The organism is Streptomyces sp. NPDC052682, assembly GCF_040678435.1.
GTDB lineage: Bacteria > Actinomycetota > Actinomycetes > Streptomycetales > Streptomycetaceae > Streptomyces.
Genome location: NZ_JBFATS010000001.1, coordinates 57672 through 171884, shown reverse-complemented (window position 1 = coordinate 171884; position 114213 = coordinate 57672). Strand labels below are relative to the sequence as shown.

101 protein-coding genes, 1 tRNA gene, 1 other RNA gene, 3 pseudogenes and 3 CRISPR repeat arrays (2 of these 109 running past the window's edge) are annotated in these 114213 nt (G+C 70.9%); of the genes and pseudogenes, 64 read left to right on the top strand and 42 right to left on the bottom strand.

Going from position 1 to position 114213, the window contains the following annotated elements; all coding sequences use genetic code 11:
• Together AB0K80_RS00710 and AB0K80_RS00705 are read left to right on the top strand one after the other, a co-directional pair.
• A protein-coding gene (locus AB0K80_RS00710) for a DUF475 domain-containing protein (RefSeq protein WP_365664398.1) crosses the window boundary here: on the top strand, positions 1-591 show its 3' portion. The gene continues 552 nt to the left of window position 1, outside the view; the window shows 591 of its 1143 coding nt (coding positions 553-1143); the start codon falls outside the window, past its left edge; it ends in the stop codon at positions 589-591.
• Between the two features lie 100 nt (positions 592-691).
• The gene (locus AB0K80_RS00705; RefSeq protein ID WP_365664396.1) at positions 692-1429 is read left to right on the top strand and encodes a Tellurium resistance; all 738 of its coding nucleotides are present in this window, start codon (positions 692-694) and stop codon (positions 1427-1429) included.
• Positions 1430-1461: 32 nt separating this feature from the next.
• Here the strand turns inward: AB0K80_RS00705 and AB0K80_RS00700 are convergent, their stop codons facing one another.
• Positions 1462-2400: a TerD family protein gene (locus AB0K80_RS00700; RefSeq protein ID WP_365664394.1), complete on the bottom strand. Its 939-nt coding sequence runs from the start codon at positions 2398-2400 to the stop codon at positions 1462-1464.
• A 173-nt stretch (positions 2401-2573) separates the two neighbouring features.
• Here AB0K80_RS00700 and AB0K80_RS00695 point away from each other — a divergent pair, with 173 nt between their 5' ends.
• The 3 genes from AB0K80_RS00695 to AB0K80_RS00685 are packed head-to-tail and all read left to right on the top strand — an operon-like array spanning position 2574 to position 7117.
• Positions 2574-3740: an HpcH/HpaI aldolase/citrate lyase family protein gene (locus AB0K80_RS00695; RefSeq protein WP_365664392.1), complete on the top strand. Its 1167-nt coding sequence runs from the start codon at positions 2574-2576 to the stop codon at positions 3738-3740.
• Positions 3741-3749: 9 nt separating this feature from the next.
• A complete protein-coding gene (locus tag AB0K80_RS00690; protein WP_365664390.1) occupies positions 3750-6305 on the top strand; it encodes a phosphoribosyltransferase in 2556 nt (851 codons plus the stop codon).
• On the top strand, positions 6305-7117 hold the full coding sequence (locus tag AB0K80_RS00685; protein ID WP_365664388.1) for an HAD family hydrolase: 813 nt from the start codon (positions 6305-6307) through the stop codon (positions 7115-7117). The genes AB0K80_RS00690 and AB0K80_RS00685 overlap by 1 nt, the downstream gene beginning before the upstream one ends.
• Here AB0K80_RS00685 and AB0K80_RS00680 read toward each other — a convergent pair.
• From AB0K80_RS00680 to AB0K80_RS00670, 3 genes are all read right to left on the bottom strand, one after another.
• Complete coding sequence (locus tag AB0K80_RS00680; RefSeq protein ID WP_365664386.1) at positions 7035-7877, bottom strand: DedA family protein; 843 nt, start codon at positions 7875-7877, stop codon at positions 7035-7037. The two genes, AB0K80_RS00685 and AB0K80_RS00680, sit on opposite strands and share 83 nt — an antisense overlap.
• 174 nt (positions 7878-8051) lie before the next feature.
• The gene (locus AB0K80_RS00675) at positions 8052-8267 is read right to left on the bottom strand and encodes a zinc ribbon domain-containing protein (RefSeq protein WP_365664384.1); all 216 of its coding nucleotides are present in this window, start codon (positions 8265-8267) and stop codon (positions 8052-8054) included.
• 71 nt (positions 8268-8338) lie between these two features.
• On the bottom strand, positions 8339-9766 hold the full coding sequence (locus AB0K80_RS00670) for a hypothetical protein (RefSeq protein ID WP_365664930.1): 1428 nt from the start codon (positions 9764-9766) through the stop codon (positions 8339-8341).
• Positions 9767-9980: 214 nt separating this feature from the next.
• On the opposite strand from AB0K80_RS00670, the gene AB0K80_RS00665 reads away from it, so the two are divergent.
• The 4 genes from AB0K80_RS00665 to AB0K80_RS00650 all read left to right on the top strand — a co-directional run bounded on the left by AB0K80_RS00665 (position 9981) and on the right by AB0K80_RS00650 (position 11857).
• A tRNA-Val gene (locus AB0K80_RS00665) sits at positions 9981-10052 on the top strand.
• 109 nt (positions 10053-10161) lie between these two features.
• Positions 10162-10596 (top strand): VOC family protein, encoded by a 435-nt coding sequence (locus AB0K80_RS00660; RefSeq protein ID WP_365664382.1) that lies wholly within the window; start codon positions 10162-10164, stop codon positions 10594-10596.
• A gap of 54 nt (positions 10597-10650) precedes the next feature.
• Entirely contained in the window at positions 10651-11091 is a 441-nt protein-coding gene (locus AB0K80_RS00655; protein WP_365664380.1) for a DUF6153 family protein, read from the top strand.
• 91 nt (positions 11092-11182) lie between these two features.
• Positions 11183-11857 carry a DUF305 domain-containing protein gene (locus AB0K80_RS00650; RefSeq protein WP_365664928.1) on the top strand — a complete coding sequence of 225 codons (675 nt, stop codon included), beginning with the start codon at positions 11183-11185 and terminating at the stop codon, positions 11855-11857.
• Positions 11858-11899: 42 nt separating this feature from the next.
• On the opposite strand, the gene AB0K80_RS00645 is transcribed toward AB0K80_RS00650, so the two are convergent.
• A complete protein-coding gene (locus AB0K80_RS00645; protein WP_365664379.1) occupies positions 11900-12250 on the bottom strand; it encodes a hypothetical protein in 351 nt (116 codons plus the stop codon).
• Positions 12251-12344: 94 nt separating this feature from the next.
• Between AB0K80_RS00645 and AB0K80_RS00640 the strand changes: the two genes are divergently transcribed.
• Positions 12345-12575, top strand: coding sequence for a DUF2277 domain-containing protein (locus AB0K80_RS00640; protein ID WP_365664377.1), 231 nt, complete (start codon positions 12345-12347; stop codon positions 12573-12575).
• 65 nt (positions 12576-12640) lie between these two features.
• On the opposite strand, the gene AB0K80_RS00635 is transcribed toward AB0K80_RS00640, so the two are convergent.
• The 4 genes from AB0K80_RS00635 to AB0K80_RS00620 form a co-directional block, all read right to left on the bottom strand.
• Positions 12641-13246, bottom strand: coding sequence for a VTT domain-containing protein (locus AB0K80_RS00635; RefSeq protein WP_365664375.1), 606 nt, complete (start codon positions 13244-13246; stop codon positions 12641-12643).
• A 206-nt stretch (positions 13247-13452) separates the two neighbouring features.
• Positions 13453-13902, bottom strand: coding sequence for a DoxX family protein (locus AB0K80_RS00630; RefSeq protein WP_365664373.1), 450 nt, complete (start codon positions 13900-13902; stop codon positions 13453-13455).
• A 320-nt stretch (positions 13903-14222) separates the two neighbouring features.
• A complete protein-coding gene (locus tag AB0K80_RS00625) occupies positions 14223-15860 on the bottom strand; it encodes an alkaline phosphatase D family protein (protein ID WP_365664371.1) in 1638 nt (545 codons plus the stop codon).
• Positions 15861-15941: 81 nt separating this feature from the next.
• Positions 15942-16586 (bottom strand): HNH endonuclease family protein, encoded by a 645-nt coding sequence (locus tag AB0K80_RS00620; protein WP_365664369.1) that lies wholly within the window; start codon positions 16584-16586, stop codon positions 15942-15944.
• 470 nt (positions 16587-17056) lie between these two features.
• Between AB0K80_RS00620 and AB0K80_RS00615 the strand changes: the two genes are divergently transcribed.
• Both AB0K80_RS00615 and AB0K80_RS00610 read left to right on the top strand, forming a co-directional pair.
• Positions 17057-17638, top strand: coding sequence for a TMEM165/GDT1 family protein (locus tag AB0K80_RS00615; protein ID WP_365664367.1), 582 nt, complete (start codon positions 17057-17059; stop codon positions 17636-17638).
• Positions 17639-17814: 176 nt separating this feature from the next.
• Positions 17815-18486, top strand: coding sequence for an HAD family hydrolase (locus AB0K80_RS00610; RefSeq protein ID WP_365664926.1), 672 nt, complete (start codon positions 17815-17817; stop codon positions 18484-18486).
• Positions 18487-18611: 125 nt separating this feature from the next.
• Here the strand turns inward: AB0K80_RS00610 and AB0K80_RS00605 are convergent, their stop codons facing one another.
• Positions 18612-19748 (bottom strand): peptidoglycan-binding domain-containing protein, encoded by a 1137-nt coding sequence (locus AB0K80_RS00605; RefSeq protein WP_365664365.1) that lies wholly within the window; start codon positions 19746-19748, stop codon positions 18612-18614.
• 174 nt (positions 19749-19922) lie between these two features.
• Between AB0K80_RS00605 and AB0K80_RS00600 the strand changes: the two genes are divergently transcribed.
• The 3 genes from AB0K80_RS00600 to AB0K80_RS00590 all read left to right on the top strand — a co-directional run bounded on the left by AB0K80_RS00600 (position 19923) and on the right by AB0K80_RS00590 (position 23408).
• Positions 19923-22010 carry an MFS transporter gene (locus tag AB0K80_RS00600; protein WP_365664363.1) on the top strand — a complete coding sequence of 696 codons (2088 nt, stop codon included), beginning with the start codon at positions 19923-19925 and terminating at the stop codon, positions 22008-22010.
• A 196-nt stretch (positions 22011-22206) separates the two neighbouring features.
• Positions 22207-22875 (top strand): hypothetical protein, encoded by a 669-nt coding sequence (locus AB0K80_RS00595; protein WP_365664361.1) that lies wholly within the window; start codon positions 22207-22209, stop codon positions 22873-22875.
• A 5-nt stretch (positions 22876-22880) separates the two neighbouring features.
• A complete protein-coding gene (locus AB0K80_RS00590) occupies positions 22881-23408 on the top strand; it encodes a hypothetical protein (protein WP_365664359.1) in 528 nt (175 codons plus the stop codon).
• A 12-nt stretch (positions 23409-23420) separates the two neighbouring features.
• Here the strand turns inward: AB0K80_RS00590 and AB0K80_RS00585 are convergent, their stop codons facing one another.
• The gene (locus tag AB0K80_RS00585; protein WP_365664357.1) at positions 23421-23828 is read right to left on the bottom strand and encodes a DUF1992 domain-containing protein; all 408 of its coding nucleotides are present in this window, start codon (positions 23826-23828) and stop codon (positions 23421-23423) included.
• Between the two features lie 114 nt (positions 23829-23942).
• Here AB0K80_RS00585 and AB0K80_RS00580 point away from each other — a divergent pair, with 114 nt between their 5' ends.
• Complete coding sequence (locus AB0K80_RS00580) at positions 23943-24335, top strand: hypothetical protein (protein ID WP_365664355.1); 393 nt, start codon at positions 23943-23945, stop codon at positions 24333-24335.
• A gap of 274 nt (positions 24336-24609) precedes the next feature.
• Here the strand turns inward: AB0K80_RS00580 and AB0K80_RS00575 are convergent, their stop codons facing one another.
• A complete protein-coding gene (locus AB0K80_RS00575) occupies positions 24610-25281 on the bottom strand; it encodes an O-methyltransferase (protein ID WP_365664353.1) in 672 nt (223 codons plus the stop codon).
• Between the two features lie 130 nt (positions 25282-25411).
• A complete protein-coding gene (locus AB0K80_RS00570) occupies positions 25412-26134 on the bottom strand; it encodes a TetR/AcrR family transcriptional regulator C-terminal domain-containing protein (RefSeq protein WP_365664351.1) in 723 nt (240 codons plus the stop codon).
• 182 nt (positions 26135-26316) lie between these two features.
• Here AB0K80_RS00570 and AB0K80_RS00565 point away from each other — a divergent pair, with 182 nt between their 5' ends.
• Positions 26317-27912 carry a CocE/NonD family hydrolase gene (locus AB0K80_RS00565; RefSeq protein WP_365664925.1) on the top strand — a complete coding sequence of 532 codons (1596 nt, stop codon included), beginning with the start codon at positions 26317-26319 and terminating at the stop codon, positions 27910-27912.
• Between the two features lie 83 nt (positions 27913-27995).
• Here the strand turns inward: AB0K80_RS00565 and proP are convergent, their stop codons facing one another.
• Positions 27996-29339, bottom strand: a complete 1344-nt coding sequence (gene proP / locus AB0K80_RS00560; protein WP_365664923.1) for a glycine betaine/L-proline transporter ProP — start codon at positions 29337-29339, stop codon at positions 27996-27998.
• A 385-nt stretch (positions 29340-29724) separates the two neighbouring features.
• Here proP and AB0K80_RS00555 point away from each other — a divergent pair, with 385 nt between their 5' ends.
• The 5 genes from AB0K80_RS00555 to AB0K80_RS00535 all read left to right on the top strand — a co-directional run bounded on the left by AB0K80_RS00555 (position 29725) and on the right by AB0K80_RS00535 (position 35128).
• Positions 29725-31773: a bifunctional glycosyltransferase 87/phosphatase PAP2 family protein gene (locus AB0K80_RS00555; protein WP_365664349.1), complete on the top strand. Its 2049-nt coding sequence runs from the start codon at positions 29725-29727 to the stop codon at positions 31771-31773.
• Positions 31774-32006: 233 nt separating this feature from the next.
• On the top strand, positions 32007-32414 hold the full coding sequence (locus AB0K80_RS00550) for a hypothetical protein (protein ID WP_365664347.1): 408 nt from the start codon (positions 32007-32009) through the stop codon (positions 32412-32414).
• Positions 32415-32644: 230 nt separating this feature from the next.
• Positions 32645-33316: a phosphotransferase gene (locus AB0K80_RS00545; RefSeq protein WP_365664345.1), complete on the top strand. Its 672-nt coding sequence runs from the start codon at positions 32645-32647 to the stop codon at positions 33314-33316.
• A 181-nt stretch (positions 33317-33497) separates the two neighbouring features.
• Positions 33498-34361: a tetratricopeptide repeat protein gene (locus AB0K80_RS00540; protein ID WP_365664343.1), complete on the top strand. Its 864-nt coding sequence runs from the start codon at positions 33498-33500 to the stop codon at positions 34359-34361.
• 218 nt (positions 34362-34579) lie between these two features.
• On the top strand, positions 34580-35128 hold the full coding sequence (locus tag AB0K80_RS00535; RefSeq protein WP_365664341.1) for a DUF1062 domain-containing protein: 549 nt from the start codon (positions 34580-34582) through the stop codon (positions 35126-35128).
• Positions 35129-35188: 60 nt separating this feature from the next.
• Here AB0K80_RS00535 and AB0K80_RS00530 read toward each other — a convergent pair whose 3' ends face one another.
• The gene (locus AB0K80_RS00530; RefSeq protein WP_365664339.1) at positions 35189-35812 is read right to left on the bottom strand and encodes a TetR family transcriptional regulator; all 624 of its coding nucleotides are present in this window, start codon (positions 35810-35812) and stop codon (positions 35189-35191) included.
• Between the two features lie 210 nt (positions 35813-36022).
• On the opposite strand from AB0K80_RS00530, the gene AB0K80_RS00525 reads away from it, so the two are divergent.
• Genes AB0K80_RS00525 through AB0K80_RS00515 form a run of 3 tightly spaced genes read left to right on the top strand, consistent with a single transcriptional unit; the run spans position 36023 to position 39251 of the window.
• Complete coding sequence (locus AB0K80_RS00525) at positions 36023-37444, top strand: glycosyltransferase family 4 protein (RefSeq protein WP_365664337.1); 1422 nt, start codon at positions 36023-36025, stop codon at positions 37442-37444.
• The gene (locus AB0K80_RS00520) at positions 37438-38187 is read left to right on the top strand and encodes a class I SAM-dependent methyltransferase (protein WP_365664335.1); all 750 of its coding nucleotides are present in this window, start codon (positions 37438-37440) and stop codon (positions 38185-38187) included. Before AB0K80_RS00525 ends, AB0K80_RS00520 begins: the two co-directional genes overlap by 7 nt.
• Positions 38184-39251, top strand: a complete 1068-nt coding sequence (locus AB0K80_RS00515; protein WP_365664333.1) for a prenyltransferase — start codon at positions 38184-38186, stop codon at positions 39249-39251. The genes AB0K80_RS00520 and AB0K80_RS00515 overlap by 4 nt, the downstream gene beginning before the upstream one ends.
• Before the next feature lie 12 nt (positions 39252-39263).
• Here AB0K80_RS00515 and AB0K80_RS00510 read toward each other — a convergent pair whose 3' ends face one another.
• From AB0K80_RS00510 to AB0K80_RS00500, 3 genes are all read right to left on the bottom strand, one after another.
• Positions 39264-39557 (bottom strand): hypothetical protein, encoded by a 294-nt coding sequence (locus AB0K80_RS00510; RefSeq protein ID WP_365664331.1) that lies wholly within the window; start codon positions 39555-39557, stop codon positions 39264-39266.
• Positions 39558-39707: 150 nt separating this feature from the next.
• Positions 39708-40520: a hypothetical protein gene (locus tag AB0K80_RS00505; protein ID WP_365664329.1), complete on the bottom strand. Its 813-nt coding sequence runs from the start codon at positions 40518-40520 to the stop codon at positions 39708-39710.
• A 158-nt stretch (positions 40521-40678) separates the two neighbouring features.
• On the bottom strand, positions 40679-41656 hold the full coding sequence (locus AB0K80_RS00500) for an N-acetylmuramoyl-L-alanine amidase (RefSeq protein WP_365664328.1): 978 nt from the start codon (positions 41654-41656) through the stop codon (positions 40679-40681).
• A 115-nt stretch (positions 41657-41771) separates the two neighbouring features.
• Between AB0K80_RS00500 and AB0K80_RS00495 the strand changes: the two genes are divergently transcribed.
• Positions 41772-42188, top strand: coding sequence for a hypothetical protein (locus AB0K80_RS00495; RefSeq protein ID WP_365664326.1), 417 nt, complete (start codon positions 41772-41774; stop codon positions 42186-42188).
• Between the two features lie 49 nt (positions 42189-42237).
• Here the strand turns inward: AB0K80_RS00495 and AB0K80_RS00490 are convergent, their stop codons facing one another.
• Together AB0K80_RS00490 and AB0K80_RS00485 are read right to left on the bottom strand one after the other, a co-directional pair.
• A complete protein-coding gene (locus AB0K80_RS00490; protein ID WP_365664324.1) occupies positions 42238-42888 on the bottom strand; it encodes a class I SAM-dependent methyltransferase in 651 nt (216 codons plus the stop codon).
• Between the two features lie 89 nt (positions 42889-42977).
• Positions 42978-44718: pseudogene (locus tag AB0K80_RS00485) on the bottom strand (MFS transporter).
• A gap of 174 nt (positions 44719-44892) precedes the next feature.
• Here AB0K80_RS00485 and AB0K80_RS00480 point away from each other — a divergent pair.
• From AB0K80_RS00480 to AB0K80_RS00470, 3 genes are all read left to right on the top strand, one after another.
• Positions 44893-46311 carry an MFS transporter gene (locus AB0K80_RS00480; RefSeq protein ID WP_365664322.1) on the top strand — a complete coding sequence of 473 codons (1419 nt, stop codon included), beginning with the start codon at positions 44893-44895 and terminating at the stop codon, positions 46309-46311.
• Positions 46312-46595: 284 nt separating this feature from the next.
• Positions 46596-47348 carry a class I SAM-dependent methyltransferase gene (locus tag AB0K80_RS00475; protein WP_365664320.1) on the top strand — a complete coding sequence of 251 codons (753 nt, stop codon included), beginning with the start codon at positions 46596-46598 and terminating at the stop codon, positions 47346-47348.
• Between the two features lie 9 nt (positions 47349-47357).
• Positions 47358-48224, top strand: a complete 867-nt coding sequence (locus AB0K80_RS00470; RefSeq protein WP_365664318.1) for a MaoC/PaaZ C-terminal domain-containing protein — start codon at positions 47358-47360, stop codon at positions 48222-48224.
• Between the two features lie 85 nt (positions 48225-48309).
• On the opposite strand, the gene AB0K80_RS00465 is transcribed toward AB0K80_RS00470, so the two are convergent.
• Complete coding sequence (locus AB0K80_RS00465) at positions 48310-48474, bottom strand: hypothetical protein (RefSeq protein ID WP_365664316.1); 165 nt, start codon at positions 48472-48474, stop codon at positions 48310-48312.
• Positions 48475-48579: 105 nt separating this feature from the next.
• Positions 48580-49827, bottom strand: a complete 1248-nt coding sequence (locus tag AB0K80_RS00460; protein WP_365664314.1) for a hypothetical protein — start codon at positions 49825-49827, stop codon at positions 48580-48582.
• Between the two features lie 198 nt (positions 49828-50025).
• On the opposite strand from AB0K80_RS00460, the gene AB0K80_RS00455 reads away from it, so the two are divergent.
• Genes AB0K80_RS00455 through AB0K80_RS00445 form a run of 3 tightly spaced genes read left to right on the top strand, consistent with a single transcriptional unit; the run spans position 50026 to position 53201 of the window.
• On the top strand, positions 50026-50886 hold the full coding sequence (locus AB0K80_RS00455; RefSeq protein WP_365664312.1) for a Nif3-like dinuclear metal center hexameric protein: 861 nt from the start codon (positions 50026-50028) through the stop codon (positions 50884-50886).
• Positions 50883-51626: a C4-type zinc ribbon domain-containing protein gene (locus AB0K80_RS00450; RefSeq protein ID WP_365664921.1), complete on the top strand. Its 744-nt coding sequence runs from the start codon at positions 50883-50885 to the stop codon at positions 51624-51626. Before AB0K80_RS00455 ends, AB0K80_RS00450 begins: the two co-directional genes overlap by 4 nt.
• 12 nt (positions 51627-51638) lie before the next feature.
• Positions 51639-53201, top strand: a complete 1563-nt coding sequence (locus tag AB0K80_RS00445) for a bifunctional RNase H/acid phosphatase (protein WP_365664310.1) — start codon at positions 51639-51641, stop codon at positions 53199-53201.
• Between the two features lie 49 nt (positions 53202-53250).
• Here AB0K80_RS00445 and yaaA read toward each other — a convergent pair whose 3' ends face one another.
• The 3 genes from yaaA to AB0K80_RS00430 are packed head-to-tail and all read right to left on the bottom strand — an operon-like array spanning position 53251 to position 55400.
• The gene (yaaA, locus tag AB0K80_RS00440; protein ID WP_365664308.1) at positions 53251-54033 is read right to left on the bottom strand and encodes a peroxide stress protein YaaA; all 783 of its coding nucleotides are present in this window, start codon (positions 54031-54033) and stop codon (positions 53251-53253) included.
• A gap of 42 nt (positions 54034-54075) precedes the next feature.
• Positions 54076-54648 (bottom strand): hypothetical protein, encoded by a 573-nt coding sequence (locus AB0K80_RS00435; RefSeq protein WP_365664306.1) that lies wholly within the window; start codon positions 54646-54648, stop codon positions 54076-54078.
• On the bottom strand, positions 54645-55400 hold the full coding sequence (locus AB0K80_RS00430; RefSeq protein ID WP_365664304.1) for a MerR family transcriptional regulator: 756 nt from the start codon (positions 55398-55400) through the stop codon (positions 54645-54647). Before AB0K80_RS00430 ends, AB0K80_RS00435 begins: the two co-directional genes overlap by 4 nt.
• A 160-nt stretch (positions 55401-55560) precedes the next feature.
• Between AB0K80_RS00430 and AB0K80_RS00425 the strand changes: the two genes are divergently transcribed.
• The 4 genes and pseudogenes from AB0K80_RS00425 (at position 55561) to rnpB (ending at position 58338) form a co-directional block, all read left to right on the top strand.
• On the top strand, positions 55561-56139 hold the full coding sequence (locus tag AB0K80_RS00425; protein ID WP_365664302.1) for a Uma2 family endonuclease: 579 nt from the start codon (positions 55561-55563) through the stop codon (positions 56137-56139).
• Between the two features lie 36 nt (positions 56140-56175).
• On the top strand, positions 56176-57018 hold the full coding sequence (locus AB0K80_RS00420; protein ID WP_365664300.1) for an AraC family transcriptional regulator: 843 nt from the start codon (positions 56176-56178) through the stop codon (positions 57016-57018).
• Between the two features lie 19 nt (positions 57019-57037).
• Positions 57038-57817: pseudogene (locus AB0K80_RS00415) on the top strand (DMT family transporter); the annotation flags it as partial.
• Positions 57818-57932: 115 nt separating this feature from the next.
• Positions 57933-58338: RNase P RNA component class A (gene rnpB, locus AB0K80_RS00410), an RNA gene on the top strand.
• Between the two features lie 190 nt (positions 58339-58528).
• On the opposite strand, the gene AB0K80_RS00405 is transcribed toward rnpB, so the two are convergent.
• Positions 58529-59842, bottom strand: a complete 1314-nt coding sequence (locus AB0K80_RS00405) for a site-specific integrase (RefSeq protein ID WP_365664298.1) — start codon at positions 59840-59842, stop codon at positions 58529-58531.
• 1590 nt (positions 59843-61432) lie between these two features.
• Here AB0K80_RS00405 and AB0K80_RS00400 point away from each other — a divergent pair.
• Genes AB0K80_RS00400 through AB0K80_RS00390 form a run of 3 tightly spaced genes read left to right on the top strand, consistent with a single transcriptional unit; the run spans position 61433 to position 64193 of the window.
• On the top strand, positions 61433-62683 hold the full coding sequence (locus tag AB0K80_RS00400) for a nucleotide sugar dehydrogenase (RefSeq protein WP_365664297.1): 1251 nt from the start codon (positions 61433-61435) through the stop codon (positions 62681-62683).
• Between the two features lie 24 nt (positions 62684-62707).
• Complete coding sequence (locus AB0K80_RS00395) at positions 62708-62866, top strand: hypothetical protein (protein WP_365664295.1); 159 nt, start codon at positions 62708-62710, stop codon at positions 62864-62866.
• The gene (locus AB0K80_RS00390; RefSeq protein ID WP_365664293.1) at positions 62856-64193 is read left to right on the top strand and encodes a glycosyltransferase; all 1338 of its coding nucleotides are present in this window, start codon (positions 62856-62858) and stop codon (positions 64191-64193) included. The genes AB0K80_RS00395 and AB0K80_RS00390 overlap by 11 nt, the downstream gene beginning before the upstream one ends.
• Before the next feature lie 297 nt (positions 64194-64490).
• Here AB0K80_RS00390 and AB0K80_RS00385 read toward each other — a convergent pair whose 3' ends face one another.
• Positions 64491-65063 (bottom strand): GNAT family N-acetyltransferase, encoded by a 573-nt coding sequence (locus tag AB0K80_RS00385; protein WP_365664291.1) that lies wholly within the window; start codon positions 65061-65063, stop codon positions 64491-64493.
• A 434-nt stretch (positions 65064-65497) separates the two neighbouring features.
• Here AB0K80_RS00385 and AB0K80_RS00380 point away from each other — a divergent pair, with 434 nt between their 5' ends.
• Positions 65498-66145, top strand: a complete 648-nt coding sequence (locus AB0K80_RS00380; RefSeq protein ID WP_365664289.1) for a superoxide dismutase — start codon at positions 65498-65500, stop codon at positions 66143-66145.
• 148 nt (positions 66146-66293) lie between these two features.
• Here the strand turns inward: AB0K80_RS00380 and AB0K80_RS00375 are convergent, their stop codons facing one another.
• From AB0K80_RS00375 to AB0K80_RS00350, 6 genes and pseudogenes are all read right to left on the bottom strand, one after another.
• On the bottom strand, positions 66294-66743 hold the full coding sequence (locus AB0K80_RS00375) for a GNAT family N-acetyltransferase (RefSeq protein WP_365664287.1): 450 nt from the start codon (positions 66741-66743) through the stop codon (positions 66294-66296).
• 4 nt (positions 66744-66747) lie between these two features.
• On the bottom strand, positions 66748-67419 hold the full coding sequence (locus AB0K80_RS00370; RefSeq protein ID WP_365664285.1) for an ATP-binding cassette domain-containing protein: 672 nt from the start codon (positions 67417-67419) through the stop codon (positions 66748-66750).
• The gene (locus AB0K80_RS00365) at positions 67412-68323 is read right to left on the bottom strand and encodes an ABC transporter ATP-binding protein (protein ID WP_365664919.1); all 912 of its coding nucleotides are present in this window, start codon (positions 68321-68323) and stop codon (positions 67412-67414) included. The genes AB0K80_RS00370 and AB0K80_RS00365 overlap by 8 nt, the downstream gene beginning before the upstream one ends.
• Positions 68324-68379: 56 nt before the next feature.
• Complete coding sequence (locus tag AB0K80_RS00360; RefSeq protein WP_365664283.1) at positions 68380-69261, bottom strand: ABC transporter permease; 882 nt, start codon at positions 69259-69261, stop codon at positions 68380-68382.
• Positions 69251-70220: pseudogene (locus tag AB0K80_RS00355) on the bottom strand (ABC transporter permease). Before AB0K80_RS00355 ends, AB0K80_RS00360 begins: the two are co-directional and overlap by 11 nt.
• Positions 70221-70240: 20 nt before the next feature.
• Entirely contained in the window at positions 70241-71827 is a 1587-nt protein-coding gene (locus tag AB0K80_RS00350) for an ABC transporter substrate-binding protein (protein WP_365664282.1), read from the bottom strand.
• Between the two features lie 484 nt (positions 71828-72311).
• On the opposite strand from AB0K80_RS00350, the gene AB0K80_RS00345 reads away from it, so the two are divergent.
• A complete protein-coding gene (locus AB0K80_RS00345) occupies positions 72312-73127 on the top strand; it encodes an HNH endonuclease (protein ID WP_365664280.1) in 816 nt (271 codons plus the stop codon).
• Positions 73128-73499: 372 nt separating this feature from the next.
• Here the strand turns inward: AB0K80_RS00345 and AB0K80_RS00340 are convergent, their stop codons facing one another.
• The 3 genes from AB0K80_RS00340 to AB0K80_RS00330 form a co-directional block, all read right to left on the bottom strand.
• Positions 73500-73862, bottom strand: a complete 363-nt coding sequence (locus AB0K80_RS00340) for an STAS domain-containing protein (protein WP_365664278.1) — start codon at positions 73860-73862, stop codon at positions 73500-73502.
• Between the two features lie 810 nt (positions 73863-74672).
• Complete coding sequence (locus AB0K80_RS00335) at positions 74673-75074, bottom strand: hypothetical protein (protein WP_365664276.1); 402 nt, start codon at positions 75072-75074, stop codon at positions 74673-74675.
• A gap of 74 nt (positions 75075-75148) precedes the next feature.
• Positions 75149-75586: an ATP-binding protein gene (locus AB0K80_RS00330; protein ID WP_365664274.1), complete on the bottom strand. Its 438-nt coding sequence runs from the start codon at positions 75584-75586 to the stop codon at positions 75149-75151.
• Positions 75587-75788: 202 nt separating this feature from the next.
• On the opposite strand from AB0K80_RS00330, the gene AB0K80_RS00325 reads away from it, so the two are divergent.
• The 4 genes from AB0K80_RS00325 (at position 75789) to AB0K80_RS00310 (ending at position 82971) form a co-directional block, all read left to right on the top strand.
• Positions 75789-77183: a helix-turn-helix transcriptional regulator gene (locus tag AB0K80_RS00325; RefSeq protein WP_365664273.1), complete on the top strand. Its 1395-nt coding sequence runs from the start codon at positions 75789-75791 to the stop codon at positions 77181-77183.
• Positions 77180-78064 carry an aminoglycoside phosphotransferase family protein gene (locus tag AB0K80_RS00320; RefSeq protein ID WP_365664271.1) on the top strand — a complete coding sequence of 295 codons (885 nt, stop codon included), beginning with the start codon at positions 77180-77182 and terminating at the stop codon, positions 78062-78064. The genes AB0K80_RS00325 and AB0K80_RS00320 overlap by 4 nt, the downstream gene beginning before the upstream one ends.
• 660 nt (positions 78065-78724) lie before the next feature.
• A complete protein-coding gene (locus AB0K80_RS00315; RefSeq protein WP_365664269.1) occupies positions 78725-79051 on the top strand; it encodes a trypco2 family protein in 327 nt (108 codons plus the stop codon).
• Positions 79052-79104: 53 nt separating this feature from the next.
• Positions 79105-82971, top strand: coding sequence for a tetratricopeptide repeat-containing serine protease family protein (locus AB0K80_RS00310; protein ID WP_365664267.1), 3867 nt, complete (start codon positions 79105-79107; stop codon positions 82969-82971).
• Between the two features lie 81 nt (positions 82972-83052).
• On the opposite strand, the gene AB0K80_RS00305 is transcribed toward AB0K80_RS00310, so the two are convergent.
• Both AB0K80_RS00305 and AB0K80_RS00300 read right to left on the bottom strand, forming a co-directional pair.
• A complete protein-coding gene (locus AB0K80_RS00305; protein WP_365664265.1) occupies positions 83053-83904 on the bottom strand; it encodes a helix-turn-helix transcriptional regulator in 852 nt (283 codons plus the stop codon).
• Positions 83905-83914: 10 nt separating this feature from the next.
• On the bottom strand, positions 83915-84664 hold the full coding sequence (locus tag AB0K80_RS00300) for a DUF6879 family protein (protein ID WP_365664263.1): 750 nt from the start codon (positions 84662-84664) through the stop codon (positions 83915-83917).
• A 169-nt stretch (positions 84665-84833) separates the two neighbouring features.
• Here AB0K80_RS00300 and AB0K80_RS00295 point away from each other — a divergent pair, with 169 nt between their 5' ends.
• The 4 genes from AB0K80_RS00295 to istB all read left to right on the top strand — a co-directional run bounded on the left by AB0K80_RS00295 (position 84834) and on the right by istB (position 88046).
• Positions 84834-85043, top strand: a complete 210-nt coding sequence (locus AB0K80_RS00295) for a hypothetical protein (protein ID WP_365664261.1) — start codon at positions 84834-84836, stop codon at positions 85041-85043.
• Positions 85040-85540, top strand: coding sequence for a hypothetical protein (locus tag AB0K80_RS00290; RefSeq protein WP_365664259.1), 501 nt, complete (start codon positions 85040-85042; stop codon positions 85538-85540). Before AB0K80_RS00295 ends, AB0K80_RS00290 begins: the two co-directional genes overlap by 4 nt.
• Before the next feature lie 83 nt (positions 85541-85623).
• Complete coding sequence (gene istA / locus AB0K80_RS00285; RefSeq protein ID WP_365664917.1) at positions 85624-87252, top strand: IS21 family transposase; 1629 nt, start codon at positions 85624-85626, stop codon at positions 87250-87252.
• Entirely contained in the window at positions 87249-88046 is a 798-nt protein-coding gene (istB, locus tag AB0K80_RS00280; RefSeq protein WP_193469777.1) for an IS21-like element helper ATPase IstB, read from the top strand. The genes istA and istB overlap by 4 nt, the downstream gene beginning before the upstream one ends.
• 98 nt (positions 88047-88144) lie before the next feature.
• On the opposite strand, the gene AB0K80_RS00275 is transcribed toward istB, so the two are convergent.
• The gene (locus AB0K80_RS00275) at positions 88145-88396 is read right to left on the bottom strand and encodes a hypothetical protein (protein WP_193469778.1); all 252 of its coding nucleotides are present in this window, start codon (positions 88394-88396) and stop codon (positions 88145-88147) included.
• 232 nt (positions 88397-88628) lie between these two features.
• Between AB0K80_RS00275 and AB0K80_RS00270 the strand changes: the two genes are divergently transcribed.
• From AB0K80_RS00270 to cas2e, 9 genes are all read left to right on the top strand, one after another.
• Complete coding sequence (locus AB0K80_RS00270; protein WP_365664257.1) at positions 88629-89030, top strand: hypothetical protein; 402 nt, start codon at positions 88629-88631, stop codon at positions 89028-89030.
• A 598-nt stretch (positions 89031-89628) separates the two neighbouring features.
• Positions 89629-91610: a CRISPR direct-repeat array (repeat unit 29 nt; unit sequence CGGACCACCCCCGCGTCGGCGGGGAGGAC).
• Between the two features lie 178 nt (positions 91611-91788).
• The gene (gene cas3, locus AB0K80_RS00265) at positions 91789-94653 is read left to right on the top strand and encodes a CRISPR-associated helicase Cas3' (protein ID WP_365664255.1); all 2865 of its coding nucleotides are present in this window, start codon (positions 91789-91791) and stop codon (positions 94651-94653) included.
• 225 nt (positions 94654-94878) lie between these two features.
• Positions 94879-96456 (top strand): type I-E CRISPR-associated protein Cse1/CasA, encoded by a 1578-nt coding sequence (gene casA / locus AB0K80_RS00260; RefSeq protein WP_365664253.1) that lies wholly within the window; start codon positions 94879-94881, stop codon positions 96454-96456.
• A gap of 26 nt (positions 96457-96482) precedes the next feature.
• Complete coding sequence (casB, locus tag AB0K80_RS00255) at positions 96483-97148, top strand: type I-E CRISPR-associated protein Cse2/CasB (protein WP_365664251.1); 666 nt, start codon at positions 96483-96485, stop codon at positions 97146-97148.
• Positions 97148-98275 carry a type I-E CRISPR-associated protein Cas7/Cse4/CasC gene (gene cas7e, locus AB0K80_RS00250; protein ID WP_365664249.1) on the top strand — a complete coding sequence of 376 codons (1128 nt, stop codon included), beginning with the start codon at positions 97148-97150 and terminating at the stop codon, positions 98273-98275. The genes casB and cas7e overlap by 1 nt, the downstream gene beginning before the upstream one ends.
• Complete coding sequence (cas5e, locus tag AB0K80_RS00245) at positions 98272-99045, top strand: type I-E CRISPR-associated protein Cas5/CasD (protein WP_365664247.1); 774 nt, start codon at positions 98272-98274, stop codon at positions 99043-99045. The genes cas7e and cas5e overlap by 4 nt, the downstream gene beginning before the upstream one ends.
• Complete coding sequence (cas6e, locus tag AB0K80_RS00240) at positions 99042-99692, top strand: type I-E CRISPR-associated protein Cas6/Cse3/CasE (protein WP_365664245.1); 651 nt, start codon at positions 99042-99044, stop codon at positions 99690-99692. Before cas5e ends, cas6e begins: the two co-directional genes overlap by 4 nt.
• 56 nt (positions 99693-99748) lie before the next feature.
• Positions 99749-100678 (top strand): type I-E CRISPR-associated endonuclease Cas1e, encoded by a 930-nt coding sequence (gene cas1e / locus AB0K80_RS00235; protein ID WP_365664243.1) that lies wholly within the window; start codon positions 99749-99751, stop codon positions 100676-100678.
• A gap of 1 nt (position 100679) precedes the next feature.
• Positions 100680-101009: a type I-E CRISPR-associated endoribonuclease Cas2e gene (gene cas2e, locus AB0K80_RS00230; protein ID WP_365664241.1), complete on the top strand. Its 330-nt coding sequence runs from the start codon at positions 100680-100682 to the stop codon at positions 101007-101009.
• A gap of 17 nt (positions 101010-101026) precedes the next feature.
• Positions 101027-103068: direct repeats of the CRISPR family, unit length 29 nt; unit sequence GTGCTCCCCGCCGACGCGGGGGTGTTCCG.
• A gap of 3 nt (positions 103069-103071) precedes the next feature.
• Positions 103072-104108: direct repeats of the CRISPR family, unit length 29 nt; unit sequence GTGCTCCCCGCCGACGCGGGGGTGTTCCG.
• 48 nt (positions 104109-104156) lie between these two features.
• Here the strand turns inward: cas2e and AB0K80_RS00225 are convergent.
• From AB0K80_RS00225 to AB0K80_RS00215, 3 genes are read right to left on the bottom strand one after another with little or no spacing between them, the layout of a single operon-like run.
• A complete protein-coding gene (locus AB0K80_RS00225; protein WP_365664239.1) occupies positions 104157-104336 on the bottom strand; it encodes a hypothetical protein in 180 nt (59 codons plus the stop codon).
• Between the two features lie 2 nt (positions 104337-104338).
• Complete coding sequence (locus AB0K80_RS00220) at positions 104339-105154, bottom strand: hypothetical protein (protein WP_365664237.1); 816 nt, start codon at positions 105152-105154, stop codon at positions 104339-104341.
• A 30-nt stretch (positions 105155-105184) separates the two neighbouring features.
• Positions 105185-106297 (bottom strand): peptidase M23, encoded by a 1113-nt coding sequence (locus AB0K80_RS00215; RefSeq protein ID WP_365664235.1) that lies wholly within the window; start codon positions 106295-106297, stop codon positions 105185-105187.
• Positions 106298-106822: 525 nt separating this feature from the next.
• Here AB0K80_RS00215 and AB0K80_RS00210 point away from each other — a divergent pair.
• From AB0K80_RS00210 to AB0K80_RS00185, 6 genes are all read left to right on the top strand, one after another.
• Entirely contained in the window at positions 106823-107146 is a 324-nt protein-coding gene (locus tag AB0K80_RS00210) for a hypothetical protein (RefSeq protein ID WP_365664233.1), read from the top strand.
• 1 nt (position 107147) lies between these two features.
• Positions 107148-107963, top strand: coding sequence for a hypothetical protein (locus AB0K80_RS00205; RefSeq protein WP_365664232.1), 816 nt, complete (start codon positions 107148-107150; stop codon positions 107961-107963).
• 61 nt (positions 107964-108024) lie between these two features.
• Positions 108025-109566: a hypothetical protein gene (locus tag AB0K80_RS00200; RefSeq protein ID WP_365664230.1), complete on the top strand. Its 1542-nt coding sequence runs from the start codon at positions 108025-108027 to the stop codon at positions 109564-109566.
• Positions 109567-109596: 30 nt separating this feature from the next.
• Entirely contained in the window at positions 109597-111096 is a 1500-nt protein-coding gene (locus AB0K80_RS00195) for an SCO6880 family protein (RefSeq protein WP_365664228.1), read from the top strand.
• 15 nt (positions 111097-111111) lie between these two features.
• The gene (locus AB0K80_RS00190; protein ID WP_365664915.1) at positions 111112-112473 is read left to right on the top strand and encodes an ATP/GTP-binding protein; all 1362 of its coding nucleotides are present in this window, start codon (positions 111112-111114) and stop codon (positions 112471-112473) included.
• Positions 112470-114213, top strand: partial view of a TraM recognition domain-containing protein gene (locus AB0K80_RS00185; protein WP_365664227.1) — the 5' portion only. 77 nt of this gene lie beyond the right edge of the window; only the first 1744 of its 1821 coding nucleotides appear in the window; its start codon is at positions 112470-112472; its stop codon lies beyond the right edge, outside the window. Before AB0K80_RS00190 ends, AB0K80_RS00185 begins: the two co-directional genes overlap by 4 nt.

Sequence of the window (114213 nt, the reverse complement as noted above, 5' to 3'; positions counted from 1 at the left end):
GGGCACGCGGACAAGGCGCAGACGGTCCTGATCTCCGGCATCGCGGGCCTGGTCACCTACATGATCGTGGGCGGTCTCTCCGGCTACTTCGAGGACAAGCTCGAAGAGGAGGAGGAACGCGAACACGAGGAGGAGGAAGAGGCCGAACGCACCGGCAAGCCCCGCTCGGCGGTCGCCCTCGCCGGCAAGGCCGCGTTCTTCATGTTCCTCTACCTGGAGGTCCTGGACGCGTCCTTCTCCTTCGACGGCGTGATCGGCGCCTTCGCGATCACCAACGACATCGTCCTGATGGCCCTCGGCCTCGGCATCGGCGCCATGTACGTCCGGTCGCTCACGGTCTACCTGGTCCGCCAGGGCACCCTGGACGACTACGTCTACCTCGAGCACGGCGCGCACTACGCGATCGGCGCGCTCGCCGTGATCCTGCTCGTCACCATCCAGTACGAGATCAACGAGATCGTCACCGGCCTCGTCGGCGTGGTGCTGATCGGCTGGTCCTTCTGGTCCTCCGTGCGCCGCAACCGCGCGCTCGCGGCGGCCGGGGGAGAAGCCGGCTCGGACGAGAAGACCGAGGTCTCGTCCGGGGTGTGACGACCTTCCGCGTGAGGAACGCTCTGTGCGGGGCGGCCGGCGAGGACGACTCCTCGACGGCCGCCCCGCTGCGTTGACGACGGACGGACAGGGGCGGGACATGGGCATTTTCGACGGTCTGCGGGGCGGACGCGCGGCCGAGTTCGACTCGGGCAGCCCCGGCTCCAACGCCATCGAGCTGACCAAACGGCACCACACGGTGTCGCTGACCAAGCAGGGAGCGGCCTCGGGCCACCTCCGGATCAATCTCTCCTGGCGGATGCGGACCTCCGACTTCGGCGGCTCGCAGCGCGAGAGCCTGCTCAGGCACCCGTTCCGGGCGCTGAAGCCCCCGGAGGTCATGGGCCACAGCCAGAGCATGGTCAACGTCGACCTCGACCTCGGCTGCCTGTACGAGCTCACCGACGGCACCAAGGGAGTCGTCCAGCCGCTGGGCGGTTTCCTCGGCGCCGTCAACGAACCGCCGTACGTCAAACTCAGCGGGGACGACCGGTTCGGCTCGGCGTCCGGCGAGACGATGTACATCAACCTCGACCACCGCGACGCCCTCAAACGCCTGCTGGTCTTCGTCTACATCTACGACCAGACACCGGCGTTCGACCGTACGCACGCCATCGTCACGCTGTTCCCCAGCAACGGGCCGCGCATCGAGATAGGCCTCGACGAACGGCATCCGCAGGCCCGCTCCTGTGCCGTGGTGCTGATCGAGAACGTGAAGAACGAGATCGTCGTCCGGCGCGAGGTCAAGTTCGTGTACGGCTTCCAGGCCGAGCTGGACCGGCTGTACGGGTGGGGCCTGCAGTGGGGACGGGGCTACAAGAGCAAGGTGGAGCGGTGAAGTCCGCCGCCCACCGCAAGGGCGCCTGACCGCTAGCGGCCGATGAACTGCGGCCCCTGCGGCGGCAGCGTGAAGTCCGGGTCGGGGGCCGGGGCGGCCGGGGGCGGGAAGCCGTAACCGGACCGGCCCGCGGTGGCCGCCGGCGCCTGCGGATAGCCGTAGGTCGGCCGGCTGGTCGGGTGCGGGTAGCCGTAGGCCGGCTGCGCCGCCGCCGGCTGCTGCGGGTAGCCGTACGCCGGCTGGGACGGAACCCCGGTCGGCGGCGGAGGCGCCGTGGGCGGGACCGGCGCCACCGTGGGCTGCTCCGGCGGCAGCGGCTGGGACGTCTCGGGTGCGGGCGGGGAGGGCACCGGCTGGGTGGCGGCCGACGCCGACGGTGTCGCAGCGGCGGTCGCGGCCGCCCCGGGCCGCTCCTCCTGCGCGGCCTCCGACTCGTCCACCGTGATGCCGTACTGGGTCGCCAGGCCCTTCAGGCCGTTGGTGTACCCCTCGCCCAGGGCACGGAACTTCCAGCCCTCCCCACGCCGGTACAGCTCACCGCAGATCAGCGCGGTCTCCTTGCCGGTCTGCGGCTTGACGTCGAAGTACGCCAACGGCTCCCCGTCGGTGACCGTGGCGTCGAACAGCAGGATGCGCAGCGCCGGCACCTGCTCGAAGGGGACGTCGTCCGCCGACGCGACCAGCAGGATCCGGCTGACCTCGGACTCGACACCGGCGAGATCTGTCTGGATCGTGTCGGTGGGGCCCTCGGCGGCCCGCTTCTTGCCCAGCCACCAGACCTTCCCCGAGGGATGCCGGGGCTGGTTGTAGAAGACGAAGTCCTCGTCGCAGCGCACACGACCGTCGGGGCCGAGGAGGAGCGCGGAAGCGTCGACGTCCGGCACCCCCTGCCCGGGCGTCCAGCGCAGCACGGCGCGCACCGTGGTGGCCTCGAGCGGGACGTTCGACCCCTTCAGCATCGCGTGCGTCATGCCCGTCATCCTGCCTTCTCGGTCCTGGCCACGACAACGCGGGGGTAGGCCCCGGACACAGGCGAGTTACTTGAAATTCATGACCGGGGGGAACCCGGGACACGCAGATCTACGTACTATTACCGGCCACCTTCCGACATTCACAGGTCGCCCAGTCACCACGGGGGAGTTCTATGCGTCACTACGGGCACCTTGCCCCTGAGGTGCGGAAGCGTCTCTTCCACCAGGAGCCGTGCGTGTTCACGCCGGACTCCCCGGCCCGGCTGCTGTCCGCGGCCCTGGGCGCCACCCTGTACAGCCCCGCCACCCGGCCCCGGCTCGCCGACGACATCCTCAAGCAGGCCGGACGCGGTGTGGTGTCGATGGTGCTGTGTCTGGAGGACTCGATCGGCGACGGCGACGTGGCGGCCGGTGAGGAGAACCTCGTCCGGCACTTCACGGACCTCGCGCAGCGGCCCGGCGCCGATCTGCCGCTGCTGTTCATACGGGTCCGCGTCCCCGAGCAGATACCCGACCTGGCCCGGCGCCTCGGCCCGGCCGTGCGGCTGCTGTCCGGTTTCGTGCTGCCCAAGTTCACCGAGGAACGCGGCATCCCCTTCCTGGAGGCGCTGGCCGCCGCCGAAGCCGAGACCGGCCGGCGCCTGTTCGCCATGCCGGTCCTGGAGTCGCCCGAGCTGCTGTACCGGGAGTCGCGGGTGGCGACCCTGGAGGGCATCTACCGCGCGGTCGACAAGTACCGCGACCGGGTCCTCGCCCTGCGCCTGGGCGTGACGGACTTCTGTTCCTCCTACGGGCTGCGCCGGGCCCCCGACATGACCGCGTACGACGTCCAGATCGTCGCCTCCGTGATCGGCGACGTGGTGAACATGCTGGGGCGGGCCGACGGCACCGGCTTCACCGTGACCGGGCCGGTGTGGGAGTACTTCCGGGTCCAGGAGCGCATGTTCAAGCCGCAGCTGCGGCAGAGCCCCTTCCTGGAGGTGCAGGCCGTCGAACTGCGCGAGAAGCTGATCGAGCACGCCATGGACGGCCTGCTCAGGGAGATCTCCCTGGACCACGCCAACGGTCTGCTGGGCAAGACGTGCATCCACCCCTCCCACGTGCCCGCGGTGCACGCGCTGTCGGTGGTCAGCCACGAGGAGTTCAGCGACGCCCAGGACATCCTGAAGCCCGAGCGCTGCGGCGGGGGTGTGCTGAGGTCGGCGTACACGAACAAGATGAACGAGGTGAAGCCGCACCGGGCCTGGGCCGAGCGGACCCTGCTGCGCGCCGAGGTGTTCGGCGTCGCCAACGAGGACATCGGCTTCGTGGAGCTGCTCGCCGCCGGGCTGCCCGACTGACCAGGCACAATGCAGGAAACGCGAGGCCAGGAACGCAGGGAGAAGGCAGTGAACGAGGGGGAGCTCCCCGAGGTGCGGCGCGCGGCGCCGGCCGGGGCGGCGGACGGCAGGGCAGACGGTGCCGGCGAGGCCGGCGGTGTCTGGTCGGGCCGCTGGGTCGCCGAGCGGCTCGGTGTCGAGCTGGCCGGTGACGACACCCTGACCGAGCTGCTGGGGCTCGCGCTGCGCCGCAACCCCAAGCGGGCCCACCTGCTCGTGTCGAACGTGCTCGGCAAGCACGTCCCGCAGTCGCCGTCCGTCGTGTACGGCCACGGGGTCGCCCTCGGCCGGCGGGTGCGCGCGCTGCTGGGCGAGGGCGACGCGGACCGGGCGGTCGTCCTCGGCTACGCGGAGACCGCTACCGGACTCGGCCACTCGGTCGCCGACGGCCTGGGCACCACGCCCTACCTGCACTCCACCCGCCGCCCGGTGGCCGGTGTCGCCCCGGCGGGCGGCTTCGAGGAGTCGCACTCCCACGCGACCTCGCACCTGCTGCTGCCCAAGGACCGGGCGCTGCTGGCCGGCGACGGGCCGCTGGTCCTGGTCGACGACGAGTTCTCCACCGGCAACACGGTCCTGAACACCATCCGCGACCTGCACGCCCGCTACCCGCGCCGCCGGTACGTCGTGGTCGCCCTGGTCGACATGCGCTCGGCCGCCGACGCCGGCCGGCTGGACGCCTTCGCCCACGAGATCGGCGCCCGCATCGACCTGGTCGCCGCCGCCTCGGGCACGGTGACGCTGCCCGACGGCGTCCTGGAGAAGGGGCAGCAGCTGGTGGCCCGGTACGAGACGGCGCAGGCCCGGCAAGAGGCGTCGCCGCAGGGCCGGGTCACCCGCGTCGACCTGCGCTGGCCGCGGGGACTGCCCGACGGCGGGCGGCACGGGTTCACGCCCGCGCACCGGGCACGGCTGGAGGCCGCCCTGCCCGCGATGGCCGCCCGGCTCGCCGAGGCACTGCCCGCCGACGCCCGGCGCGTACTCGTCCTCGGCAACGAGGAGTTGATGTACGCACCGCTGCGCCTGGCCTGCGCACTGGAGCGGACGGTGCGCGCCGAGGTGCGCTACTCCACCACCACCCGCTCGCCCGTCCTCGCCGTCGACGACCCCGGCTACGCGATACGCACCCGCCTGGTCTTCCCCGCGCACGACGACCCCGCCGACGGCCCCGGCGACCGCTACGCCTACAACGTCGCCGGCGCCGGCTTCGACGCCGTCGTGGCCGTCGTCGACTCGGTCGCCGACACCCCCGCCCTGCACGCGCCCGACGGCCTGCTCGCCCGGCTCGCCGCGCACACCCCGCAGGTCCTTCTCGCGGTCGTACCGTCGTACGTGCCCGAGCCCGCGCATGTTCCCGAAAGGTCCTCCATGCTGCCCGAGCCCCTTCGCGGCCCCGCCTTCTCCTCGTACGCGCCGGAGGAGGTCGGCTGGCTGTTGCAGGACCTGTCGGAGGTGACGCTGGAGGCCCCCACCGAGGAACGCGAGGAGGCGATCCAGAGCGGCGGCGCCCACTACGCCGAGTCGCTGCCGGTGGAGTACCAGCCCAGCGAGCGGTACCAGCAGCTGTTCCATGCGGCCCTGGACGCCTCGGCGGCCCGGATCGCCCAGGCGGTCGGCGTCGTCACCGAGACGGTCCTCGCGGAGCGGTCGCCCCGGCCGGTGCTGGTCTCCCTGGCCCGGGCCGGCACGCCGATCGGCATCCTGATGCGCCGCTGGGCCCAGTACCGGCACGGCCTGGACCTGCCGCACTACGCCGTCTCCATCGTCCGCGGCCGCGGTATCGACGCCAACGCGCTGCGCTGGCTGAACCAGCACCACGACCCGCGTGACGTCGTCTTCGTCGACGGCTGGACCGGCAAGGGCGCCATCACCCGCGAACTCGCCCAGGCCCTGGCGGAGTTGGAGAAGTCCGACGGCATCACCGGATTCGACCCGGAGATCGCGGTCCTGGCCGACCCCGGCGCGTGCGTGCGGACCTACGGCACCCGCGAGGACTTCCTCATCCCCTCCGCCTGCCTGAACTCGACGGTCTCCGGCCTGATCTCCCGCACGGTGCTGCGGGCGGACCTGGTCGGCCCGCACGACTACCACGGCGCGAAGTTCTACCGGGAACTCGCAGGCGCCGACGTCTCGGTGGCCTTCCTGGACGCGGTGTCCTCCCGCTTCACGGAGGTCGCCGAGGCGGTCGGCACCCAGGCCAAGGAACTGCTCGCCACCGACCGCACCCCCACCTGGGAGGGCTGGGCGGCTGTCGAACGCATCAGCGAGGAGTACGGCATCCACGACGTGAACCTCGTCAAGCCCGGCGTCGGCGAGACCACCCGCGTTCTGCTGCGCCGGGTGCCCTGGAAGGTGCTGGCCCGGGCCGGCGCGGGCAGCGACCTCGACCACGTCCGCCTGCTGGCCGCACAGCGGGGCGTCCCCGTCGAGGAGGTCGCCGGCCTGCCCTACACCTGTGTCGGCCTGATCCACCCCAAGTACACCCGCGGCGCGACCGGCGCCGACGGGAAGGCGGTGACGGTCTGATGCCGGTGATCGTCGCCAGCGATCTCGATCGCACGCTGATCTACTCCTCCGCTGCTCTCGCGCTGACCATGCCGGACGCCCGGGCGCCCCGGCTGCTGTGTGTCGAGGTCCACGAGAGCAAGCCGCTGTCGTACATGACGGAGACGGCGGCCCAGCTCCTCACCGACCTCGGCGACACCGCCCTGTTCGTGCCGACCACGACGCGCACCCGCAAGCAGTACCAGCGCATCAACCTGCCGGGTCCGCCGCCGAAGTACGCGATCTGCGCCAACGGCGGGCACCTGCTGGTGGACGGTGTGTCCGACCCGGACTGGCACGCACGGGTGACGGCACGGCTGGCCGACGAGTGCGCACCCCTGGCGGAGGTGAGCGAACACCTGATGCGCTCCGCCGACCCGGTCTGGGTCCGCAAGCACCGCATCGCCGAGGACCTGTTCGCCTACCTCGTCGTCGAACGGGACCTGCTGCACGAGGACTGGGTGAAGGAACTCGCGGTGTGGGCGGAGAACCGCGGCTGGACGGTCTCCCTTCAGGGCCGCAAGATCTACGCGGTGCCCAAGCCGCTCACCAAGAGCGCGGCCCTGCACGAGGTCGCCCGCCGGGCCGGCGCCACCCTCACCCTCGCCGCCGGAGACTCCCTCCTCGACGCCGACCTGCTGCTCGCCGCGGACCGCGGCTGGCGGCCCGGCCACGGCGAGCTGGCCGACGCCGGCTGGACGGCCCCGGCGATCAGCGTGCTTCCCGAGCGCGGTGTGCTGGCGGGCGAACGGATCCTGCGGGAGTTCCTGCGGGCGGTCCGGACGGCACGCTGACGGCCGCGTCCTCCACATCCTCGGTGTCGTCCCGGTCCCCGGGGAGGGCAGCGCCTGCGCGTTCCCGCCGGCGCCGGCCACCCCCGCGACGCAGCAGGCGCACGGCGAGGAACGCCAGCACCGCCAGCGCGGCCACGGCGAGGACCACCTTCGAGTACGCCGATACGACGCGGGTGACCTCGGGCCAGTTGTCCCCCAGCGCGTAACCGGCGAGCACGAACGCGGTGTTCCATATCGCGCTGCCCAGCGCGGTCAGGCCGAGGAAAACCGGCAGACGCATACGCTCGACGCCCGCCGGCACGGATATCAGGCTGCGGAAGATCGGGATCATCCGGCCGAAGAAGACCGCCTTGGTGCCGTGCCGCAGGAACCACGCCTCGGTCCGCTCGATGTCCGAGACCTTCACGAGCGGCAGCCGGGCGGCCATCGCCACCGTCCGGTCCCGGCCGAGCAGCGCACCGACCCCGTACAGCGCGAGCGCGCCGATCACCGAGCCCGCCGTCGTCCACAGCAGGGCGGCGAGCAGGCTCATGCGGCCGCTGCCCGCCGCGAATCCGGCGAGCGGCAGGATGACCTCGCTCGGCAGGGGAGGGAAGAGGTTCTCCAGCGCGATGGCCAGGCCCGCACCCGGCGCGCCCAGCGCGTCCATCAGGTCCAGGACCCACTGCGGTGCGGCACCACTGTCCGCGGCGAGGACCTGAGCCGGCGCCGCCCCGGCCGTCGGATGCGCCGTGATCGTGTGCGCTGCGATGGCTGTCATGACGACCACGCTAGAAAATCGTGGCTGAAGAGACCCTGAGGAAAACCGCACGATGCCCTGCGGTCGACCGCAGCCGGGAATGGTGGCCCGGACTGGCCATGCTGCCGGTCGTGGCCTGGCTGGAGCGGACGCCCGTGCCGGTGCGGGTGGCTGACAGGCCCGTGGGGCCCGGTGTCAGCCGCAGCATCCTCCGCCGCAGCAGCCGCCGCCGGCGCGGGGCGCGGGGCCCGGTGCCGAGGAGGACGTGCCGCCGACCGCGACCGTGGACAGGAGCTTCACCGTGTCGTCGTGGCCGGCGGGGCAGGCGGCGGGAGCGGAGGACTCCGCCATCGGACGGCTGAGTTCGAAGGTGTCGCCGCAGGTACGGCAGCGGTACTCGTAGCGAGGCATGAGCACAGGTTAACCGGCGGCTGGGGCCCTTCGGCCGGGGCGGGCAGGACGCCGCGCAGGACTGTCGCCGGTCAGTGCGGTCCCGCTCCGCGTTCCTCCCGGATCTGGGTCACCACCCGGGCGACCGTCTGCCGTACCGCCTCGGTCTCGGTCAGGAAGTGCCAGTAGTCAGGGTGGCGGCCTTCCAGAGTGGCGATGGCGCGGTCCAGGCGGGCGACCGAGTCGTCCAGGGGGCGGGCATGGCGCGGGTCGGGGGTGGTGCGGCCGGTCATGGCCAGGCGCTGCGCGTCACGGATGGCGAAGCGGGTGCGGTCGATCTCCTGCTGGGGATCCTTCTGCACGGCGTTCAGGCGCCGCAGGCGGTCGCCGGCGGCCGACACGGCGTCGTCGGTGGAGTTCAGCAGGGCTCGTACGGTCGACAGCAGGGCGGTGGCGTCCGCCCAGCGCTGCTCGTCCCGGGCGGCCCGGGCCTCGGCCAGCTTCCGCTCGGCCTGCCGTACGGTCTCAGCGGCCTGCTCGGGCACGTGCTGCAGGTCCTGCCAGCAGGCCAGCGTGAAGCGCCGGCGCAGCTCGCTCAGCACCGGCTCGACCTGCTCGGTCCGGGTGGTGAGGGCCTCGGCCCGGGTGCGCAGGGAGACCAGGCGGTGGTCGATCTCGGCGGCGCGCTCGGGCAGCCGTCCGGCTTCCACGCGGATGGCCTCGGCCTGCCGGGTGACCCGCTCGGCCCGCTCCAGGGTCTGGGGCACGCCGTGCTGCCCGGCGCCCTGGTTCAGCTTGGTCAGCTCCGGCGACAGGGCGGCGAGCCGGGCGGCGAGGTCGTCGGCCTTAAGGCCCGAGGCTCGTACGGAGTCCAGGGCGTTGGAGGCGGCGAGCAGGGCCTGCCGGGCACGTTCGACGGCGGGAGCGAGCCGGGCGAGCTGCGTCTCGGCCTTGCCGATCAGCGGCCCGAGGCTGCCGGCGAACCGGTCGAGCTCCTGCTTGACCCGTTCGAGCTCGTCCTTGGCGGCGGTCAGCTCGGTGCGGGCGCGGGAGGCGGCCGACGCCTGAAGGTCGTCGCGGTCGAGGTCGTGGCTGTCGACGGCGTCGATGTAGCGGCTGCTGGCCTCGTCGATGCGCCGGCCCAGCGCCTCGAAGTCGGCGACCGCGCGCCGGGCGGCGGGGGAGTCGTCGACGGCGCTGATCGTCTCGATCGAGATCCGCAGGTCCCGCTGCGCGGTGTCGAGCTCGTAGAAGGCGGCCGCCGCCGCGTCCTTGGCGGCCTGCGCCTCGGCGCGCTGGCTCTCGGCCCGCCCGCCGAACCAGCGCCGGGTACCGCCACCGGCGAACGCGGCGGGCAACATCAGGGCGGCGGCCAGCGGCAGCCCCATCAGCATGAGCGCGTCACGGACCGGGCCGCCGGGGGCGCCCGGGAGGGGACGGCGTACGGAGCCGAGGACATGACTTACACGACGGACGCACGGCACCAACGGCGAGTACGGCTGCGCTGGTGTCGCCGTCACATTGCTCTCCCGCACTGTCGTCCACCCTGCCCGGTGCCATTCTCCCACCGGTCGGAGACGAACACACGGGCCGGTCAGTTCGCCGTCCTGACGGTGACTTGCCGTGGTGGGCGCCGAGTCGGCGAAGATCCGGCGGGCGGCTTCCGTGTTCGACAGGGGCGGATACGGGTTTGCCGGACCGGGTGCCGGGCAAGGTAGGCTGTCGAGTCGTCCCGGGTGCGTAGCTCAGGGGTAGAGCGCCTGCCTTACAAGCAGGATGTCGGCGGTTCGAAACCGTCCGCGCCCACACACGCCGCAGGCCCCTCACCGGATCGGTGAGGGGCCTGCGGCAGTCTGGGCAAGTCATCTGCAAGCGCCGGGAATTGGGCGGGAAATGCCGCTGCTATCGTGGCCCGATGGCATCGGTCAAGCAGGTCCAGGTCACCTTCGACTGCGCGGAACCCGAGCGCGTCGGCCGCTTCTGGTGTGAGGTGCTGGGGTACGTCGTACCGCAGCCCCCGGAGGGGTTCGCGACGTGGGACGAATACGGGCGTTCGCTGCCGCCTGAGGAGCGGGGTTCGTGGTTCGCGTGCGTCGATCCCTCGGGTGTGGGACCGCGCCTGTACTTCCAGCGTGTTCCCGAAGGGAAGACGGCCAAGAACCGGGTCCATCTCGACGTGCGGGTCGCCACCGGACTGGTGGGTGAAGAGCGCCTGGCCGTGCTCGAGGCGGAGTGCGCGCGGCTGGTCGAGCTCGGCGCGGTACGCGTGCGGCTCCTGCCCGCCGATGAGGACAACGAGTCCTGCATCACGATGCAGGACGTCGAGGGGAACGAGTTCTGTCTCGACTGAGCATCCGCCGGGACGGCGGGGCGGAAGCCGCCCTGCTGCGGACGGTCTTCTAGGATGAGCCCCGTGCACAGCCCCGAGCAGCGAGACCCGCGACCGCCCGTGCGGTGGTGGCGGGCCGTGTGCGTGCTCGGACTGCTGGCGGGGCTGCTCGCGATGCACGGTCTCGCTCCGGGCGGCGCCGCCCCGGGGCACTCCCACGCCGGGCCGTCCACAGCGGTCGCCGCCGGGACCCATGAGGCGCTTGGGGCCGCCGTTGTCGCCCTGTCGGTGGACGGTGAGTGTCCCGACGGGCCCTGCGGCGGCGGGCACGCCCAGCACGCCGATCCGACCTGTGCGTCGGCGGCGGTCAGTGGCGGGCCGGTGCTGCCGGCGCTCGTCGTCGACCCGGTCCCCGTGCCCGTACGGACTGAGACGCTGCGGACGTACGCGGCGGCGGCTCGGGACGGTGGGCGTGCGCCGCCCGATCTGGCCGAACTCCAACTCCTGCGGATATAGGCCGCGACCGCGCCGCGCCTGAGTGGCGCGGTGCATCGGCGTGCCGCACATCCCCTTTCTCAGCATCAGCAGGAGTTCACGCATGAGCAGCATGACCCGCAGTATTCGTCCCCTGACGCGCCGTGCCGCCCTGGTCGCGGTGACGGCGGCCGCCGGGCTCGTCCTGGCCGCCTGTGGTGGCGACGGCGACAGCGGTGGCAGCGGGCACGGCGCCACGTCGTCGCCGAGCGCCACGTCGTCGCCCGGTGCCGGTGCCGGTGCCGGGGCCGCGGCGAGCGCCGACGCCTCGGCCGGCGCGCACAACGCGCAGGACGTCTCCTTCGCGCAGGGCATGATCCCGCACCACCGGCAGGCGCTGGAGATGGCGCGGCTGGCCGACGGCCGGGCCTCCTCCGGGAAGGTCAAGGACCTCGCCGCGCGGATCGAGAAGGCGCAGGACCCGGAGATCAGGACCATGACCGGCTGGCTGAAGGCCTGGGGTGAGGACGTGCCGGAGCCGTCGTCCGGGATGGATCACTCGGCTCACGCCGGGATGCCCGGGATGATGGGCGGGCAGGACATGGCGATGCTGGAGAAGGCCTCGGGCGAGGCCTTCGACACGATGTTCCTGACGATGATGGTGGAGCACCACGAGGGGGCCGTGGAGATGGCCACGACGGAGCAGGACAAGGGCCGGTACGGTCCGGCCAAGGCCATGGCCGACGACATCGTCACGGCCCAGACGGCCGAGATCGCCGAGATGAAGAAGCTGCTCGGCAAGGGCTGACAGCGTCGGGGTGGGGAGGGCCCGGCTCTCCCCACCCGCACCTCATTCCTTCTCGGCCTGCTCGGGCGGGGCCTCGTGGGCGTGCTTCAGCTGGGAGCGGGCGGTCACGCGGTCGGGGCCGCTGAGTTCCGACCAGTAGCGGTGGGTGCTGACGAACACCGCGAGTTCGTGCTCGCGCTTGCGGAGCTTCTCCACCTCGGCCTGTTCGTCGGCGGTCCAGCCGGGCGAGGCGGGGCGTTCCACCTTGCGCCAGCCGTTGTCGTCACTGAAGCCGTCCAGCGGCTCGACCGACCAGGGCAGCCGCTTCAGCAGGGCCGACAGCTCGGCCCGGACCTGATGCAGTTCCTCCTGACCGGCGAGGAGGTCACTCGGAAAGTCATAGGTCGTTGCCACGACCCAATGATACGCCTGTTCGATTTAGGGTGGCGAGTTTCTGATGTGCCTCCGTACCCGTGCTTCGGGGGGAGTCAGGCGCGAGACTGGGGGCATGTGCCGGAGTATCAAGACGCTGCGTCCCCCCGTGCTGCCCGAGGAGGCCACGGAGGAGGACATTCGGGCCGCCGCCTTGCAGTACGTACGGAAGGTGTCCGGCTTCCGGGCGCCGGCCGCACACAACCGGGAGGTGTTCGACCGGGCCGTGGACGCGATCGCCGAGGCCACGGCCGAGCTGCTGGAGGGCCTGGAGGTACGGGGGGCCGCGTCCCGCCGGGCGGGATAGGCCCGGGCGGGTACGGGGCGGGGCCCGACCGGGCCCGACCGGGTGCGGGCGGGGTGCCCTGCGAACTACGACGCCTCCGACACCCGCGGCTGTCTGCGCATGAGGTACGCCGCCGCTGCCCCCGCGCCGAACAGCGCTGCCACCGACACGGCCGTGGCCAGCCACGTCGCGCCCAGCCAGTGGGCGCCGAGGTAGCCGAGAGTGACGCTGTAGAGGGCCCAGGACAGGCCCGCCAGGGCCGACCAGGGCAGGAACTCGCGCACCCTGCGGCGCGCGGCGCCGGCGCCGAGGGAGACCACCGAGCGGCCCGCGGGGGCGAAACGGGCGAGGACCACCAGGGCGCCACCATCCCGGGCCAGGGCCGCGCCGAGACGTTCCTGCGCGCTGCTCAGGCGGCGGGAGCGGGCGATCGCGCGGTCCAGCCGGGCCCCGCCGCGCCAGGCGAGGCGGTAGGCCACCAGGTCGCCCAGCACGGAGGCGGTGGCCGCGCAGAGCGTCAGGGCGAGGATGTCGGGCACGTCGTCCGCCCGGCCGGCGGCCGCCGCCGTGGCGGCGGTGATCACCAGCACGCCGCTGGGCAGCACCGGCAGGAACACGTCGAGCAGCACCGACAGGGCCACCACCGCATAGATCCACGGGCTGCCGGTCAGCAGCCCCACACTCTCCCGCACCACGACTCCCCGTGACTCCCCCGTGGGCCAGACCGTGCCGCGCGATGTCGCGGGGGGAGCGGCAGGAGTGGCCGATGACAGCCACAGAGCCTACGCCCGGGTGTGATCAGCGGGGCAACTGGGGCGCAGGAGGCCGGACATGGCACCGGGCGGTGTCCCTCCCGGCGTACGGGGAGGGCACCGCCCGGTCTCGCGACGGACGAGGATCAGGCCGCCACCGGCGCCTGCTCCGGCGCCGGCCTCTGCGCCGACGAACGCCTCGTCAGCAGCCGGTCGACGCCGAAGGCGCCGGAGCCGGTGAAGATCAGCAGGAACATGGCCCAGCAGTACATGGCCGCGCCCTCACCGTTGTTCTCTATCGGCCACAGCGCGTCGGGCTGGTGGACCTTGAAGTAGGCGTAGGCCATCGCGCCCGAGCAGAGGAACGCCGCGATACGGGTGCCCAGGCCCAGCAGGACCAGGGTGCCGCCGACCAACTCGATGGCAGCGGCGTACCAGTTGGGCCAGACCCCGGTCGCGGCGCTGCCGCCCTTGCCGTCGACGCCGCCGAAGGCGCCGAAGAGCCCCATCGCGCCGTGGCAGGCGAAGAGCAGGCCCATGACGATGCGGAACAGGCCTAGGGCGTACGGCTGTGCGGTATTGAGGCGTTCGGTCATGTGGGGGGACGCTCCTTCGGTTGGCCGGCGCATGGGTGCGGGCCGGTCCGGGGACAGAACCGGTTGGTAATCCCACGCTAGGTGACCCCGCCGAATGCTTTCAAGTTCAACATTTGGCCATTGGATTACCTCCCGTGGGGCGCACCTCGCCGGACGTAGCCGCACCTGGGGCCGCTTTCGTCACCGCGTCGACATCCATCGGTGTGACCGAAACCACACCTTGCCCGGTGTCCGTCACTGTCGTCCACGGCCCGTCATGCGCCGGCACTCCGGAAGCAACCTCCTTGCGGTAGCGCCGATCTGACGACCTGTCGGGCAGGTCAGGGAGCCAGCTCGGTGTCGAGGAGCGTGGTCAGGTCGGGACCCGTCTCCTCCCGCGCCCGTGCCTGTTCCAGCCGGAGCCGGGCGGAACGGCCGCGCAGATCAAGGGTCATGAGCTGGTTGCCGAACCAGGGGCCGCCCGTCTTGCGCCAGGTCACCGGAGGGCGGGCCAGGCGGCCGTGGCGGGCGAGCAGACGGCCGAAGGCCCGGAACGCCGCGTTCCAGCCGACGCGGAAGGCCAGGCGGATCGACAGGGGGACGGAGTTGTGGACGGGGGAGCAGACCAGCTGCACGACCCGGGCGTCGGGCCCGCCGGCCGGCCAGGACGGTTCGGCGATGTACGCGTGGTGCACATCCCCCGACAGCACGCACACCGTCGCCGGAGCGTCCGGCCCCGAACCGGCCTCGGCGATCAGCTCCGCCAGCCCGGCGAAGGACTCGGGGAACGCCGGCCAGTGCTCGAGGTCGGCCGCCCGCCGTACCTTCTCCCCGAGCCGTGCCCAGCGGGGGCCGCGCTCCCCGTGGCACAGCGCCGCGTTCCAGCCCTCCGCGTCGTGCACCAGGTGCGGGAGCAGCCAGGGCAGGGAGGTGCCGAGGAGGAGGTGGTCGTAACTGCCGGGCGTGTCGAGCACCTGTGCGCGCAGCCAGGCCTCCTCGCCCGGGTCGAGCATCGCGCGGTCGTCCTCGGCGAGGACCCGGGCCGCCCGGCTGTCCACCATCACCAGCCGTACGCGCCCGAAGTCGCGCCGGTAGCTCCAGCGGGCCGTGTCCGGGGCGGCGTCCGCCCGGGCGGCGAAGGTGCGCAGCACGTCGGTGCCGTCGGGGACCGCGCGGACCGCCTCGTACACGGGGTCGGCCGCCAGCTCCTCGGGTGAGATGTTGCCCAGGTGCTGGTGGACCCAGTACGACATCAGGCCGCTCAGCAGCCGCTCCTGCCACCAGTCGGTGGCCCGCATGTCGGCGAGCCAGGCGGCGGAGGTGTTCCAGTCGTCGATCACGTCATGGTCGTCGAAGATCATGCAGCTGGGCACGGTGGACAGCAGCCAGCGGATCCGCTCGTCGAGCCACGATTCGTAGTAGAGGTGCGTGTACTCCTCGTAGTCCGCCACCCCGCTGCCCGGCGGCTCCTTCAGGTCGCGGCGGGCCGCCAGCCAGCGCTGGGTGCTGTCGGAGGTCTCGTCGGCGTACACCTGGTCGCCGAGCAGCAGCAGGACGTCCGGGCGCTCGCCCTCCGGGTCGGCCGCGAGACGGGTGGCCAGCGCGTCCAGGGCGTCGGGGCCGACCGGGTCGTCCTCTCCTGCCGGAGGGGCGGCCCAGCGGCAGGAGCCGAAGGCGACCCGCAGGCGGTCGTCCCGGCCCGGCGCGTGGATCGCCGACGGCGGGAAGGGGGAGTCGGGCAGCGGCCACACCCGGGTGCCGTCGAGGAGGACCTCGTACGTCGTCGCCGTACCGGCCGTCAGACCGGTCACCGGCACCAGCGCGTAGTGGTGGCCCGCGATCTGGAAGGTGCGGGCCGTGCCGCCGGCGCCGTCGGCGCAGCGCACCTCGGCGGTACACGGCCGGGTCGCCTCGACCCAGATGGTCGCGGACGAGCCGTCCGTGTAGCGCAGCAGTGGTCCCAGACGCAGATCGGCCATGGCGATCCCCTCTCCGTCGCCCCGTACGGTACGGAACGACGGAGGTGGGCGGGGAGGTTCCGGCCGGAAACGCGCGGCGTGTCAGCAGCCGGAGAGGTAGTTCTGCAGCGCGGTCTTCTCGGCGGAGTCGACCGAGAGGTCGTAGTAGTACTTCACCTGGACCCAGGCGCGGACGTAGGTGCAGCGGTAGGCGGTGCGCGAGGGCATCCACTCGGCCGGGTCCTTGTCGCCCTTGGCCTGGTTGACGTCGTCGGTGACGGCGATCAGCTGCGGGCGGGTCAGGTCGTTGGCGAACGCCTGGCGCTGGGCGGTGGTCCAGCCGTCGGCGCCGGAGTCCCAGGCCTCGGCGAGCGGCACCAGGTGGTCGATGTCGAGGTCGGAGGCGGCACTCCAGGTGGCGCCGTCGTACGGGGAGTACCAGCTGCCGCTGGTGGCGGCGCAGGAGGAGTCGGTGACGACGTTGGAGCCGTCGCGCTTGAGGACCGTCTCGCGGGTGTTGCAGGTGCCGCTGACGGTGATCCAGTGCGGGAAGAGGTCGCGGCTGTAGCCGGTGCGGTCCTCGGTGGCCACGGTGAGGGAGGCGAGGTAGCCGCGGGCGGTGGTGGCGCTGACCGGGGTGGGGAGGGCGGCGGAGGCGGCCGGGCCGTTGAACAGCCCGGCGGAGGCTATGAGTCCGGTGAGCGCCGCGAGTACGCTGAGGCGTCGACGCGCGTAGAACCTGGGCATGCGAACTCCCTTGTGGGGTGGGGGCGTTGGGCGGCGAGCGAGGGAATGCTCGCCTCGTGGTGTTGCGGGTGGGTGAGCGTGCGGTAAGAAGCTAGTGACGTGTACATGACGCGACAAGATCCGTGGGGGAACTTTCTGTCGCGGAGGGGCTGCTGTGGGTCGCGGGCCTGGCGTAAGCGGGGCGCGGGCGGGGAGCGGCCGTGGGCCGGGCGCGGTGGGGTGCGTGGGGGGTCGCGTACGATGGGGGGTGCAGAAGGGGAGTAGCTCTTCGCCGGACCGTCGACATACTGCTCAGCTCGTCTGAGCCGGCGCCCGGAGGCGGATGCCCGGGAGGGACCGCCAGCGAGACCTTCGGCAAGCAGTGCACGCCCGTGCCGTACGGCACGGGTGCCGTTGTGTGCTGCCATGCCGAGGTGTCCGCGCGCAGCACAGCACTCTCGGTGGGGCAGCCCCGACCGATTGAGGAACCCGTGATCAGCCTGACCGTGACGGCCGTCGTCTTCGGCGTCGTCTTCCTCGCCGAACTGCCGGACAAGACCGCCCTCGCCGGCCTCGTCCTCGGCACCCGCTACCGCGCCTCGTACGTCTTCGCCGGGGTCGCCGCCGCGTTCGCGCTGCACGTCGCGCTCGCCGTCGCGGCCGGCAGCGTGCTGACGCTGCTGCCGCAGCAGATCGTGCACGCGCTGACGGGCGTGCTGTTCCTCGGCGGCGCCGCGATGCTGCTGTGGAAGAAGGACGAGGACGAGGAGGAGATCCGCCGGCCGCAGGACCAGTCCTTCTGGAAGGTGGCCGGGGCCGGGTTCATGCTCATCCTGGTCGCCGAGTTCGGCGACCTGACCCAGATCATGACGGCGAACCTCGCCGCCCGGTACGACGATCCGCTCTCTGTCGGCCTCGGCGCCGTGCTGGCGCTGTGGGCGGTGGCCGGGCTGGGCATCGTCGGCGGGAAGGCGCTGATGAAGCGGGTGCCGCTGCGGCTGATCACGCGGATCGCCGCGCTGCTGATGCTGGGGCTCGGGGTGTGGAGCCTGTGGGAGGCGGTGACCGGGTGACGCGGCCCGGGCTGAACGGCCGGTGAACGGCCGACGGGGGGTGGTGGCGGGATGCCCGTAGGTTTTGTACCGTAGAGAAACAAAGTGGCTCCCGCCCGTTTTCCCTGACCGGCGGGCGGGGCCGCCTTGTCCTTCGGACCACTGAAGGTCCCCCTCTCGCGCCTCGAGCCCTGGAGCTGCCGATGACGGCCACCGTCGTGCTCACCGCCCGCGCCCTCCTGCTGGACATGGACGGCACCCTGGTCAACTCCGACGCCTCGGTCGAACGCGTCTGGCGCCGCTGGGCCGCCCGCCACGGGCTCGACGGCGACGAGGTCATGAAGGTCGTCCACGGACGGCAGGGCTACGCCTCGATGGCGCTGCTGCTGCCCGACCGGCCGATGGAGCAGAACCACGCGGACAACGCGCGGCTGCTCGCGGAGGAGACCGCCGACACCGAGGGGGTCGTCGCGATCCCCGGGGCCCGGGAGTTCCTCGCCGCCCTGCGGGGCGTGCCGCCGGTGCCGCACGCGCTGGTGACCTCGGCGGACGTGGCGCTGTCCACGGCGCGGATGGCTGCCGCCGGGCTGGAGATGCCCGAGGTGCGGGTGACGGCGGAGTCGGTCGGCGCGAGCAAGCCGGACCCCGAGGGGTTCTTGAAGGGGGCCGCCGAGCTGGGCGTCGCGCCCGGGGAGTGTGTGGTGTTCGAGGACTCCGGGGCGGGGATCGCCGCGGGGCGCTCGGCGGGGATGCGGGTCGTGGGGGTGGGGGAACGGGCCGCCGCGCACGACCCCGATGTGGTGGTACGGGACCTGAGGGATGTGCGGGTCGAGGCGCTGGGGGACGGGGTTCGGCTGTACGTGGGGTGAGGGCCGGAGCTGACCGGTGCTCGGCGTCGGTGCCGGGGCCGGGGTGTCGCACGACCCGGCGCTGCGGCGTCCCACCGCGGCCGGTCGGCGGGCGGGGAGGTGGCGCCGGCCGGGCCCGGGCCGCGCTACGGCTCCGTCGTCTCCGACTCCAGCTTCGTGCGGGTCTCCTGGCCGTACACGCCCGGCTCGTCCGAGCCGATGCCGCGCGACCACTGGTAGGTGCGCACGGAGTCCTCGAGCTGGGTGGTGAACACGCCGTCGGCCTCGCCGTTGTACAGCAGCAGCTGGCGCAGACGGAGCTGGAGTTCGGTGACCTCCGGGCCCTGGTCGCCGCGGCGCAGGACCGGGATGGTCTTCTGGCGGCCGCGGTCGTCGGGCGCCTCCATGGAGTCGCGCGTTCCGGAGGCCGTGGGGAGCGGTGACGCCGAGGCGGAGGCCGACTGTGTCGGGCTCGGCGAGGGCGTGGACGTCGATGCCGACGGGGACGGGGACGCGGACGCCGCAGGGCTCCCGCCCGCCCGGGGCGGGGCCGGTGCGGCGGGCGCGGGCCTGGCGGGGGCGGGTGTCGTGGACGGAGGAGTCGTCGAGGCGTCCGGAACGCTCGCCCGGATGTCGTCCGGGAGGGCGGTGTCCCGGGACGGTGTCTCGTAGGAGAACAGTCCGCTCGCGTACCCGGCCGCGGCCACGACACCGACCAGCGCCCCCACGGCGGCGAGCACGGCGGTGCGGCGCCGACGGGGCCGCGGCCGCGCGCCCGTGCCGTACGCGGCCGCGGTGGCGGTGATGCCCGTGTCGTACGGGGCCGTGGTGGCGGTGACGCCGGTGTGGTCACGGGGCGGAGTGGCGGTCTCGTGGCGGGCCGTTGTGGCGGTGGTGCCTGTGTCGGCACCGGCCGTCGTGTCGGCGCTGCCGGGGCCGGAGGCCGGGTACGGGGGGCGGCTCCCCGGTGGGGTGGCCCGGGGCGCGGAGACCTCGGGGGCGACGGCCGGCAGCGGGACCGTGGGGTCGGCCGGCGGGGTTGCCGCGGGATCGGCCGGCAGGAGTGCCGTGGTGTCGGCCGCGGGCGGACCGGCCGTACCGCCCTCGAGTTCGACGTACGGCCGGATGCGCAGCGGGTCGAAGTCCTCCGCGGCGGCCGCCTCGGCCGTGCGGGTCTCGCGCAGGGCCTCCGCGGCGCGCTCGGTGCACGCGCACGAGGGGGTGTTGTCCGGCTGTCTGGGTGCCCCGCACTCCGGACACGGGTGTCCCTTCGGCTGTTCCACGCGTTCCCCTCCCCTCGCGTAACTCCCCCTCGCGAACTCCAGAGATTATGCAGACCTTCTTCACGGCGTGGCCCGCAAGCCCCCGGAATGCCGGCTTCCAGGAGGACTCAACAGGCCATAACGGGTCACACCCTTCACCATGGGATGGTGTCGCGAGAGCCTCGGGAGGTCCGCATGGCCGGGGATGTGCACGGTGGGTCGGGGAGCAGCGCGGCCGGGCCCGGCGGGGTGACCACGGGGGAGGAGCGGGCGGGGCTGCCGCAGCCCGGAGCGCGCGAGGAGCACGTGCCCGGCAACGTCCTGGTCTCGATCGGCGCCCTGCTCCTCGGCATGCTGCTCGCCGCGCTCGACCAGACCATCGTCGCCACCGCGCTGCCCACCATCGTCAGCGACCTCGGCGGCATGGAGCACCTGTCCTGGGTGGTCACCGCGTACCTGCTGGCCTCGACCGCCGCCACGCCCCTGTGGGGCAAGCTCGGCGACCAGTACGGGCGGAAGAACCTGTTCCAGATCGCGATCGTGCTCTTCCTGGCCGGTTCGGCGCTGTGCGGCATGGCGCAGGACATGGGCCAGCTGATCGCCTTCCGGGCCGTGCAGGGCCTGGGCGGCGGCGGGCTGATGGTGCTGTCGATGGCGATCGTCGGTGACATCGTGTCGCCCCGCGAACGCGGGCGCTACCAGGGGCTGTTCGGGGCGGTGTTCGGCGCGACCAGTGTGCTCGGGCCGCTGCTGGGCGGGCTCTTCACGGAGCACCTGAGCTGGCGGTGGGTGTTCTACGTCAACCTGCCGGTCGGAGTCGTCGCGCTCGCGGTCATCGCGACGGTGCTGCACATCCCGCGCCGGCGCACCCCGCATGTCATCGACTACCTCGGCACCCTCCTCATCGCCTCCGTCGCCACCTGCCTGGTGCTGGTCGCCTCGCTCGGCGGGACGACGTGGGGCTGGGGGTCGCCGCAGATCGTCGGGCTGGCGGTGCTCGGGGTCGTCCTGGCCGTCGCGTTCGTGGCCGTGGAGCGGCGGGCCGCCGAGCCCGTGCTGCCGCTGAAGCTGTTCCGGACCCGCACATTCACCCTGTCCGCGGTCATCAGCTTCGTCGTCGGCTTCGCCATGTTCGGCGCGATGACCTATCTGCCGACCTTCCTGCAGGTCGTGCAGGGCGTCTCACCGACGATGTCCGGTGTGCACATGCTGCCGATGGTGTTCGGTCTGCTGCTGTCCTCGACGCTGTCCGGGCAGATCGTCAGCCGGACCGGCCGCTGGAAGGTGTTCCCGGTGGCGGGCACCGCCGTGACGACCCTCGGGCTGCTGCTGCTCCACCGGCTCGACGAGGGCAGCTCCACGGCCGAGATGAGCGGCTTCTTCTTCGTGTTCGGGCTCGGGCTGGGCCTGGTGATGCAGGTCCTGGTCCTCATCGTGCAGAACGCCGTCGCGTACGAGGACCTGGGCGTCGCCACGTCCGGCGCGACCTTCTTCCGGTCGATCGGGGCGTCGTTCGGTGTCGCGATCTTCGGCACGATCTTCGCCAACCGGCTGGGGGAGAAGCTGGCGGAGGCGCTCCGGGGCGTACGGCTGCCGGCAGGCCTGTCGGCGGACGCGCTGGAGGCCGACCCGCGCGGAATCGCGGCCCTGCCGCCCGGGCTGCGGCCCGCGGCCCTGCACGCGTACGCCTCGTCCATCACGGACGTCTTCCTGTACGCGGCTCCCGTCGCGTTCCTCGCCTTCCTCCTGGCCTGGTTCCTGAAGGAGGACCGGCTGCGCGGGTCCGTGACGGCGCCCGACGGCACCGAGACGTTCGCCAGCAACCCGGTGGAGCGGTCGTCGTACGACGAGGTGTGCCGGGCGCTGTCGGTGCTCGGCACGCGGGAGGGCCGGCGGGAGATCTACCGCACGATCACCGAGCGGGCCGGGTACGACCTGCTGCCCGCCGCCAGCTGGCTGCTGCTGCGGATCAAGCGGTACGGCTCGGTCGAGCCGGCCCTGCTCGCCGAGCGCGTCCCCGTACCGCTGGCCGTGATCATGGACGCGGTCCGTCAGGTCGAGGAACGCCGGCTCGCCGTGCGGCAGGGGCTGGACCTGGTGCTCACGGACCAGGGACACGAGGTCGCCGACCGGCTGTCGCGGGCCCGCGAGGAGTCCCTCGCGGAGTTCCTCGGCGACTGGTGGGGACCGCAACGGTCCACGGACCTGGTGCAGTTGGTCACGGAACTGAACGGGGAGCTGTGCGGCTCGGAACGGGAACGGCCGGTGGAACGGGCTCGTTGAGAGCGGGCGCTCGTACCGAGTCCCTGACCTCGTAGGGGCACCCGTGGCCGCGGGCCGGGAGGGCGCGTCCGGGGATCCGGATGCCGGGCCCGCCCCCGGTAGGGCATGGGCCTCGTTTGAGGCCGGTCGCCGGGGCTACCCGAGGGGCGAGCCGGTCCGACAGGGGCCGGTTGGGTCGAGAACCCGGAAGGCATTCATGTCCACAGGCGTGATCATCGCTCTGATCGTGATCGTGGCGGCCGTGGTCCTCCTCGCGGCCGTCCTGACCCTGCGTTCCCGTGGCGGCCGAGGCGGTACGAGCCTCAGGCGGCGCTTCGGGCCCGAGTACGACCGGGCCGTCGCCCGGCACGACGGGGACGCCAAGGCGGCCGAGCGCGAGCTCGCCGCACGCGTGGAGCGCCACGGCGCCCTGCGCCAGCGGGACCTGGAACCCGCCGAGCGCCAGCAGTTCGAGGCGCGCTGGACGGCCGCCCAGGAACGGTTCGTCGACTCGCCCTCGGAGGCGGTCGCCGAGGCGGACCGGCTGCTCGCCGAGCTGGCCGCGGCCCGGGGCTTCCCGGACGGCGGGCACTACGAGGAGCAGTTCGCCGCACTGTCCGTGCACCACGCCCACCACGTCGACGGCTACCGGCGCGTCCACCGCGTGGCGCAGGCCCGCGTGAACGGTGCCCAGGACGGCGGCGCGGACACGGAGGAGATGCGTGAGGCCATGGTCGAGGCCCGCGCCCTGTTCGAGGAGCTGGTGCACGGCGGCCGTCACGACGGCGGACGCCACCGGGCCGCCGTGGACGGCGGACGCGGGACCTCGACGGCCCGCGGCGGTCACCTGCCCCTGTTCCACCGGCGTCAGGCGAAGGAGAGTTGAGGCACATGTCCGACATGACCCGGCTGCCCGGCGACGGCACACCCGCCGGCCACGGCCAGACGGCCCCCGACGCCCGCGACGAGACCGCTCTGGGCACCGGTACGGGGAACACCGCGTCCGCGGCGGCGGGCACCAGGCCCGGCACCACCGCCGGCACCACCGCCGGGACGGCCGCGGGCCAGGTGCGCGGCGCCGGTGAGACCCGCGCGGCGGACACCGGCACCCCGGGCGGGGACGGCTCCGGCCGGCTGCTGCCCGGCGAGGAGTGCGACAAGCTCGCCGCGCGGCTGCAGCACGCCGTCGCCGAGTTCGTCGACCGGCCCCGCGACGCCGTCGAGGAGGCCGACCACGCGTTGGAGGAGATCGCCGCCCGCTTCACCGAGGCCGTGACCCAGCGCCGTCGCACGCTGCGGATGTCCTGGCAGTCCGACGACGCGGGCGGCGGGAAGGCGACGGCCGGCACCGACACCGAGCAACTCCGGCTCGCCCTGCGGGACTACCGCCAGCTGGCGGAGCGGCTGCTCCGCGTGTGACAGGCCCCGCGCTCACCTCGCCGCCCGGCGCTCCCGCCACCGGCGTACGACCTCGTCGATGTCGTACGGCTTCATTCCCAGCGGGGGGCCGGGCGGCGGCTTGAACATCATGTCGCGGATCCTGGCGTTGATGTCGGTCAGGATCTTCCGCACGGCCCGTTCCGAGGGGGCCGCGTAGGCCGCCTTCAGCGCGTCCTCCGCCTCCTTGCGCAGGGCGAGGGACGGCGGCAGGACCGAGACGCCCTCACGGGCCAGCTTGCGCTTCACCCACCACAGTTCGTCGTACGACGTCTCCAGGTCCCGGGGGAGGGGCTCACCCGCTCCGGGCAGCCGGTCGAAGTCGCCGCGCGCCTTGGCGTCGCGGATCTGCTTCTCGGCCCAGGACTCGAACGGAACACCGGGTGGCTTTCGCTCGGTCATGAGGCCATTGTGCCGGACGCCGTGCCCCGGGGCGATTTATCATGCGGCGGCGGTGGGCAACCAGGCCACCGCGCAAGGCCGTTCCCGGCCGCCCATGTCCTAGGAGGAGCGCACGTGCTCGAACTCACCATGGCCGCCGTCTCCGCGGCGGACGCGGGCGCCACGGCCGGCATGCTGATGGCCGACGCGCCCAGCGAGCCGGGCGCCGTGCTGCGGGTGGGCCGCGACAGGTCGGTGTGCCGGCTCGCGACACCGGACGACTGGCTGTTCGTCTCGCGTGTCCACCTGGAGTTCCAGTGCGGGCCCGACGGCAGCTGGCAGCTGACCTGGCTGCGCGGCTCGCAGCCCGACCCCTCCTCCGAGGTCCGGCTGACGCTCGGGGAGTACACCCAGCCCCTCGCCTACGGCGGCACCGTGCCGCTGCCCCGGGGCGCCAGCGGCGAGGTCGTCATCCAGGACCGCACCGCCCCGCGCAGCGTCAACGTGGGTTTCTACCACGAGGCATGACCGCCGGTGCGGGCGCCGGCCCGTCGGGCCCCGCTCCAGCAGGACGCCCTCGTTCACGGCGGCCGGGCCCGCCGGTGAGCGTCGCGCGGCGTTCCAGGGCCTGCGGGACGTAGCGCGCGTCGCCGTACAGGCGTGGCACCGGCTGTGCGCGGCGGTGGGGGCTCACGTGCGGCGGGGGCCCGTCGCCCTCGCAGGACAGCCGGGCAGTACCTGATCGGCGCCGGGCCGGGCATCGGCCTGATCTGCGGCCCGATACCCGAGTCCTGAGCAGCGCTCAGGCCAGGACGCGTGCCAGGGCGAAGCCGTCGTAGCCCTTGCCGCCGACCGTCTGGATCGCCGTGCCGCTCAGTCTCGGGTGCCCGGCGATCAGCTCGATCGCGGCGCGGGTGCCCCGGATGTCCGGCTCGGTGCTGTCCGCGTCGATCACCCGGCCGCCCCGGACGACGTTGTCCACAACGATCAGGCTGCCCGTGCTGGTGAGTTTCAGGGCCCACTCGACGTAGTGCGGGTTGTTGGCCTTGTCGGCGTCGATGAAGACCAGGTTGAACGGGGGCGGGTTCTCGTCGGCCAGCTGGGGCAGCGACTCCAGGGCCGGGCCGACCCGCACCTCGACGATCTTGTCGAGGCCGGCCCGGGCGAGGTTGCGGGTGGCGACCTCGGCGTGCTTCGGGCTGTACTCCAGGGAGACGAGGCGGCCGTCGGCGGGCAGGGCGCGGCCCAGCCAGATGGTGCTGTAGCCGCCGAGCGTGCCGATCTCCAGGATCTGCCGGGCGCCCTGGATCTGGGCGAGGAGCTGGAGGAGCTTGCCCTGGTTCGCCGTGACGCTGATCGGCGGCAGCCCGGCGGCCTCGCTGTCGCGCAGGGCGGCTTCCAGGACCTCGTCGTTGGGCGCGAGGTGGGTGGTGAAATAGGCGTCGACGTCGTCCCAGAGCTGCGAGTCGCTCATGCACCCAAGCCTTTCGTCTGGCCACTGAGAGCCACTGACCGGTCGCTCCCGGTGGTGGACTATAGCCGCGAGCACGTCGCCGCGCGGCCGGGTGGTCCGCCCGTGTGTCGCCCCTGCCACCGGGGCGCGGTCAGTCGGTGCCGAGGCCGTCGATCAGGCGGTTGAGGAACCGGGTGAAGGTGGCTTCGGGGGTGACGGGGCGCGCGGGGCAGGCCAGGGCCTCGGCGAGTTCGGGATGGTGGCCGTCGGCGGCGACGGCGGCGAGGTAGCGGGCCTCGGCCGCGTTCCGCTCGGGGGACCGCCCGGCCGCGGTCTGCGAGATCTCGTAGGTGACGTGCCCGGCCACGAAGGCGGTGAGCTGGGCGAAGACCTCCAGTCGCGCGGCACCGTCCAGGCCGGTCGGCCGCAGGGCGGCCAGGGCCCGCTCCAGGAACGCCAGGGTGCGGGGGCCGGGGGTGCGGCGCGTGGACAGGGCGGCGGGCAGCCAGGGGTGGCGCAGCATCAGGTCGCGCTGGAGGTGGGCGATGGCCTTCAGGTCGGCGCGCCAGTCGCCGCTGAGGGGGGTGGTGAGCGGCAGTTCGCCGCTGACGTGGTCGACCATCAGTTCCAGCAGGGTCTCCTTGTCGGGGGCGTAGCTGTAGAGCGACATGACGCCGGCGCCGACCTCGGCGGCGACCCGCCGCATGGTGACCGCCTCGAGTCCCTCCGCGTCGGCCAGGGCGACGGCCGCCGCCGTGATCGCCTCGCGGCTGAAGGAGGGCTTGCGGCCGCGGCGCGGCTCGGCGGGGCGCAGCCAGAGCTGTTCCGGGTCGAAGCCCGTGCTGCCGGGGTTCGTGTCCTGGGGCACGGTCATGGACTCCTTTCCCTGGTCGCGGCGGTGGCCCTTGCCAAGGTCATCCAAGCATCCTCTATTCTCGTACAGCGTACGGAAATGAGGAGGGGAACCGAACAATGCCATCACGCATGCCCGGTGCCGAGGCCCGGCCGTCCTGGGCGCCGCCCGCCGCCGGAAAGCCGCCCCTGTTGGCGCGGATGATGAGGGCGACCTGGCGGCGTCTGCCGCCCGGACGTCACGACGTCCGGTGGGAGCGGGGGCTGAAGGTGCCCGCCGCCGACGGCAGCCCGCTGGTCACCGACCACTACTTCCCACGCGCGGAAGGCGACTTCCCCACCCTCCTGGTCCGCTCGCCCTACGGACGGGGCCTGCCGTGGTCCGCCATGTACGGGCTGCTCTTCGCCGAGCAGGGCTTCCACGTGGTGCTGCAGAGCTGCCGCGGCACCGGCGGTTCGGGCGGCGCGTTCGACCTGTGGCGCAACGAGGCCGCCGACGGGCAGGCCACGGTGTCCTGGCTGCGCGGGCAGCCCTGGTTCGACGGAGTGCTCGGCACCGTCGGCCCCAGCTACCTCGGCTACGTGCAGTGGGCCCTCGCCCTCGACCCGCCGCCGGAACTGCGGGCCATGGTGGTGCAGGTGGGCCTGCACGATCCCCACGCCCTCTTCCACGCCGACGGTGCGCTGCGCCTGGAGAACGCCCTCGCCGTCGGCGTCGGGATGACCTACCAGCACCGGGGCATGGCGCCGTTCATGAAGGCGACGCTGCGCCTCCAGCGCCGCCTGCGTGCCGTCACCATGGCGACGCCCCTGCGCGGGGCGTACGCCTCCGCCCTCGGCGGCGAGGTGCCCTGGCTGGAGGAGGTGCTGAGCCACCCGGACGCCCAGGACGCCTACTGGCACGGGGCGTCACCGGCCCAGGCCGCGGAGCGGCTCACGGTGCCCACGGCCCTGGTCACCGGGTGGCACGACGTGCTGGCGGACCAGACCTTCGAGCAGTACGAGCGGCTGCGGCGGGCCGGGTGCGAGACCGCGCTGCTCGTCGGGCCCTGGACACACACCTCCGCCCTGCAGCAGGGCTGGCCCGAGGTCTTCGCCGAGAGCCTCGCCTGGCTGCGCGCCCATCTGTGCGACGACCCGTCCGGGCTGCGGCCCACCCCGGTGCGGGTGCACCTCGGCGGCGAGGACGCCTGGCGGGACCTGGACGGCTGGCCGCCCAAGTCCACGGCCACCTCGTGGCATCCCGCCCCGGACGGGCATCTCCTGCGGCAGGCCCCCGCGGGATCCGTACCGCTGACGACGTTCCGCTACGACCCGGCCGACCCGACCCCGTCCCTCGGCGGGCCGTTGCTCTCCCGGACGGCCGGGCCCCGCGACAACGCCGCGCTGGAGGCCCGGGACGACGTCGTGACCTTCACCAGTCCGCCTCTGACCGAGCCCGTGGACATCCTGGGGCCTGTCTCCGCGCGGCTGTCGGTCACCACGGACACCGGGCACGCCGACGTCTTCACCCGCCTGTGCGACGTGGATGACGACGGCCGCTCCGTCAACGTCTGCGACGGCCTGGGCAGGGTCCGCACCACCGGCCAGGCGGCCGCGCGGATCACCGTGCCGATGAGCTCCACCGCCCACCGGTTCGCCGCGGGGCACCGCATACGGTGGCAGATCAGCGGCGGCGCCCATCCGCGCTACGCGCGCGGGTCCGGCAGCGGAGAGGCGCCGCTGGACGCCACCACGTATCTGCCGGTGCGCATCACCCTCCACACGGACTCGTCGTTGCGGCTCCCTTACCGCTCCTAGGACGGCTGTTCGCCGGCGCAGTGAGGTGCTCGGCGCCGGGGTGGGCGCGCGGAGCCACGGGCAGGCGGCACGCCTGCCCGTGGCTAGGCGGACTCCACCGACGGGGCCGAGCCCGGGAGGGGGCGGCCCGCCGACTCCGTCATGCGCCAGACGGCGAAGCCGCCGACGACGGCAGCGGCCATCATGTAGTAGGCGGGCATCATCATGTTCCCGGTCGCGCCGATCAGGGCCGTGACCACCAGCGGGGTGGTGCCGCCGAACAGGGACACGGAGACGTTGAAGCCGATCGACAGCGAGCCGTAGCGGACCCGGGTCGGGAACAGGGCCGGCAGCGCCGACGGCATCGCCGACGTGAAGCAGACCAGCAGCAGGCCCAGCGCGGCCATCCCCAGCCCCACGGCGGCCAGGCTGCCCTGGCGGATCAGCAGCAGGGCGGGGACGGACAGCAGCAGGAAGCCCGCGCAGCCCGCCGCGATGACCGGGCGGCGGCCCACCCGGTCGGTCAGCGCGCCCATGAACGGCTGGGCGATCATCATCAGCGCCATCACGGCGAGGACGACCAACAGGCCGTGCGTCTCGTCGTAGTGCAGCTCACTGGTCAGGTAGCTCGGCATGTACGACAGCAGCATGTAGTCGGTGACGTTGAAGACCAGCACCAGACCCACGCACAGCAGCAGCGCCTGCCACTGCCCGGCCAGCATCTCCCGCAGCGGCACCTTGGGCCGGGCGGCCTCCGCCTTCGCGACCTCCGCGGCGAACGCCGGGGTCTCCTCCAGCCGCAGCCGCAGGTACAGCCCGATGACGCCCATCGGGCCCGCGATCAGGAACGGGACGCGCCAGCCCCAGGAGACCAGGTCGTCGGCGGAGAGCAGGGCCGTCATGACGGTGACGAGCCCGGCCCCGCCGATGTAGCCCGCCAGCGTGCCGAACTCCAGCCAGCTGCCGAGGAACCCGCGCCGCCGGTCGGGGGCGTACTCGGCGATGAACGTCGACGCGCCCGCGTACTCACCGCCGGTGGAGAAGCCCTGCACCAGCCGGGCCGCCAGCAGCAGCAGCGGCGCGCCCACGCCGATCGTGGCGTACGAGGGGATCAGGCCGATCGCGAAGGTGCCCGCGGCCATCATGATCATGGTCAGGGCGAGGACCTTCTGCCGGCCGATCCGGTCGCCCAGCGGGCCGAACACCATGCCGCCCAGCGGGCGGACCAGGAAGGCCGCGGCGAACGCGCCGAACGTGGACAGCAGCTGGGCGGTCGGGTTGCCGGAGGGGAAGAAGACCTTTCCCAGTGTGACCGCGATGTAGCTGTAGACACCGAAGTCGAACCACTCCATGGCGTTGCCGAGCGCGGCCGCCTTCACGGCGCGCCGGACCAGCGCGGGGTCGGTGACGGTGGCGTCGGGGGTGTGCGCGTATCCGGTCTTCTGCAGGGACGGGTGAGCGACGGCTGGGGCAATCGGCAAAACGGGGCTCGCCTACCTTTCGACGGGGACAGGGGCACGGTCCGCGCGGCGACGCTGTCGGCGGGCCGAAAAGCGACGATAGGCGCATCTGTGCCGCTCACGGGCCGTGCGCCGATCGATGCACGCTGCATCCGAATGGTCGATACGCAGGTACGTATGCCCCTTCGCACACGGTTCCGCCCGGAACCCGATGTGATCCTTCTCGCGTTCACAGGAGGCAAGGACAACTCCCGCGCACTATCGTCATCCGGACAAAAGGGAGGCGGGTGTCAGGTGAAGCGGGGGTGGCCCGCGTCTTCCTCGAGGGGCGGGACCTTCTTGGTGGACGGACGGGGCGGGAGGCCGACGAGGCGTGGCTGACGCGGAAGACGGCGGACGGCCGGCACGGGCGTTCGGGACGACGGCCGCCGGCGAGGTCAGGGCGCGCCTGCGCGTGGCCCGCCTCGGGCTGTGGCTGATCGCCGCGGTCCTCGCCGTACGGCAGGTGGCCGTCGTCGTGCGCACCCCGCGCGGGGAGCGGCTGACGGACCTGGAGACCTGGGTCGGGCCCGACGGCGTGCTGCAGGTCAACGGCTCGCTGTACGACTCGACGCGCTTCACCGGCACCCCGTTCAACGGGCTGGTGCTCAAGCCCCTCACGCGATCGGCTGAACAGGCCCTCGGCTGGGGCTGGACCTTCGGCACGCTGCTGCTGGTCGCCGCGCTCGGCCTGGTCGCCGCCCGGGCCCTGCCGCAGCCCGTCGGACGCCGTACGGCGCTGCTCGCCGCGCCGGTCGCCATCAGCCTGCTGATGCTGTCCCTGCCGGTCCGCAACACCCTCCACCTGGGCCAGACCAGCGTCCTGCCCGTCCTGCTCGTCCTGCTGGGCTGCTTCGTGGCGCACGGCCAGCGCGCCAGCGGCGTGTGCCTCGGGGTCGCCGCCGCGCTCCAGCCCACCCTGCTGCTCTTCGCGCCCCTGCTGTGGTGCACCGGCCGCAGACGGGCCGCGCTCTGCACCGGCGCCACGTTCGCCGCTGCCACCGGCCTCGCCTGGGCCGCGATGCCGCACGACTCCGCCGCCTACTGGGTGCACCACATGGCGGGCGTCGGCCTCGGTGGCCGGGCCGACGACCTCGCCAACCAGTCCCTGCACGGCGCCCTGCTGCGCCTCGGCCTGACCGGCCCGCTGGAGATCGCGCTCTTCCTGGCACTCGGCGCGGCCGTCGTCGCCCTGGGCCTGCGCCGCGCGGTGCGCTACGCCCGGGACGGCCAGCTGCTGCTCGCCGTGGCCGTCACCGGCTGCGCCGCGATCGCCGTCTCGCCCACCGCCTGGCAGCACCAGCTGCTGTGGGTGCTGCTGACGGCTGTCGGACGGGTCGGCGCACGCGCCTCCGACCGCTGTGTGTGGCCCGTCGCCGTCATCCTCGTCATGACCCTGCCGGCGAAGATGATCGTGCCCAACATCGGGGCGCTGTTCCCGCTGCGGGACAACATCGTCCTGCTGGCCGCGCTCGCCGCCGCCACCGCCGTACCGTTCCTCTCCCGCACCTCGCCGTCCTACCAGTCGCCGATCCCCGCCGGGTACGCCCCGGCCGTACCCACCCGCTTCCGGCGCGTCCCCCTGCTGCCGTTCCTGCGCCGGGTGCTCACCCGCCCGAACCTCCTGCTGGAACTGCTGCTGATCAGGGTCACGTACGCCGGCTACTCCATGGTCCGGCTCGCCGCGACCGGCGGCAGCAACGCGGCCGGCCGGGCCCGGGCCGAGGAGCACGGCCACCAGATCCACGACCTCGAACGCTTCCTGCGGATCGACGTCGAGCACGCGGTCAACCACGCCGTGGCGAAGATCGACTGGCTGCGGGACTTCTTCGACTTCTACTACACGTCGTTCCACTTCGTGGTCCCGCTCGGCGTCCTCGGCGTGCTGTACTGGCGCCGCCCGGTCGACTACCGCTGGGCCCGCTCCGCCCTCGGCTTCACCACCCTGCTCGCGCTGGCCGGCTTCTGGCTCTACCCGCTGGCGCCGCCGCGCCTGATGCCGGGGCTCGGCATCATCGACACCGTCCACGGCGTGCAGGACTTCTCCCAGCCGGACTACGGCACGCTCACCGCGCTCACCAACCAGTACGCGGCGATGCCGTCGCTGCACTTCGGCTGGTCGCTGTGGTGCGGTCTGGTCATCATGCTCCTCGCGCCGACGCCGTGGCTGAGGGCGCTGGGGCTACTGCACCCCCTGTGCACCGTCGCGGCGATCGTGGCGACCGGCAACCACTGGGTGCTGGACGCGGCCGGCGGGGCGGCGGTCGTCGTGGCGGGCTTCGCTCTGACGTACCTGTTCCAGGGGCCGCGGGCGCGGGGGGTACGGGCGGTGGCGGTCGGCGGTGACGAGCGGCAGCCGGTCAGGGACCCGGCACGGAGCTGACCGATACCGCCCGGGGGCGATCCCCCGGCGACGCCGAAACGTTTCATGTCATACTCCTTTTGTCGCTTGACCCCTGCTCTCTCAGCCGTGGCGCAGTCGGGCCGGATCTCAAGAGGCGTCCCGTTCCGTCAAGGCCTTCTCTCCGGAGCACCGTGATGCCCCGACGCCGCCGTGGCCGCCCCCAGGAATCCCCACCCACCACTTCGGACGCCATCGCCCTGGCCCTGCAGGAAATGGTCACTCTCGTCGGGATCCTCGAGCACGCGCACGCCCGCCTGGCCGAGTTGAGTGACGCGGACGAGGAGACGATCGCGGAGGCGAGCGGCACCGTCCTCATCCCCTCGCTGTGTGCCCGAGCCGGGCTGGCCTCGGTGCAGGGCCGCCGTCACATCCCGTTGCTGCCCCGCGAGATCGGGCTGCTGGAGGCGGCCGTGGTCAACCTGGAGTCGTACGGCGGCAACGAAGTGGTGCTGGTCGCCGGCTACGACCTGCTGGACCGGTTCGCGCGCCGCAGGAACGACACCCACCCCCTGCGTCAGGTCCACGGCATCCTGGCATTCGTGCACGAACCGGGCGGCCCCACGGATGGCCCGGCCCGACCCTCCGTCCCCGACGGCGAAGGCCCCGAACGCGTCTCCTAGCGACCGGGACGGCGAAGGCGGCGACTCCGGGGATCCAGGGGGCCGCCGCAGATCGCATGGGAGGCGACGGGCTGCCGTGCGGCGATTCTCAACGCGCAGGTCAGCACGGTGTGGTGCGCCGCGGCCGTCCGTCCGCGGTACGGCCCGGCTCGTAGGTGAGCCACGTCATGTGGGGCGCTTCACCACACCGGGCAACATGGAATGTGATCGGCGTCGAATACCTTCGGGTCATGCCCACACCCCCCGGCAGGCTGCTCGGCTCCGGTCGCTCGGCCGACGTGTACGAGATCGACGAGGCGTGGGTGCTGCGCCGCGACCGGAACGGCTGGGGTGACGCCACCGCCGAGGCGGCGGTGATGGCGCACGTGGGCCGGTACGGCTACCCCGTGCCCCGGGTACGGCTCGACCGGTCCTCGCGCACGGACCTAGTGATGGAACGGCTGCCCGGGCCGACGATGCTCCAGGCCTGCCTGGCGGGTTCCTTCAGCCCCGGGGAGGCCGGGGCTGTTCTCGCCCGGCTCCTCCTCCGCCTGCACCAGGTGCCGGCCCGTCACTCCACTGACCCGGCCGTCCGTGTCCTGCACCTCGACCTGCACCCCGACAACGTCCTGCTCACGCCCGGCGGCCCCCGCGTCATCGACTGGTCCAACACCGAGGAGGGCGACCCGGGGCTGGACTGGGCCATGTCCGCGGTGATCCTCGCCCAGGTCGCCGTCGCCCCGGACCCGCTCGCTGGCGTCGCCCGCCCGATGCTGGACGCCCTGCTCGCCGACCCGTCGCCGCGTACGGCGGCAGGACTGCCGCTGGCCCTGCGCCGCCGTACCGCCCAGCCGACGATGAGCCGCGAGGAGACCGAACTCCTCTACGACGCTCAGGAGTTGATCCGGAGCCTGCTGCACTGAGGCGGTCCCGCGCGGGCAGGTCAGGGTGCGCCGGCGGCAACGGCGCCCGGGTGCGCACGACCGCTGCACGCCGCTAGGTGGGTCCGGTCAGGGACTTCGGCCCTCGCGGGCCCGGACCGGGCGGTGCCGGCCCGGGATACTCTCCTGCGGTTTCACCGGATCGAACGCAGGGTGGGGAAGAGTGCACAAGTCCGAGGTCAAGGAGCTGATCAGGCAGGCGTACACGGCCTGGGAGGCGGAGGAGTGGCTGCGCGCCGCCGGCCTGCTCGAGCAGGTCCTCGCGCACTTCCCCGACGCGGAGCCGAGCGCGGTGTGGTGGTACGACGCCGCGCTCGCCCACAAGTTCCTGCGCAACTGGGACGAGGCCTACGAGCTCGGCCGCGAGGCGGCGGCCCGCGCCCCGCGCGGCGAGGGCGATCCCGCCTACTGGAACCTCGGGATCGCGGCCACCATCCAGCGCGACTGGGCCACCGCCCGGGACGCCTGGGCCGGTTTCGGGATCGAACTGCCCGACGGCGAGGGCGAGATAACCGGCCGCTTCGGTCACGCCTGTGTACGGCTCGACACCGCGGGGGAGCGGGAGGTGGTGTGGGTCGAGCGGCTGTGCCCCACCCGCGGCAGGGTCGTCAGTGTCCCCGTCTCGGCCGGGCGGCGCTACGGCGAGATCGTCGTGCACGACGGCGACCCCCAGGGGGAGCGGGTCGTCGACGGCGTGACCTACCCGGTCTTCGAGGAGCTGATGCTCTTCGAGGCGTCCGGCCTGCCCACCCTGGAGGTGACGGTGGGCGCCGCGGCGGCGGCCGACCTGGAGGCGCTGGTGGCGCTGTTCACCGACCACGGTTTCGGCGCCGAGCCCGCGAGCAGCGTGCGGACGCTGTGCTCCTGCTGCGACCAGGGGACGCGCGAGCAGCAGCGGACCGTCCACGTGGGCGCGCAGCGGGTGTCCCTCGCGGCGCCGCAGGAGGAGGCCCGGCGCCTGCTTGAGCGGTGGGCCGGGCAGGTGGTGACCGGGCGGAGCTGGAGCGGCCTGGCACCGGTCGGGTAGGTGCGTGGTCCGGCCGGGATGCGGCGGTGAGGCGCCCGAAAACCAGTGGAAGAGCGCCGCCGTGCGCCCTTACCGTGCTGCCGGACCGAGTCGTCTGACGAAGGACGTGCCGTTGTACACCGTGTGAGACACCCCGAGCGCTGATCGGTCGCGCGTCGCGCAGCTGCGTGCCGCGCTGCTTCCTGCTGCGGATTTCTCACTGAAACCGGTGTACTTCTGTGCTCACGAACTGGGTGGTCGTACCCACCTGCCTTCCGCTGGTCCTCCGCCGTTGCCACACGTGCGCCTCGGAGCGCTTCCGGGCCGACGGCAAGTTCCGCGTCAACGCCCACCACAAACGCATCGACGCCTGGCTCCTCGTGCTCTGTACCGCGTGCGGACAGACGGCGAAGCTCACGGTCCTGGAGCGGAGGAACGTGCGCTCCGTACCGCCCGGGCTGCTGGACCGGCTGCATGCCAACGACCTCGGCCTGGCAGCCGAGTTGCTCTGCGATCCGGTCGTGCGGCGCCGCAATCGCATCGCCCTCGACTGGGACGGCGCCTGGCGCCTCGACACCGGCGGATCGGATCACATGGACCGTGACGTGCTCGACGTCTCGGTCCGCTTCGCGGCGCCGGTCCCCGTCCGGCCGGTGCGGCTGATCGCCGAAGGGTGCCGCCTGGCGCGGGCCGAGGTCGAGCGGCTGGTCACCGAGGGGAACCTCGTATCGGCGGTCCGGCTGGGCGGCAGGGTCTGCGGCGACTTCGCCTTCACCCTGAAGCGCTGAGCTGCTCCCCAGGCCCGGGGCCTGTCCGGCGAGACCTGCCGGACAGGCCCAGGAGGGCGGTCACGGAACTCTCGGAGCGGTCAGGTCGATCAAGCGGCACACCGTCTCGATGTCCACCTTCACCTGCGCGATGGAGGCCCGCCCCGACAGCCAGGTGATCAGCGCCGAGTGCCAGGTGTGCTCGATGACCCGCACCGCCGCCAGCTGCCCGGGGGCCGGGTCCTGAAGGCCCATGGCGTCCAGGATGATCGCCGTGGTCTGCCGGGAGACCTGGTCCACCTCGGGCGAGACACTGCGGTCGGCGAACGTCAGGGCCCGGACCATCGCCTCGGCCAGGTGCGGCTCGCGCTGGAGCGCGCGAAAGGCCCGCATCAGCGTCTCGGCGACCCGCTCGGCCGCCGTCTCGCCCTGCGGCGGCTTCTTGCGCAGCGTGCCGTGCAGGTGCTCCAGCTGGTCCTGCATCGTGGCGACCAGCAGATGGACCTTGGAGGGGAAGTAGCGGTACAGCGTCCCGAGCGCCACCTGCGAGGACTCGGCGACCTCCCGCATCTGCACCGCCTCGAACCCGCCCCGGCCGGCCAGCTGCGCGCTCGCGCGCAGGATGCGGCGGCGGCGTGCCTCCTGCCGCTCGGTGAGGGGCGCGGCCGGGCTGTCCGCCTTGTTCACCTTGGCCTCCGCAGGCATGGGTCCCGTGTTCCGTGACCGTCGGTGAGGCCCGGGTGACCGGACAGCAGGGCACGGGCTGTGCCGTGGCGTGAATCACCTGATCCACTGGCCACAGCGCCCTTACCTGCCGGTAGATTCGGACCCTCGGAACGATCAACTCTGAAACTTGTTCTAGATTAGCGTCCCGGCGTAATCTCGCGGGACAGTGCAGGGAGAAGGGGGCCCAGAGTGACCGCTGAGGCCAGTCAGGCCGGGCCCCTGGAGGGGTCTGCCTCCGACGGCTTGCGACCGCTCCGCATCGCGCTCCTCACCTACAAGGGAAACCCGTTCTGCGGGGGCCAGGGCGTCTATGTCCGGCATCTGTCCCGCGAGCTGGCCCGCCTCGGCCACCAGGTCGAGGTCATCGGCGCGCAGCCCTACCCCGTCCTCGACGAGGGCTACGACGGCCTGCGCCTGACCGAGCTGCCCAGCCTCGACCTGTACCGCCAGCCGGATCCCTTCCGCACCCCGAAGCGCGACGAGTACCGCGACTGGATCGACGCCCTCGAGGTCGCCACCATGTGGACCGGCGGCTTCCCCGAGCCGCTCACCTTCTCGCTGCGCGCCCGCCGCCACCTGCGCGCCCGGCGCGGCGACTTCGACGTCGTCCACGACAACCAGACGCTCGGCTACGGACTGCTCGGCGACCTCGGCGCACCCCTGGTGACCACGATCCACCACCCCATCACCGTCGACCGGCAGTTGGAGCTGGACGCCGCCGAGACCTGGCAGCGGCGCTGCTCGGTGCGCCGCTGGTACGCCTTCACCCGCATGCAGAAGCGCGTCGCCCGCCGCCTGCCGTCGGTGCTGACGGTGTCCGGAACCTCCCGCGCGGAGATCGTCGACCACCTGGGCGTCCGTCAGGACCGCATCCACGTGGTGCACATCGGCGCGGACACCGGCCTCTTCTCGCCCGACCCGTCGGTGCCGCGGGTGCCGGGCCGGATCGTGACCACCTCCAGCGCCGACGTACCGCTCAAGGGCCTGGTCTTCCTCGTGGAGGCGCTGGCGAAGGTGCGCACCGAGCACCCCGGCGCCCACCTCGTCGTGGTCGGCAAGAAGCCCACCGAGGGACCCGTCGCGCAGGCCCTCGAAGCGTACGGCCTGCACGGCGCGGTCGAGTTCGTCAAGGGCATATCCGACGCGGAGCTCGTCGACCTGGTCCGCTCGGCCGAGGCCGCCTGCGTGCCGTCGCTGTACGAGGGGTTCTCGCTCCCGGCGGCGGAGGCCATGGCGACCGGCACCCCCCTCGTCGCCACCACCGGCGGTGCGATCCCGGAGGTCGCCGGCCGCGACGGCGAGACCTGCCTCGCCGTGCCGCCCGGCGACGCGGGCGCGCTGGCCGCCGCCCTGAGCCGGCTGCTCGGCGACGACGTGCTGCGCGCCCGGCTGGGTGCGGCGGGCCGGGACAGGGTGCTGCGGCACTTCACCTGGGCCCGGGCCGCGGAAGGCACCGTGGCCCGGTACCGCGAGGCCATCGCCCGCGCGGCCGGACCGGGCACCCCCCGGTCCGCGACGACCGCCGGCCGCCCCGCACCCACCCCGGCCGCCGCGCCCGCGGCCACCCCGGATGTTGAAGGCGTCTACCCCGAAAGCAGGGCCACGTGCTGACCGTCGACTTCTCCCGGTTCCCGCTCGCCCCGGGCGACCGTGTCCTGGACCTCGGCTGCGGAGCCGGACGGCACGCCTTCGAGTGCTACCGGCGCGGCGCCCAGGTCGTGGCGCTGGACCAGAACGGCGAGGAGATCCGCGAGGTCGCCCAGTGGTTCGCGGCGATGAAGGAGGCCGGGGAGGCCCCCGCCGGCGCCACCGCCACCGCCATGGAGGGCGACGCCCTGGCGCTGCCCTTCCCCGACGAGTCCTTCGACGTGGTGATCATCTCCGAGGTCATGGAGCACATCCCCGACGACAAGGGGGTCCTCGCCGAGATGGTGCGGGTGCTCAAGCCCGGCGGGCGCATCGCCGTCACCGTGCCGCGCTACGGACCCGAGAAGGTCTGCTGGGCGCTGTCCGACGCCTACCACGAGGTCGAGGGCGGCCACATCCGCATCTACAAGGCCGACGAACTGCTGGCGAAGATCCGCGAGGCCGGTCTCGAGCCGTACGGCACCCACCACGCCCACGCGCTGCACGCCCCGTACTGGTGGCTGAAGTGCGCGTTCGGCGTCGACAACGACAAGGCGCTGCCGGTACGGGCGTACCACAAGCTGCTGGTCTGGGACATCATGAAGAAGCCGCTGGCGACCCGGCTCGCGGAGCAGGCGCTGAACCCGCTCATCGGCAAGAGCTTCGTGGTGTACGCGACCAAGCCGCACCTGCCGGGCCTGGCGGAGCCCGAGGCGGCCGACCGGTGACCACTCCCCGGACGGAACACCTGGTCCTGCCCGGGGTGCTGACCGCGGGACAGGCCGCGGCCACCGTACGCGGCATCCTCGCCGTGCAGCGCGAGGACGGCGCCATCCCGTGGTTCCGCGGCCACCACCTCGACCCCTGGGACCACGTCGAGGCCGCCATGGCGCTGGACGCGGCCGGCGAGCACGAGGCCGCCGAGCGGGCCTACCTGTGGCTGGCCCGGCACCAGAACAAGGACGGCTCCTGGTACGCGGCCTACGCCGACGGCGACGCCCGCGAGGTCACCGACCGGGGCCGGGAGACCAACTTCGTCGCCTACATCGCCGTGGGCGTCTGGCACCACTACCTGTCCACCGGGGACGACACGTTCCTGGACCGCATGTGGCCCGCGGTGTACGCGGCCGTGGAGTTCGTGCTGGAGTTGCAGCAGCCCGGCGGACAGATCGGCTGGCGCCGTGACGAGGACGGTACGGCCACCACCGACGCCCTGCTGACCGGCTGCTCCTCCATCCACCACGCGCTGCGCTGCGCCCTGGCGATCGCCGAGCAGCGCGAGGAGCCGCAGCCCGACTGGGAGCTGGCGGCCGGCATGCTGCGGCACGCGATCCGCCGTCACCCGGAGCGGTTCCTCGACAAGGACCGCTACTCGATGGACTGGTACTACCCGGTGCTGGGCGGCGCGCTCACCGACACGGAGGCCAAGGCCCGCATCGAGGAGGGCTGGGACCGCTTCGTCGTACCCGGCCTCGGGGTGCGCTGCGTCGTGCCCAACCCGTGGGTCACGGGCGGCGAGTCGGCCGAACTCGCCCTCGCGCTGTGGGCGATGGGCGAATCCGACCGGGCGCTGGCGGTGCTCCAGTCGATCCAGCACCTGCGGGATGCGGACACCGGCCTGTACTGGACGGGTTACGTCTTCGACGACGACGCGATCTGGCCCCGGGAACTGACCACCTGGACGGCCGGTTCCCTGCTGCTCGCCGTCGCCGCCCTCGGCGGCCACGAGGCCACCTGCCAGGTCTTCGGCGGCGACACGCTGCCGAGGGGGCTGGACCCCGACTGCTGCTGAGGGGTCAGGCCGTCAGTGCCGCTGCATGCGGTTGGCGATGGCGTGGCCGACCAGGAGGTAGACCACGGCGGCCAGTCCGTAACCGAAGACGACCCGGGCCCAGTCGGCGTCGAACGTGAACAGGTCGCGCGACCAGGCGGCCAGCACATTGGCCGCGTCCCGCACGAACTGGACCAGTTCGTTGCCCGGGTTGGCCTCGAGCAGGTACATCAGGATCCACAGGCCGAGGATGACGGCCATGACGTCGGCGATCACCGCGATGACCGTCCCGGCGGAACTCGAACCACTGCGATATCGAGGGGACATATCCCTCGGGTTGCCCTCGAACGCCGGATGAAACATGGTGTGAAGGCCGTGTGAGACCTCGTTCACCGTCCGGGCGAGCGGAGTTGACACCTCGCCTATGCCAACGGCCCCGCACCCAAAGAGGGTGCGGGGCCGTACGGTTGCGGGAACTCAGCCGCGCTGGATGCCCGAGGTGTCCTGGAGCACGCCGCGACGGCCGTCCTGCGTCTGCGCGACCAGGGCCGCGCCGCGCTGCTCGACCGCCAGGTACCAGGTGCCCGGCGCCAGTTCGGCGATCGGCGTCGGCGAGCCGTCCTCCGGGAACAGCGGCCGCGGCACCGGCACGGCGAACCAGAACGGCGAGAAGTCCGCGGCCGGCGGCTGCGGCGCCTGCTGCGGCTGACCGCCGTAGGGCTGCCCGGGCTGCCCCGGCTGACCGCCGTACGGCTGCTGCTGCGCGCCCGGGTAGCCGTAACCGCCCTGCGCCTGGGCGCCGTAGGGCTGCGGCGCGGCCGGACGCGGGGCCGGGACGAGGGCGGCCTTCAGGGCGGGGACCAGGGGGGTGGCCAGGGCGGCGGCCGCCATCAGCAGCGTGGCGACGAGGGCGAGGATCAGGCCGATGCCGGCGTCGGGGCCGTCGGAGGAACCCGAGCCGAAGTTGTTGGCCGCGCTCGCCGGGTCGAAGACGTTGCCGAGCGCGCTCCACGCGGCGAACAGCGTCAACGCCACGCCGAACTGGCCCAGTTCGAGACCGGCGACCTTCGGGGCCTGCGGCAGCCCGTGGCTCACGACGACGAGCGCGGCGCCGATGAGTCCCGCCAGCACGACGCTCATCAGCACCGGGCCGCTGCCCCACAGGCTGGGCATGTCCAGGCCCTCCGGGGCGCCGTCGGACGAGTAGAAGCCGAGGAACGACGCGATGAACAGCAACACCGCTGCTCCGATCACCACGCCGTCGCCTCGAGTGAGGGAGCGGATATTCACTTCAGGTCCTTCGTCAGTCGTCTCGTCGTCGGTAGAGGCGCCGCTGTCACCATGTCGCCGTCCGGCCCGGGTGGGAAGCGCGGGGGTGGCCCCTCATCGTACGGATGACACTATCGTCCGCCCGAGCAGGGTGTCCGTACGCATCAGCCGGCCGATCGCTACCCGCGCAGGAAACTCACGATTCCCTCAGAGATTCCCTGCGCCGCCTTCTGCCGCCAGGCGCCGCTGGTCAGCAGTGCCGCGTCCTTGCTATCGCGCATGTTCCCGCACTCGATGAACACCTTGGGAACCGTTGACAGATTGAGACCGCCCAGGTCCGTGCGCGTGACGAGACCGGTGCCGTCGCCGACGTAGTTGGAGGGCGCGCTGCCGGTGGCGCGGACGAAGTTGCCCGCGATGCGCTCGCCGAGGTCGCGGGAGGGGCCGACGATGGGGCGGGTGTCGGCGGCGCCCGCGTGCACGCTGCCCGGCAGGATGACGTGGAAGCCGCGGTTGCCGGCCCCCGAGCCGTCCGCGTGGATCGAGACCACCGCGTCGGCCTTCGCCCGGTTGCCGATCCGGGCGCGTTCGTCCACGCACGGGCCCCAGGGCCGGTCGCCGTCCTGGGTCAGTTCCACGGTGGCGCCCTGCTGTTGGAGGAGGGCGCGCAGCCGGTGGGCCACGTCGAGCGTGAACTCGGCTTCCGTGTAACCGGCGTTGGTGGACGTGCCGGTGGTGTCGCACTCCTTCCAGTGCGTTCCGATGTTCACCTTGCGGTTGATCTCGGTGGCGTGCCGGACGTTGGCCGGGTTGTGGCCCGGGTCGATGACGACGACCTTGCCCTTGAGGGGGCCGGTGGCGGCCGGCGCGGAGGAGAACGGGGTGCGGGTGGCGGCGGGGGTCCTGGACGGGCTCGGCCCCTTGGCGTCCGCGCCGTCCCCGGGCGAGGTCCGCGGCGGCGCGCTCGACACCGGGGCGGAGGAGGCGCGTACGGAGGCGCCGCCGGAACCGCGGTCGCCTCCCGGACTCCCCACCGCCTCGTACACCAGCCACCCGAGCAGCGCGCCCGGCACCAGCGCGGCGACCGCCACGGTCACGGGGCCGCGCCGGGGGCGGCGGGGCCGGGGTGGATCGAAGTCCGGGCCTACGTACGACACGCCTGCCACCCTAGCGGCCGGCGCCGGGCCCCACAGGGCGCGGCAGCCGGACGGGTGGCGGGCGGCTGGGCTTCACCCTTGACCTCAATCTTGGTTGAGGGGCAACACTCGGCGCATGGAGATCGCAAAGAGCAGCACCCTTCTCTTCCGCAACACCATGCGCATCACGGACGGTCACCTCGACGGTTTCCGGCGCGCCATCGCGCAGGCGGTGGCGTTCGCTCAAGAGCACGGCCCTCAGCTCATGGTCGAGGTCTTCATCGACGAGGAGCGGATGCTGGCGCACAGCTTCCAGCTCTACCGCGACTCCGAGGCCGTCCGCGCCCACTGGCGGCTTTCGGATCCGTACATCCGCGAGGTGATGGAGCACTGCACCGTGCAGCACTTCGAGATATTCGGTGCACCGGACCCTGACATCGTGGCGGCCCTCAAGACCCCCGACGGCGCATCCTTCCCCTTCGTCGTCTCGCCGCGCCTCGCCGGCTTCACCCGTCTTGCGACGCCCGGCTCGAGTGCGTCACCGGGTGAGTGAACGCAAGCCGTACCAGAGCGAAACGGACGTCCCCCTACGCGCCGCCCTCTCAGATTCCCGCGCCGGTGCGCCGCAGCACCCGCAGCGAGCCGGCCGCCGACACCTCCGTGAACGCGCCGGACTTCACCGCCCTGAGGTAGACGCGGTACGGGGCCTGGCCCGTGAACTCGTCCTCCGGGTTTGGGAAGACGTCGTGGATGACGAGCAGGCCGCCGTCGGCCACGTGCGGGGCCCAGCCCTCGTAGTCGGCGGTGGCGTGCTCGTCGGTGTGGCCGCCGTCGATGAAGACCAGGGCGAGCGGGGTGCCCCAGATTGCCGCGACCTGCGGGGAGCGGCCGACCAGGGCGACGACGTGGTCCTCCAGGCCCGCCCGGTGCAGGGTGCGGCGGAAGGTGGGCAGGGTGTCCATCAGGCCGACCTCCGGGTCGACCGTCTCCGGGTCGTGGTAGTCCCAGCCGGGCTGCTGCTCCTCGCTGCCCCGGTGGTGGTCGACGGTGAGCGCGGTGACCCCGGCCCGGCGGGCGGCGTCGGCGAGCAGGATCGTCGAACGGCCGCAGTAGGTGCCGACCTCCAGCAGCGGCAGCCCGAGCCGCCCGGCCTGCACGGCCGCCGCGTACAGGGCGAGGCCCTCGTCCGCCGGCATGAAGCCCTTCGCCGCCTCGAACGCGGCCAGGGTCTCGGGCTCGGGTGCCGCGGTCATGAGGGGTCCTTTCGGTCGTACGTCGTTCCGGGCGCCCATGCTGCCCTACCCCCTGCCGCGCGGCGACAGGGGGTGGGGCGGTCCCCGGGTCAGGCCGAGACCGTCTCGCCCGGCAGGTCGAGGTCGAGGTCGACCGCGCGCTCGTCGCCGCTGTGGGCCGCCGTGGAGGCGAGCGGGCCGTGGCCGGCGGCGCGGGCCGCCAGCACGTAGGAGCCCCGGGCGGGCACCGGAAGGGCGTAGGTGCCGTCGTCGGCGGAGAGGGTCGCGCCCGCCTGGCGGCCGTGGCGGTCGATCAGCGTGACCTTGGCGCGGGCGACCGGGACGCCGTCCGCGCCCAGGACCCGGCCCCGGAAGCCGCGCAGCGCCTCCTGCGCCCGGGCCAGGTGCGCGTCCTCCTCGCTGCTCGCGCGCAGCTGCGGCTTCTCCTGCGGCCGGCGGCCCGGCAGGAACAGGGCCAGCACCAGGCCCAGGGCCACCGCGGCCGTCGCGATCAGGAAGGAGAGGCGGAAGCCGTGCATGGTGGGGATCGCCACGCCGTTCACCGTGGTCGGCGGTGTCGGCCAGCACCATGCCGATGACGGCGCTGGAGACGGACGTGCCGATGGAGCGCATCAGGGTGTTGAGGCCGTTGGCCGCGCCCGTCTCCGAGGCCGGGACCGCGCCGACGATCAGCGCGGGCAGCGAGGAGTACGCCAGGCCGATACCGGCGCCGAGCACGACCGAGATCACCAGGCTCTGCCAGGGCGCGCTCATCAGGCCGAGGCCCGCGCCGTAGCCGATCGCGATGACCAGCAGGCCCAGGATCAGGGTCACCTTGGGGCCGTACCTGGCCGACAGCCGGGCGTAGACGGGTGCGGTGACCATCATCGTCAGGCCGAGCGGGGCCACCAGCAGGCCCGCGACGACCATCGACTGGCCGAGGCCGTAGCCGGTGGCCTTGGGCAGCTGGAGCAGCTGGGGCAGGACGAGGGAGACGACGTAGAAGGAGACGCCGACCATGATCGACGCCAGGTTGGTGAAGAGCACCGCGGGGCGGGCCGTGGTGCGCAGGTCGACCAGGGGCGCGGCGGTCCGCAGCTCCAGCACGCCCCACAGCAGCAGGACCACGACCGCCGCGGCGAACAGGCCGAGGGTGGTGCCCGACGTCCAGCCCCAGTCGCTGCCCTTGGTGACGGGCAGCAGGAGCAGGACCAGGCCGGCGGACAGCCCGAGCGCGCCGGGCAGGTCGAAGGAGCCCTCGGCGCGGACCGGGGACTCCGGTACGACGAGGAAGGTGAGCGCGATGGCGAGGACACCGAGGCCGGCGGCGCCGTAGAACAGGGCGTGCCAGTCGCTGTGCTGGGCGACCAGGGCCGCCGCGGGCAGCGCGAGACCGCCGCCGACGCCGATGGAGGAACTCATCAGGGCCATCGCCGAGCCGAGTCGCTCGCGGGGCAGCATGTCCCGCATCAGGCCGATACCGAGCGGGATCGCGCCCATCGCGAAGCCCTGGAGGGTCCGGCCGGCGATCATCGGCACCAGGTCACTGGTGAAGGCGCTGACCAGCGCGCCCGCCACCATCACGGCGAGGCTGGTGACCAGCATGCGCCGCTTGCCGTACAGGTCGCCGAGCCGGCCCATGATCGGGGTGGCCACGGCCCCCGAGAGCAGGGTCGAGGTCAGGACCCAGGTGGCGTCGCTGGGAGCGGTGTCCAGCAGCTGCGGCAGGTCCTTGATGACCGGGACGAGCAGGGTCTGCATCACCGCGACGACGATGCCCGCGAACGCGAGCACCGGGACGACGGCTCCGCCGGCTCTCCGGGTGGGGTGGTCGGTCGGCGTCTGTGTCATGTGCAGCATGAACCTGGTGCGCCGGGGCAACTATTCCGATGCTTCAGCCCTCTAACGAACTCTTGACCTGATCTTGGGAATCTGGCGCTGCGTCAGGTCTGGTCGCCACTGGGCCGGGAGGAGTAGGGCGAATTGCCGATGCGAGGGCGCGCGGGGGTTGGGAACATGACACGCATGCTCGAAGTCGTCGACGCGCCCCGCCTGTCCCGTTCCCGTACGCCCCCCACCTGGCTGGTGGTGGCGGTCGCCTGCGCCGGGCAGTTCCTGGTCATCCTCGACATCTCCGTCGTCAACGTGGCCCTGCCCTCCATGCGGGCCGGGCTGGGCCTGAGCGAGCAGGGCCTGCAGTGGGTGGTGAACGCGTACACCATCGCCTTCGCCGGGTTCATGCTGCTCGGCGGGCGGGCCGGAGACCTCTACGGCCGCAAGCGGATGTTCCTCGTCGGCCTCGCGCTGTTCACGCTGGCCTCGCTGGGCGGCGGACTCGCCCAGGGCGACTGGCAGTTGCTGCTCGCGCGGGCCGTGCAGGGCCTCGGCGCCGCCGTCCTGGCGCCCTCCACCCTGACCATCCTCACCGCCTCGGTACCGGAGGGCGCCGCCCGGGCCCGGGCGATCGGCACCTGGACCGCGGTGGGCGCCGGCGGCGGCGCGGCGGGCGGCCTGGTCGGCGGGGTCCTGGTGGACACCCTGTCGTGGCGGTGGGTGCTGCTGATCAACGTGCCGGTCGGCGCGGTGGTGCTGGCCGCCGCCCTGGTGTACCTGGCCGAGGGACGGGCCGGGGACGGGCGGCGGCTCGACCTGCCCGGCGCGCTGCTGGTCACCGCCGGGCTCGCCACGCTCGCGTACGGCATCTCGCAGACCGAGGCCCAGGGCTGGACGGCGCCGGCCACCCTGGTACCGCTGCTCGCGGGGCTGGCGCTGATCGGCGTGTTCCTCGCGGTCGAGGCCCGTACCCGGGCGCCCCTGATGCCGCTCGGACTGTTCCGGCTGCGGCCGGTGTCCTCGGCGAACGCGGCGATGTTCCTGTCCGGCTCGGCCATGTTCTGCATGTGGTTCTTCATGACCCTGTACGCGCAGAACGTGCTGGCCTACTCGCCGCTGGAGGCCGGGTTCGCGCTGGTGCCGAGTTCCCTGGCCGTCGTGCTGGGCTCGAAGATCGCGCCGCGGTTCATGCGGAGGCTGGGGGCGCGCCCGGTCGCCGTGCTCGGCACCCTCGTCGCGATGACCGGCTTCGCCTGGCAGTCGACGATGGGCCCGGACGGGGCGTACCTGACGGCGATCATGCTCCCGGGCGTGCTGATGATGCTGGGCGCCGGACTGGCCAGCACACCGCTGGCCGCCCTGGCCACCTCGGGGGCACCCCCGCAGGAGGCCGGTCTGGTCTCCGGCCTGGTCAACACCTCGCGCACGATGGGCGGTTCCGTCGGGCTCGCCGTCCTCTCGACGCTCGCGGCGGCCCGGTCGGCAGGAAGCGGAACCCCGGCGGCCCTGACCGAGGGCTACGCCCTGGCGTTCCGCGTCGGGACGGCCGTACTGGCCGCCGGGGCGCTGCTGATGTGGGCCTGGCTCCCACGGAACAGCACGAGCGGCTGAGGCTGCCGGGCAGTGAGCGGCTGAGGCGCCGGACCGCGAGCGGCTGACGCTCCCAGGGACCGCGCGAAAAAGTGGCCTCCGCGTAGCCGGCAACGGGGCCTTCACGGCCCTTGGGCAGGGCACCGTCGTGACATCACCCCGGCCCCCGTGCGAGGTCCCACCAGGCCGCCGACCGGCCCCGCACCGGCCGGACCAGCGCCTTCCGGCACCCTCGTCAAAAACCCGCTGACCTGGGCCTTCAGTCGACAACGGCATACGATCGCCGGGCGCGGAAGGAGGCCCGGATGGACCGGAACATACGCACCGTGGAGGACGTACTCCGGCTGCTGGACGGCCTGTTCGCGCCGCAGGCCGACCGGTGGACGGACCGGGGCGCCGACTGGTGGGACGCGTTCTACGCGGACCGTTCCCGCGAGGTACCGTTTTTCGTGGCCAAGCCCGACGAGAACCTGGTGTCGTACGTCGACCGCGGGCTGGTCGAGCGCGGCGGACGCGTCCTCGACCTCGGCTGCGGACCGGGGCGCAACGCGCTGTACCTGGCCGCGCGCGGGTTCGCCGTGGACGCGGTGGACCTGTCACCGGCGGCGGTGCAGTGGGCGCGGGAACGTGCCCGGGCGGCCGGCGCGGCGTACGCCGTCCGGTTCCACCGCGGAGACGCCTTCGCGCTCGCCGGCACGGACCTGCGCGGACCGTACGACCTGGTGTACGACTCGGGCTGCTTCCACCACCTCCCCCCGCACCGCCGCATCAGCTACCTGGCCCTGCTGGACCACGTCCTCGCGCCCGGCGGCCTGTTCGCGCTGACCTGCTTCGCGGCCGGGGGTATGGGCTCCGAGCTGCCCGATGCCGAGTTCTACCGGCGGGGCGGGCTCCAGGGCGGACTGGCGTACACGGCCGAGTCGCTGCGCGGCATCTTCGCGGAGCTGACCGAGGTCGAACTGCGCCGGATGCGGGACGAGCCGGAGGGCTCGGCGTGGTTCGGCAGGGGTTTTCTGTGGACGGGGCTCTTCCGGCGTGCACGCCCGGATTGCTCCTAGAGTCGGCCCATGCCCATCGACGCGGCCAAGGCGCTTGCCGCCGGACCCCGGACCGGCGAGATCTCCTGGACCCCCAGGGACGTGCAGCTCTACCACCTCGGCATCGGCGCGGGGAGCCCCGCCACCGACCCCGGCGAACTGCGCTACACCCTGGAGTCCCGGCTGCACGTCCTGCCGAGCTTCGCCACCGCCGCCGGCGCCCGGCCACCCGGGGTGATCAGCGGGCTGTCCGTGCCGGGCGTGGAGGTGGATCTCGCCCGGGTGCTGCACGGCGGGCAGCGCCTGACACTGCACCGGCCGATCCCGGTCCAGGGCCGCGCGAGCGTCACCTCGCGCCTCACCGCCGTGTACGACAAGGGCAGGGCCGCCGTCCTCGTCCTGCGCACCGACGCCGCCGGCGAGGACGGGCCGTTGTGGACCGAGGAGGCATGGATCCACGTCCGCGGGGAGGGCGGCTGGGGCGGTGAGCGGGGGCCTTCCATACGGCTCGACGCCCCCGCCGGGGAACCCGACCGGGTCGTCGAACGGGCCGTGCGCGACGACCAGGCGCTGCTCTACCGCCTGACCGGCGACCTCAACCCGCTGCACGCCGACCCCGAGTTCGCCAGGCGCGCCGGGTTCGAGCGGCCCGTCCTGCACGGGCTGTGCACGTACGGCATGACCCTCAAGGCGGTCGTCGACACCCTGCTCGGCGGGGATGTGACGCGGGTGCGCGGCTACGACGCGCGGTTCGCCGGGGTCGTGTACCCGGGGGAGACGCTGCGGATCCGCATGTGGCGGCGCGAGGGCGAGGTGCGGGTCGCCGTCAGCGCCGTGGAACGCGGCGAGGCACCCGTGCTCACCGACACCGCCGTCCACGTCCAGTGGCACCCGTGAGCCGGTGCGTCCCCGGCGTGGAAGGGCCCCGACCGTCGTACGACGATCGGGGCCGCTGTCCGCCCGCCGGCCGACTGACGTACCGTCACGCCGCCGTGCCCGCCTGCTCGGTCTCCTGGACCGGCTTGCGGTGGCGGCCGCGCGGAACCGTCTGGTTCTCCTGCGTGGAGACCGGCCCGCGGTGCCGGCCGTGGCCGGCGGCGGTCTCCTGGACGTCGGCATGCGGCTGATTCGTGCTGGCGTCGCTCATCGGAAGGAATTCACCCCGTCAACATGATCTTTCTTGCAGCCGGGCGATCTTAACCGGCACCCCTCACCCGGGATCCAGACGGCCACGCCAACCGGCACTACTTCGTTACAAGCCGCCCAACGGGGCCTGTTGCAGGGGGACGGGACGGGGGGTGGAGGGGTGCGCGGGCTCCGGTTCCGCAGGGGGCGCGGGCGGCTCGTCCACCACGGACTCGGACTCGGACTCGGGCCGCGGTTCCGGCTCCGGCTCCGGCTCCCTCGGTCTCTCCCGCACCGCTCCCGCCTCAGGTTCCACCGGCGGTTCCGGCAGCGGCTCAGGCAGCGGTTCCGGCGGCGGCACGCTCACCCGGGCCAGCCCGCACGGCGACTCCCGTGTGGCGTACGGCAGATGCAGCACCCCGTCCGGCGTCCACAGCCCGGCCCCCGCCAACCACCCCTGCGGCGCCGGAAGATGGTCCACCCGCCGCCCGGCCGGCCGCCACACGCCGACCCAGGTGCCGAACGGCCCGTCCACCCGCAGCGCCACCGCGCAGCTCTCCGGGGTCAGCACCTGCCCCGGCTGGATGGCGAACGGCGTCACCGTGCAGTCGGCCATCCGCAGGCTCTCCGGGAACCGCACCGGCAGCGTGCTGCCCAGCACGCCCCAGCCCAGCCGGGTCCGCCCCGGGGAGGGCGCGTCCGAGCGGATCAGCAGCAGGCCGCTGTCGGGGTCGGCGAGCAGCAGCCGGTCGTCGCTGCCGGCGGCGATCTGCAGCAGCGGCGACACCTCCCCGCCCCGCTCCAGGTCCACCACGACCGTCTTGACCGGCCCGCCCAGCTCCCGGTCCAGCGCCAGCATCCGCCCCGCGCGGTCCAGCCACACCCCGCCCGAGCAGCGGCCGGGGATCTCGGTGAGCAGCTCCGGCCCGAAGGCGCCGCCCGCCACCAGCCACACGGCGGTGGAGCGCCGCCCGGCAGCGAGCGCGTACGCCCTCTCCCCGCCCGGCGCGGGCGGCAGCAGCCGCAGCCGGGTCGTGTCGTCCCGGCACTCCACCGCCCCCAGCGGCAGCTCGCCGGTGCCCGGGCCGGTCGGATACAGCAGGGAGAACGCGTGCCGTCCGGCCACCAGCCGGTGGATCAGGACCCGCCCGTCGCCCATCGGCTGGACCTCGGTGCCGGGTTCCTCGGGCTGGTTGCCGGGCAGCGGTACGGCGTACGGCTCGGGGCCGTCCAGGGTCCAGCGCTCCGGGTACCAGGAGTCGCCGCTGCGGGCGAGGCGCGCGGCGTAGCCGCCGTCCACCGTGATCACGCACCCTGCCCGCGGGGTGGAGCCGTGTTCGTCCGCAGTCGGGGGCTCGGTCACACAGGCCGTCATCGTTCGGTCACCTCCAGTGACGAACCTAGTTTTCGCCCGCACAGATGTGGGACGGCGGCCACCGGCTTCACACATAAGGGTGTTCCAGGAACGATTCGCCTGAGGAAGCGGAGGTGTCTGTGCTGGCGGGGCGGAGGCCCTGGCGGGAGGGGCGGCGGCGGTTCAGCGGCCGCCGAACACCCAGGTAGCCTTGCATCCGTGCCCCGTCTGTCTGAAGTCATCGCCGCGCTGGAGAACCTGTGGCCCGCTGAGCGGGCCGAGTCCTGGGACGCGGTCGGCACCGTCGTGGGCGACCCCGACCAGGACGTCACCCGGGTGCTGTTCGCCGTCGACCCCGTGCGGGAGACCGTCGAGGAGGCCGTGAAGCTGGGCGCGGACCTGCTCGTCACCCACCACCCGCTCTACCTGCGCGGTACGACGACGGTCGCCGCCACGCACTTCAAGGGCCGCGTCGTCCACACCCTCATCAAGAACGACATCGCGCTGCACGTCGCCCACACCAACGCCGACACCGCCGACCCGGGCGTCTCCGACGCGCTGGCCGGCGCCCTGGACCTGCGGGTCGTACGTCCCCTCGTGCCGGACCCCACCGACCCCGAGGGCCGCCGCGGCCTCGGCCGGGTCTGCGCACTGGACCACCCGCTGACCGTGCGCGAGTTCGCCGCCCGGGCCGCCGAGCGGCTGCCCGCCACCGCGCAGGGCATCCGGGTCGCCGGCGACCTGGACGCGACGGTCCGCACGGTCGCCGTCAGCGGCGGCTCCGGCGACAGCCTCTTCGACCATGTCAGGGCCGCCGGCGTGGACGCCTTCCTCACCGCGGACCTGCGCCACCACCCGGCCGCGGAATTCGCGGCGGCTGTGGCCCACAGCCCCCTCGCGCTGCTCGACGCGGCGCACTGGGCCACCGAGTGGCCCTGGTGCGAGCTGGCCGCGAGCCAGCTCGACGAGATCTCCGACCGCAACGGATGGGGCCTGCGGGTCCACGTCTCGAAGACGGTCACCGACCCCTGGACCGCCCACGCGGCGTCCAGCCACACGACTTCAGGAGCCCCCAACTGAACGCCGCGCCCGCCGACCAGATCCGACTCCTCGACGTCCAGGACCTCGACGTCCGCCTCCAGCAGCTCGCGCACAAGCGGAGGTCGCTGCCCGAGCACGCCGAGATCGAGTCGCTGACCAAGGACCTCACCCAGCTGCGCGACCTGCTGGTGGCCGCGCAGACCGAGGAGAGCGACTGCGCCCGCGAGCAGACCAAGGCCGAGCAGGACGTGGACCAGGTGCGCCAGCGTGCCGCCCGTGACCAGCAGCGACTGGACTCGGGGGCGGTCAGCTCGCCCAAGGACCTGGAGAACCTCCAGCACGAGATCGCCTCCCTCGCCAAGCGGCAGGGCGACCTCGAGGACGTCGTCCTGGAGATCATGGAGCGCCGCGAGTCCGCGCAGGAGCGGGTCGCCGAACTGACCGGGCGGGTCGCCTCCGTCCAGGCGAAGATCGACGACGCCACCGCCCGCCGGGACGCCGCGTTCGAGGAGATCGACGGCGAGGTGGCGTCCGTGACCAAGGAACGCGAGGTCATCGCGGCCTCGGTGCCCGCCGACCTGCTTAAGCTGTACGACCGGCTGCGCGAGCAGCAGGGCGGCATCGGCGCGGCCAAGCTGTACGCCCGCACCTGCCAGGGCTGCCGCCAGGAGCTGGCCATCACCGAACTGAGCGAGATCCGCTCCGCCGCGCCCGACGCGGTCGTCCGCTGCGAGAACTGCCGCCGCATCCTGGTGCGGACCTCCGAGTCCGGGCTGTAAGGGGCACTGCGCGTGCGGGAGTTCATCGTCGAGGCCGACGGCGGCTCGCGGGGCAATCCGGGGCCCGCCGGTTACGGTGCCGTGGTGCGCGACGCGGCGACGGGGGAGACGGTGGCGGAGACCGCCGAGTACCTCGGCACCGCCACGAACAACGTCGCCGAGTACCGCGGTCTCGTCGCCGGCCTGCGCGCCGCCCACGCCCTGGACCCGGCCGCCGCGGTCCACGTCCGGATGGACTCCAAGCTCGTCATCGAGCAGATGGCGGGCCGCTGGAAGATCAAGCACCCCGACATGAAGCCCCTGGCGGCCGAGGCGGCCCGGGTGTTCCCGCCGCAGCGGGTGACGTACGAGTGGATCCCGAGGGAGCGGAACACCCACGCGGACCGGCTGGCCAACGAGGCGATGGACGCGGGTGCGCGGGGCGAGCGGTGGTCACCCACCGGTTCCTCCGCCGGGGCCTCCGCGGGGCGGACCCCCGGCGCCGGAACCGCCCGGACCGAGACCCACACCCGCACGACCGTCACGGAGCCCGCCGCAGCCGAGCCGGACCACCGGGCTGTCCTGACCGAACTCGACCGCCGGGCTGCCCTGACGGAGCGCAACCACCGGGCTGCCCTTGCCGGGACCGAGTCCAGGGCTGCCCTTGCCGACGCCGAGTCCCGGGCTGCCCGGACCGAGGCTGATGCGCGGTCGGAGGACGCCGACGCCGAGCCCGGTGTGGCTGGTGCCGGAGCCGGTGTCCGGGCGGAGGGCGCTGGAGCTGAGCCTGGCGCCGGTCGTGCCGGAGCCAATGCTCGGTCGGAGGATGCCGGAGCCGAGCCCGGCGTGGTTCGTGCCGGAGCCGATGCTCGGCCGATGAGCGCTGGCGCCGAGCCCGGCGCCGGTCGTGCCGGAGCCGATGTCCGGGCCGCAAAAGCCGTGGCCAGTCCCGGCTGGGCGCCCGCCGACCTGGGGCCGCCCGCGACGTTCGTCCTGCTCCGGCACGGAGAGACCCCCCTCACCCCCCAGAAGCGCTTCTCCGGCAGCGGCGGCACCGACCCCGCCCTCTCCGCCGTCGGCCGGGAGCAGGCCGAGCGGGTCGCCGCCGCACTGGCCCGGCGCGGCACGATCCAGGCGATCGTGTCCTCGCCGCTCGCCCGCACCCGCGAGACCGCCGGTATCGTCGCCGCCCGCCTCGGCCTGGACGTGGCCGTCGACGAGGGGCTGCGCGAGACCGACTTCGGCGCCTGGGAAGGCCTGACCTTCGGCGAGGTGCGCGAGCGCTACCCGGACGACCTGACCGCCTGGCTCGCCTCCCCGGAGGTTGCGCCCACCGGCGGCGGCGAGAGCTTCGCCGCGACCGCCACCCGGATCGCCGCCACCCGCGACAAGCTGATCGCGGCGTACGCGGGCCGTACGGTCCTGCTGGTCACCCACGTCACCCCGATCAAGACCCTGGTACGGCTCGCCCTCGGCGCACCACCGGAGTCCCTGTTCCGCATGGAACTGTCGGCCGCGTCCCTGTCGGTCGTGGCGTACTACGCGGACGGCAACGCCAGCCTCCGCCTCCTCAACGACACCGCGCACCTGCGCTGAGCCCCGCCGCCGCGCACGCCGGCCGCCGGTGGCCGCCGGCGGTCGCCGCTCAGTGGACCTCCGCCACCAGCACGTCCAGCGCCCACGCCTGCCCCGCCTTCGCCGGCGCCTGGGCCTCCACCTCGTACCCGAGGTCCCGGAGCGCCTCCACCAGCTCGGCAGGCCCCTGCGGCACGGCCCCCGCCGTCAGCAGACTCCGTACGATCCGCCCCTTGGTCGCCTTGTTGAAGTGGCTGACCACCTTCCGGGTCGGCGCGTGCAGCACCCGTACCGTCGCCGTCCGCCCGGCGACCTCGCCCTTCGGCTTCCAGGCGGCGGCGTACGCGGCGGACCGCAGGTCGAGCACCAGCCCCTCCCCGGCGGCCTCGGGAAGCACGGACGCCATCGGCGTACGCCAGTACGCTCCCAGCGCCCCGAGCGCGGGCAGCTTCACCCCCATCGAGCAGCGGTACGACGGGATCCGGTCGGTCACCCGGATCGCCCCCCACAGCCCGGAGAACACCAGCAGGGAACGCGCGGCGCGCCGCTTGGCCGCCGGGTCGAGGGAGGCGAGGCCGAGCGCGTCGTACAGCACACCGGTGTAGATCTCCCCGGCGGGCCGCGTGCCGGCCGTGCGCAGCTCCGCGTTCTTCGCGACCTCGCCCCGCAGTCCCTCGCTCAGCCCGAGCACCTCCCGCGCCTTGTCCTCGTTCCCGGCGCACAGCCCGGCCAGTTCCTCCAGCACGGTGGCCCGGGCCTCGGTCAGCCCCGGCAGGGACAGCGACGCGAGGTCCAGCGGGGCGCCACGGCCGGACGCGGCCTTGCCTTCGGAGGGCGGCAGCAGGACAAGCACGGGTACTCCTTCGGTCGAGCTCCGGGACAGCGTACGGGGCGCTCAGACCCGCTCCCGGCTGAGGGCCCGGACCAGCCCGGCGGGGTCGTCGGCGTGGAAGCGGACGACCCGGACCTCCCGGCGGCGGCCGAAGAAGGACACATGGGTGACGGGTTCGCTCAGCTCCAGCGTGACGGAGGTCTGCGATCCGACGGGCACGTCCAGTTCGCCGTCGGCCCGCTCCTGGGTGGTGCGCAGCTCCTGCCGGACGGAGGCGATCCTCTCCAGCGGTACGCGCACGTCGAGGTGGACCGCCCGCCGGACACGCAGCGCGTCGCCGTACAGGACGTGGGGCCGGACCACGGACGCGGCGTGCAGGCCGGCGACGAGGACGACGCCGTAGACGTCCAGCAGGAGAACCGCCCGCTCCACGGCCGGCCAGTCGCGCAGCAGCACGGACATCGTCAGGGTCTCCACGAGACACACGAACGCCAAGCCGGCCATCATCGGCCCCTGCCCCCGCGCGTACCCGAACGCCCGCCCGCCCCGCGTACCGTGCGTCCGCCGCACCAGCCACAAGCCCAGGCTCCCCAGCACCCGCAGCTCGTGCTGGACGACGACCTTCGCCAGTCTCATGTCCCCTCCTCGGTCAGCATCCGCAGCGCCCGGCGGACGGCCTCCGCCTGCGCCGGGGCGAAATCGGCCCAGAAGGCACGCAGGAAGCCGTCGTCGGCGTCGAAGGACGTGCCCGGCGGCAGCAACGCGCGGGGGACGCAGCCGGCGAGCGCCCGGGCCGCCTCGTCCACGCGCGGATCGCCGGGCCCCGCATCGGCGAGCGCGTCGAGCAGCGCGTAAGCCTCCCGCGCCCGCTCCACCCCGCCCGGGCGGCGCAGGGCTTCCCCCAGCAGGGCCGTCATCCGCTCCCGGACCTCCTCGGGCGCCGCCGTGTCGAGCAGCGCCAGCACCTCGCGGTCCTTCGCGGCCATCGGCGAGTCCACCAGGTGCGCCGTCTCGGCCAGCAGCGCGGCCAGGTCGGGCGAGACCGGCCCCTCGACGGGCAGCGCGCCCTCCGCCTCCAGCAGCGTCCGCAGCCGCCGGCGCCGCTCCTTCAGCGCGGCCTCCTGCCGGGCGAGGTCCGCGTCCAGCTCGGTGAGCACCTCGACGAGATCCTTCCCGGCGTCGTCCGCGAGCACGTCCCGCACCTCGGCGAGCCCGAGGCCCAGCTCGGTCAGCCGGCGGATCCGCGCCAGTACGACGGCGTGCCGCAGCGTGTAGTGCCGGTACCCGTTGGCCCGCCGCTCCGGCTCGGGCAGCAGCCCCAGGTGGTGGTAGTGCCGCACGGCCCGCGTGGTGACACCCACGGCGGCGGCGAGTTCTCCGATCCGCATGGGATCAGTAGAGACGTTGACGTCGCGGCAGGGTCAAGGGACGGCTCGCCGCCTGACGGCGGTGTGCTCGTGTGCCACGATCGAGGGAAGGTTCCCGATCTCACGGACGGGTGGTTCGGCGATGTCCCAGTCTGGCGGGCGACAGAAGGAGGGGCGTGACATGACTGCCATGGCCCATGAGCCGCTCACGCAGGAAGAAGTCCTGCTGGAGGGCTTTCTCGCCCTGGACACCCCGGAAGGTTTCCGGGCCGAGCTGATCGAGGGGGAGATCGTCGTGACACCGCCGCCGGACGGGGACCACGAGGACTGCATCGGGCTGATCGTGAACCAGGTGATCAGGCGGTCCCGGACCGACATGCAGTTCTCCGGGAACAAGGGCCTGAAACTCCGCAGCGGAGGCGGCTGCCCCAAGGACCACGTCATCCCGGACGGCACCTTCGCCCCCACCGAACGGCGGCTCTACCGGGGCGCCGACCCCTGGATGCCCTGCGACGGCGTCGCCATGGTCCTGGAGGTGACCTCCACCAAACCCCAGGCCGGCCGCGAGGCCAAACGCCGCTGCTACGCCCGCGGCGGCATCCCCCTCTACCTGCTCGTCGACCGGGAAGCCTCCTCCATCACGCTGTTCAGCGACCCGGAGAAGGACGACTACCGCGAGCACCTCACCCGCCCGCTCGGCAAACCCCTCACCCTCCCCGAGCCCTTCGCCTTCGACCTGGACACCGCCGACTTCCTCTGATCCTCTGATCCCTGGGGAGGGAAGGGGGAGAACGAGGTGAGCACACCGGGACGCGCACAGGAACAGGCCCACTGGACCAGATCCCGCCTGGGCCGCTGCGGTCCGCCCCTCGACCTGCTCACCGCCCGCTTCGACCGGCACGTCTACGCCCCGCACGCGCACGCCGAGTACACGATCGGCGTGACGGTCGGCGGCCTGGAGGTCATCGCCTACCGGGGCGGCCGCGTCCACTCCGGCCCCGGCTCCCTCGTCGTCCTGGAACCCGGTGAGATGCACACCGGCGGCCCCGCCGCCCCCGACGGCTACGCCTACCGCGCCCTGTACGCCGCCCCCGCCCTCCTCGCCGACGGCACCCTCGGCACCGGCCTGCCGCACTTCCGCGACGCCGTCCTGGACGACCCGGAACTGGCCGCGGCCCTCCGCCTGGCCCACCGCGACCTCAGCGCCTGCCCCGACCCGCTGGAGGCCGAGTCCCGCCTGCCCTGGCTGCTCACGGCCCTGGCCCGCCGCCACTCCACGGCCCGGGCAAGCGACGACACCGTGCCCGGCGCCGACCGCGTCGCCCACGCCGTACGCGACCGCCTCGCCGACGAGCTCCTGGCCCCGCCGTCCCTGGCCGCCCTCGCCACCGACCTCGGCCTGTCCCGTTACCAACTGCTGCGTGCCTTCCGTACGACGATGGGGGTACCGCCGTACGCCTGGCTCGCCCAGTACCGCGTGATCCGGGCCCGGGGCCTGCTGGACCGCGGCCTGCGCCCCGCCGAGGTGGCCGCCCTGGTGGGCTTCGCCGACCAGGCCCATCTGACCCGCTGGTTCCGCCGGGTGCTGGGCGTGACCCCGGCGGCCTACCGCAACAGCGTTCAAGACGCCGGCCGCTGACGGGACGCACACTCGCCGTATGACGGCACGCGGCTGGTTCCTGTTCTCCCTGATGGGAGTGGTGTGGGGCGTTCCCTACCTGATGATCAAGGTGGCGGTGGACGAGGTGTCCCCGTCGATGGTGGTCTTCACCCGCTGCGCCCTGGGCGCCGCGCTCCTGCTCCCCTTCGCCCTGCGCCAGGGCGGTCTGACGACGACCGTACGGACACACTGGCGCCCCCTGCTCGCCTTCGCGGCCATCGAGATCATCGGCCCCTGGTGGACGTTGACCGACGCCGAACGCCACCTGTCCAGCTCCACGGCGGGCCTGCTGATCGCGGGCGTCCCGATCGTCGGCGTGGTCCTGGCCCGCTGCTTCGCGGACACCGAGCGGCTGGGCGTACGCCGCCTGGCGGGCCTGGTCCTGGGCCTGGCCGGCGTGGCCGTCCTGACGCTGCCGCACCTGACCGGCGGCGACGCCCGCTCCCTGGCCGAGGTGCTGCTGACGGTGCTCGGGTACGCGACGGCCCCGCTGATCGCGGCCCGCCGGCTGCAGCAGATTCCGTCGCTCCAGCTGACGGCGGCCTGCCTGACGCTGGCGGCGGTCGTCTACGCCCCGGCGGCGGCTTTGACCTGGCCGGCGCGGATGCCGTCCGCCCCGGCCCTGGCGGCCCTGGCCGGCCTGGGCGTGATCTGCACGGCGATCGCTTTCGTCGCCTTCCTGGAACTGATCAGGGAGGCGGGCCCGACCCGGGCGACGGTGATCACGTACGTCAACCCGGCCGTGGCGGTCGCGGCCGGCGCGCTCTTCCTGGACGAACCCCTGACCGCGACGGTCCTGGCTTCCTTCGCCCTGATCCTCACGGGCTCGGTCCTGGCCACGGCCGCGGGTCCGCGGGCGCGCTCCCGCCCGGTACCATGGTCGACACGGCAGACGAGCCGGGCGGACGGCCGCGTGGAGTCCCCCTGACGGGGAGCTCCCCGAGGAACGTCCGGGCTCCACAGGGCAGGGTGGTGGCCAACAGCCACCCGGGGTGACCCGCGGGACAGTGCCACAGAAAGCAAACCGCCCGGCGCTCACGCGCTGGGTAAGGGTGAAACGGTGGTGTAAGAGACCACCAGTGCCCAGGGTGACCTGGGCAGCTAGGTAAACCCCACCCGGAGCAAGGTCAAGAGGAGACACCTCGGTGTCTCTGCGCGGACGCTCGAGGGCTGCCCGCCCGAGTCCGCGGGTAGACCGCACGAGGCCGGTGGCAACACCGGTCCTAGATGGATGGCCGTCGCTCCAGGGGCCGCGAGGCCCCTGGAGAACAGAACCCGGCGTACAGCCCGGCTCGTCCTGTCGCACCCCCTCTGGCCCAGGTCAGAGGGGGTGTCCACTCTGCCATTCGGCTCCGGGGTCGAATCGGGGTCGAATTGGGTGGGCAGACCGTTCCACGGGTCAACTCACCCTCGCGCCACGATGGTTCGCCTCGTTGCGTCGAAGAGTCTTGCACCTGCGGTGCGGTCGGTGTCAAGTCCCGCATCGAGGTCATGCGGCCGCGTGGTCGATGCCCTCGGCCCGCTGCTGAGGACCGTGCTCCGCATGTGCAGCGCCGAGCCCGTCGGCGCCGAAGAGCCCGGTGAAGGTATCCACCTTCACGCCCTGCACAGCCACGGGCGGGTGGGCGTAGGTGTCCCACGTCTCGGAGAACTCGGCGTGTCGGGACAGCGCCTGGACCGTCTTCGGGTCGTACTTGCCGTCCGCCCCCAAGCGGCTCGTGTAGAAGTGTTTGAGGTCGTGGAACCGAGTGCCTTCCGGTAACCCGGCCAGCTCGACGGCCGCGCGCCACTTGTCGTTGAAGTGGCTCCGGGACAGGGGCCGGCCGGTCCTGGTCGTAACGATCAGCCCTTCGTCAGGCGGCGGCACGTAACCGCGCTGTTTCCGCTTTTGCAGCGCCCCCTTGGAAACCGGAGCCGGTCCCCTGAAATGAGATAAGTGCTCCGCAAGGCGCTCGATCAGGAAGTGATCGACGGGCAGTGTGGCGTAGCTCGCCTTGGTCTTCAGCTTCGCCTTCTTGCCCCGCTGCCGCTGCTCCTCGACGTAGAGCAGGTCATGCTCCCACACGACTGAGGTCTCCTTGAGACCAAAAGCCTCCCCCTCGCGGAGTCCAGCGCAAGCTGCAATCCATACGAGGATTTCGTAACGAGGCTCGACCTGCCGCATGGCGAGAGCCAGTCTCGCTACCTGCTCAGGCGACAGCGCGACCTTTTCCCGCTCTTCGATCTCCGGAAGCTCGATACGGGAAACGATATTCGCTGGCAGGGGCACATCCTCATCGATCATATAGTTCACGAGGATGCGCCACGTCTTATAAATCTGGTGAACGTAGTACGCGGACTCGATGCCGGGCTTGCCGATGAGGTGATCGACGAGCGCCATGGTGTCCCGGCGCTTCAGCGTCTTGGCGACGCGCGAGCCAAGGAACGGAACGATGTGGACCCGGAGATGAGTCTCGTAGGTGCCGGTCGTGTTCTCGTTCTTGTTCTTCTTTTTCTTGCGCTCGATGAACTCGTCTGCGAACGTTTTGACCCTCTGGCTTCCGATGTCCGGGTCCACCCATGTGCCGCCGCGGATGCTCACCCGCACCTCGTCCAGGTGCTCACGAGCTTCCTGCCAGGTATCGAACATGGGCCGTCGAGGCTTGCCGTTCGGGTCGGTGTAACGAGCCTGCCACTGCTGTCCCCGACCGTGGTCGGCCGATGGGTACAGTGGATTCTTCTTCGTGCCGCACTTGCACGGCTTGTCTCCTGGTTTCGGGTACTTCTTGTGCCATCGGTCGAATGGTGCGTCGGACTCGGCCATGTGCCCCTTCCTGTGATGAGTCCAGCTTGTCTGGGCCCGATGCCTACAGCTCGGCCGGCTTCGGGGAGCGCGCAAGCTCTCCCCTCTTGATGCGCTCGAAGAGATCGTTCACCTGCCTCTCGCTGTAGCGCACCCTGCTGCCATTTCTGTTTCCTCTCCGGTTGTCGCCAGGGCCGGGTTGGTAATACGGGCCAAGGGGATAGGCGCGCAGTAGACCGCGATTAGTCCACCTGCGCCTAGTCGAGGGTGAAATACCTAGCCGATATTCCACCTCTCGGGGCATCATATAGCGGTCATCGAAAGCAGGAGAACCGCTTTCGAATGCCTCATCTCTTCTGGTCATCGAGGCACCGAAACCTGTATTCCGCGCGGAATCGGAGCAGGCCATTCCGCATGTGCGTGCCCTGTCTGCAGCAAGGCTCAACCTCCCCCAAGGTGCGTGCAGGCGACCCGTGGATGACGGCGGGCGGAGCTGTGTGCCAGAGAGGGCGCGCCAGAGCCAGTCATCTACAGGTGTTTATGAGTTGCCAAAAGGTTAGCCCACGTTGCGCCTTTGTGGCAGTGCATCGTTAGGGTTATTGGCAGAATTGCGAGGTATGTCGTAAACAGTTGTTTCTGACAGATGCCTCGATTGGCCTGTGGGTGTGCTCGCTGGCGGCCGTGCGGGAGGCTCTGCGTGCGGGACCGTCAGGTGGTCGGGCGGCTCCGCGGACGCTCGCCCCACCGGCCGGACCTATGGCTCGTGAGGCGTTGAGTCGGCGCAGCCGATGACTGGTACCGCGAGGGTCGGCTCGCCGGGAACGGCCGGTGCGCAGGGGCTGCATTGCGCCACCGCTCAGACCGTCGCCGAAAAGACTGACCCCACGGACCGCCCAGACGCACCGGCTCACCCGGGCCGACGGCTGCTGCGTGCGCATCCGCACCACCGGGCTCGGCGCGCCCGCGCCTGTCGATCCCATCGGGGGGCAGCATCCGCCATCAACTGGGGGTGGTACGAGGAGTTCCAGGGGGCGCGCGTTCTGGCGCTGCACAACCAGTTGTTTGCCGCGAAACGGTAACGGGCCTTCCGGTTGGCCCGGATGCTGTTGAATGCTTGAGTACACGAAAGCGGGGGAGTTGTGAAGATCGCTAGGGGTGCTGTGCGTGCCTGGGCGGGGGAGGGGCGGTTGGTGCTCGCCTGCGGGTGCGACGGGCGACGGCTTGCTGTCGGGAGTTCTGGCCTGCCTGTAGTGCCGCCAGTTTGACTGCCGAGGCATTCTGCGGGCGAGTCTCTGCGCTGTGGGGTGGCAGCAGGCCTTGCGGCCTGCTGGGTGCTGCCGCATCCTTGGGGTCGCAAATGAGGGGGAATTGTGAAGATCTTTGTGTGCGCTGTCGTGCGCCAGAGCGGGGGGCCAGGTCGGCGGCTGAGCCGCCAGTAACACGCCGGGACGGCCGTTGCCGAGGGGGCTGACGCAACCGGGCCGTTCCCGCACAGCAGTCCATGCAGTACACGACGCCGCAGTCATCTGACCAGCAGTCAGTGGCCGCATTCAGGGGCGCCGTTCCTGGCCCGCGCATGTCCGTGGGCCGGTATCGAGGTGAGGAATCCACATGCACATCGTCGTTTTGGGACAGGGCTATGTCGGCCTGCCCCTGGCCCTGCGTGCGGCCGAGGCCGGGCACACCGTAGTCGGCTATGAGCCCGACCGGAACCGCTGCGGCCGGCTAGCCGCCGGCTCCTCCTACATCGAGGACATCTCCTCCGCCCGCCTGGAGCAGGTGCTCAAGGCAGGCTCCTACAAACCCAGCAGTGATCCGGACGACCTGAAGGGCTTCGACGTCGCGGTCATCACCGTGCCGACCCCGCTGACCGACCGCGCCCCGGACCTGAGCTGCGTGCGGGACGCGGGCACGGTACTGGCCGAGCGGCTGGAGCCAGGAGCCACCGTGGTCCTGGAATCCACCACATACCCCGGCACCACCCGGGACGTGCTGATCCCCCTCCTGGAGCAGGGGTCGGGCCTCAAAGCCGGCCGCGACTTCCACGTCGGCTTCAGCCCCGAGCGCATCGACCCGGGCAACACCACCTGGAAGCTGGAGAACACCCCCAAGGTCGTCGCTGGCCTCACCGGGGCCTGCCTGGCCCGCGTCAAGACCTTCTACGACTCGGTCGTCGACGTCACCGTGCCAGCGTCCGGCCTGGAGGAGGCAGAACTGGCCAAGGTGTTCGAGAACACCTTCCGCCACGTCAACATCGCCCTGGTCAACGAACTCGCCAAGCTGGGGCACCTGCTCAACATCGACGTCGGCAACGCACTGGACTGCGCGGCGACCAAACCATTCGGGTTCATGCGCTTCACCCCTGGACCCGGAGTGGGCGGGCACTGCCTTCCCATCGACCCGGTCTATCTCTCCCATCACGTGCGCCAGCGTTTGGGCGAGACGTTCCGCTTCGTCGAACTCGCTCAGGAAGTCAACGAACGCCAGCCCCTCTACGTTGCCGATCGCCTGCAAAGCGCCTTGAACAAGCGCTCCAAGTGCCTCAAGGGCTCACGCATCCTGGCGCTGGGTCTGGCCTACAAACCCGGGACCAGCGACATGCGCGAATCACCGGCCCGCCACGTGATCGACGCGCTCACCGCACGCGGCGCCCACTGCACCGTCATCGACCCGCACGTCGGAGACGACACCGGTCTCCGCGTTAGCAGCCGGCTCACAGCCGACCAGCTCGCCGACGCCGACGCCGTCGTGGTGCTGACCGATCATCCCGAGTTCGACCCGCAGCTTGTCCACGCGCACGCCTCGTACGTGCTGGACACCCGCCGGGCGATCCCGCCCGGCGACCACATCGAGCACCTGTAGCTCACGGAAAGGACACCCCTACTCATGTACGGCAAGGGAACGCTGGCCCAGACCGGCGTCGGCTTCACCATCCTCGGCTTCTCCGCATCCCTCAGCCTCGTCGCGGCGCTCGTCGTCGCACTGATCATCACGGGCGGTCTCACCTACCGCTTCGCCACTCGAAAGAACAGGTATGCCGGCTAAATCGTCACGCAAGTGGCTGCAGACCGCGGCCACCGTGATGGTGATGGGAGCGGTGGCCATCTGGGCCACCGCCACCCACTCCATCAACCACGTCTCCGGGCTCTTCCTGGGGATCTACTACCTCCTGCTCACCGCGTCCGTCCTGCTGTACATGGCACTCGCGGCCTTCCCCGTCCGCAGCCGCTACAAGAGGTCCGCGCCTGGCACCGTCGTCGCGATCATCCCCTCCTACAACGAGGAGAATCTTCAAGGGCTCTACGCGACCGTGTGGTCGCTGATCAACCAGTCACGCCCGGTGGCCGCCATCCACGTCGTCGACGACGGATCCGCCACCCCCGTCCGCCCCTTCGAGCACCCGCTGGTCACCTGGCACCGCCAGCCCAACGGCGGAAAACGCGCCGCACAAGCCGCAGCGATCCGCCACATGCGCCGCCACGGCCAGAGCTTCGACTACGTCCTGACCGTCGACTCCGACTCCGAGGTCCACAAGGACGCCGTCTGGCAGATGATGCGGGTGATGAACGACCCCCGCATCCAGGCCTGCACCGGCACCGTCCTGGTGCGCAACCGGCATGCCAGCCTGCTGGCCCGCCTCTCGGACCTCAACCTGTTCATCTTCTGCGTCCTCAGCCGCGGCCTGCGCTCTACACTCGGCGTCGTCAACCCCACCTCCGGCGCCCTGTCCCTGTACCGGGCAGCAGTCCTCTTCGACAACCTCGAGCACTACCTGGCCTCCGGCAAAGACGGCGATGACCGGCAATTGTGCGACTATGCCCTCATGCGGGGCCGCGTGGTCTCCGTCCCCCGCGCCTACGTCACTACCGACATGCCAGACACCATCAAGGGCACCTACCGCCAGCGGCTGCGCTGGGGCAAATCAGGGTGGCGCTTCATACCCTGGGAACTCACCAACCTGCCCACCCCGTCCCTGGCTACCCGGCTCATCGAAGTGTGCACCGAAGCCCTGTTGCCCATCCTCTACATCGGCCTGGCCGTCAACCTCTGGCGAAGCGGAACCCCCAGCTTCCTTCCCCATGCGTTCGCCACGGCTGGCGTGTTCCTCCTGGCCGAAGCTCTCTTCTACGCCATCCTCCGCCCCGGCCTCAGCCTTACGGAACGGCTTACCGCGCCCCTGTTGGTGCCGCTGTACACACTGATGATGTTCTTCGTCGTCTACCCCGCCAAATACTGGTCCATCACGAAGATCAAATCGGACAGCTGGCACACCCGCGAAACATCAACGCCGCTATCCGCCCAGACGCCCGCCCCTCAGCTCATCAGCGTCTCCCCGGAACACCCCGCGCCGATCCAGACAAGCCGGGCATGACATCACTCGTCTTCGGGCGGCCCGGACCGTCCAAGGCACATAGGAGCACCAAACGCAGCGCACCCGGCACCCGCCCCGGTGCCCGAACCGTGACACACAGGCCGACACCGCCGCGGAGGTAACGCCCATCGTTACCAGCTTGCCAACCGGCGGGGATTAGGGCGGAACCTTCTTGGGCGAGTGCCACCGAAGCGACCGTGTGTGCCCAGCTGCTCCGCACCGTGGCCCGCGGCGACGATCTCATCCTCGAGAGCCCGCTGAGGGACTAGTCGCAGGAGCTTCGCCGCCGCACCTACGTCACAGAGGGGCGGCGGCGAGGGCGCGCGCCGGGTGGCGGGGGCTGAGGAAGACGATGATGCCCTTGCCTTCGGGCGAGGGGTGGGTGGCCTGTGTCCATCCCTGTCGGCGGTAGAAGGCGACCGCGCGAGGTGAGCGGGCTGAGGTGAGTAGCCAGGAGCGGCCATCGGGGGCGTCTTCGGTTACGGCTTTAAGCAGGTCGCCGGCCAGTCCTGTGCCGTGGGCGGCCGGGTGGACAGCGAGTTCGTCGATCTCGCGTGCGCCGCACAGCCACTCTGCCGTGCGCTTCGGGCCCAGGCCCGCGGCCGCCTGGGGGTAGCAACGGTCGGTGGGGAAGGGCGCAGGGGTCGTCCAGGCGGTGGCGAAGCCGACGACGTTCGCTTCGTCGAGGGCGAGGGCGGCGGTGAAGCCAGGGCGCCGCACGTGGTCCACCAGGCGGCCGAGGAACTCGACTGCCTGCTTTTCGTCCTCGTTCCAGGGCGGGGCGCAGAAGGCTTTGACATATACGGAGTGCAGGGCGTCGGTGTGCTCAAGCAGCTCCTTGCCGTGGAAAATGCGGATGTCATCTGTCATCAGGCGCACCTGCCGGGCCACGCGCTGCCGAGTGCAGGTCCGCGTGCTCCAGAGCTGGCGGGATTGGCACGTCCTGCGGTGCCGGGTCGGATCCGGCCCGTTCGGGGTTCCTCGCAGGCTTCGGCCGGGGAGAGACGTTCTGGAGCTGACAGCAGGGTCAGTAAGCGGACTCAACCCCGGAGTGCAGCGCAACCCGTGGCGCTTCAGCCGCACATCGGCCTCGAACCATGCTGTCGCTGCGTCCTGCGCCGACTGCTGGACAGCCTTCACGGCTTCCGCCCCTTCCTCTGACCGTTGTCCATACGGCGAGGCATTGGTTCCGACTGCCCCGACACGGTCCCGAGTCCTAGGTCCTTTGCCTGATCAGCTGCGACACTTGTTGCTGCTAGCGTGCAGCTGCACACCATTCGCAATTATGGCGGAGGACGTTGGACATGCAGGTGTACACGCTCCCGGAACTTCCCTACGACTACTCGGCGCTCGCTCCGGTCATCAGCCCCGAGATCATCGAGCTGCACCACGACAAGCACCACGCGGCCTACGTCAAGGGCGCCAACGACACGCTGGAGCAGCTGGCGGAGGCGCGGGACAAGGAGCAGTGGGGCTCGATCAACGGGCTGGAGAAGAACCTGGCCTTCCACCTCTCCGGGCACATCCTGCACTCGATCTACTGGCAGAACATGACCGGCCCGAAGGAGGGCGGCGGCGAGCCGCTGGCCGCCGACGGCGTGGGCGACCTCGCGGATGCGATCACCGAGTCCTTCGGCTCCTTCGCCGGCTTCAAGGCCCAGCTCACCAAAGCCGCCGCCACCACCCAGGGCTCCGGCTGGGGCGTCCTCGCCTACGAGCCCCTCAGCGGCCGGCTGATCGTCGAGCAGGTCTACGACCACCAGGGGAACGTCGGCCAGGGCTCCACCCCGATCCTCGTCTTCGACGCCTGGGAGCACGCCTTCTACCTGCAGTACAAGAACCAGAAGGTCGATTTCATCGACGCCATGTGGGCCGTCGTCAACTGGCAGGACGTGGCCCGGCGCTACGCCGCCGCCAAGGAGCGCGGCGACAGCCTGCTGCTCGCCCCGTGACGCCGTAGCAGCGCCGCACAGACGTCCTGCTCGTGATCGTCTTCTCACCCTTCACGTAGCAGGCGGTACAACGGGAGGCTCCCGCAGGCCCGATGCCCGCGGGAGCCTCCCTGCTGTTGCGGCTGGCTTGTGGGGCTGTTACGTGGTCTCACGCGGTGGTGAACCGCAGCTCGGGACGCTCCCAGTCGACCTTCGGCGGTGAGGGGGCGACGGTCCCCACCCGAACGGCGCCCAGACGTCGGTAGAACTCCTCGGCCGGGGGATGGGCCACCACCCTCACCTCGGTCAGGTCGGCCGCCCTTGCTTGAGAGAGCATGTGCTCGATGAGGAGCCGGCCGACACCCCTTCCCTGAACGTCATCCGCCACGAACGCCAGGTCCAGCTCCGGTGGCTCCAGCAGCAGAGCGTAGAAGCCCTGGAGTCGTTCGACCGCATCGACGGCCACGAAGACTCGGTGACGGTTGATGTAGTCGGCGGTGACCCGGTAGCCGGAGATGATCGAGGCGTACGGTCCCCGGTAGGCAGCGGAGTTCTGGATCAGCCTGGTGAGGCGGTCTGCGTCCTGCGCAAGGGCACGCTTGATCGTCGTGGACTGCATCCGCTTACTCCCCGACTCCTGTGGCGGTCAGTTTCTCCCAGTGGACGGTGCGGTCGCACCAGCGGTCCAGGAGCACCTGGTCGTGGCCCACGGCGAGCAGACCGGCACCGGTGGCGGTGCGGTAGTTCTCGACGGCTGCCACCAGGGCCGCTGTGGTGGAGGCGTCGAGCATCGCGGTCATCTCGTCGCAGATCAGCCAACGCGGGCGCAGGACGAGGGCGCGGGCGAGGCAGGCGCGCTGGAGCTGGCCGTCGCTGACCTCGTGGGGTCGACGGTCCAGGAGGTCGAAAGTGAGGCCGACGGCCGGGGCCAACTCTGCCAAGCGGACCGGGATTTCGTTGCGCCGGCCGGTGGCGCGCAGGGGTTCGGCTATCAGGTCGGTGAGACGGAGCCGGGGGTCGGCGGAGAGCCGGGGCTGCTGGAAGACGACGCCGATGGCGGTGCGCAGGGCACGTGGAGCGCGGTGCCGCCAGCGCCGTACGGGCTCGCCGTCCAGGAGAAGGGCGCCCGACTCGGGGCGGTGCAGCAGGGCCGCGACGCGGGCAAGGGTGGACTTGCCGCAGCCGCTGGGGCCGAGCAGGCCGACGGCCTCACCGGGTGCGACGGTCAGGGAGGCGTTGCGGACGACGGGGGCTTTCCTGTCGTATCCGGCGGTGATGTCGTGCAGTTCAAGCACTAAGGTCCTCCGGCACGTGCGGGTGGTGGCAGGCGATGCCGCCGACCGTCGGTGGGAGGGCGGCGCAGGTGTCGGTAGCCTGGCCGCAGCGCGGGGCGAAGGCGCAGCCGTCGGGAAGATCACCGAGTTCGGGCGGCATACCGGGAATCGGAAGGAAGGCGCGCTCGGGCAGGGCATGGAGAAGGCCGCGGCTGTAGGGGTGGCGAGGGCCTGGGGCGCCGAAGAAGGCTCGCGCGTCGGCGAGTTCGACGATCCGGCCCGCATACATCACGGCCACGCGGTCGGCGATGCGTTCGGCGGCGGCCAGGTCATGGGTGATCATCAGCAGCGCCCGGCCGCCGTCGTCGACGTGGCGTCGCAGTTCGTCGACCGTGTGGTCCACCAGGTCGCGGTCGAGTCCGGTCGTGGGTTCGTCGGCGAGCAGCAGGGGTGCGTCGCCGACGAGGGCCAGGGCGGTGGCGGCGCGCTGGGCGAGGCCGCCGGAGAGCTGGTGCGGGTGGCTGTCGAGATGGTCGGCGGGGAAGGCGGCGCGTTCGGCAGCGCTCTCGGCTGCCGCCCGCACGGCGGTCCGCCCTCGTGCGCCGGTCAGCGCGCCAACCGTCTCCTCCAGCTGGGAGCGCACCGTGCGCACCGGCGTCAGATACGCGGCGGGGCTCTGCGGGATGAGCCCGATCAGCCGGCCCCGCACCATCCGCGTGAGAGTCCGCTCGTCGGCCGTGAGCAGATCCAGCTCGCCCAGGCGCGCCTGGCCCGCACTCTGGGCGTTGGCGGGGAGCAGACCGAGCAGGGCGGAGGCGAGGACCGACTTGCCGCAGCCGCTCTCACCGATCAGGGCGAGGCACTCGCCGGCCGCCACGTCGAAGTGGGCGTCGGTGACGGCGGCGATCCGGCGCCCGCCGGACATGAGGAAGCGCACGGACAACCCGCGCACCGAGAGAACGCAAGGTCGGTCAGTGACCGTCACAGCATCAGCTCCGATCGACGGCGCGGGTTGATCCGCTCCCGCCATGCTCCGGCGAGGCCGGCGATGGCGAGCGTGGGGACGATGATGAACAGCCCCGGGAAAAGGGTGGGCCACCACTGCCCCGCGAGCAGCGACCCCCTCGCTTCCTGAATGAGGTTGCCGAGGCTGGCCATGTGGGTGGGCAGACCCAGCCCGAGGAAGGACAGGGCGGACTCGTGCCACATGGCGTGCGGCACCATCAGCACGGCGGCCAGCGCCGCCTGCGGCAGCACAGCGGGCAGCAGATGCCGTACCGCCACCCGCCACCGGGACGCCCCCCCGGAAACGGCGGCGTCGATGTACGGGCGCGAGCGCAACGACAGCACCTCGGCGCGCACGATCCGGGCGGTGGACAGCCAATGGGTGAGCGCGACCGACACCACCACCGGCCACAGCCCGGGCCGGAACATGGCCACGATGAACATGCCCAGCAGCAGGTGCGGCACGGAGGCGACCGTGTCGACCACCCGCATGACGCCCCGGTCGACCCATCCGCCCAGTGCTCCGGCGGTCGCCCCGACGGCCGTGCCGATCACGGTGGCCGTCAGGGCCGCTGCCACCCCGACCAGCAGGGAGACCCGCAGGCCGTAGACGCAGCGCAGCAGCAGGTCCCGGCCGAGGTCGTCGGTACCGAAGGGGTGCGACCAGCTGGGGGGCAGCAACTTCGCGCCCAGGTCGACAGCCTGCTGGTCGAGTCGCACCAGCGGCGGCACGAGGAGGACGGCGACGACGATGACGCCGACCAGGGCCACCGAGACGCGTACCCGCACGGTCCTGGTGGAGCGGCGGCTCGTGCCGTACGACCGCCAGGCGGGATCGACCGCAGGTTCACATGTCACTGAACTTCACCCTCGGGTCGAAGAGGCCGTAGAGCAGGTCGGCGAGGAGGTTGCCGGCCAGCACCGCGGCGGTGGCCAGGGTCGTCAGGGCGGCGAGCAGCGGGAAGTCGACGGCGGTGGTCGCCTGAACGGTGGCCGCCGCGATGCCGGGCCAGCTGAAGACGCTCTCCACCAGCAGGGCGCCGGTGATGAGTTCGGGCACCCGCGAGCCGACCAGTGTGAAAACCGGCAGCAGCCCGGAGCGCAGGGCGTGGCCGAGCAGGACGGTGCGCTCGCTCAACCCTCTGGCCCGCGCGCCGCGTACGGGATCCTCGGCGAGCGCGTCACCGACGCCCTGACGGACGTACAAGGTGAACCAGGGCAGCTGGGACACGGCGAGCACCCCGGCCGGCAGCACAAGATGACGCGCCACCTCGGAGGGCGTCACCTGCTCGCTCGCGGTGTCGGTGAGACCGCCGGCCGGAAGCACGCCCCACTGCAGGGCGAACAGCCAGACGGCCAGCAGGGCGAGCCAGAAGACGGGCGCCGCCTCCAGGGAATACGCGACGGAGGTGACCAGCCGGTCGAGGACGGAACCTGGGCGGCGGGCCGCCAGCACCCCGAGCACCGTGCCCGCGAGCACCGCCACCACGAACGCGACCGCGCACAACAGGCTCGACCACACCAGGCGTTCGCCGATGACCTGGGCGACCGGCTGCCGCATCACGCTGGACTGACCGAGGTCACCGCCGAGCGCGCTAGTCAGCCAGTGCCACCAGCGGGAAGTGAACGGCTGGTCCACGCCCAGGTTCTCCCGCAGCCGCTCCAGGGTTTGCGCGTCGGCGCCGAGGGCGGCCGTGCCTGCGTACGCCTTGACCGGATCGAAGGGGGGAGGCCGCGGCGATCGCGAAGACGCCGAAGGTGACGACGAGGAGGACGGGGACGGCGAACAGCAGCCGCCGCCCCGCCAGCCGTGCCATCGCTCCCCAAGGGAGTCTGTTCACTTCTTCGGCCGCCAGGCTTCGAGGTTCCACCACGGGCCGGAGGCGAAGCCGTGCTCGTGCGGCTCGACCTGCGTGGTCAGCCCCGTCCAGCGGTCGGCGAGGACGTAGACGTGGTCGATGTGGGTGAGGAAGGTGTAGCCGGGGTTGTTCACCAGCTCCTGCTGCAGGGTGTTGTAGGCAGCCTTGCGCGTGGCCTCGTCGGAGCTGCGCCGGCCGGTGTCGAGTGCCTTGTCCACGATCGCATCGTTGTAGCGGCCCATGTTATTGAAGCCGTCGCCGGCGAGGGAGGAGTGCAGCAGGGTGTACAGGCCGTAGTCGGGGTCACCGTTGCTGCCGAAGCCGGCCAGGACCGCGTCGTTCTTCATCCGCGGCTCAATGACCTCCCAGGTGCCCGTCTCCACCTTCACCTCGATGCCGGCCTTCTTGGCGTCGGAGGCGTAGGCGAGGGCGTGGTCCTGGCGGACCTTGTCACCGGCAGGGTAGAGCAGGGTGAAGGAGGCCCGCCGTCCGTCCTTGACGCGGATGCCGCCTGCACCAACCTTCCAACCCGCCTGGTCCAGGATCTGCCGGGCCTTGGCGAGGTCCTGCCTCCGCTCGATGCCCTTGGCGAACCAGGGGTCGTCGACCGGCAGCGGCCCGTACGCCGGACGGCCGGCCCCGTCGAGGATCTTGTCGACCATGGCCTGACGGTCCACGGCGGCATCGAGAGCCCGGCGGATGGCGCGGTCGCCGGTGACCTTGTTCTCCTGCGGGAGGGTGACCGTGCGGAAGTCGTACGTCTTCGCCTCGTACGTCTTCTTCGCCTTGTCGTTCTTGAAGGTGGCGGCGAGGTTGGGCGGCAGGATCGCGCCGTCGAGGTCGCCGGAACGCAGCCGGGTGGCGCGCACGTTGTCGTCCTCGATGATCGCCATGGTCACCTTCTTGACCTTCGGCGCGCCGCCCCAGTAGTCGGGGTTGGCCTTGAAGGTGAGCTTCTCCCCCTTGCTCCAGGCGGCGAGGACGTACGGGCCGGTGCCGACCGGCTTGGTGTTGAAGGAGCCGGTGTTGGGGTCCTGCCCCTTGGCCACGTGCTCGGGGACGATGGGCAGCACCGTGCGCCCGGCGAAGGGCGCGTAGGGATACTTGAGCGTGAAGACCACCTTGTCGGCACCCTTCGCCCGCACGTCCTTGATGGCGTCCAGCTCGCTGCGGGAGGTGGTGTTCGTCTTCGCGTCGAGGACGGTGTCGTACGTGAAGACGACATCGGCCGGGGTAAGCGGCTTGCCGTCGCTGAATTTCACGCCGTCGCGCAGGGTATAGGTGTAGGTCAGGCCGTCGGCGGAGACCTCGGGCAGCGCCTTCGCCAGCGCCGGTCTGAGGTTCAGATCGGCGTCCCTGGCCAGCAGGCCGTCGAAGATCTTTGAGTTGCCGTCCTTGCCGTAACCGAGCAGAGGACTGAGCGTGTCCGGCTCGGAGGCCACCCCGATCACGACGGAGTCCGCCGCGTCACCGCTGCCCGTGCTGCTGCCCGGAGCCGAGCAGGCAGCGACACCACTGAGTATCGCCGCCGTGGCAGCGGCTGTCCGTATCCGTCGGACTGTCATGTAAACCACACCCTAATTGATGACTGAAAGCTGTTGCATATTAATTGCAACAAGGAGCTACCCAGGTCGGATGGTGGGCAGTCGGCCGCTCGCATCGACCCCGTCATGGGGCCATGTCCTTCCGCTGACGCACCAGCCGACGGCGGCGCGGCGCGAACGCAATGAAGGCCGGCCGTCAATGCGGCGACACCGTCATGCGGGGAATGTCGGCGGGGGAGAGGTCGGGGCGGGCACGGTACAGGCGTGCGGGGTGGGTGATGGCGCCAGCGTCCGGGAGCCACCCCCACTGCGCCCCGGAGGACATCGAGCAGTTGAAGCTCCGCATCACCGCCCTGGGAGCAACAAGTCGTCGACCTGCGTCTGCAGCTGGAGGGACGGAGTGAGGAGCTGCAGGCCGCACGCACCGCCATCGCCCAGAGTCGCACAGAAAATCAAGCTGCCGGATCGCCCTTCGACTGTCAGCGTGTGCCGCTAATGTGCGCGAATGCGCAGCTGCACGCAGGAGACGATCAAGCTTCTGTTCGGGAGCGCTTCGCACTGCGCCTACCCCGACTGCAAGCACCCTCTCGTCACCTCGGACCGAGATCAACTCCTGGTCATATCCGAAATCGCCCACATCCGCTCCGGCCAACCAGGAGGCCCTCGGCATGATCCTGAGTACCCACGACCGAAGCTGAACACCTTTGAGAACCTGCTGCTGCTCTGCGCGACCCATCACAAGTTGGTCGACAGAGGTGACTACAGCGTTGCCGAACTGCTCATCTGGAAAGGTGCACAAGTCGCCCAGCCCGGTCGCACGCTCGCAGAGCAGGACCTTGACGAAATCAATGCCCGACTACACCTTCAGCATCGTGCTGACCGTCGGGCCCTCTACGAGGAGATCGTGAGGACGTTCTTCGCCGCGCTCAAACTGAGCATCGAGGCTTGGCAGATCCCAGCAGACGACGATCAGCAGAATGCACTTCATGCCGAGCAAGTTGCGACTCGTCTTGAGATCAACGACCTTCGCCTCCGCATCGGCGTGCTCGGGCCGGACTGGATAGCCGGTGCGATGGGTGCTCCCATGCTGGCCCTGACCTTGGCGCACAAGTACGGCGGCACCGAGGACTTCCGCCTCGTCGGCCAGGCTATTCATTGGTTCAGCCGACTCGCTTCATTGGCGCTTGAGGACCCTGACCGCGTCCCGGATATGTCGGACTTCCCGGTGAAGATCACGGCGCGCACACCACTGGGCGGATGGGGAACGCGCTTCCAGATCGAGGGAAGCAACAGGAAAGGCCAAGATCCCGCTGCCTACTGAACCATCCACGAGTGGAGCACTTCCATCACGAGTCGCCAACCGCCACCTTATCGAGGCATAGCACCACAGCTGTTGCAAGGATAGAGTCAGCCACACCAGCGCTGAACTGCATCAACGCGAGCCACTGGCCACTGCAACAGCTGGCAGCCCCAGAGAACTCCGGGGCTGTCACCGTGCCGGGGTGGTTGACGTACATCGCGCCGTGCAGGTGGTTGAGGACCCCGCCGAGCCCGTGCCGGGCCTCGGCGGCGGCTCCGTGGCTCCAGCATGCGTCGTTGGCGGAAGGAGGCTGTGGGGGGAACGGTGGGGTGAGATGCTGGGGTAAGGGTGACGGGGCCCCTGGGACTTGGCTGTCTAAGCCAGGTGCGGGCTTCAAGCCCCGCCGTCGGTCACCAGCTCGTTCTCAGCCTCGGCGACCGTGCCATACACCCCCACAACGGTGTCCACTCCGGTCATGCTCAGCATGCGCTGCAGATTCGGCGGCACGCAGGCCAGCACCAGGACAACACCCGCCTGCTCCGCTTGTCGCCAGGCCCACAGCAGCACATTCAGCCCGGCCGAATCGCAGAACGTAACCGCGGACAGGTCCAGCACCACACGCTGCTGACCTCGGGTGATCTCCTCCAGGAGACGGCTGCGGAAGAACGGGGCGGTCTCATAGTCCATATCCCCGATGACCTGCACGATCAGAGACGTTCCCATCGGGTTCGCGTGGACTGAGTGCTCTGCGGTCATCACGCTCTCCAAGCGTCTCATCGGGAGACGGAACCCATCGTGATGATGAGCCTACCGACTACCCTCACACCTCGTCCTCACAACCCCCACATGGGCGCGGTGGGGGTCCAGAGACGGGAGAGACCAAGAACCCTCATCGCTTGTCGATGCTGCAGGTCGCCTGATCCACTGCGCTGAGGCGAAGCCAGATCCCGTCGAGCGGCTCGTCCGGTGCGACGGCGACGTTGATCCCCACGATGTGTCCTCCGCCTCAGCCGGGCTTTTGCGCAGAGTGAGCGCGTGGATGGGCTGGCAAGCGTCCCAGTACAGCTTGGTCAGGTGGTCCTCGTCGTCCTAGCCCTCGCGATCACCGTCCTGGCCGAGCATCGGCAGGAAACACCATGTGGCAAGGGACTCCAAGTGCAGGCACTCGGCTTCGCGGACGAAGGCGATGCTGCGGGTCAGGTCGCGCCGGCGGAATCACCAGGCGGCCACCGAGGGCCAACTGGTCGCACCACGGTGCGGCCATGTCTTCATCCCGTCTGGTGATTTTCTGCTGGCGGGGTGTGCAGCCCCTCCCCGGCCGACCTGGGCCCGTGGGGGAACGAGTCGGATCGATGGCCGAGGAGGGGGGCTTGATGCCCGTCGAGCGGGCTACCGCGGGTGGCCGAGATAGAGAGCCGTGAGCAGGTTCCCGGCTGTCAGCGCGGGCAGAAAAGAGGATCTGGAACGTGCCGAAGCCGCACCGCCGGGCGTACCAACATGGGTGACGCAGCACATACCCGAGGCGAGCCAGTGCGGTCAGTGGGGCACCCGCCAGCTTCTCCGGGCTCACGCTGCCCCCTGTGTGAGTAAGCCGTTCGCCTCCGGCGTGTCGATGACGGACGACGTCAAGAGGTAGGCGCCGGTGCGCTGCTGCCACGCGGCCAGGTGCTCGACCTTTCCCCGACTGAGCATCACCATCAGCGGCGTGACGATGCCCCTGGCCTTGCCCTCTTCCACCGTGGCCAGGGCGTTGTGCCATCCCGGGCATCCGTCACGGTCTCCCAAGGGGTCCGCCTGGTCGACGAACTCGGCGACGATCAAACAGTGCGCTTCTTTCGCGCGGCGGCGGGCCGCGTCGACGATCCCGTCTGCCAGGGCACCGAGCGACGCCGGGATGCAGGCGTACAACACGAGGGACGTGCCCGCTGGTACCGCCGGCTGTCCTGTCTCTATCGCTCTGCTGGTCATTCGGTGCTACCTCCGCCCGGCGTGGGCTGTCGTGTGGTTGAGAGTGGGGTTGCGGCGGAGCGCCATCGGCATGTTCACGGGGCGGCCTTCGGCTCGCGAGGGCTCAGCAGGGTGAGCCAGACGTCCTTGCCACCACTGGGGGTGCGGGACACGCCGAACTGGTCCGCGATGACGCTGACGAGTTGGAGGCCGCGGCCGTCCTCGTCCTCATCGCCGGCGCGCCGGCGCCGCGGGAGCGATGGGTCGTCGTCGTGCACGCAGAGCGCCACCCCATCGGGAGTGCGGGTGACGGTGATCAGTGCGCTGCGGCGCCCGTCGCTGTCCGGCCGAGTGTGGTGCAGGACGTTGGTCAGCAGCTCGGAGACGACGAGAGCCCCGGTGTCGACCAGCTTCTCGATGCCCCACAGGCGCAAGTGCGCGCTCACTATGACCCGTGCGATCCGCACCGACAGCGGCGTCACGTCGTAGTCCATCTCCAGCTTGCCCGCAGAAGCGCGCGTCGTTCCGCGCACGCCGGTTGCGGCTGTGGGATGAGCTAGGGGACTGGCCATTCCAGATCCACTTCGTTCTGGCGAACCTCACGTGAGAGGTCCGACTGCGGTGTGTACTGGTGCGTGATCGGTCGGCAACCATTGAGTCAGGCCGAAGCCCGAACGTGCAGATGCGGAAACGGAAAGCTGGACTTTCCGTTTCAGGACTTAGGGGGCCCTCGTCATGCCACGACCTGAAAAGCCGCTGACTCCCGACGCCTCGCCGCGAGACTGGTTCGGCCATGAGGTGCGGTATTGGAGGAAGAAGCGTGGCTACTCGGCATCCTCGTTAGGCCCGTTGGTGCAGGCCAGTCCGTCCCTCATCGAGAAGGTGGAGAAGGGCCAGGCCTCGTGCCGCAGTGACCTGGCGGAGCGTCTGGACGAGGTATTGAGGACCGGCGGCGTACTCACCCGCGCGTGGGGGATGGTGTACGGCGAAGCGGAAAAGCGCCGCCGTGAAACGGAAAAGAACGCCGGCCGCCTGAACGAGGGCAGCGTTCAGGTACACCAAGGTCGCATCCTGGGCAGAGATACCTCGTCGCCGTTGGGGAGCCCTGAGCCTGTGGACCGTCGCGCCTTCCTGGCCAACAGCAGTCTGGCCGCCTTCGCATCGATAGACCTAGCCGCACTCGTTGCCCCCACCACCTCCCACGAGCCACCCACCCGCATTCGCCCCAAGGACATCGCGGCAGTCCTGAACGTGGCAGAAGACATCTACCTCCGGGACAACGCTCACGGAGGTGGAGGGATCGTCGGCGTACTAGCCAGCCGCGCCATGGAGTGGGCGGTCCGTCTGCTCACAGTTCCCTGCCCCGAGCAGCTTCGAGGCTCCCTCCACACCGCAGTCGCACGCCTGGGGGTCGTGGTGGGGGCCTCCCACTTCGACGCCTACGCACACGATGACGCACGCATCGCCTTCAAGATCGCTGCCGACTGCGCCGAGGAAGCCAACGACTGGCACCTGCGTGCGAAGGTTTTCTCATTCCTTGCACGACAAGCCATCTGGATCGGCGACCCAGACACAGGCCTGACCTATGCGGAGAAGGGACTCGTCCGGGCCGACCGGCTCACACCGACCATCCAGGCCATGCTGCACACGGCACGCGCTCGCGCCTTCGGGAAGATGGGCGACGTCGGCGGTGCCATGTCCGCCGTCGGGGCCGCCGACGCCGCCTTCGCGAAGTCCAACCCGCAGGATGATCCGCCCTGGATGGCCTACTACAACGAAGCTCAGCACCACGGGGACACCGCACACGCGCTGTACGACCTGGTCCTGTTGAAGGACCAGGACCCCGGGCCGGCCAACCGGCGCTTCGAGATCGCCATCGAAGGCCACGACGACGCGTACGCCCGCTCGCGCGCAATTTCCGGTACCAAGCTGGCGAGCCTCCTCATGGCCAAGGGCGACCCGCGACAGGCCACGACCATCGGCCACCAGGCCCTCAACGACGCCGGCCACTTGACCTCCCGGCGAGCTGCGGACGACCTGAAGGAGCTCAACCGGCTAGCCGCCCGGCACCGAGGCATCCCCGAAGTGGCGTACCTCCGCGAACGAATCGGCGCTACGTTGCAGGCATGACGATCTCGGCCCACGCCTCCTCCGCGGTCCTGGCCGCAGCGTGCTCGGCGGCCGGGCTCGATCCGTCCGCCGCCGAGCCGATCCGCATCGCCGAGAACGAGATCTGGCGCCTGCCGCGTCAGCGCGCCATCGTACGCATCGCGCGCCCCGGACAGTTGGCGGCAGCCGCCCGAGAGATCAGGGTCGCAAAGTGGCTGGCCGACAACGACGTGCCGGCCGTTCGTGCGCTGCCGATCGACCAGCCCGTTGACGTCAGCGGGCGTCCTGTGACGTTCTGGGAGGAGTTGCCAGGGCACACGGATGGCACCGTCCGCGATGTGGTGCAACTCCTCAAGCGGCTTCATCCGCTACCCGTTCCTGACTTCCCGCTGGGCGAGCTCGACCCCTTCGTCCGTGTGTCGGCAAGAATCGATGGCGCGACGTCCCTGACCGAGGACGACCGGTCGTGGCTCCGCCGGCGGCATGATGAGCTACGACACCAGTGGGCGCAGCGTCCGACCGGACTTGCCGACTGCGTCGTGCATGGTGACGCCTGGGTGGGCAACGTCGCCCGGACGGCCAGCGGTCCGATCCTGCTGGACTTCGAGCGCGTGTCTGTGGGGCCGCCGGAATGGGACCTGGTCTCCACTGCGGTGAAGCTCACCACGACCGGCGCCGTGAGCCCCCCCGAGTACGCCGAGTTCTGCGACTTGTACGGCCTGGATGTGACGCAGTGGGAGGGGTACGAACTGCTGTCTGCGGCCCGTGAGCTGCGCATGGCAACGTACGCGGCCCAACATGCCGCGACCCGACCAGAGTGGCAGAAGGAAGCGCAGTACCGCGTGGACTGTCTTCGCGGCCGCCGTGGTCCCCGGCCTTGGAATTGGACGAGGATCATGTAGCCCGCTCTGTGCGGGGCGGCGCTTGGAACAACGGAGCAGCCGTTAGGGCCCGGTAGCACAGGAGCCTCGGGTTTCGCGGTTGTTCGGCGGAAGATCGCATGAGTGGCTCGGGTTGTAGCTACCGTACGGCGGGTGCCAGTGGAGCTTCTGACTGATGAGCAGGCTGGGGCGTACGGGCGATTGGAGGAGAAGCCCGACGCGGCCGGAGCTGGAGCGCTTCTTCTACCTCGACGACCTCGATCGGGAGCTGCTCCAGAAGCGGCGTGGGGATCAAACCGGCTCGGGTTCGCGCTCCAGATGCTCCGTCCGCCCTGTAGCGGCCCAAGCAGTTGAGGTGAGCGGGGAGAGTCGGGCCACGTCCTCGTCCAGGGAGGTCGTGCTCACTCCGGTCTGCGGGCAGCGACGCGTTCGGTTTCCGGCCGGCCTTGCCGGGTCGCGGGATGCTGCGTCCCCTGCGCGAGGCGGCCGATGCCGTCGGCGATGAGGACACGGAGGCCGGTATGTAGGGCGGCAGCGGCCGTCCCGGCCAGGCCAGGGATGCGGCAGGTTCGCCGCGTACCCCAGCAAGGCATCGGTTTCCGACGGTTCACTCATGGACAAAGAGCCAGATACGCCTCTCTCCCGGCCGGGGGGCGTGCTTCCAGACTGAGGAGGACACAGATGAGCAGTGCAAGCGGCGCGGACGAGGAGTGGATGGACCTGGCGGACGCGATCACGCTGCTGCGGGATCAGATCGCCGAGGCCCAGAACAGGATCGCCGTTCCGGCAGGGGGCGACAAGGGGGTGCTGTTCACGCTGGGGGAGATCACGCTGGACCTCGGTCTGGAGCTGACCGGCACCAAGGGTGTCAACGGCGGGCTGCGCTGGAGCGTGATCAGCCTGGGCGGGAAGAAGGAGAGCGGTCGCAAGGCCACCCACACGGTGACCGTGAAACTGACCCCGCACCGGCCCGGCGGTGGCGACATCGACGTCAGCGACACCGAGTAGCCCGCCTCACCCGCATCACCGCACGTCGAGAACCGAAGACAGGGGGATCTCCCGTGGAGTTCGACCGCCGGGCCCAGATCCGGGTCAGCCGGGCAGGCACGAAGGGGCGGGGGTTCGGTTCGGGCTATCTGATCGCGCCGCGCCTGGTCCTGACTGCGGCCCATGTTCTGGAGGGGATGGATCAGACGGCGCGGGACCCGGTGACGGTCTGTCTGCCCGACACCGGCGCGCGGGAGTTCCCGGCCACCGTGCGCTGGCAGCGCTGGGACGAGAAGGTGGATGCCGCGCTGATCGAGGTGAGAGACGGCGATGACTGGCAGACACCGCAGTCCCTTGCGGATCTGCTGGCCCGGCCGCCCCAGCGATACGGTCTGCTCATCGGCACACGGCCCCACCCGGTCACCGCGACCGGCTTCCCCCGCATGCAGAAAGACCCCGACGACGGCCGGCGCCTGGACGAGCAGCTGACCGGCCGCATCACACCGGGCACCGGCGCCCTCGCCAGCCGCTACGAGATCTCCAGCACCGACCCCACCCCCGGCACCGGATCATTTGACGACAGCCGGTGGGCAGGCATCTCCGGAGCCGCCCTCCTCACCGACGATGGCCTCGGCGGGGACATGCTGTGCGGCGTCATACGCCGCGATCGCCAAGCCGGCGCAGGCGCCCGCCTGACCGCCACCCCTGCCGCCCACCTCCTCAACGACACCGACTTCCGCGCCCTGGTCACCGAGCACACCGGCTGGGAACCCGTCCTGGAACCCGTCGAACCCGCCGCCCTGCTCACCCCGGCGGCATCCGAACGCCTTCTGGACTCACCCGCCTCCCTCCTGCGGGCCGACGCCGAAGCCGTCACCTTCCACGGCCGCGACAGCGAACTCACCGACCTGCACGCCTGGTGCCAGGATGACCCGCCCACGATCGCGGTACAGGTGTGGACCGGGCCCGGCGGACAGGGCAAAACCCGCCTGGCCCGACGCCTCACTGACCTCCTCAGCCACCACGGCTGGGCCACCGGACACCTGCGCCCCGACCTCACCGACCACGACACCCCACCCGACTTCACGCCCCTCATAACCGCCCTGCCCCTACTGATCGTCGTCGACTATGCGGAGACCCGCCCGCGCCTGCTACGCCGCCTGATCACCTGTCTGCACCGCTCCCGCCACCGCGTCAGGCTGCTGCTGCTCGCCCGCTCCGACGGCGAATGGCGCACTGATGCCACCCTGCGCGAAGCCGACGCCGCCACCCGCAGACTCCTTAAAGAAGCCCATCCCATCGAACTAGCCCCGCTCATCCCCCGAAGCCGCCCTGCTCAGGACCGCCGCACCGCATTCGCCGACGCCGCCGGCGACCTCGCCCGTCTGCTGCTACGCGTCCACACCGTGCCCGACTACGACTGGAGCGCTCTTGCAGCGGCCCTCCAGCCTCCCGACGACCTCAGCCACCCCCGCTACGACAACGCCCTCACCCTGCAGCTGACCGCGCTGGTCACTCTTCTGCAGCACGGCCCCAAACCCGCCGATGCCTCCCCCGGCACCCCGGCGGAAGAGATCCTCCTAGAGCATGAAGGAAGTTTCTGGGAGGCCAGCGCCCAAGCCCCCGCCTTCAAACTGAACCTGCCCACCACCACCCTGGCCACTGCTGTCGCCGTCGCCGCGCTGTGCGGGGCCACCACCACCGAGGCGGCCACACACGTCCTTCGCACAGTCGCCGACCTGCCTGCCGACAAGACAGCACGCACCGCGGCATGGCTGGCCCGGCTGTACCCGGCCGAACCCGGCCGCTACTGGGGCTCTCTCCAACCCGACCGCGTCGCCGAGTACCACGCCTCCCAGATCCTCGAAGAAGACGGCATCGCCCTGCCCGCCCTCCTCGCCGCAGGAACCCCCGCCCAGCAAGGCCAGATCATTACCGTGCTGGCCCGCGCCGTCATCGCCCACTACAACGCGGGCCGCACCAAACGCAGCGAACACCTCTTGCGCACCATGGACACCACTCTGGCCAGCACCACTCTCAGCTACCAAGGCATCCAGACCGCCACAGCCGCTCTTCCGCATCCCTCCCGCATCACCGCCCCCCTCGCCCTGCGTCTCACCAGCAGCCTCGCCCAAGCCAACGGGCAACTGGCACAAGCCGACCCCGACGTCTACGAGCCCGACCTCGCCAGCTCGCTGTCCAACCTCGGCATCCGGCTGTCGGAGGCGGGGCGCCGGAGCGAGGCCCTGGCCGCCGGACAGGAGGCGGTGGAGATCTACCACCGGCTCGCGGCCGACAACCCGTCCGCCTACGAGCCCGATCTCGCCGGCTCGCTGTCCAACCTCGGCATCCGGCTGTCGCAGGCGGGGCGCTGGAGCGAGGCCCTGGCCGCCACCGAGGAGGCGGTGGAGATCCGGCGCCGGCTCGTGGCCGACAACCCGTCCGCCTACGAGCCCGATCTCGCGCGCTCGCTGTCCAACCTCGGCAACCGACTGTCGGAGGCGGGGCGCTGGAGCGAGGCCCTGGCCGCCGGACAGGAGGCGGTGGAGATCTACCACCGGCTCGTGGCCGACAATCCGGCCGCCTACGAGCCCGATCTCGCCGGCTCGCTGTCCAACCTCGGCATCCGGCTGTCGGAGGCGGGGCGCCGGAGCGAGGCCCTGGCCGCCGAACAGAAGGCGGTGGAGATCCGGCGCCGGCTCGCGGCCGACAACCCGGCCGCCTACGAGCCCGATCTCGCCAGCTCGCTGTCCAACCTCGGCATCCGGCTGGCGGAGGCCGGACGCCGGAGCGAGGCCCTAACCGCCGAACAGAAGGCGGTGGAGATCCGGCGCCGGCTCGCGGCCGACAACCCGGCCGCCTACGAGCCCGACCTCGCTGGCTCGCTGTCCAACCTCGGCGCCCGGCTGGCGGAGGCGGGACGCTGGAGCGAGGCCCTGGCCGCCGCCGAAGAGGCGGTGGAGATCTACCACCGGCTCGCGGCCGATAACCCGGCCGCCTACGAGCGTGATCTCGCTGGCTCGCTGTCCAACCTCGGCGCCCGGCTGGCGGAGGCGGGACGCCGGAGCGAGGCCCTGGCCGCCGCCGAAGAGGCGGTGGAGATCTACCACCGGCTCGCGGCCGACAATCCGGCCGCCTACGAGCGTGATCTCGCCGGCTCGCTGTCCAACCTCGGCATCCGGCTGTCGGAGGCGGGGCGCTGGAGCGAGGCCCTGGCCGCCACCGAGGAGGCGGTGGAGATCCGGCGCCGGCTCGCGGCCGACAATCCGGCCGCCTACGAGCCCGATCTCGCGCGCTCGCTGTCCAACCTCGGCATCCGGCTGTCGGAGGCGGGACGCCGGAGCGAGGCCCTGGCCGCCGAACAGAAGGCGGTGGAGATCCGGCGCCGGCTCGCGGCCGACAACCCGGCCGCCTACGAGCCCGACCTCGCCAGCTCGCTGTCCAACCTCGGCATCCAGCTGTCGGAGGCGGGACGCCGGAGCGAGGCCCTGGCCGCCGAACAGAAGGCGGTGGAGATCCGGCGCCGGCTCGCGACCGACAACCCGGCCGCCTACGAGCCCGATCTCGCGCGCTCGCTGTCCAACCTCGGCATCCGGCTGTCGGAGGCGGGACGCCGGAGCGAGGCCCTGACCGCCACCGAAGAGGCGGTGGAGATCCGGCGCAGACTCGCGGCCGACAACCCGGCCGCCTACGAGCCCGACCTCGCCGGCTCGCTGTATGTCTTGACCTCGATCTTGGCAGTGGAGGGGGAGCTTCTCAGGGCGCTACGCGCGACGGGGGAGGCTGTGGAACTGTACCGCCGCCACGTTGACACGCTGCCTTCAACCTTCCCGCTACTCCATGGCGTACGGGGCCTGCAGGCCCAGTTGTTCGACGGCCTAGGACGTCAGCAAGAGGCGGAGGCGGTTCGGTGCTGGCTCAGGGAGAATCCGCTCCCCTGATTGTCGCAATTGACCGGTTGCAAGAGAGTTCTGCGAGGGGCCCACGGTCGATCACGTTTCGGCAGGTCGCCATTCGCAGAGTCAGCGTGGGTTCAGTGTGCGCCGGGCTCGGTTGATCACGTTCTGTGCGTCCGCGCCGTACACCGCCGACTCACTCAGAGTGCGCCACACCTTCAAGTAGGTCGCGATCGAGTCGGCATCGTCCAGCCACAGCTCGGCGTGCCAGTCCTCGGCAATCACCAGCCGCTCGTCCAGGACCCAGAACCCGTTGGCTGTGGGGATTCTCAGCGACGCGGAGAGCGGAACGATCCCCAGCTGCACCGTGTCCATGCCGACGGTGCCCATCAGCCGGTCCAGCTGACTCGCGAGCACGGACGGCGGGCACACCAGGGCGTGCAGAGCGGCCTCCCACACCAGCGCGTGGAACCGGTGACCCGTTTCGTACAGCCACGTCTGACGCTGCATGCGCGCCCGTACGGCCGCATCGGTGTCCCGCACCGACCCCTGGAGATCCGCGAACCGCAGGAACATGTGTCGCGCATAGTCGGCCGTCTGGAGCATGCCTGGGATGACGGCTTCCTCCCAGGCGTAGATCGTCTTGCATCTGCCCACCTCTAGGTTCCAGACGTCCTGCACTGGCCGGTGGCCGGCGGCCAGTTGACGGCGCCAAGAACGGATGTGGGACTCGAACCCCTTGAGGCGGGCGAGGAGTTCCTCGGCCGCGTCAGGATGTCCGACCGCTTCTGCCCAGGCGCGCAGGTCTTCGGGGGTCGCGGTCTGTCGGCCGCCCTCCAGCTTGTACACCTTGGAGTGCGGCCATCCCAGCTCCTGGGCGAGCTGTGGTCCGGTGAGACGGCCGCCGGCAGCCGAGAGACGCAGCTCGCGCAGACGTACGCCGAGCGCCTCCCGGGCCTGCTGATAGTCCGTGCTCACCGGCGGCTGGTCAGCTCAAGCGCAGTTGCTCAGCGAACTCGGCGCACGGGATGGCGCCGTGCATCGCCGCGTCCCGAAGCTGGCAGTAGCGCAACACCTCGGCGGGTTCCGTGATGACCTCGACGTCGTGGAACACGTCCGCAGCGTCGAAGCGGAGCCGTGCCACCAGCCGACTGTCGAAGATCCAGAAATCCTCCTCGCCGAGCAGCCGTGCCTCGGCCTCGCTGCGGGGCAGGCAGCGGATGTCCTCGCCGGCCGCCGTGTTGCGGGGCGAGTCGGCGAGGAGGAACAACTGGCCTTCGGTGGGCGGCTCGTCGACCACGCGCACGCGCCCGATGCGTTTCCCGGCCGCGACCTGGCGGCGGATGTTCTGCGACCAGTCGTCGTGGTAGTCCAGGGTGATGGATCCGGTGCGGACGAATTCCCGGTACGTGGGGTCCTCGCGGTCGGAGGCGTAGCCCCGGCGGGTCTCCAGCCGCCACGCCGTGTGCTCGAAGGTCTCGAAGAGCTTGCCGAACTCGTCCAGGTCGATGATCTTCGGCACGCGCGGCATCTCCCTCGGGGCGTGGTTCACGAGCAGCTCTCGGGGCACCACCACCGCGACATCCTCCGGCCCGAAGTGCTTGAGACGGGCGAGGTCTTCGGGGTCGGTGAGCGGCGGCCCCTGGACGATGATGTCACCGCTCGTGGTGTCCTCGTGCAACGCCGGGCAACCGCCGTTCTTGCTGTCGGTGCCCGTGAACCGCAGTCGTCGCGTCATGGACGTCCTCCCGTTGATCGCTGGTGCCTTCAGCATCACCACGCCAGAGGCCGCGTACTACAGCCTGCGCACGACTCCGTGAGACCACAAGAGAACATCCGGTGATTCCCCGAGAACATTCGAGAACACCACATGGCAGCGGCCCACGCCACCTCCATACGGTCCCGGCATGGCATCAGCACCCTCGACGCCAGACGTCGACCCCTTCACGGCCGTGGAAGCCCTCAGGGCAGCCCTGGACCAAGCCGAAATCGTGCTGCCGTCGTTGGCGGTAGACCCGGCCTCGCCGAGCCTCCGCCTCGTGGACCTGGGACGCGTACGCCCCGACGTAGCCATGCGGCTGGCGGACGCACTCCGGCGAGAGGACCGCTCGGCATGAAGGCGAACGCAGCCACGCCCCGCCGGTACGAGGCCGGCGAAGCGTGGCTCGCCAACTGCTCTGCGCACCCGGACCTCGCCCGCAAGGCGTGGAGCGAGGAAACCCTCGCACCCATAGCCTCTGGCACCCACTGGCTCGTCGCCGAGTCCCACCTGCGCCACGCACTGCCCGCCGCCGTACGCATCGGCAACGAGCGACGCGGCCCGGTTCTCGCCCACCCCGAAGGGGACAGGGCCTGGTGGCTAGTGCCTCCCGGGACCGAAGAGCAGCTGTCCGGCGTGCGCTGGATGACAGTGAAGCCGAGCGGCTGGACGCTGCTCTGCCCGCCAACGGGCCGGCAAGTAGACGGCCACTTCTGGCTCTGGCGCCCCGACGGCTCCGGCCACCTCACCGACCCAGCTGTACTGGCCGCCGCGTACGGCCCCGTGGCTTTATCGAGCAGTAGCGACGTCGCTTGTCGATGGGTTTGGGAGGCGCCCTGTTCCACGGATGGGTGATGTCGACGAGTTTGGGAGGCACTGGGGTTCTTGCCAGGGCAGCATCGGGATGCTCCTGGTGAAAGGTGCTGGTCATGCCGCGGATGTCGAAGGTCGAGCTGTACGCGGCGATCCGGCGTGACCACCGTGGCGGCATGTCGATGCGGGAGCTTGAGCGCAAGCACGGTGTGACGTGGCGGACGGTGCGAAAGGCGTTGGATTCATCCTGGCCGGAGCCGCGTAAGAAGCTGCCGCCGCGGGCGACCGGAGTGGACCGCTACAAGTCGGTGATCGACGAGATCCTGCGGGCGGACCTGGATGCGCCGCGCAAGCAGCGCCACACGGTCACCCGGATCTTCCACCGGCTGGTCGAGGAACACGGCGCCGACGTCTCCTACGGGATGGTGCGCTACTACGTCGCGGCCCGGAAGCCCGAGATCCTGGTCGAGTCCGGCAAGGCGCCGCTGGAGGCGTTCGTCCCTCAGACCCACCAGCCCGGTCACGAGGCGGAGGTCGACTTCGGCGACGTGACGATCCGCCTGGCCGGCGAGCTGGTGACCTGTTATCTGTTCTCCTTCCGCCTGTCGTATTCCGGCAAGGCTGTCCACCGCGTGTTCGCGTCCTGCGGGCAGGAGGCGTTCTTCGAAGGCCACGTCCACGCACTGCGGACGCTGGGCGGAGTTCCGCGAACCAAGGTCCGCTACGACAACCTCAAGGCGGCCGTCGCCCGAGTGCTCGGGCTGAGCCGGGCGAGGGTGGAGGCGGACCGGTGGATCGCATTCAAGTCGCACTACGGCATCGAGAGCCTCTACTGCCGCCCAGGCATCGAGGGCGCCCACGAGAAGGGCGGCGTCGAGGGGCAGATCGGCTACTTCCGCCGCAACCACTTCGTTCCGGTCCCCGAGGTCTCCTCGCTCGCCGAGCTGAACGAGATGGTCGAGCAGTGGGACCGGCAGGACGACGCCCGCCGGATCGGCTCCAGGTCCCGGACCATCGCCGAGGACTTCGCGCTCGAACGGCCGCTGCTGATGCCGCTGCCGGAGGAGCCGTTCGAGACCGGGAGGCTGTTCACCCCTCGGGTCGATCGCTACGGGCAGATCCCGGTCCGCACGAACCGCTACTCGGTCCCCATCCGGCTGATCGGCAAGCGAGTGCGGGTCATCCTTCATGCCTCTCACCTGGTGGTTTACGACCACAATGTGGAAGTGGCCCGGCACGAGCGGCTGATCGCCAAAGGCGCCGTCCGTCTCGAACTGGACCACTACCTGGAGGTCCTGGTCCGCAAACCGGGCGCCTTCCCCGGCTCGACCGCTCTCGAACAGGCCCGCTCGGCGGGCAAGTTCACCCCGGTCCACGACGCCTGGTGGACCCAGGCCATGAAGATCCACGGCGAGCGGGACGGCACCCGCGCGCTGATCGAGGTACTGCTTCTTGGACGCCACATGACGCACGAGCATGTCGTCGCCGGCCTGGCCGCAGCCCTGCGGGCCGGGGCCATGACCGCGGATGCGGTCGCACTGGAGGCCCGCAAGGCCGCCCAGGCCGAGACCGAGCCCGCTCCAGACGCCCGGGCCCTCGGCCAGCCGTCGGCGACGGTGACGTCCCTGCACGAGTGGCGGCTGGCGCATCTTCCGCCGGACACCAGGCCGCTGCCCTCGGTGTCTCACTACGACCAGTTGCTCCGACGCCGCCGCACCAGCGGCAGCGGCCACAGTGAGGGAGAAGCGCAGTGACCATGCCCCGCCAGCGAGGCTTGACCGAGCAGGCCGCCGACGCCGCGATCGACTCTGCCTGCCGCTTGCTGCGGCTGCCGTCGATCCGCAACGAGTTCTCCGACATCGCCGACCGGGCGATGAAGGACCAGATGACCTACCGCGGTTTCCTCGCCGAGCTGCTGATGGCCGAGTGCGACGACCGGGCCCGCCGCAGGTCGGAGAGGCGGATTAAGGCGGCCGGCTTCCCCCGGGAGAAGTCCCTACGGAGCTTCGACTTCGACGCCAACCCCAACATCGACCCGGCCACCATCCACACTCTCGCCAGCTGCGAATGGATCAAGAAGAGTCAGCCGCTCTGCCTGATCGGCGACTCCGGCACGGGCAAGTCCCACATGCTGATCGCCCTGGGCACCGAGGCCGCGATGAAGGGCTACCGCGTCCGCTACACCCTCGCCACCAAGCTCGTGAACGAGCTGGTCGAGGCGGCCGACGAGAAGCAGCTGAACAAGACGATCGCCCGCTACGGCCGCGTCGATCTCCTCTGCATCGACGAACTCGGCTACATGGAACTCGACCGGCACGGCGCCGAACTTCTCTTCCAGGTCCTGACCGAGCGTGAGGAGAAGAACAGCGTCGCGATCGCCTCCAACGAGTCGTTCGGCGGCTGGACCAAGACCTTCACCGACCCCCGCCTCTGCGCGGCCATCGTCGACCGGCTGACGTTCAACGGCACCATCATCGAGACCGGCACCGACTCTTACCGCCTCGCCAGCACCCGGGCCCGAGCTGAGGAGCCGGCCAAGGCCGGCTGACGACTGCCACTGCCTGTCTCGACGGCCTGCCGCCCTGATGGGCGGCGGGCCGGCCCGCATTCGCGGGCAGTGCTGCCCAGTCGCGGGATTCGATCGGCTCAGTCTTCAGCGCTGTCGTCATCGACGGGACGCAGGCGGCGTCGGGCTTCCTCGAGCCGCTCGTCGTAGTCGGGGAAGAACAGAACGGGGAGCATCTTGTCGAGCTGGCCAGCGATTCTATGGATCGGGGCCCATGCGGCTGGATCGTCGACCGTGTTGCTGAGGTCGGTCATCTGCAGCCGCTCCAGCCAGTCGGACAGGATCGTCGCTTCGTCGCGGGTGAGCTTGATCGTGATCTCTGGGTCTTCCATCCCGGCCCCACCCCTTTGAACGGCGACTCAACGTTCGACGGCACAACCTACCGATCGCCAGGTTCATGAGACCGACCAGCCTTCACCTGAGCGGCACACGTGCCGTCATCTCTCGTCGACATTCCCGAGCCGGTTGATCACCAACTGCCTCCGCAACCCATCGACAAACGCTGTTCCTAGAGATGAACGAAGCCAGCCCCGGCTGGTACCGACGCCCCATGGAGGTGTGAGCATGACGGTGACCGACACCGAGGCTGCACACGTTGACCCCGACTTGAAGAAGCTGGGCGAGCAACTGCTGCGTACGGCAAGGGCCAACCGCTACAAGGCAGCCGCCCAGGCCCTCGTTGAAGAGAAGACGATCCTGTCGAACCCCGCGGTACGCCGTGCGCTGATCGTCGACACCAGCCGCGGCAAGGCCTGCAACTGGGAGGGCCTGGCGGGCCATCTGTACACGGTCGGCCTGGACGAGGCCCAGCGCGCGTTCCTCGGGCTGGTGATGTCCATGGTCGGCATGGGGCATGTCCCTCTGTCAGCCGTAGAGGTTCTCGACGAGCGCCGTCTGGTCATCATGCAGCGGGCTCTCCTGCGGCTGGCGAGCAACGACACGATCGCGGTGGGCACTCTACTGTGAGTCAGGCCCCCGCTGCCGGTGCACGCAGATGGCGCCGGCGGCGGGACGAAGCGGCGGCCACCCCTGCCCCCGTCGGGGGTTGCCGCTCAGCTGACGGGGTCGGCCAGCAGCCTGTTGACGGCGTCGGCGATGAGCAGAAGATCCGTGAGTTAGGGGGCGCCCCGAGCCGTCTCGTACCGGTGGACCGTCGGGCTACCAACCCCCATGTCGGCGGAGACGACGATCGGGAGCGGTACGCCAAGGGGTGCGCGCCGGACCGCCACGCGGCGGGGATGTCATCAGCGCCCGGAGGTGCTGAGGTGTACGGAGCGGACCCTCGCATCGGCGGAGATGACGCCCCGGGGATCGCCGTGACGTTGCGCAGGTTCGGACCACTCCCACGTCGGCGGGGACGACCACGTGGTCGGCGAGCGGCTGAAGTACTTCACCGGACCACCCCCGCGTCGGCGGGGACGACCAGAAAGCGATCGAGCGGTACACGCAGCAGCTCGGACCACCCCCGCGTCGGCGGGGAGGACGCCGGTCACCTCGTCCTTGCGGTTGGCGATGGCGGACCACCGGAGGACCAGTACCGCAAGCGGTTCGAGCGGGCCTGGGGCGGACCACCCCCGCGTCGGCGGGGAGGACATCAGACCGCGGGCGATCCAGCGGCCCTGCGCCGGACCACCCCCACGTCGGCGGGGAGGACGGCCGCCACCGGAGCGGCACCTGCTCGCGCTTCGGACCACCCCCGCGTCGGCGGGGAGGACGGCGGCGGGGTCAGTGACCAGCCGTACAAGGACGGACCACCCCCGCGTCGGCGGGGAGGACCCACTGCCCGAAGGTTGGGAGCACGGCCGGCACGGACCACCCCCGCGTCGGCGGGGAGGACTACAAGGGCGCCTACTGCCCGCCCGGCGTGCCCGGACCACCCCCGCGTCGGCGGGGAGGACGAGGCGCCGAACACGCGGATGCCGGATGCGTCCGGACCACCCCCGCGTCGGCGGGGAGGACGTGGTCGGGGCGACCGTGAATCCCGGGGCGGACGGACCACCCCCGCGTCGGCGGGGAGGACAAGTACGACGACCCCACCGCCCACCAGGTGCGCGGACCACCCCCGCGTCGGCGGGGAGGACTAGGAGGCTCGGCGACACATGGCGCACGGCACCGGACCACCCCCGCGTCGGCGGGGAGGACTCGATGATGTTTCGCTTCAGCGTCCGCTCGGTCGGACCACCCCCGCGTCGGCGGGGAGGACACCGGCTGGCTGCGGCAGGAGCCGGGTGACGGCGGACACCCCCGCGTCGGCGGGGAGGACTGGTACTTCACGGTGCGCACGGACACCTTGAGCGGACCACCCCCGCGTCGGCGGGGAGGACCGCACGTCCTCATGCAGGGCGTGATGGTTGGTCGGACCACCCCCGCGTCGGCGGGGAGGACACTCCTAGCCCGCGTGGGGGGAGCCTGGCCGGGCGGACCACCCCCGCGTCGGCGGGGAGGACGTGTCGAAGGTGGCCGAGGACGAGCCGAAGGCCGGACCACCCCCGCGTCGGCGGGGAGGACGTGTCGAAGGTGGCCGAGGACGAGCCGAAGGCCGGACCACCCCCGCGTCGGCGGGGAGGACTCGACGGCCTCCACGATGATTTCGTTGCGGGCCGGACCACTCCCGCGTCGGCGGGGAGGACCAGATGCTGCTGTGCACGGTGGCCCGCTTGGACGGACCACCCCCGCGTCGGCGGGGAGGACCCACCAGCGCGGCACGAAAGCGTGCCTGGGAACGGACCACCCCCGCGTCGGCGGGGAGGACCGCCACCACCGCGTCCAACGCGGCCACCGTGGCGGACCACCCCCGCGTCGGCGGGGAGGACGCCGCCAGGGCCGCGGGGACCACGATGTAGATCGGACCACCCCCGCGTCGGCGGGGAGGACTCCAGGGCGCCGTCGAGCATGGCCGCCGGAGGCGGACCACCCCCGCGTCGGCGGGGAGGACACCGTGGGACCATCCGTCCACCGGAGATACCACGGACCACCCCCGCGTCGGCGGGGAGGACATCGTGGGACCATCCGTCCACCGGAGATACCACGGACCACCCCCGCGTCGGCGGGGAGGACTACGGACTGACCTGCTAATTTTCGCGCGCAAGCGGACCACCCCCGCGTCGGCGGGGAGGACGTGACCGCGCCGTTGTACCCGGCGATGACGAGCGGACCACCCCCGCGTCGGCGGGGAGGACAGCATGAACCCTCCCTGTGCCAACAGTGCACTCGGACCACCCCCGCGTCGGCGGGGAGGACTCGGCCGGCCTGTCCCTCGTCGTGACCTTCAACGGACCACCCCCGCGTCGGCGGGGAGGACATGACTGCCCCGACCGCGAGCACTTCCGCCGACGGACCACCCCCGCGTCGGCGGGGAGGACGCCGACTCGCAGACGGACTCCACCCGCGGCACCGGACCACCCCCGCGTCGGCGGGGAGGACCTGTTCGGGGCTTTTCCCGGCTGCTGGCCGGTCGGACCACCCCCGCGTCGGCGGGGAGGACGGCGGCACCGCCCGCCCCGGGTTCGCCCGCTGCTGGACCACCCCCGCGTCGGCGGGGAGGACACTTCGTGACCTGGCGTTAAACGGTCGATTTACCAATCCTTTACCGAAGTGGTGGGCGCATGCGTCTTCCACTGAAGCTCCACACCGGGACTGTATCGGAGCGAAGTGACACGGGCCTGTCAGTGGTACGTGGTTGGGTCGGCGGACATGCCTACGTTGCAACAGGAGGCCCGAATTGATGCGCAGGCTGTCTGTGGATGAGTCCGCTTGGGGGAAGGCGCGTGGGCTGGACCCGGAGCTCCCGCCGTATCCGCTGGTGCGTCATCTGCTCGATGCGGCGGCCGCGGCGCTGTTCCTGTGGGACCGGTATCTCTCGGAGAGCCAGCGGCTGTGTATCGCAGCCGGGCTGGGGATGGCAGGTGATCTGGCTCGGGCGCGGGCGGTGACCGCGCTCTGTGCTGGGCTGCATGACGTGGGGAAGCTGTCGGGCTTCCAGTTGTGTGACGCGCGTGCCCGTGAGCTGTTGAGTGATGCTCTTCGCAAGGATCGCGGGCGGATCGGCGTGGAGCGAATGCCGCACGAGGTGGCCGGGATGCGTGCGGCCGCTGGAGTTCTGATGGCCTTGGGGTTCCGCGATGGGGACGGCTCCGTCAACGCTGCGGTGCGCCGGGTGGCGGAGATCATCGGTGGGCATCATGGTCGCTTCCATGAGGCGGTGGATCTGGATTCGGCGAACTTGGATCTGCTGGGCGGTCCGGCTTGGGCGAGGCAGCGGGAGGCGCACGCTGGCGTCGTATTCGAGGTTCTGGGCACACCGGTGCCCCCGGAGCGGGTAGAGGCGCCGGCGGCGGTGTTGGTGACCGGTGTGGTGATCCTGGCCGACTGGCTGGTCAGTCAAGAGCAGTACCTGTGCCGTCGGCAGCGGGAGCTGGGCACTTCCCTGGCCGAGCATTTTGAGCGGTCGTGCACGGATGCCGAACGCCTGGTGAGTGAGGCGGGACTGCTGCCGGTGGAGGTGGAGCGGAAGGACTTCGCGGAGGCGTACGGCATCACGGGGAAGCCGAATCCACTGCAGCAGTCGGTGGCCGAGGAACTCGCGGCTGCTGTTGATGCGGGTAGCCGGACAGCGGATGGCGGGCGGAAAGGTGGAATTCTGCTGGTGACCGCAGCTCCCGGGGACGGTAAGACCGAGACTGCTCTGGAGGCGGAGCGGGTGCTGTCGGAGCGGTTCGGCACCCGGGGGTTCGCGTTCTTGCTGCCGACCATGGCGACCAGTGACCAGATGTATGGGCGAGTGGCTGGCGTGGTGGCCCGGCAGGCGGGGAAGGGGGCCGGGCTGACACTGACGCACAGCATGGCCTGGCTCAACAGCGCCTATGCGGAGGACGAGCTGGGCAGCTGCCTGCGGGTGCTGACGTGTGAGGGGGAGGAAGGCAGCGCTGACGGTCCGGTGCGGCGGGAGGCGGACATGCGGCCTCGGCGGTGGCTGCGCGGTGCGAAACGGCCGCTGTTGGCGCAGTTCGCGGTGGGCACCGTGGACCAGGCGCTGATGGCGGTTTTGCCGGTGCGGCACAACGCGCTGCGGCTGCTGGCGTTGTCCGGCAAGACGTTCATCCTGGACGAGGCCCATGCCTATGACCCGTACATGCAAGTGCTGTTGGGCCGGTTGCTGAACTGGCTGGGCTGGTACGGGGTGCCGGTGGTGTTGCTGTCGGCGACGCTGCCGGCCTCGGTGAGCGACCGGTTGATCAAGGAGTACCTGAAGGGGGCGGGGCTGAAGAAGTCGGAGTTGCGGGGCCGCACGTTCATGGCGCCGTATCCGGGCTGGCTGTATGTGGATGCAGCAGACGGGGAGTGTACGCAGATCTCCCGGGAGCGGCAGACCGAGCAGGCCGCATCGCGGAGGATGCGACTGTCGGTGCAGGTGGAGCAGGTCGTGCACAGTGCGGGTGGGGGTGGGCGGAATCGCCTTGCGGTGATCCAGCGGCTGCTGGAGCCGGTGCTCGAGGGTGAGGGTGGCTGCGGTCTGGTGGTGTGCAATACCGTCGCCGAGGCCCAGCAGACCTACCTGAGCCTGCGCACGCACATGGCGGGTCGAGGGCGGACCACGGGTGAGGGGGACGTGCAGTTGCTGCACGCCCGCTTCCCGGGCGAGGAGCGGGAGCGGCGCACCCAGACGGTCACCTCCGGGCTGGGCCGTTCCGGACCCCGTCCGGAACGGCGGATCGTGGTGGCGACCCAGGTGGTGGAGCAGTCGCTCGACCTGGATGCGGACGTGGTCATCAGTGATCTGGCCCCGCTTGCGCTGCTGCTGCAGCGGGCGGGCCGCTGTTGGCGGCACGAGAGCTGGTGGGAGCAGCACGGGCGTCCGGAGGGCCGGGGCCGGCCGGCCTGGGCGAAGCGTCCAACGCTGGTGGTGCTGGACCCGCTGGCTGGCGGCCGGGGCGTGCCGGGTCAGTGGGGGGAGGTGTATCCCGAGTTCCTTCTCCATGCCACCTCTGAGGTTCTGGCGCGGCTGGGGGAGAAGCCCGTCAAGATCCCGGAGGACGTGCAGGAGCTTGTTGAGGACGTGCATGGAGAGCGCGGGGATCGATTCTCCTGGGACGATCCGGCGAAATCAGCCGCTTATACCGCCTATCGGGGCAAGGAGCTGGCGGATCGGAGTGTGGGGGACGTGCTCGTCATCCCCCGGGCGCGTAGCGTGCCCGGCCTGCACAGCCTGCACCATCTGCGCGGTGCGGAGGAGGAGTGGGAGGCGGCGACCCGGCTCGGCGCCGACGCCGTCCGTCTGCTGTGCGTCTACGTGCGCGCCGACGGCACCGTCACCTTGGATGGCGAGGGCACTCGGCCGCTGCCCGGCCTGGACGGAGACCTGACGCCCGCGGACGTGCGGGCCGTGATGGCCCGCACCATCCCGGTCAATGCGTACTGGTTCCAGGGGGACTCGGAAGCCCACCAGGTGCCGGACGGATGGGCGGAGCATCCGCTGCTCGGTGACCTCGTAATGCTTCGGCAGTCGTGCGCCGACGGACACGTTCTGCCGGTGCCGGTGGGGGGCAGGACCTTGCACCTGGACCCGGACTTGGGCCTGGTGCGGAAGTGATGCCCTGAGCCCGCCGGAAGCTGCGGTGTCCACTGGGTATGGGCGGCACAAGGGGATGGCTTCAAGTCGCCTTATTCGCAAGGGAGTTCGACTTAATGGCGACGGAGAGCCGTTGTCAGTGCCGCCTGCTTCACTGTGTCCACGGCTTCGCTCGTCACCACGAGGGGGAAGCACGGGGTCTTCGCGTGCCCGCGTGCAGCGAGGCAGACACAGAGGGGAGGGAGCATGGCCGACGGGTTCGACCTGCGCGACGAGCCCTGGATCCCGGTCCGGTGGGCGGACGGCACATCCAGCCGGTGCGGATTACGTGAGCTGTTCCATCATGCCCACGAGATCACGGACCTCGAGCTACCGGTACCGCCGGCTGCGTCCGGGCTGCTGCGCATCCTCGCAGCGATGACCGCACGCATCGCCCGCGACGGTGACGGTGTGCGCTTGGACGACGAGGACACCGCGGAGGAGGTCGCCACCTGGCTGGAGGTACGTGAGCGGATCCTTGCCGCCGGCCGGTTCGACACGACGGCCGTGGACGCGTACTTCGACGAAGAGGTGCCTGCGGGCCGCTTTGACCTGTTCGACCCAGTGCGGCCCTTCCTGCAGGACCCGCGTCTGGCCACTGAGTGCGTGAACGCGCAGGGCAGCCCGAAGTCGTCCGGGGTGAACAAGCTGGTCTTCGGGCGGCCCACCGGTGAGAACGGGGCCGTGCTGTTCGGTCACTTCACCGACGGCGAGCCGGTGGCGGTGCCGGCGGCCGAGGCCGCCTGGCACCTGATTGCCCAGCTTTACTACGGGCCTGCCGGACAGTGCACTCCCCGCCGTATCACCGACGTCCGCACCGGCAGCGGGGATGCGGGCCCGCTGCGCAAGGCGGTCTCTTACCATGCGTGGGGGCCGGATCTGTTCACGAGCCTCGTGCTGGCCGTCCCGGTACCGGACGCCGGCACGGACACGGACGTGCCGGATGCATGTCCCTGGGAGGCGGGCGATCTGCCGGACCCCCTCGCCCCATGCGCAGAGCTGACCTGGCCGGGACGACTGCTGACAGGGAGATTCCGGCACGCCGTGCTGCTGGTGCCGTCCGCGGACCGCGCCAAGGTCGTCGACGCCTACATCACCTGGTCCACTCACGAGCCCAAGCCGGACGCGCGTGATCCGTACGTCATCCTCGACCGCGGAAAGGAGGGCCAGCTGCGTGTCCGGGAGGCGGACGGGGCGCGGGCACTGTGGCGGGACGTGGACGCCCTGCTGTTGATGGAGGCCGGCCACGGCGCCCTGCGACCGCACAGCCTCAGCAGCCTTCCGCCGCGGCTGCGCCGCCACCTGTCCGTGCGAGCGTACGGATTCCACCAGGACGGCAAGCAGACGGACACCACCTGGTTCGAGGCCACCACCCCGCCCATCCTCCAGTGGCAGGAAGAGGCCGATCCGCAGATGGCCCGCCATCTGGCCCGCTGCCACCAGGCCGCCGAGGACGTCGGCGCCCGCCTGGAGTACGCCGCCCGCCTGGCGTGGAGACTCGCCACCGACACCAGCGCCGCTGCTAGCCCCAAGCTCGACAGGCGCAAGCCCGGACCGTGGGCCCAGGCAGCTCTCCGCCGCTACTGGCCCGCGGCAGAGCGGGAGTTCTGGCAGCTGGCCAGGCCCGAGCGGTGTGACACCGCGCCCCTGCCGCCGCTGGTGAATGCCGCGCTGGCGGCCCTGGACGACGCCATAGGAGCGGCCAACCGGGCCGACATCCGGGTCGCCCGTGCTCGCAACCGCGCCCGAGCAGCCGTACGCGCGCTGCTGCGGACAGCTGCCTGACCACACCGAGCCTTCAAGGAATGCCCATGACCGCTAGCCCCGTCACATCGGCGTCCGCGCCGCCGGTCGATGCCCCATCGCGAGCGTCCGACTCGTTCGTCGCGTATGTGCTGTCGCTGTGCGAGAACAAGCGGGCCCAGTCCGACCTGCGCACTGGCCTCGGCCAGCCCGTGGAACGCTGCAACTACCTGCACCGCCACCTCGTACGCCGACTGCCTGAGCACCAGCACCGTGACGCACGGCGCGCCCACTACGCGGTGGCCGCCCTGATCGCCGCCCGCCCGCGCTCGGCCCGCACCGCCGACGCGGAACGCACGAACTCTGCCGAGGCCCCGCCCCAGTGGTACGCGCGGCCGAATCTCGGTGCCAGTCTGGCTGCCGCGGTCAACGCCCTCCTCATCAAGCCCGATTCGGCCGAGGGCGACCTGCACCTCTTCGCCCGGCAAAGCAGCGACGCCCTCCACACGCGGCTGCCCGCGCTGACCCGGCACCTGCTGACCGGCGGCATCGCCATCGACTGGGCGGTGCTGCTGGAGGACCTCACCTGGTGGGACCGCGACCGCGACCGCATCGCCACCCGCTGGCTGGAGAGCTACTTCCGCACCGTCAACCCCGAGGGCAGCGACACCGCCGACACGGACGCCGACGCCCCCGTCACCGACACCCCGGACCTGCACGAGGAGAACATCTGATGGCCCTGTTCCTGGACCTGAGCGCCACTCAGTCGATTCCGGCGGCCAATCTGAACCGCGACGACCTCGGCTCGCCCAAGACCGTCCGCTACGGCAACGCCCCGCGCATCCGCGTCGCGAGCCAATCCTGGAAGCGCGTCATCCGTCACGGCGTCGAACAGGACCTGGGCGAGAAGGCAGCTCGCACCCGCCTGGTCCCGGTCAAGGTCCGCCAGACGCTCGAGCGTGCCGGCTGGCCCACCGACCTGGCCGCCTTCGCCGGAGCCCAAGTGGCCGCGAGCGCCGGCAAGAAGGGCATCGGCACAGAGAAAGAAGGCCACACCTCGGTGCTGCTCTTCCTGCCGGAAAGCGGCCTGGACGAGCTCGTCGCGGTCTGCGCCGAATACCGCGAGGCTCTGGAGCACAGCCTGAGCAAGAAGAAGCCCGGCCAAATCCTGCCGGCCGACCGCATCGAGGAGATCCTCAAGCGGCGCACCGCCTCAATCAGCCTCCTTGGTCGGATGCTCGCCGAACTGCCCGGCGCCAACGTCGACGGCGCCGCACAGGTCGCCCACGCCTTCACCACGCACGCCGCCGAACCCCAGCGCGACTACTTCACCGCCGTCGACGACTGGCTCGGCGAAGCCGACACCGGCAGCGGCCACCTGAACACCAGCGAGTTCAGCGCCGGAGTGTTCTACCGCTACGCCACCGTCAACATCACCGACCTGCTCACCAACCTCGACGGCGACGAAAAGGCCGCCCGCACCGTGCTGGGCTCCTTCGCCGAACACTTCCTGCTCTCCCTGCCCCAGGCGAAGAAGAACAGCACCGCCCCCCACACCGTCCCCGACCTCGCCTACCTAGCCGTTCGCACCCAGCGCCCCCTCTCCCTGGCCGCCGCCTTCGAAACACCGGTCAAGGACAGCGATGGCGGCTTCGCCACCGCCTCCCGCGCGGCCCTGGCCGCCTACGCCCACCAGCTCAACCGCCTCACCGGCAACCGCCACCGGCCCTTCCACGGCCACGCCGCCATCACCGACGACACCACGGACCTGACCCCGCTCGGAGCGGCGTACGACTCCTTCTACGACGTGATCGACGCCGCCTTGGAAGCGGCCCTGCCTGCCGCCGGGGAGCAGGCATGAGCGGGCTCGTGCTGCGGCTCGCCGGCCCCCTGCAGTCCTGGGGTGAACGCTCGGCGTTCACCCCCGAGCGGGACACAGCCCCCTTCCCCACGCGCTCGGCCATCGTCGGCATGTTCGCCGCTGCCGAAGGCATCCCCCGCCACGACACAGCGGCCCTTGGCCGCTATACAGCCCTGGAGTTCACCGTCCGCGTCGACCGGCCCGGCCTCCGGCTCGTCGACTACCACACCGTCGGCGGAGGCCAGCCCAAGGACAAGACGGCTGCCACCAGCGGCGGCAAGAACAAGGGCGCCGCGGTGATCACCCGCCGCCACTACCTGGCCGACGCCGTCTTCGTTCTCGCCGTCACCGGCCCTCACGACACCATCACCCGCATCGCCGAGGCCCTCCGCCACCCGCACTGGTCGCCCTACCTGGGCCGCCGCTCCTGCGTTCCGGACGAGCCACTCCTGCTGCGTACCAACGCCACCGACCTGGCAGGAGAACTGCTGCACCACGTGCCGCTGGCTCCAGACCCCGCCCGCGCCGAGCCGCAAGACGGCACCGTCCCGGTCACCTTCCTCTGGGAGCGGCCACCGGCCCCCCGTCCGGACGGCACCGACACCCTCACCATCAACGACATGCCGCGCAGCTTCGCACCGCACAGCCGCAGCCATGAGCGGCGCCGTCTGTACCGCACGGTGGAACAAGTCCCCGCCCAGCTAGCCGTCAGCTCTCACACCCTGCACCAGCAACTGATCGACTACGCCACGAAGGAGGTCGCTGCATGAGCCCCCGCGCGGCGCTCGCCCGCATCCGCCTCAACCCCCACAGCCGCGCCGTCCAGTGCGACCTGCGGGACGCCACCGACATGCACCGCACCCTCATGCGGCTGGTCCCCGACCGCCTCGGCGAGTCCCCCCGCCAAGCGGCGGGACTTCTGTACCGCCTCGACGAGACCGAGACCGCCAGCACCATCCTTGTGCAGGCCGCCACCCTCGACCCCGCACGCCTGCCCGACGGTTATGGCCACACCGAGGTGAAGGACCTTGCCCCGATGTTCGCCGCTCTGAAGAAGGGTCGCGCCGTCCGCTACCGCATCGTCGTCAACCCGGTCAAAACCGAACGACTTCCCCTGGAACAAAAGGGCCAGCGTGGCAAACGCACCCCACTGACCGGTCCCGACGCCGACCAATGGTGGACCCGCCGCGCCACCGAGGCCGGACTCGAACTGCGCACCCTGCTCCCCACCCCGGTCACCGCCGCACAACCACGCCGCAACGGAGCGCCTCCCATGCGGCACCACCTGGTGCGCTACGACGGCACCGCCACCATCACCGACCCCGATGCCCTCACCGACGCCGTACTGACCGGCATCGGACGGGCCAAGTCCTACGGCGCCGGCCTGCTCAGCCTTGCCCCGGCCGGCACGGCGTGAGCACCCTCCACAGGGGCGGCGAGGCCCGCCGACGTCTCGCCGCCCCCACCCTCGCCATGCTCCCGCGCATCGCGGACTCTCTGTCCTTCCTCTACCTCGACATGGTCCGTGTTGTTCAAGACGACACTGGCGTCTGCGCCCAGATCCAGGTCAACGAGGACCGCACTGACACGGTCTACATCCCCACCGCCGCCCTCACCTGCCTGCTCCTCGGCCCCGGCGTGTCCATCACCACCCGCGCCCTGACCACTCTCGCCCGCCACGGCACCAGCGTGGTGTGCACCGGAGCGGGAGGCGTCCGCACCTACGCCGGCATCCTGCCTGACTCTCTGACCACCCACTGGCTCGAACGTCAGGTGACCGCCTGGTCCGACCCACAACGACGGCTGGACGTCGCGGTGCGCATGTACGAGATGCGCTTCGGCGAGGACACCGTTCCCGACGGCACCACCCTTGCCCAACTACGCGGCATGGAAGGCCAACGCATGAAGGCCCTCTACAAACTCCTCGCCAACAAACACGGCATCGGACGCTTCCGCCGCAACTACCACCCCGACCAGTGGCACCAACAAGACCCGGTCAACCTGGCGCTGTCAGCCGCCAACACCTGCCTGTACGGCATCGTTCATGCCGCCGTGCTGGCCCTGGGCTGCTCACCCGCCCTCGGCTTCGTCCACACCGGCACGCAGCATGCCTTCGTCTACGACATCGCCGATCTCTACAAAGGCGAGTCCACTCTCCCTGTCGCCTTCTCCCTCCACCAAGCGACCAATCCCGAACAAGAAGCCCGCCGGAAATTCCGTGAAGACCTCCGCCTCGTCAGGCTGCTGCCCCGCATCATTCGTGACATCCAGACCCTCCTCAGCCCCGGCGCCAGCAGCGATGATGACCTCGCAGAGGGCCACGACGTCCGCATGGTCCACCTCTGGGATCCGAAGACGGGGCCCCTTCCCGCCGGGGTGAACTACGCACCGGACGGAGACTGACGTGCCCTCCATGCTCGTGATTGCCACCACTGCAGTCCCCGACCACCTCCGTGGAGCCCTCAGCCGCTGGACCACCGAAGTCGTCCCCGGCATCTTCGTCGGCACCGTCTCCGCCCGCGTACGCGACCAACTCTGGGACGCTGTCAAGGAAATCGTCGGCGACGGTGCCGCCGTACTCGTACACCCCGCTCCAACGGAGCAGGGCTACGCCATCCACACAGCCGGCACCCGTCGCCGTGTTCCCATGGACTTTGATGGACTCACCCTCATGCGGATGACCGCAACTCCGCAGCGGCCAGGAACGGTAAAGAGAGAGCAAAGTGCGGGATAGTCTGCAGGTCACGAAGTGTGCTCCCCGCCGACGCGGGGGTGTTCCGCCGCCGCCGGTCGCCGCCACTCCCGAATACATGTGCTCCCCGCCGACGCGGGGGTGTTCCGTAGAGGTGCCCGACGTGGCCAAGAGTACCCGGGTGCTCCCCGCCGACGCGGGGGTGTTCCGAAGGCCGTCGACTCCTCAAGCGATGAGGACAGGTGCTCCCCGCCGACGCGGGGGTGTTCCGCAGTCTCATCGAGTTGCGCGGCGGAGGGTTCCGTGCTCCCCGCCGACGCGGGGGTGTTCCCCAAAGGATGTCCTCGACGCGGCCGACGCCGCCGTGCTCCCCGCCGACGCGGGGGTGTTCCGAATGATCATGCGGAATGAGTTCACATGTGGACGTGCTCCCCGCCGACGCGGGGGTGTTCCGTCCCGGCGGATGACCTCAAGCAGGAAAGCGCAGTGCTCCCCGCCGACGCGGGGGTGTTCCGCTCAGCACGGTCATGGACGAGACCAAGCGGCGGTGCTCCCCGCCGACGCGGGGGTGTTCCGTCGCCACCGTGCCCGCCACCACCGAGACCATCGTGCTCCCCGCCGACGCGGGGGTGTTCCGTCGTGGAAGCCTGGCGCGGCGTGCAGGGCGGGGTGCTCCCCGCCGACGCGGGGGTGTTCCGATGGTGTGGGGGAAGAACACGGCCTCGATCTGGTGCTCCCCGCCGACGCGGGGGTGTTCCGCTCGGCGCCTACTCCACCCAGGGCCTGGCGCGGTGCTCCCCGCCGACGCGGGGGTGTTCCGTTGAGACCTGCTGAGCCATCAGCCGTTCCGCCGTGCTCCCCGCCGACGCGGGGGTGTTCCGCTGATCGACGGGCGCGCCCCTGGCCGCGACTCGTGCTCCCCGCCGACGCGGGGGTGTTCCGTTGATGATGTCCGTCTCGGAGGTCACGGTGCCGTGCTCCCCGCCGACGCGGGGGTGTTCCGAACAGCAGAGCGTCACGGAAGGTCTCTTGTGAGTGCTCCCCGCCGATGCGGGGGTGTTCCGCCCTGGAATGGCACCCCGGCGTCCGTCCCCCTGTGCTCCCCGCCGACGCGGGGGTGTTCCGCTCGGCGAGCGCCTGGACTACGCCTGGCGCAAGTGCTCCCCGCCGACGCGGGGGTGTTCCGGTGCAGTTCATCGGCGGTGAGCCGACCATGCAGTGCTCCCCGCCGACGCGGGGGTGTTCCGCTGGACGAGCCGGGCGACATCCCTCGGGTGGCGTGCTCCCCGCCGACGCGGGGGTGTTCCGCCGTGCAGTCCCGCCTCAAGGAACAACCCGACGTGCTCCCCGCCGACGCGGGGGTGTTCCGAATGATCATGCGGAATGAGTTCACATGTGGACGTGCTCCCCGCCGACGCGGGGGTGTTCCGATGTCGTCGAGCCCGGCGAACACCCGGTTCTGGTGCTCCCCGCCGACGCGGGGGTGTTCCGCGCGCCGGATCATCGCCGACTTCGCGACCTCAGTGCTCCCCGCCGACGCGGGGGTGTTCCGATGGCCGACTACCGCGGCAGCTTCAAAGCGGCGTGCTCCCCGCCGACGCGGGGGTGTTCCGGCGCCGGAGGGTCACAGGCCTGACTGGCTCTCGTGCTCCCCGCCGACGCGGGGGTGTTCCGTACCGGGCCCCGGAGGGGCACGTCCCGCCGTGGTGCTCCCCGCCGACGCGGGGGTGTTCCGTAGTCGGTGGTGCCCTCCGACAGGAGCGGCCAGTGCTCCCCGCCGACGCGGGGGTGTTCCTTCTGGATGGTGCTGCGGCCAACGCCGAGGGCCGTGCTCCCCGCCGACGCGGGGGTGTTCCGCGCCAGGGGGTGTCGTACCGGGCGGCGTGGGAGTGCTCCCCGCCGACGCGGGGGTGTTCCGGACAACATGCAGCTCCTGGTCCTGAACGCCAAGTGCTCCCCGCCGACGCGGGGGTGTTCCGAAGATCACCGCCGCGTTCGCCGGACTGCTGGCGTGCTCCCCGCCGACGCGGGGGTGTTCCGCTCCAGGACGGAGGCTCCCTGTCGCTGGAGATGTGCTCCCCGCCGACGCGGGGGTGTTCAACACGTGCTCCCCGCCGACGCGGGGGTGTTCCGCTCACCGCCCTGGCCGCCCGTCTCATGGGGAAGTGCTCCCCGCCGACGCGGGGGTGTTCCGCACCCGCCGACCTCGTCCATGCCCTTGCCGATGTGCTCCCCGCCGACGCGGGGGTGTTCCGCTGTTCGATGGTCAGGAGCCGAATCACCTCTGGTGCTCCCCGCCGACGCGGGGGTGTTCCGGTGGGGGCCTGCCCCCGTGGGCCCGCATTGCCGTGCTCCCCGCCGGCGCGGGGGTGTTCCGGGCGGCACGGACGCGAACTTCGTGCTCACCGGGTGCTCCCCGCCGACGCGGGGGTGTTCCGATCCCGCCGTCCGCGTCGGCACACTCCTGCAGGTGCTCCCCGCCGACGCGGGGGTGTTCCCTGTTGGATTGGGCCGGGCAGGCCGCCGAAGCCGTGCTCCCCGCCGACGCGGAAGTGTTCCGCCACCGGCCGCACCTGACCACCTCCGCTGGGTGTGCTCCCCGCCGACGCGGGGGTGTTCAACACGTGCTCCCCGCCGACGCGGGGGTATTCCGAGGTCGAGGCCGAGCTGCGCCCGCTTATCGCTGTGCTCCCCGCCGACGCGGGGGTGTTCCGCTGCTCATCGTCGTCGACGAGGCCGGCGGTATGTGCTCCCCGCCGACGCGGGGGTGTTCCGGGCACCATCGCCACCCTCTACGGCTCCGGCCAGTGCTCCCCGCCGACGCGGGGGTGTTCCGCCGGATGCGCGTGAGCGCATGTACCAGCTGGGGTGCTCCCCGCCGACGCGGGGGTGTTCCGCAGACCTACACCCTCAACGCCGGCGCCATCGTGTGCTCCCCGCCGACGCGGGGGTGTTCCGCTCTACGACAGCGCCAGCGACCCCGAACCGGGGTGCTCCCATGCCGACGCGGGGGTGTCCGCCGGCGTTCGCGCAGCTGGCCATCTCGCCGCGTTGCTCCCCGCCGACGCGGGGGTGTTCCGAGCCAGGATGATCTCGCGTACGCGCTGTCCGCGTGCTCCCCGCCGATGCGGGGGTGATCCGAACTGGAAAGTGGCCACAACCGTCATCCCCTGTCTCGCCGAGAGCCGTCTATCGGTGTGCGCGCAGGTATGCCCACATCGCGCCCAGGGCGGCGACTGCGAGCGCCGAAAGAGCGTCGGTGACACCTCCGGGCGTGGTTGCCTTCTCGCCGGCCACCAGAATGCCCGTGGCGATCAGGAAGTGCGGCAGGAAGAAGAGGATGGCGCGACCAGTACGGATGGGGTTCACGGTTACCTCCCTTGAGGGTGCAGCGGCCAGTTCTTGAGGCGTTGACGGAGTGCACTGAGGTTGGCTTCAGCCTGTGGGATGGGGACTTCTTGCAGGAGCACAGTGATCTCACTCGCCTCCACCAGGGCTTGCGGGCGTGGCAGGCGCCGCCAGCAGCCGACTGCGTTGCTGACGGCGCGAACGGTGGTCTTGTGCGTCGGCCCGAGGAGTACGTTCCACGCCTTGGCGATGTAGGTCCAGATCTGCATCGCGTACCGCACATCCCGCATGATCCAGGCAATGTCGCCGCGGACGCTCCCCGCAGCCAGCGTGTAGAGGTGGGTTGGGCCGTACTGGGACGTCAGTTCCCCTATCAGCTGGTCCGCGTCTGCGGCTGCTTCACCCAAGCGGCCGTTCCGAGCGGTGGCACAGACGGCCTGCAGCTGTGTCCTGAACGGTTCGGGCAGCGGTTCGTACGGGCGGTCGGCAGGAAGAGGCTCATCCCAGGGCAGGCCGATCGCTGACGGGGGGTCGGGCGGAGGTGGTGGTGCGGTCGTACGGTAAGCCTCCGGCGAAGCGGCGTGTGCCCGGGCCGGGATGTCCTGCAGGGGCTGGCTGGTGCCGTCGGTGTTGACCTGGATGCCCATGATGTAGTGGGCCTGCTCGTCGCGGATGTTGGCGCGGACGGGCGCTTCGAGAGCTGCGGCCTCAAGTCGGAGGTGGGAGAGGACGGCCTCGTTGAGCGAGGTGCCCGGAGGTGGGGCGAAGAACTCGTCATCGATGAAGCAGGCCCCGTCGGGGGTGATACGGACCTGGACGATCGCGTCGGTGGCGTTCACGGCGTCTACTCCTTTCCGGCCTGGGAGGTGTCAGATCGTGCTGCTGCCGCCGGCTCCGGGAAAGGCGGGTTCGGCCCAGCCTCGGTAGCGCAGGCGCCAGGTTCCCTCGGTGAGGTCCTTTCGATGGACGATGCCGATGGCCCCGTCTCTCGCGATGTCGTTGCTTGCCACCATGTCGTTGCCCAGGTACAGGGCGACGTGGCCAGCTGACTCGCCGGTGTCGTAGAACAGCAAGGCGCCGGGCGGCGGGGCGTTGTCGCCGGGGTGAGCGAGGCCCATGTCGACCAGGCGGTTCCAGTGCGCGTTAGCGGTGACGGATCCGCTGTTGAGCCACCCGTAGGCTTGTGCGACGAAGTTGTCGCACCGTCGGTACCAGCCGGTGCTTCCGGCTGCACGGCGGGCCGCGGTGATCGCCTGAGCCGGGGAGCGGGGGTTCTTCGTCGTGAAGTGGGCGGCGGGGTCGTCGCTGCCGTCGCTCTCGCAGCCGGTGGAGACCGAGGTCACGGCGTGAGTGCCCCATGTCTTGGCAACCAGTGCACCGGCGTCCTGCTCCCACTTGGCATACGCGTCAGGAGTTCCGCTCCTCTGGACTGCCTGCGCCACCTTGGTCAGGGGCTTGGTCTGCCAGCCAGCGACCTTGACCAGGGCGTCGTAGAACTTGCCCGAGGCGTAGACCGGGTCAGTCAGCTGGGCGACCGTTCCCCATCCCTGGCTCGGGCGTTGCTGGAAGAGGCCGATGCTGTCCCGATCACCATGGTCAAGGTTGTCAAGACTGGATTCCTGCATGGCCGTGGCCACCGCTATGACCGCGGCGCGCGGGGCGAGCCCTCGAGTGCGAGCGACGTTGGTGATGGTGGCGGCGTTTCGTATCCGGGCCGTGCTCCACGTCGCATGGGTCTGCGGGCCCTGTGGGTGGAGCGGGACGATGACCTGAGACTCGGAGGGCTGGGTCGATCCGTCGAATGTCACCGGGGCACCGGCCGGACCAGTGCCGCTCTGCCCGTCGCCGACAGGCTCCAGACCTCCGTTGCAGGTCTGGGCGTTGGCATCGCCGGTCGCCCCGGCCACTACGAAGGTGCTCAGGGCCAACACGGGCATGAACGTCACGAACACCGCGACGGTGACGTTGCGAACGGCCTTCACCCGACCCTCCGTGGTCATAAACAAGTGTGAATGACATGGACTAGTAGACCATCAACGCCCCCTGTCGGCTATGAGAATGCGCCGCACGCCGGGTGCCGCCCCACAGAACAGGGCGGAGGTGGTCGCAGTGCTGATGGGTCAGTCGCTTTCGACCTTGCGGGCCGACGTCTCACTCCGCTGCAGGCTGTCCATCACCGCGCCCTCGACTGTCCGCGGTCAACCCGCTGCTTCGTCGACGGTCGGGAAGTCACGCGTCACATAGGCGCTGAGCTGGGCGTTTGGCGGCCCGTCGAGCCTCCACCTGAGGGTCGAGGTCGGTCGGCTGCTCCGGCATGTGTCTACCTCGCGCAGAACTCAGCGGGGCGCCATCGATGAGTCTCGGCTGCCGGATGGGCGATGGCAGCCCATCCTCGCCTTTGTCAGAGTCGTAAACACTTGTTGTCAATCTCCGACCTATGTACCTTGGGGCCGCTTCGGCCCGCAGTGGGTCCAGCTCCACGATGCGAGGACGCGGAAGGAGTGACGGTGGCTGTCGTAGAGCACGTGGTGATGCTGGCCGCCAACGGCAGCATCGGGAATCTGGTCAACGGGATAGCGCCGGACTGGGGGCCGTTCGCCGCACTGGGCAACACGGCACGCACGGTGATTCAGGCGATCATGGCGGGGGTCGTGCTCGCCCTGCTGGGGCGGGCAGCTCTTGGCGCCTTCCACATCAAGGTGGGCGAGGGGCAGCACGACGTGGCGCAGGTCTCCAAGGGCAAAAAGGAGGTCGGCGGTTCCCTGGTCGGCGCGTTCGTCGTCGGTTCGCTCGGCACGATCTTCACGATCGTCTACGGCATGGGAATCTGAAATGCCGCGCAACGCTTCACCCCAGCGCCGTGGTACGAAGACGCTCGGCGGAGATGACAGCGAGGCAACTCAGGGTAATAAACCGTGGTGGCGCGGCCCGGTGATCGCCGGCGGGCTGTTCGCCGTCCTGCTCATCCTGGCTGTCGTGGTCAACCTCACGCAGGGCGCCGACAGTTCGAATCGGCCTGACGGGAGTACCAGCCATGGTCGCCGGTCAAGTGCTGTGCCGGGAAACGAAACTGGCGGCGCCGGAGGGAACGCACAGACCTCCGTCTTGAAGTTGGTCGATGGTGTTCCGGTCGGCTACCCCCACTCGCCCGCCGGCGCGATTCAGGCCGCTGTCAACTACCAGATCGCCCGGTCCTCGGCGAAGTACTTCACCGACACGCCTACACGGCACAAGATCATCGCCGCGATGGCGACATCGGAGGCCCGCGACAGGCTGACCGACAACGACGACACCGGCATGAAGCAGGTGCTCTCCTCGCTCGGCATCAGCGACGCCAACGCCGACAGGCTCGTGGCACGGGCTGCACCGATGGGCACCAAGACCGTCAGCTACACCGGCCAGGTCGCCACTGTCGAAGTCTGGATGGCCGGGCTGATCGGCATCGCGAGCGACGAGGCGCCGCTTCCCGTCTCGGCGTCCTGGACCACCTGCACACTCACCCTCGAGTGGGAGAGGGGGGACTGGAAGCTCGCGTCAGTCACATCGGTCAACGGTCCGACACCGGTATCCACCGGCAGTGATCCGAGTTCGGTCCACGAGTTCCGCACAGCTGATCAGGAGTTCGATGCGCCTCCCTACATCGGCTGAGAACAGGCAGCACCTGCGTACGCGACTGCTTGTACTGACTGGGCTGACGACCACCTTCCAGGTGCTCTTCGCCGCGAGGCAGGCGCACGCCAACGAGTTCAGTGACTGGTCATGCAAGAACATCCCCTTCGCGGACAAGATCTGTAACACGGTCGAGGCCACGAACAAGGCCGTCGACTTCACGACTGATCCGCTGGGGTACATCGCCCAGTTCTTCAACAACGCGGTGACCTCGCTGTTCACCCAGATGATCAAAGCCCTGCTGTCGACCACCCGGATCGACTGGGGTAACCCCGGGTTTCTGCGCACCTACAGCATGGCGTTCGCCGCTTCAGCGGTGCTCACGGTGATCCTCTGGCTGATCGCGGCGGCCAAGCGCGCTCTGCAAGGAGTTCCGCCGTTGCAGGCGTTGGGCGAGTCGATCGGCTTCCTGCTGATCTCGGTGGTGGTCTCGGCACTGGCTCCCGCCGCCGTTGCCTACGTCACTGAGCTCTTCGACGAGGCCGCCGAGGCGATGTTCGCGCCGGTCGCCGGGGACGCGGCGAGCATGGTGGTCACCGTGACTGCTGGGATGGCCGCGCTCATGGCGATCCCAGGGGGCGCTGTCATCGTCATCTTTCTGGCGATGTGCATGCTCACCGCGGTAGCGGGGGTCTGGCTGGAGTTGATCGTCCGCAATGCGCTGATCCTGGCCGGGTTGGTGTTCGGCGCCTCGGTGTTCAGCGGGCTGGTGGACAGGAGCCTGTGGAACCACACCAAGCGGTGGGTCGGCGTGATGGGTGCCATCATCGCCAGCAAGTACGTCACCTTGACCACCATCGCTCTGGCCACAGGCATGCTGTCCACCAGCGGCCACGGGGACGTGTCGGTCGTGCAGGCATTCGCAACGGTCTTTACCGCACTTGCTTTGCTCTTCCTGGCGTTGTTCTTGCCGTTCTCCCTGGCGAAGTTCCTCCCGCTTGTCGGGGACGAGTTGCAGCACATGTATCAAGCCCGCGACGACTTCAAAGGCCGAGCGCAGAACCTCGGAAGTCAAGTTGGTGACACCTTCGGGGAGCTCAGAAGCCGGTTCGGCGGCGGATGGGCAGGCGGAGACGATGGCGCCGCCGACGACCCTCGTGGAAGCGCAGCCAATGGCGGTGACGGCGGTGGTGGTGAGCCAGAGACCGGCACCGGGGAGGAGGCCGCGGGAGCTGAGGGCGCAGCGGCATCCACTGGGGTCGGCGCGGCTGCCGTGGCAGGCAAGCAGGGCGCCGACATGGCCAAGGACCAAGCCGAAAGTGCGGCCGACCGTGCCGCGGACGGCGCTTTGGCAGGCACCGGCGATGACGCCCACGCTGCCCCAGACACGCCAGCGCCTCGCCCGGAGACCGGTGCCGGCGGAACCGTTGGCAGCGGGCCAGGGACGCCTGAGTCGGGCCCCGACGGGCCGACGGGCTTCTCCACAGAACACATGCCGCCGCCGTCCGCACCTGTACTCGACCACACCGCCGTACACGACAACGCCGGCGATGCTCCGGCGGCTGCTCCGCCGTCATGGCCGCTCCCCGAGCCGACGGTCGAGGAGCCACCGCCGGGCCCTGACGACGATCAGCTGAGATGACCGAGTTCGTGACGATCGGAAGTTTGTCCAATGGCGCGTACCTTTACCTTTCCGAGGCCGCGGCCGCGCGGCCTGCTCGGTCGGAAGCTCGAGGCCGACGAGCAGCTCATCCTCGGTGCGGGGTTCGTCGGCGGTCTGGGCCTGGTCTGGGTGCTGAGCAGCGTCGTTCTCAAGCTCATCGCCTTCTCGGTGATAGCCGGAGGCTGTGCCTGGGCAACGCTCGCTCCGTACAAGGGGCGGACCTATCTCAAGTGGTTCGAGATCAACCGGACTTACAAGCGGCTCTTGCGTGACGGTTCGCTGCTGTACCGCTCCAAGGCCCCGCACGCGGGTCGGATGGGTGACGGGCGCCGAGTGGCGATCGATGTGCCGCCGGGCGTGCCGCAGGACATGGAGTGGATCTCGGCACGAACTGCGTTCGGGCAGATCGCGATCGTCCTCCAGCCGCACGAGCTGATGTTCACCGCGGCCGTGGAAGTGGAGGCGATGCGGGACTTCGGCAGCCTGGACACCGACGACAAGGAGGCGCTGATCCGGGCGTACGAGTTCCTGCTGAAGTCGACGGCGGACAGCGGCGGCCGGATCCGCCGTCTGCAGTGGATCGCCCGGATCATCCCCACCGACCCCAATGCTCACGTCAGAGACGCGGCCTCGCGCCGTGATCCACAGGCACCAGCCTGGCTCGACCACTCATACGGCGAGCTGGTCCGCCAGGTTGCGGTCACCGCCGAGGATCGGCGGTTGATTCTCGCGCTGGGCATCCCTTACACCTCCGAGCTCGTCGCGGAGGCACGCCGCTACAACACTCTCCACGAGGGGTACGCCATCACCCTGGGCAAGGAGATCGAGGCGTTCATCCGCTCGCTGGCACGCGGTCAGCTGCGTCATGTGCGCAACCTGGACGAGGCCGGCCTCGCCTCGTACCTGCACCACGCCTACGACCCCGCCCACTGGATCGACGACACCACTGGCATGGACCGGGTCACCGCCTGGCCTGCCGAACTCGACGCGCGCCCGGCCGACCACATGGTCTCCCGTGGCTGGGAGGCCTCTCCGGACCCCTGGTACTCGCGAACGGCATGGATCAAGGAGTGGCCCGTTCTGCCCGTCGGCATCAACTTCCTCGCCCCGCTGCTGCTGTACGTCCAGGAGGTCATCGTGTCGATGTCGGTGACCATGCACCTCGTTCCCACGGACCAGGCCATCACCGAGGCGATGGCAGACGCCACCAACGAGCTGGGGCAGGCAGACAAGCGGGCCGGGAAGATCGAGGACCCACGCGAGCAGAAGGCGCAGAAGGCGTCCCTGTCCACCATGCAGGAGATCGCCAACGGCGCGGCCGGCATCCGTCTGGCCGGCTGGCTCACCGTCACCTCCGCCAGCAGCGAGGCACTGCGCCGCGACACCGACACCATCCGCAATGCCGCCACTCGCAGTGGGCTGCGCCTGGAGTGGTGCGACAAGGAGCACCACCGGGCCTTCGCCAACACGTTGCCGTTCACCGGCGGCCTGCTGACGGAAGGACGCTGATCAGACGTGCTGGAGATGGTGCGCACCCAGACGCAGACGAGGCGCCGGGCAATCCGCTCGACCTCCGCCAATGCCTGCGGCCTGTACCCAGCCGTGGGCGCGGCCAGCATGGACCCGCGCGGTGTGATCATCGGGAGGGAGGCCTACAGCGGCAAGGCGTACATCTTCGACCCGTTCATCCTGTACGACCCGAAGGCGCGCGTGCGCCTGCCCAGCCCGCACGTGTTGGTCCTGGGAAAGTCCGGGCACGGCAAGTCGGCGTTGGAGAAGACTTACGTGTTGCGGCAACTGCGGTTCCGTGACCGCAACTTCTGCGTGCTGGATGCTCAGGGTGAAGACGGCGCGGGGGAGTGGGACGGCATCGCCCGGGAGCTGGGCATCAAGCCGATCCGCCTGGTCTACGGAGACACGGGTACCGGCGACGGCATCCGTATCAATCCCCTCGACCCGAGGATTCCGGTCGAGCACCAGTTCAAGGTGCTGGTGTCGATGACGGAGATCCTGGCCGGCGGGCCACTGTCCTCGCGGACGAGGTTCGCCCTCGCGGAGGCGCACAGAACCGCTTCCGCGGCGGGTCGCGCGGACGGCCGCGTGCCCGTGTTGTCAGACGTCCTCGACGCGCTCACCGCCCCGCACGAGGCGCTGCTCGGCCAGCAGAAGGTCAGCCCGGAGGAGCTGAGCCATTGGGGCCAGCCGGCCGCGCTGGCGCTGGACGAGCTGTGCAACCCCGAACGGGACCTGGCCGGACTGTTCGACGGCCCGACCAGTGCGGGAATCGACCTGGACGCCCGCCTGATCGTCTTCGACCTGACCCGTCTGCCGCGCGAGGGTGAGGCCATGCCGCTGCTCATGGCGGTCATCGGCCCGTGGATCCGATTCGGGTGGATCAAGCCGGGCGACAACATCAAGAGAACCTTGATCGTCGAAGAGGCCTGGCACATCCTCAGCCACCGCCCCGTCGCCCGCCTCTTCGAGGAACTGGTCAGGTATGGCCGCCGTCTCGGGCTCTCGTTCTGGGCCATCCTGCACCACCTTGCCGATCTGGTCCTGGAAGAGGCTCCGGAAGCCGCAGCGATCCTCAAGCTCACGGCGACGCGGGTGGTGTACCACCTGGACCGGGACGAGGCCGAAAAGACCGCAGACTACCTGGGGCTGACCTCCTGGGCGCGCAGATGCTTGCCGGACGGCGCGAACATCTGCGCGCCCGGACGGGCGATCTGGCAGGTCGGATCCCGCATCAACCTGGTCGAACATATTCGAACGGCGACCGAGATCCGGTTGACTGACACAAACCGGCGCATGACCGAGCGGCCCAGCACGGAAGCGGTGGCGATCACTGCACCGGTGATCCGCCTCCGCAAGGGAGCCGCCGCATGATGCCCAAGGCTGCCGTCCCCAGGACCGCCGTACGGCTGCGGCTCGGCCGCGACGCCCTATGGGTCATTCCAGTACTCGGCGCTTGCCTGCTCACCGCGCTGGTGTGGGCCTCTGCGGTGCTGTCCGGGCTGCTGGAGTACGGCCAGCCGGCGGCGGTCGGCTGGAACGCGGCCGGAAGCGGCATACCGGCGGTCCTCTCGCATCCCGGCGACCCGGTTGCCGCTTGGCCTCACGCCGGCGTCGGCGGGCCGGCTGCTTTCTGGGGCTCGTTCACGGTGCTGCTGGTCGCGTATGGCTACGTCGCGTGGAAGGGCTACTGGTGGTGGAAGCGGCGGGGTGCCGATGGCGCCGGCGGTATGGCTACCGCTGCGCAGTTGGAGAAAGCCATGGGGGAGAAGCAGGCCTTGACCCGGGCCTCCTCCCTGCGCCCGCTCCTGTATGAGAAGGACCCGAGCTCGATCACCATCCGGCATGTCGCTGTGCACATCGGCCACGCCGATCCCTCGCACATCCCGCTGTGGATCACCATCGAGGAGAGCGCGGTCCTGGTAGCGCCGCCCCGAGAGGGCAAGACCAGCCAGATCATTCTCCCGGGGATCCTGGACTTCCAGGGCACGGTGCTGGCCACCAGCTCCAAGACCGACGTCCTCTACAACACCGCGGTGCTCCGCAAGGAGCAGGGCCCGGTGTGGGTTCTCGACCCGACCGGGCTGTCCGGCTGGCCCAACCAGCTGCGGTGGCCCCTGACCGCCGGGTGCGAGCGTTACCAGATCGCCCGCAAGCGGGCCGAGACGCTGGTCGCCACCACCAAGAGCGAAGAAGGCACCTCCAACGGCGGCTACTTCAGCCTGAATGCCAAGACCTTGATCACCTGCTGGCTGCACGCCGCCGCGCTGAACAAGCGGCCGGTGTCCGACGTGCTCAGCTGGGCGGCCGACCCGGACAACAGGGAGGCCGTCGACCTGCTCGCGCTGCAGGGCAAGCACGCCCTTGCCGAGGCCCTGGCCGGCCAGCACGCGGCCGCGGAGGAGGAGCGCAGCGCCACCTGGCGCACCGCCCAGCAGTCCTTCATCGCCCTGTACGACGACAAGGTCGCCGAGATCTTCGCCCCCAAGAGCGACGCGGAGGTCTTCGACATCGAGAAGTACCTCACCGAGGGCGGAACACTCTTCCTGATCGGTGAGGACGAAGAAGGCTCGGCGCTCGCCCCCTTGAACGCCGCGTTCGCCAAGGCGCTGTTCGACACGGCCAAGGCGATCGCCGGACGTGCCCCCAACGGTCGGCTGCCCATCCCGCTGGGCTGCTTCCTGGACGAGCTGGCCAACGTCGCTCCGCTGCCGGAGATCCCGAGCCTGATGAGCGTCTCCGGCTCCCAGAACATCTTCATCATGGCCGTCCTGCAGTCGTACGCCCAGGCGGAGGAGCGGTGGGGGCAGCTCGGGGTGCGCAAGATGATGGCGGCCGGGACGGTGAAGATCTTCCTCGGCGGCATCTCGGACCCCGAAGAGCTGAAGGCCTATTCCGCGTTGGCAGGGGAGTTCGACGAGGACGTCGCCTCTATCTCCGACGACGGAGACCGCGTGTCGGTCTCCACTTCGCTGCGCCGCCGCCCCGTGCTGGAGCCGGCCGACATCCGCATGATCCCCGAGCGCGGCGGGCTGGTCTTCCACCGCCGTACTCCGGCGGCCCTTGTGAGCTTCACCCGTGCTCACGAAGGCCCGCGCGCCGAGGAGATCAAAG

Coding starts and splice junctions, on each gene's coding strand:
- AB0K80_RS00565 (WP_365664925.1), top strand. CDS start 26,317: ATGAGGGCGACCTGGCGGCGTCTGCCGCCCGGACGTCACGACGTCCGG.
- AB0K80_RS00630 (WP_365664373.1), bottom strand. CDS start 13,902: ATGACCGAACGCCTCAATACCGCACAGCCGTACGCCCTAGGCCTGTTC.
- AB0K80_RS00460 (WP_365664314.1), bottom strand. CDS start 49,827: ATGACGGCCTGTGTGACCGAGCCCCCGACTGCGGACGAACACGGCTCC.
- AB0K80_RS00345 (WP_365664280.1), top strand. CDS start 72,312: ATGCGCAGCTGCACGCAGGAGACGATCAAGCTTCTGTTCGGGAGCGCT.
- AB0K80_RS00510 (WP_365664331.1), bottom strand. CDS start 39,557: ATGTCCCCTCGATATCGCAGTGGTTCGAGTTCCGCCGGGACGGTCATC.
- AB0K80_RS00600 (WP_365664363.1), top strand. CDS start 19,923: ATGGCCGGGGATGTGCACGGTGGGTCGGGGAGCAGCGCGGCCGGGCCC.
- cas1e (WP_365664243.1), top strand. CDS start 99,749: ATGCTCCCGCGCATCGCGGACTCTCTGTCCTTCCTCTACCTCGACATG.
- AB0K80_RS00295 (WP_365664261.1), top strand. CDS start 84,834: ATGGCATCAGCACCCTCGACGCCAGACGTCGACCCCTTCACGGCCGTG.
- AB0K80_RS00195 (WP_365664228.1), top strand. CDS start 109,597: ATGGCGCGTACCTTTACCTTTCCGAGGCCGCGGCCGCGCGGCCTGCTC.
- AB0K80_RS00290 (WP_365664259.1), top strand. CDS start 85,040: ATGAAGGCGAACGCAGCCACGCCCCGCCGGTACGAGGCCGGCGAAGCG.
- AB0K80_RS00390 (WP_365664293.1), top strand. CDS start 62,856: ATGCCGGCTAAATCGTCACGCAAGTGGCTGCAGACCGCGGCCACCGTG.
- AB0K80_RS00315 (WP_365664269.1), top strand. CDS start 78,725: ATGAGCAGTGCAAGCGGCGCGGACGAGGAGTGGATGGACCTGGCGGAC.
- AB0K80_RS00395 (WP_365664295.1), top strand. CDS start 62,708: ATGTACGGCAAGGGAACGCTGGCCCAGACCGGCGTCGGCTTCACCATC.
- AB0K80_RS00655 (WP_365664380.1), top strand. CDS start 10,651: ATGAGCCCCGTGCACAGCCCCGAGCAGCGAGACCCGCGACCGCCCGTG.
- AB0K80_RS00435 (WP_365664306.1), bottom strand. CDS start 54,648: ATGAGACTGGCGAAGGTCGTCGTCCAGCACGAGCTGCGGGTGCTGGGG.
- AB0K80_RS00335 (WP_365664276.1), bottom strand. CDS start 75,074: ATGACCAGCAGAGCGATAGAGACAGGACAGCCGGCGGTACCAGCGGGC.
- AB0K80_RS00570 (WP_365664351.1), bottom strand. CDS start 26,134: ATGACCGTGCCCCAGGACACGAACCCCGGCAGCACGGGCTTCGACCCG.
- AB0K80_RS00270 (WP_365664257.1), top strand. CDS start 88,629: ATGACGGTGACCGACACCGAGGCTGCACACGTTGACCCCGACTTGAAG.
- AB0K80_RS00625 (WP_365664371.1), bottom strand. CDS start 15,860: ATGGCCGATCTGCGTCTGGGACCACTGCTGCGCTACACGGACGGCTCG.
- AB0K80_RS00575 (WP_365664353.1), bottom strand. CDS start 25,281: ATGAGCGACTCGCAGCTCTGGGACGACGTCGACGCCTATTTCACCACC.
- AB0K80_RS00640 (WP_365664377.1), top strand. CDS start 12,345: ATGTGCCGGAGTATCAAGACGCTGCGTCCCCCCGTGCTGCCCGAGGAG.
- AB0K80_RS00480 (WP_365664322.1), top strand. CDS start 44,893: ATGCTCGAAGTCGTCGACGCGCCCCGCCTGTCCCGTTCCCGTACGCCC.
- AB0K80_RS00365 (WP_365664919.1), bottom strand. CDS start 68,323: ATGTCCGGCGGGCGCCGGATCGCCGCCGTCACCGACGCCCACTTCGAC.
- cas3 (WP_365664255.1), top strand. CDS start 91,789: ATGCGCAGGCTGTCTGTGGATGAGTCCGCTTGGGGGAAGGCGCGTGGG.
- AB0K80_RS00550 (WP_365664347.1), top strand. CDS start 32,007: ATGGTCACTCTCGTCGGGATCCTCGAGCACGCGCACGCCCGCCTGGCC.
- AB0K80_RS00595 (WP_365664361.1), top strand. CDS start 22,207: ATGTCCACAGGCGTGATCATCGCTCTGATCGTGATCGTGGCGGCCGTG.
- AB0K80_RS00340 (WP_365664278.1), bottom strand. CDS start 73,862: ATGACCGCAGAGCACTCAGTCCACGCGAACCCGATGGGAACGTCTCTG.
- AB0K80_RS00380 (WP_365664289.1), top strand. CDS start 65,498: ATGCAGGTGTACACGCTCCCGGAACTTCCCTACGACTACTCGGCGCTC.
- AB0K80_RS00695 (WP_365664392.1), top strand. CDS start 2,574: ATGCGTCACTACGGGCACCTTGCCCCTGAGGTGCGGAAGCGTCTCTTC.
- AB0K80_RS00690 (WP_365664390.1), top strand. CDS start 3,750: ATGCAGGAAACGCGAGGCCAGGAACGCAGGGAGAAGGCAGTGAACGAG.
- AB0K80_RS00660 (WP_365664382.1), top strand. CDS start 10,162: ATGGCATCGGTCAAGCAGGTCCAGGTCACCTTCGACTGCGCGGAACCC.
- AB0K80_RS00585 (WP_365664357.1), bottom strand. CDS start 23,828: ATGACCGAGCGAAAGCCACCCGGTGTTCCGTTCGAGTCCTGGGCCGAG.
- AB0K80_RS00685 (WP_365664388.1), top strand. CDS start 6,305: ATGCCGGTGATCGTCGCCAGCGATCTCGATCGCACGCTGATCTACTCC.
- cas7e (WP_365664249.1), top strand. CDS start 97,148: ATGGCCCTGTTCCTGGACCTGAGCGCCACTCAGTCGATTCCGGCGGCC.
- AB0K80_RS00470 (WP_365664318.1), top strand. CDS start 47,358: ATGCCCATCGACGCGGCCAAGGCGCTTGCCGCCGGACCCCGGACCGGC.
- AB0K80_RS00405 (WP_365664298.1), bottom strand. CDS start 59,842: ATGGCCGAGTCCGACGCACCATTCGACCGATGGCACAAGAAGTACCCG.
- AB0K80_RS00475 (WP_365664320.1), top strand. CDS start 46,596: ATGGACCGGAACATACGCACCGTGGAGGACGTACTCCGGCTGCTGGAC.
- AB0K80_RS00490 (WP_365664324.1), bottom strand. CDS start 42,888: ATGACCGCGGCACCCGAGCCCGAGACCCTGGCCGCGTTCGAGGCGGCG.
- AB0K80_RS00495 (WP_365664326.1), top strand. CDS start 41,772: ATGGAGATCGCAAAGAGCAGCACCCTTCTCTTCCGCAACACCATGCGC.
- AB0K80_RS00465 (WP_365664316.1), bottom strand. CDS start 48,474: ATGAGCGACGCCAGCACGAATCAGCCGCATGCCGACGTCCAGGAGACC.
- istA (WP_365664917.1), top strand. CDS start 85,624: ATGTCGAAGGTCGAGCTGTACGCGGCGATCCGGCGTGACCACCGTGGC.
- AB0K80_RS00350 (WP_365664282.1), bottom strand. CDS start 71,827: ATGACAGTCCGACGGATACGGACAGCCGCTGCCACGGCGGCGATACTC.
- AB0K80_RS00700 (WP_365664394.1), bottom strand. CDS start 2,400: ATGACGCACGCGATGCTGAAGGGGTCGAACGTCCCGCTCGAGGCCACC.
- AB0K80_RS00385 (WP_365664291.1), bottom strand. CDS start 65,063: ATGACAGATGACATCCGCATTTTCCACGGCAAGGAGCTGCTTGAGCAC.
- AB0K80_RS00650 (WP_365664928.1), top strand. CDS start 11,183: ATGACCCGCAGTATTCGTCCCCTGACGCGCCGTGCCGCCCTGGTCGCG.
- AB0K80_RS00620 (WP_365664369.1), bottom strand. CDS start 16,586: ATGCCCAGGTTCTACGCGCGTCGACGCCTCAGCGTACTCGCGGCGCTC.
- AB0K80_RS00375 (WP_365664287.1), bottom strand. CDS start 66,743: ATGCAGTCCACGACGATCAAGCGTGCCCTTGCGCAGGACGCAGACCGC.
- AB0K80_RS00275 (WP_193469778.1), bottom strand. CDS start 88,396: ATGGAAGACCCAGAGATCACGATCAAGCTCACCCGCGACGAAGCGACG.
- AB0K80_RS00590 (WP_365664359.1), top strand. CDS start 22,881: ATGTCCGACATGACCCGGCTGCCCGGCGACGGCACACCCGCCGGCCAC.
- AB0K80_RS00205 (WP_365664232.1), top strand. CDS start 107,148: ATGCCGCGCAACGCTTCACCCCAGCGCCGTGGTACGAAGACGCTCGGC.
- AB0K80_RS00425 (WP_365664302.1), top strand. CDS start 55,561: ATGACTGCCATGGCCCATGAGCCGCTCACGCAGGAAGAAGTCCTGCTG.
- cas6e (WP_365664245.1), top strand. CDS start 99,042: ATGAGCCCCCGCGCGGCGCTCGCCCGCATCCGCCTCAACCCCCACAGC.
- AB0K80_RS00400 (WP_365664297.1), top strand. CDS start 61,433: ATGCACATCGTCGTTTTGGGACAGGGCTATGTCGGCCTGCCCCTGGCC.
- casA (WP_365664253.1), top strand. CDS start 94,879: ATGGCCGACGGGTTCGACCTGCGCGACGAGCCCTGGATCCCGGTCCGG.
- AB0K80_RS00320 (WP_365664271.1), top strand. CDS start 77,180: ATGACGATCTCGGCCCACGCCTCCTCCGCGGTCCTGGCCGCAGCGTGC.
- AB0K80_RS00680 (WP_365664386.1), bottom strand. CDS start 7,877: ATGACAGCCATCGCAGCGCACACGATCACGGCGCATCCGACGGCCGGG.
- AB0K80_RS00705 (WP_365664396.1), top strand. CDS start 692: ATGGGCATTTTCGACGGTCTGCGGGGCGGACGCGCGGCCGAGTTCGAC.
- AB0K80_RS00430 (WP_365664304.1), bottom strand. CDS start 55,400: ATGCGGATCGGAGAACTCGCCGCCGCCGTGGGTGTCACCACGCGGGCC.
- casB (WP_365664251.1), top strand. CDS start 96,483: ATGACCGCTAGCCCCGTCACATCGGCGTCCGCGCCGCCGGTCGATGCC.
- AB0K80_RS00325 (WP_365664273.1), top strand. CDS start 75,789: ATGCCACGACCTGAAAAGCCGCTGACTCCCGACGCCTCGCCGCGAGAC.
- AB0K80_RS00675 (WP_365664384.1), bottom strand. CDS start 8,267: ATGCCTCGCTACGAGTACCGCTGCCGTACCTGCGGCGACACCTTCGAA.
- cas5e (WP_365664247.1), top strand. CDS start 98,272: ATGAGCGGGCTCGTGCTGCGGCTCGCCGGCCCCCTGCAGTCCTGGGGT.
- AB0K80_RS00300 (WP_365664263.1), bottom strand. CDS start 84,664: ATGACGCGACGACTGCGGTTCACGGGCACCGACAGCAAGAACGGCGGT.
- AB0K80_RS00190 (WP_365664915.1), top strand. CDS start 111,112: ATGGTGCGCACCCAGACGCAGACGAGGCGCCGGGCAATCCGCTCGACC.
- AB0K80_RS00530 (WP_365664339.1), bottom strand. CDS start 35,812: ATGCCTGCGGAGGCCAAGGTGAACAAGGCGGACAGCCCGGCCGCGCCC.
- AB0K80_RS00545 (WP_365664345.1), top strand. CDS start 32,645: ATGCCCACACCCCCCGGCAGGCTGCTCGGCTCCGGTCGCTCGGCCGAC.